Origin of the sequence: Pseudobutyrivibrio ruminis AD2017, from assembly GCF_000424305.1 — a bacterium.
Classification (GTDB): Bacteria; Bacillota; Clostridia; order Lachnospirales; family Lachnospiraceae; genus Pseudobutyrivibrio; species Pseudobutyrivibrio ruminis_B.
In genome coordinates, this window is sequence record NZ_KE384162.1 from 230687 (window position 1) to 346029 (window position 115343).

The following is a 115343-nucleotide window of genomic DNA, read 5'->3' on the forward strand; positions in this document are numbered from 1 at the left end:
TAGAAGCCAATTACAGCTTCGATTTATTGAAAAGCCATATTTCTCTTGATGAGCAGATAACTAACACCTTAAGCGGAATAAAAAGCCCAGGTGATAATTTGTATACCACTTTGAATTACGATGCTCAAAAGGCCGCTTATGAAGGTCTTGGCATGTTTGACGGAGCGGTTATTGCAATTGAACCTGATACTGGAAAGGTTGTATCTATGGTTTCTAAACCAGATTATGACCCAAACACTATCGCTAAATACTGGGATGATATAACTGATAATACCAAAAATAATTCAGCCCTGCTTAATCGAGCTATTGCAGGTGCTTATCCTCCTGGTTCTACATTTAAAATAGTTACAACTATTGCTTATTTAAGGGATAACGATGGAAATCCTGACTTTGACTATAAATGCAATGGTTCTATTACAGTTGATGATTACAAAATCCACTGTAGCTCTAGAAAATCTCATGGAAATGAGGATTTATTAAAGGCTTTTTCTAATTCCTGCAACAGTGCCTATGCATATATGGGTATTAATCTTGATAGGGATGTATTTATTGATACAGCAGAAAGCTTATTATTTAACAAGTCATTGCCAGCTGATTTAGGCAGTGCCAAAAAATCGGTATTTGATGTTGATGATGATACATCTAATTCTATAGTGGCCCAGACAGCTATAGGGCAGGGGCAGACTACAGTTTCGCCGCTTCACATGTGCATGCTTGTTTCAGCTATTGCTAATAATGGCGAACTAATGGAACCATATATAGCTGACAAAATAGTAAGTGATGAAGGAGATGTAGTTACTGAGACTTCTCCAAAAAGCTATGGTAAAATTATATCCGAATCAGAGGCAGCCTTATTAAATGAATACATGGAGGCTGTTGTCATGGATGGAACAGCAGATAGTGTAGATTTTGGAGATTTAACAGTTTACGGAAAAACAGGAACTGCTGAATATACTTCCAATAAAAATGTAACTCATTCATGGTTTGTTGGGTATGCTAAAGATACAACAGGCAGAAAGCTTGCCATAGCAGTAATTATGGAAGGTGCAGGATATGGAAGTAAATATGCAGCACCCCTTGCTGCAAAGGTATTTAATGCTTATTTTGAATAAGTTCATAGAAATAAATTTGATATTTACGCAAAAAGTCATTGCAATTTATCGATTGCTTTGCTATAATTTCATCGTTGCGTAAAGACGCGACGCTGTTTTGAATATTATTACAAGGAGGTGCAATCATGGCAAAATGTGCAGTTTGTGGAAAAGGCGCTCATTTCGGTAACAATGTGAGCCATTCTCATAGAAGATCCAATCATATGTGGAAGTCTAATGTGAAGTCCGTTAAGTGTAATGTGAATGGAACACCTAAGAAGTTATATGTATGTACTTCTTGTTTACGTTCTGGCAAGGTTGAGCGTGCTTAATCTTACATGACACGATATTGAAAGTCACTCGAAAGGGTGGCTTTTCTTTTTGCTTTAGTATATAATGATTGCATAATATGACTAAATATGCGAATTTTGGAGGTACGTTATGCAAGGTCAAATGGAAACAGAGCTTGGTAAAATTGTTATAGACACAGATGTAATTGCGACCTATGCAGGTTCAGTTGCAGTTGAGTGCTTTGGCATAGTAGGTATGGCAGCTGTTAATATGAAGGACGGCTTAGTGAAGCTTCTCAAGAAGGATTATTTAAATCATGGAATTAGTGTTAATATTGCAGAAGATAACACGATTTCTTTAGATTTTCATGTTATTGTTTCATACGGAATCAGTATTGCTACTGTAGCAGAGAACCTTATTGAAACAGTAAAATACAAGGTATCTTCTTTCACTGGATTAACAGTAGATACAGTAAACATCTACGTTGAAGGTGTAAGAGTTATTGACTAAGGAGGAATTATAGGTGGAAATCCAAACAATCGATGCATCTTTGTTATCTAAGATGTTCCTTTCAGGAGCAATGAATCTTGAATCTAAAAAAGAGTGGATAAATGAGTTAAACGTATTCCCTGTACCAGATGGTGATACAGGTACTAACATGACAATGACTATCATGTCTGCAGCAAATGCTGTTAGAGAACTTGATAATCCAGATATGAAGACATTATCAAAGGCTATTTCTTCAGGTTCACTCAGGGGAGCTAGAGGAAATTCTGGTGTTATTTTATCTCAGTTATTTAGAGGCTTTACAAAGGTTGTATCTAGCCACGAAGAGATTGATGTTGCACTTCTTAACGAGGCATTTGAAAAGGCTGTTCAGACAGCATATAAGGCAGTTATGCAGCCTAAGGAAGGTACAATTCTTACAGTTGCTCGTGCTGCTGCAGATAAGGCAGCTGAAATGGCTACAAAGACAGATGATATCGTAGAGTTTGCTGAGGCAGTTATTGCAGAAGCAGAGGATACACTTGCTAAGACACCTGATATGCTTCCTGTATTAAAACAGGCAGGCGTTGTAGATTCTGGCGGACAGGGTCTTGTACAGGTACTTAAGGGTGGTTATGATGCCCTTATCGGTAAAGAGGTTGATTATACAGCTGAAGCTGCTGAAGCTCCAAAGGCTAAGCCAGCTATTTCTAAATATTCTGTTGAGTTTGTTATCGAATCAGAGAAGCCACTTGCTTCTTACCAGATTAAAGAGCTTAAGGCTAAGCTTGAAAAGCTTGCATCAGGTAAGGTATCTGATTTAACAATTACAGAGTCAAACTCTGGTAACGAAGTATTTTCTAGTGAAAAGGAAGATACTAAGGAAGAGCCTAAGGCATTTACAGAGCCTGCTAAGGAAATGGGATTTGTTTCTATCGCTACAGGTGATGGACTTACATCTATCTTTACAGAGCTTGGTTGTGACTACATGATTCCAGGTGGTCAGACAATGAATCCTAGCACAGATGATATCTTAAGTGCTGTAGAAAAGGTTAATGCAAAGAATATTTTTGTATTACCAAACAACAAGAATATTATCCTTGCTGCTAACCAGGCAGCTGCTATCTGTGAGGATAAGAAGATTATTGTTATCCCTACAAAGACTATTCCACAGGGTATTACTGCTCTTATTACATTTGATGCTGCTGCTAGCGTTGAAGACAACGAAGCTGCAATGACAGAAGAAATTTCAAATGTTAAGACAGGACAGGTTACATACGCTGTACGTGATACAATCATCGATGATAAGGAAATCAAGAAGAATGATTGGATGGGAATGGGCGATTCAGGACTCCTTTCTGTTAATGCTGACATTAATGTAGCATTTAAGGAAATGATAGATGAAATGGTTTCAGATGATTCTGCAGTTGTTTCTATCTACTGGGGTGAAGGAAGCGACCAGGCTAAGGCTGAGGCACTTGGTGCTGAGATTCAGGAAAAATATCCAGATCTTGAGGTAGAGATTTCTGAAGGTGGCCAGGCAGTATACGCATATATTGTTTCAGTGGAGTAATTATTGTTATGGAGTTGTTATCACCAATAGACACTATTAAAGGTGTAGGAGAGAAGACAACTAAATTGTTAAATAAGTTAGGAGTATATACCATATCGGATATACTCCTTTTTTTTCCGCGCACCTATTTAATTTATCCAGAACCTATAGCGCCAAATAGAGATGCGATTGATTCTCTTATTAGTGTTGCTGGTAGAATTAAGACCAGTCCTAAATATTTTAAATCTAAAAATCACATGGATGTATTATCTGCAACTGTGTATGTAGCAGACATCCCGGTGGATTTAGTTTGGTTCAATTCTAATTATCTTAAAAACAGCTTTGAGCCTGGAAAGGTTTATATTTTTTATGGCAGATTAAGTTTTGATAAGGGACGCTTTAAAATGTCTCAACCACAAATCTTTACACCTGAAAAATATGAAGAGATAAAAAAGCAGCTGTTGCCGATTTATCATTTAACAAAAGGCTTAAGCAATAATCTTGTTACTAAGGCTGTTAGAGAAGCATTGGATAAATGTAAGATTTCGGATGATAGATTGCCAGAAGAAATAGAAAGCAAAAATGATTTTATTTCTTATAGTCAGGCTATAAAAGCATATCATTTTCCTGAAAGTTATGATGAGCTTTTGAAGGCAAGAAAACGATTAGCTTATGAGGAAATGTTTTTCTTTATTTTAAATTCCAGATTACAGGAAAACAATATTGCAGCGTTACCAAACGAATTTGATATTACTCATCATCAATTTACAGATGATTTTATGGATTCCTTGGAGTTTGCTCTTACAGATGACCAGCTTAAGGTTTTATCTGATATACGAGCCGATTTATCAGGGGAATATGTTACTCAAAGATTAATACAGGGTGATGTTGGTAGCGGTAAAACCATTGTAGCATTTTTGGCAATGCTGGATGTTGCTTTATCAGGTTACCAGGCGGCTATTATGGCTCCTACAGAGGTTCTTGCAAAGCAGCATTACATTTCATTTACAAAATGGTGCAATGACTATGGTATTGATATACCAGTGGCTCTTTTTACAGGCTCAATGAAGGTTTCTGAGAAGAAGCAAATGCAAAAGCTTGTAGATGAAAATGAAAGCTGTTTTATTATTGGAACACATGCACTTATTTCTGAGGGAAGAGATTATAAAAAGCTTGCTTTAGTAATTACAGATGAGCAGCATAGGTTTGGCGTAAGCCAACGTGATAAGCTATCCTTAAAGGGTGAAAATCCACATATTATAGTTATGTCTGCTACACCTATTCCAAGAACACTCGCAATGATTCTTTATGGAAATATGCATGCATCAGTTATCAAACAGCTTCCTGGTGGAAGACTTCCAATAAAGACATGTGTTATTAAAGAGAGCATGCGAAATACCGCATACAAATTTGTTTCCGATGAAATAGAAAAGGGGCACCAGGTTTATATTATCTGTCCTCTTGTAGAAGCATCAGAGACAACTGAGGCACAGAATGTTATTGACTACAGTAAAAAGCTGAAGGAGCATTTTAAAGATAAATATCGTATAGGCGTATTACATGGCAAGATGAAACCAGCAGATAAGAATCAGGTAATGGAAGATTTTGCAAATCATAGTACTGATATATTGGTTTCTACCACAGTAGTAGAGGTTGGTGTTAATGTGCCTAATGCGACTGTAATGATGATAGAAAATGCTAACAGATTTGGTCTTGCAGCACTGCATCAGCTTAGAGGTCGTGTAGGACGAGGAGATGCTCAAAGCTATTGCATTCTTATGAATGAAAGTCGAGATGATAAACAATCTGAACGTCTTAATATCATGCTTAAATCTAATGATGGATTTTACATTGCTAAGGAAGATCTTAAGCTTAGAGGTCCTGGAGATATGTTTGGAGTTAGACAAAGCGGAGAATTCAGCTTCAGAGTTGCGGATATATACCAGGATGCTGATGAGCTGGAACTTGCCTCTAAGGATGTTGATTCCATAATAAAAGTGGACCCTAAGTTAGAAAATTACCCTAAGCTAAGGTCCACACTTAATTTATTCCTGGCTGATCAGTTTTACGTGTTGTAAGGTAGGAGAAACTACCATTGAATAATTAGTATAATATACTACAAAGCCTGCTACTGAGCTAGCGGGCTTTTTTACATTCTTCTTTTGGAGATAGTCTATCTCAACCTTGTCGGTATCTCTACCTGAAGAATAGTATGCAGCTAATTCGGCGGCGTATTCATAGGTGCTGTCTGGAAGCTCTTTACCATTTGTCTTAACGATAACGTGGCTGCCGTGGATTTTCTTGGTGTGGAACCACCAATCATTTCCTGTAGCAAACTTAAAAGTGAGCTCGTCGTTTTGGTAATTATTCTTACCTACATAAATATCAAAGCCGTTATCATCTACAAAGTGAAGAGGCTTACTCTTTTTAGATTTTTCTTTCTTTCCACCTGTATGCTTTTTGATGAAGCCGTGGTCTACAAGTTCTCTTCGAATATCAGCTAAATCAGTTTCGTTTTCAGCAATATTTAATGCTGCTTCGATTGATTTTAAAAGCTCCAACTCCTGCTTTGACTGTTCAATATATGTATCTAAGGCTTCGGCAGTTCTTTTTAGCTTTGCATATTTGTCAAAATACTTTTTTGCATTTTCTGATGCTGATAAATCAGGATCAAGAGGAATGGTAAGCTCTTCGTTGTTATAGTAATTAATTACGGTTATAGATTTATCATTTGGCTTTGCGTCGTAACCATAGGTATGAAGTAGTTCTCCATAAATCTTATATTTTTCTCTTTTTTGAGTATCCTTTTGTTGCTTTAATTGTAGGTCAAGCTTTTTGGAAGCACGCTCTATATGATTTACAATTATCTTTCTCAAATCAGAAGATTTCTGTCTGATATTTGTGTAGGCGTTTCTCTTTGCATAAAATTCAACTAAAACAGAAGAGAAATCAGGATATTCTTTTATCTCCATGTCTTCATACATTGTAAGTCTAAGAGGAGCATATTCTACAGGCTTGCCAGTTGAAGCATCTGCAACAATGTTGTAGTAATAATTGTTTTCTTTTACGTCTGAAATAAGATTTTCAAATTCCTTATAAAGTCTATCCTTATGCTCATCAAATAATGATGCATTGCTTGCATCAGAATCGATGGCTGCTCTGTAGCAGATTTCGTTTGCTATAGTAGGGCTGATGCCAATGAAGGATGACAGGATAGCTTTAAATACAGATTCACTTTTCTTTAATACTTTTGTTTTAAAATAATCTTCAGTAGCTTCAAGAGGATTTATTTTGCCTTCCTGTGCTGGAATGAAATAATCTCTACCAGGAAGTACCTCTCTAACAGAGCTGACAGAAGATGGGATGTGCTTGATTGAATCTAATATCATGTTGTCTTCGTTACAGAAAATGATATTAGAATGCTTACCCATTATTTCAACATATAGATATTTGAAAGTGATATCGCCCATTTCGTTAAGATGCTGGATTTTAAAACGAACTGCGCGCTCTAAGCCCATCTGAGATATTTCTATGATGCGGCCTGCTCCAATATGTTTTCTTAAAAGCATGCAAAAACCAGGAGCCTGTGCGGGAGCTGGCTTGTTATCAGAAGTTAAGTACATAAATGGAAGAGAAGCGTTTGCCGAAATCAAAAGCCTTTTATTTCCATCTGGTGTATTTATTGTTATAAGTAATTCCTCGCGCTCAGGCTGAGAAATTTTATTGATTTTTCCGTTTAAAAGATTTTGGTTAAATTCATACACAAGTGCATGAATAGAAATTCCATCTAATGCCATTTTTATCGAGCCTCTTTCTTCATTGTTATTGACTATAATCATACATTTAATTATAATTATTTACAACTGTGTATATCTAAAAATGGGTATACGATAAAGGAGAATCATATGGTTCGTAGTATGACAGGATACGGCAAGGGCTTTGCTGAAAACGAAAGCGCTCGTGTCACAATCGAAATGAAATCTGTAAATCACAGATATTTAGATTTAAATATCAAACTTCCCAAGAAGCTTAATTTCTTAGAAAGTCTTATTCGAAATAAAATCAGCGAAAGTATTTTCAGAGGAAAGGTAGATGTTTACATCACCCTTAACGAGCATTCCGATGCATGTTATAAGGTGTCAATTAATGACATCATTGCTAAGGAATACTTTGATTCTATTGCTGAAATGTCTGAAAAGCTTGGTATTGATAATGATATGAAGGCTAGCAACATCGTTCGTCTTCCAGATGTTATCGAGCTTGAGGAGACTGATTCAGATGAGGATTCACTTAAGGAACTTGTTTTATCAGCTCTTTCAGATTGTATTAATCAGTTCGTTGATTCAAGAATAGCTGAGGGCGCACGTCTTCAGAAGGATTTGGTTTCTAAAATGGATGAGATGCTTGTTCTTGTTGATAAGCTTGAAAAGCGTAGTCCAGTTATTATAGAAGAATACAAGGAACGTTTAACAACTAAGATTCACGAACTATTAGAGGATAATAATATCGACGATAACCGCATCGCCCAGGAGGTTATTATCTATGCTGATAAGGTATGCATCGATGAAGAAATGGTTCGTTTAAAGAGCCATGTTGCTGAAACTCGTTCAGTATTTGAGCTTGATAAGGAAGTAGGCCGTAAGCTTGATTTCCTTGCACAGGAGCTAAATCGTGAAGCTAATACCATTTTATCAAAATCTACTGATGTAGAAATCGCAGATATCGGTATCACTCTTAAGACACTTATCGAAAAGGTTAGAGAACAGATTCAGAATATAGAATAATATGTCATTTGTTAATATTGGATTTGGAAATATTGTAAATAGTAATAAGATTGTATCAATGATCACATCTGATTCAGCACCTGCTAAAAGAATTGTTGCTGGTGCTAAGGAATCAGGCAAAATAATCGATGCCACTCAGGGGCGTCGTACAAGGTGCGTAATTATTTGCGATGATAACGTTGTTCTTTCCGCACTTATGCCTGATACAATTGCAAGTAGAATAAATGGAAACCCATCAAAGGAGGACGTATAAATGGTTAGCGACAAAGGGCTTGTTATTGTTCTTTCTGGCTTTTCTGGAGCTGGAAAAGGCACAATAATGAAACATTTATTAGAGGCTCATCCAAATGATTACAATTTGTCTATATCAGCTACGACACGCGGCATGCGTGCAGGTGAAAAGGACGGAAGAGAATACTTCTTCAAAACGCAGGAAGAATTCGATAATATGATTGCCAATAATGAGCTTTTAGAGTATGCTTCGTTCAATGGTAATTCTTATGGAACACCAAGAGCATATGTTGAGCAGCTCATCGAACGCAGAAAGGATGTTATCCTTGAGATAGAAATTCAGGGAGCACTTCAGGTTAAGAAGATGTATCCTGATGCGTTACTATTATTTACTATGCCACCTTCTGCTAAGGAACTTGAAAACAGATTAGTTGGAAGAGGTACAGAAACTGAGGATGTCATTGCACAGCGTCTTGCTATTTCATGCAAGGAATCTCAGTATATGGAAGAGTATGATTACCTGATTGTAAATGATTCACTAGAAAAGGCTGTAGATCAGGTTCATAATATAATTCAGGCAGAGCATTATAAGGTTGAAAGAAACCGCTCGTCTATAAAAGAAATGCAAGAAGAATTAAAGATGTTTGAAAGGAGTAATTAATTATGATACATCCATCTTATGTAGAACTTATGGAAAAGGTAAATGAGAACGTTGAGGTTGGCGAGGAGCCAGTTGTAAATAGCCGTTACACAATCGTTGCTGCAACAGCTAAGCGTGCTCGTCAGATTATTGATGGTGCAGAGCCACTTATCGATTACAATAAGGGTGACAAGCCACTTTCAATTGCTGTTAACGAGCTTAACGATGGCGCTATCAAAATCATTAATGAGGATGCAGATAACTAATATATGAAAGTTTTATTTGTTTCATTAGGCTGCGATAAAAACCTTGTTGATTCAGAACATATGCTAGGCGATTTAATAGATAATGGTTTTAGCATCTGCGATAGCGAGGAAGAAGCAGACATTATAGTTGTTAATACATGTTCTTTCATTGCTGATGCTATGGAAGAAAGTATTCAAACCATTATTGACCTTGGCGCTTATAAAGAACAAGGTCATTTAAAGGGACTTATTGTTACAGGATGTTTAGCTGAGCGTTTCACTGATGAAATACTTTCTGATTTACCAGAGGTAGATGCAATCATTGGAACTAATTCCTATGACGAATTAGTTAAAGCTATAAACATCATCCTTGAAAAGAATGGTGAAAAGCCTGTTTTTAAAAAGGATTTAGTTGGTCTTCCAAGAGATGGACGAAGAGTCCTTACGACAGGTGGCCACTATGCATATCTTAAGATTGCAGAGGGCTGTAACAAACGATGCACTTATTGTGCAATCCCTTATATTCGCGGTAATTATCGTTCTGTTCCAATGGAGCAGCTTTTGGCTGAAGCCAAAACACTTGCAGAGGGTGGTGTTAAGGAGCTTATCCTAGTAGCTCAGGAAACTACCGTATACGGAATCGATATTTACGGAGGCAAATCTTTAACAAAGCTTTTACATGAGCTTTGTAAGATTGAAGGCATTGAGTGGATTAGAATCCTTTATGCTTATCCTGAAGAAATTACCGACGAATTAATTGAATGCATGGCATCAGAGCCTAAGATATGTCATTATATTGATATGCCTATACAGCATTGCAATGATGATATTCTTAAGAAGATGGGGCGAAAGACTAACAAGGCAGATATCATGGATATCGCTAAACGTCTCAGAAAGGCTATGCCAGATATTTCACTTAGAACAACACTTATTTGTGGGTTCCCAGGTGAGACTCAAGAAATGCATGAAGAGCTTTTACAGTTCATTAAGGATATGTCATTTGACAGACTTGGCGCTTTCGCTTATTCAAGAGAAGACGGCACTGTAGCTGCTAAAATGGATAACCAGGTAGATGATGAGCTTAAGCTTAAATGGCAGGATGAAGTAATGCTTTGTCAGAAAGACATTGCTTTATCTAATAACAAAAATTACATCGGAAGAACATTAAAGGTTTTCATAGAAGGAAAGCTTCCTGAAGATGGAGTTTTTATTGGCCGTACATACAGAGATACACCATCTGTTGATGGATTTATTTTTGTTAATAGTGACATTGAGCTTGTAAGTGGACAGTTTGTTGATGTTGAAGTTACAGGCTTTGATGAATACGATTTAATAGGAGATGTAAAGCTATGAATTTAAAGGAAATGAATTTACCTAACAAACTAACATTATTTAGAGTAGTACTTATTCCTTTTTTTGTTTTATTCTTACTTATTAACCCTGCAAGTCAGGCCCTTAGAATTATTGCAGACCTTATATTTATCGTGGCTTCTCTAACAGATATGTTAGATGGTAAGATTGCTCGTAAGTATAATCTTGTTACTAATTTTGGTAAGTTTATGGACCCACTTGCTGACAAGCTTCTTGTTTGTTCTGCGATGATTTGCTTAATAGCTACAGGTCAGCTTTATGCATGGGTAGTTATTATTATCGTAGCAAGAGAATTTATCATTTCTGGCTTCCGTCTTATTGCTGCAGAAAATGGTATTGTTATTGCTGCAAACATTTTTGGAAAGCTTAAGACAGTTTCTCAGATGATTATGATTATCATCCTTGTTGCAAACCTTCCATTTGGATGGCTTCAGTTCCTAGGACAGTTATTCATTTGGGTTTCATTAATTCTTACAGTACTTTCACTTGTAATTTACATTTATCAGAATAGTGAAGTTCTTAAGGAGCAGAAATAGTAATGGACGTAGCGGCACTTATTAATAAGCTTGTGGATATGCATGTCAGTGTTGCCACTGCAGAATCTTGTACAGGTGGTCTAATTGCTAGTTCAATTGTTGATATACCAGGTGCTTCAGATTGTTTCAACGAAGGATATGTTACATATTCAAACGAAGCTAAAATGAAAAACCTAGGTGTATCTGCTGATACTTTAAGGGAATTTGGTGCAGTAAGCTCACAGACAGCTGCTGAAATGGCATCTGGCGTTAGAAAAGCTGCTAATGCAGATTTTGGTATTTCATCTACTGGTATAGCAGGCCCTGGTGGTGGCACTAAAGAAAAGCCAGTTGGTTTAGTATATATTGGCTGTGCTTATGGAGATAATAAGTGTGTTACTAAAAAGCTTCAGCTTGATGGAGATAGAACCCAGGTTAGAAATGCTGCAGCAAAGGAAGCACTTAAGTTATTAGATGAGTGTTTAAACAAGGTAGAGGTGATGGCATGAGAGTTATAGCAGGAAATAATCGTGGACTTAACCTAGTTGCCCCAGAAGGAATGGACACCAGACCTACCACAGATAGAATAAAAGAAACCTTGTTTAACATGATTTCTTTTGACATACCTGATTGTAATTTTTTGGATTTATTTTCAGGTAGTGGTCAAATGGGTATTGAGGCTTTAAGCCGTGGTGCAAATTTTGCTGTTTTTGTCGAGAAGGATAAAAAGGCATACGAATGCATCGAAAAAAATATTTCGAAAGCCAGATTAGAAGATAGAGCAAAGCTCATTAAAAGTGATGTTAGTGCAGCTCTTAATAGCCTTAATAATCAACAGACTTTCGATGTCGTTTTTATGGATCCACCATATAATAAGCTTATTGAAAAACAGGTTTTAGAACAGATTAAAGACAAGCCATATGTTACAAATGATACGTTAATTATTGTTGAGGCTAGTCTTGAGACAAGCTTTGATTATGTGGCAGATTTAGGCTATGTAATTACAAAAGAAAAATTATACAAAACAAATAAACATATATTTTTAAAGAAGGCGTAGAATGAAACGAGCAATTTATCCCGGAAGCTTTGATCCAATTACTTTTGGGCACCTTGATATTATTACTAGAGCCAGCAAGCTTTGTGATGAGTTGATTGTTGGAGTTTTAAACAATAAACAAAAAAATCCGTTGTTTTCCATTGATGAACGTGTTAGTATGATAAAGGAATTGACTGAAAATTTAGACAACGTTCGTGTGGAAAGTTTTGAAGGTCTATTAGTTGATTTTGCAAAAGAAAAAGATGCACAGGTTATAATCAGAGGCTTACGAGCTGTCACTGATTACGAAAACGAAATTCAATTAGCACATGCTAATAGAGTTCAGTATCCTGCATTAGAGACTTTATTTATGACAACTTCCTTAAAGTATTCATACTTAAGCTCTACAGTTGCCAAGGAATTTGCATCTTATGGAGGAGATATCAGCCTATTTGTTCCAGCACAGGTTATACCTCTCATAGAAGCCAAAATTAAAAATAAGGAGAAGTAATAACATGGCAAGCACAAGTAAAATTGAAGATATCATTGATGAAATTGAAGCTTATATTGATGATTGTAAGCCATCTGCTTTTTCAACAAACAAAATCGTTGTTAATAGAGATGAGTTAGAATCGCTTATCCAGGAACTTAGAACAAAGACTCCTGATGAAATTAAAAAATATCAAAGAATGATTGCTAACCGCGAGCAGATTCTTGCTGATGCAAAGGCAAAGGCTGATGAGATTATTAGCCAGGCTCAGATTCAGACTAATGAACTTGTTTCAGAACATCAGATTATGCAACAGGCATATGCTCAGGCTAATGAAGTTATTTTGATTGCACAGAAGAACGCTCAGGAAAAGATTGATAGAGCAACAGAGGATGCTAATAATATTCGTATGGGAGCTATCGCTTATACAGATGAGCTTCTTGCAAACATTCAGACAATCCTTGCCAATTCAATCGAGACAACAAGAGCTCGTGATGAGGCATTCCTTAACACTATGCAGGTATACCTTGATACAGTTAACGGAAATAGAGCAGCACTTGTTCCAGATTCTCTTAATGACGGTGATACAGATCCTGCTGCAAGCCTTGATTCTACAGGAGAAGCAGCTGCTGATACAAGCTTCGAGCAAGCTGAGGTTCCATCGTCAAACGATGATGACGATATTCCAGCTCTTGATATACCAGAGCAATTTTTTAATAAAGAGTAGATTTATATGCAAAAGTTTTTACCAGTTTGTAGAAAAGATATGGATGAACGTGGCATAAAGCAACTAGACTTTGTTTATGTCTGTGGCGATGCTTACGTGGATCATCCTTCATTTGGGGCGGCAATTATTTGCCGCCTTCTTGAATTGCATGGATATTCCGTGGGAATTATCGCTCAGCCAGATTGGAAAGATGATAATTCAATTAACATTTTAGGAGAGCCGCGTCTAGGCTTTTTTGTTAGTGCCGGAAATATGGATTCCATGGTTAATCACTACAGTGTTTCAAAGCATAGAAGAGATTATGATAATTATTCTCCAGGCGGTAAAATTGGTCTTAGACCAGATTATGCTACTGTGGTGTATTGCAATTTAATAAGACATACCTATAAGAAAAAGCCTATTATCATAGGTGGAATTGAGGCGTCACTTAGACGTCTTGCACATTATGACTATTGGTCAAACAAGGTGCGTCGTTCCATATTGCTTGATTCTGGTGCAGACTTAATATCTTATGGTATGGGCGAACGTTCAGTTATCGAAATAGCAGATTGCCTTGCATCGGGTATGGATGTAAAGGACATTACATATATTGATGGTACTGTTTTTAAGACTAGAGATAAGTCATTTATTGAGGATGGACTTATTCTGCCTAGTTTCGAGGAAATAAAGGCAGATAAAGCAACATATGCTAAAAGCTTTTACACTCAATACGTAAATACGGATGCATTTACAGCTAAAAAGCTTGTTGAAACATATGATGGTGCAATGTATGTTGTACAAAATCCTCCACAGAAGCCATTAACCAGACAGGAAATGGATGATGTGTATGCTATCGAATATATGAGAACATATCATCCTATGTATGAAAAGGACGGTGGTATTCCTGCTATCAAAGAAGTTAAATTCTCTTTGATTAGTAATAGAGGCTGCTTTGGTGGCTGTAATTTCTGTGCCCTTACTTTCCATCAGGGAAGAATTATACAGTCTAGAAGTCATGAATCTATTATTAATGAGGCAAAGCTTATCACTCAGGATCCTGAATTTAAGGGTTATATTCATGATGTTGGTGGGCCTACTGCTAATTTTAGAAATCCATCTTGTAAGAAGCAGCTTACAAAGGGTGTATGTACAAATAGACAGTGTCTATTCCCAACTAAATGTCCTAACCTAGAGGTAGATCACAAGGATTACGTAGCTCTTCTTACTAAGCTTAGAAAGCTCCCAAAGGTGAAGAAGGTATTTGTTCGTTCAGGCGTAAGATTTGATTATGTTATGTATGACAAGGACGATACATTCCTTCGCGACCTATGTAAATATCATGTCAGTGGGCAGCTAAAGGTTGCTCCAGAGCATATTTCAAACAATGTTCTTAGCTACCTTGGAAAGCCAGATATTTCTGTTTATAACAGTTTTTGTGATAAATACGCTAAGATTAACAAGGAGCTTGGTTTAAAACAGTACCTTGTTCCATATCTTATGAGTTCGCATCCAGGTAGTACACTTGATGATGCTATAGCCTTGGCAGAATATTTACGTGATCATCATTTGTCGCCAGAGCAGGTACAGGATTTTTATCCAACACCTAGCACAATCTCAACTACTATGTATTATACTGAGATTGATCCTAGAGATATGAAGCCTGTATATATCTGCAAGAATCCTCATGAAAAGGCTATGCAGCGTGCCCTTATTCAGTACAAGAGACCAGAAAACTATGATCTTGTTAAGGAAGCATTAATAAAAGCTGGTCGTGAAGATTTAATAGGATTTGGAGAGGAATGTTTGATTCCACCTAGAAAAATAAAGGGTAAGGAATTCAAAAAGGCTGACTCAAAGAAAAATGATTCTAAGAAGAATACAGCTAAGAAATCTGATTCTGTAAAGAATAATAAAAATACCAGAAATAAGAATTCTGGAAAGCAAAGTAGGCCAAATGAAAGAACTAAGAATAGAAGAAAACGATAGTAATCAGCGTTTTGATAAGTTTTTAAAGCGTGTACTTACTGAAGCTAGTACAAGCTTTATTTATAAGATGCTTAGAAAGAAGAACATTACACTTAATGACAAAAAGGCTGATGGTACAGAAAAACTTAATACAGGTGATATAGTTAAGATTTGGTTTTCTGATGAAACCTATGCCAAGATGACAGGAGCTGGTGAGCGAGACGAACTTTATTATTCCTTAAAGGAAGTTTTACATGATATTGATGTGGTTTTCGAAGATACTGATATGATTATCATCAATAAGCCTGCCGGCATCAAATCTCAAAAGGATTCGCCATCAGATATTTCTATCAATGAAATGGCCATTTCATACATGATTGCTAAGGGGGAACTTAGTGAAGAAAGCTTTAAGCATTTTCACCCTAGCGTATGTAACAGACTAGATAGAAACACATCAGGTATTGTTTTATTTGCAAAGACTCTTAAGGCTGCCCAAACCCTTGGAGAAGCTTTAAAGGAACGTAGCTGCAAAAAACTTTATAGGGCTGTTGTTCTTGGAAGGATAGATGATGAACAGCAGATAGATGGTTTTTTATCGAAGGATGAAGCTACTAATAAGGTTTCTATTACAAAGAATGAAACAAAGGATTCTAAGCCCATTAAAACAGCCTACAGACCTATATCTCACATAGGTGATGATTTTACATTACTAGAGATTCACCTAATTACAGGACGCACCCATCAAATCAGAGCGCATCTTGCCTCCATAGGGCATCCTATTTTAGGGGATAATAAATACGGAAATACGATAATTAATAATAAGAAAAAGGTAAGAGGACAGCTACTACATGCATATTCAATAGAATTTGCTGATGGTAGAAAATTTGTATGCGACTTACCAGGGGAGTTTAATGGCTACATATAAATCTCGTGGACTTCGTGGTTCCACTTTTGAAGAATTCATCAATAAAACTAATGAGGTCTATGCCGAAAACGGCTTAGCCCTCATTCAAAAAATTCCAACACCAATCACACCAATAGATATGGATAATAAGGGGCATATTACACTTGCATATTTTGATCAAAAATCAACAGTAGATTACGTTGGTGCTATTCAGGGAATCCCTGTTTGCTTCGATGCAAAAGAGTGTAATAAAGATACCTTCCCTCTTCAAAACATTCATGCCCATCAGATTGATTTTATGGGCAAATGGGAGGCTCAGGATGGTCTGGCGTTTATCTTGATTTTCTTTAGTGAAAGAGATGTATATTATTATCTTACATTTGAAAAGCTTAAAGGCTTTTGGGATAGAATGCAGGAGGGTGGAAGAAAAAGTTTTCGTATCGAAGAATTAGATGAAGAATACTTTTTTACTACTAAACCTAATCTTTTAGTTCCTTATTTAGATATGATAAATGTAGATTTAGGTTCAAGAAATCTTTAAGAAAATAGGGGAAATAATAATGAAAAATAAAATACTTGGGATTCTTTTATTAGGGACAATTATAATTAGCTGTTTTACAGGATGCAGTTCTGATAATAGTGATGCGGGTAATGCTGAAACCGTTAAGGGTGGTGTACAAATTACTAACGGGGACTATTTGTTTGAAGAGCCTGATGGAGATATGGAGCCACCTGCTATAGAAAATCCAACATGGAAAAAATATAAGAGCCCTGCTTGCAAGCCTACTTCAGATAAACACATTTCATTAACTGAAACTAAAAAGGATTCATCTGACTATCTCGATACTGAGGTTTGGGCAACAAAGAATGGATTTGAGTATGCTAGAATGCCATATTCAGACGATAAATATCGATATGACCCAGTAGGTGGTGGTGAATACGGCTATGAGTATCAGGGAATCAACATATGGGATAAGGATTCAGATGAATATGTTGCAAGCTTTGATTTATCGTTAGTATGTAACGGACCAGATGAAGAATCTGACGATACTTCATCAGCAACTCAATTTATAAATTGGGCACAGGTTTTAGATAACACATTGTATGTTTCCATTGGTCACAACGGTTATTCTTCAGAAGAGCCATGGTCAAATTATATGGTTGCAATTGATATGAAGACAAATAAGCTGTTATGGCGAAGTGAACCTAATGTAAGTAACTTTAATAACTTTAAAATAGTAGATGACACTATTATCTGTGGTTACGGCTTTACTGCCGAACCAGATTATTTGTATCTACTTGATAGATATACAGGGGACAAGGTAGATGAAATTAAGCTTGATTCTGCACCGTCTCAATTTGAGGTTAAGGATGATGTCCTTTACGTTGCAACCTATAATACGGCATATGAATTTAGAATTAATCATTAATAGGTTATAGACAACGAAAATAAAAAACAATTATAATACAAATATATAAATAATTTATTTGGAGTACTAATAATGAAACTTTTGCAAACAACATATAATAAAACCTTTGTGCAGACGGTGGCTAATTGGAATCTTAAAGATAAAAATGCTTTATTTCATGTGTTTGTTCCATTTGACCTTAATGATAATAAGGGTGAAACTGACAAAGTACGAGAAGCATTGAAATTCCTTTACCCAGATATTCCAGTTGTTGGCTGTAGTGCGACGGGGGAAATCTATGATGGTACAATGTGCGATCATGATATTGTTGTATCTGCTATGGTTTTTGATAATCCTGATACTAGAGTAGAGGTTTGTCCTTACTATGTAGAAAAAGATTTTGTAAAAAAAGAAGAGCTTCTTGATATGGCTCTTAACACACCAAATCTTAAGGGAATAGAGCTTATTACAGCCGCACCGTATCAGAAATTGGAAGCTGCTGTTGAAATTATGGATAGGCTACCAGATGATGTTGAGATATTTGGAGCAGTAGCTGTAGGAGACCAGTTTCAGAAATCCTTTGTTTTTGCTAATGACTGTGATTACAGTATGGATGGTTCGGTTTGCGTTATGTATATCGGTTCAGAATTACATATTCATACTGATCGTATGCTTGGATGGAAAGCTATTGGCTACCCTCTTAAAGTCACTAAATCTGAAGGCGCTGTTGTATACGAGTTAGATGGCAAGCCAGCATACGATGTTTACAATCATTATCTACATATTCATAAGGATAATAATTTCTTTTATGATGCTCTTCAGTTCCCATGGGAAGTTCAGGTAGATGATGATACTACATACATTAGACATGCTAAATCAGTTAATCCTGACGGGTCTATTGTGATGTCTACAAATATTCCTCAGGGATCAGATATACGTATTACATTTGGTGATCCTAGACGAATAATGAATCACACAAGACAAACTAGTGATGATATAAAAAGCTTTTCACCTGATGCTATATTTGTAATTAACTGTATGGGTCGTAAGCTTTTCTGGGACTATAACGAGGATGTTGAGGTTTCCGAAATCTCTAAAAATATCGAAACTACAGGTTTTAGTGCATTAGGAGAATTACTTCGTTATAACGGAACAACCTTCCTTAACAACCTATCTATAGTTTGTGTTGCTATGAGAGAGGGTGCGCCAGCTAAAAAGTATAATCAGGATTCTACTGCTTATGGATACCATAACTCTAATTTACCTGTAACACATCGTCTTGCAATATTTATTAATACCATTACAGATGAGTTGATGGAAAAGAATAAACAGCTGAACGATATGTTGTATAAAGCAAATCATGATGCTTTAACAGGCTTGTTAAACCGTGGTGCAATAGAAAGAGTTATCTATGATGCTACAGATAATACCAGCCCATCTTACCGCAATGATTGGCATCTGATTATGTTAGATATCGATGATTTTAAAGCATTAAATGATAGATATGGCCATAGCGAAGGAGATAAAGCGCTAAGATTGCTTTCAGATTATTTAAAAAAAGAAGTTGGTAGCATGAAAAATGCATCTGTTGGCCGCTGGGGTGGAGAAGAATTTATGATTTACCTGGCAGGCTATACTAATGCAGAAGTTATTAGCTTTGCAGAAAAGCTTGTTTCTTCTGTTAGTGATTTAAGTATCGAATCAGGTAAGCTTACAGTTAGCATTGGTGTTACAAATCATCATGATTTTGAAAGTGTTCTGGGCACTATTGATCGTGCAGATGGATTACTTTACGATGCTAAAAATGGCGGAAAAAACAAAGTATGTACTGATATAGAAAAGTAAATAATGGATATATTGTAAGCTCCGAGGCCTTTGTTGACTTCGGAGCTTATATAATATATAATAACTTTAGTTCTTTATCACACTAAAGTATAATGCATTTGAGGGACAATTATGAAAAATCTTACATTACACACTCCAGAGGGAGTACGAGACATTTACAACAGTGAATATGAGCAGCGTTTAGATGTACTTTATAATCTTAGAAAATGTTTTAAGGATTCTGGTTATGGGCCAATATCTACACCTACCTTTGAATATTTTGATACCTTTTCTAAGGAGGTAGGAAGCTGTAAATCAAACGAAATGTTCAAGTTCTTTGATAGAGATGGAAACACGCTGGTTCTTAGACCAGATATAACACCATCTGTTGCAAGAGCTGCTGCGATGTATTTTTCCGATACTGATGAGGCTGTTAAGCTTTCTTATGAGGGTAATGTATTTATTAATTATCATAGCCTTCAAGGACGTCTCAAGGAAACTACCCAGGCTGGCTGCGAATTTATAGGTGACAGCTCTGTGGATGCTGATGCTGAGATTCTTACAATAGTTGTAAATGCCCTTAAAAAAATCGGATTAAAAGAATTTGAAATAGGTGTTGGGCACATTGATGTTGTAAGAGGATTGATTGATGCTGCTAATCTTTCAGAGGAGCAGGAAGAAAAATTAATCAACCTCATTTCAAACAAGAATTTCTTTGGTGCAAAGGAGCTGTTGGAACAGGCGGAGGTTAGCCATGGACTTGTTGAGCTTTTTGATATTACAGGTAAAATCATGAATTCTCCAAAGGAATGGGCACCTTATCTTGAAAAAGCTAAAAAATATAAAAAGGTTTATGATGCACTAGAATATCTTACAAAGCTTTATGAGATTTTAAATAAAAATAAGGTGATAGATTATATATCATTTGAGCTTGGTATGATTTCAGAATACAAGTATTACACAGGAATAATTTTTACAGGATATTCTTACGGAGTTGGAGAACCACTTGTAAAGGGCGGTAGATACGATACACTTCTTAGTCATTTTGGAAAGGAAGCTCCTGCTATAGGATTTGCAATTACTGTTGACCAATTAATGCTAGCACTTAAAAGGATTCCCTTTTGTGAGGTGTAACTATGGAGAATAAATACTTAACCTTCGCCCTGGGTAAAGGGCGTCTTGCTAAAAAAACACTAGAGCTCTTTGAAAGCATCGGTATTACTTGTGAGGAAATGAAGGACCCAGATACAAGAAAGCTGATTTTCACTAACGAGGAGCTTAAGCTTAAATTTTTCTTAGCTAAAGGGCCAGATGTGCCAACCTATGTTGAATATGGTGCTGCGGACATCGGCGTTGTAGGAGAAGACACTATCTTAGAAGAAAACAGAAATATCTATGAGGTGTTAGATTTGGGCTTTGGAAAATGTCGCATGTGTGTATGCGGTCCTGCTGATGCTGCTGATTTATTAAAGCATCATGAGCTTATCAGAGTAGCCAGCAAATATCCTCGAATTGCAAAGGATTATTTTTACAATATCAAAAATCAGACTGTTGAGATTATAAAGCTAAATGGTTCTATTGAGCTTGCGCCTATAGTTGGTTTGTCTGAAGTTATTGTAGATATAGTAGAAACCGGATCCACCTTAAGAGAAAATGGTTTGGTTGTGTTGGAGGAGGTTTGTCCTCTTTCAGCCAGAATGGTTGTTAACCAGGTATCCATGAAAATGGAAAATGAAAGAATTACAGATTTAATCGAACGACTAAAGGGAGCATTAGAAAATGAGAAAGCTTAAGCTTACTAAAGATACAATTGATAACATTTTAGAGTCACTTCTTAAGCGAAGCCCTAGCCAATACACTGAATACGAGCAGACAGTTTCTGATATCGTAAATACGGTAAGAGAAAAGGGTGATGAGGCTGTATTCGCATATACGAAGAAATTTGATGGGGCTGATATTAATAAGGACAACATTGTTGTTACTAAGGCAGAAATAGAAGCAGCTTACAAGGAAGTACCTGAGGAGCTGGTTGAAGTTATTAGAAAGGCTTTAGTAAATATCGAAAGCTTCCACGCTAAGCAAAAGCAAAACAGCTGGTTTACATCAGAAGAGGGAATCATCCTTGGGCAGAAGGTATCCCCACTGGATAAGGTGGGAGTGTATGTTCCTGGCGGAAAGGCTGTTTATCCTTCATCAGTTCTTATGAATGTTATGCCCGCAAAGGTAGCAGGCGTACCTAATATTTATATGACTACCCCATGCGACAAATTTGGAAAAGTAAACCCTAGTACACTTGTAGCTGCTAACGAAGCTGGCGTTGATGTTATTTATAAATGTGGTGGAGCTCAGGCTATTGCAGCCCTTGCTTTTGGTACAGAATCTATTGCCAAGGTTGATAAGATTGTTGGTCCTGGAAACATATTTGTAGCCTTGGCTAAAAAGGCAGTATTTGGATATGTATCCATCGATTCTATTGCAGGCCCTTCGGAGATTTTAGTACTTGCTGATGAAACTGCAAATCCAACCTATGTGGCTGCGGATTTATTATCTCAGGCTGAGCATGATGAGCTTGCATCTGCAATACTTGTTACTACATCTGCAAAGCTTGCTGATGAGGTTGAAAGTGAGATAGAGCGTTTTGTAAAGATTTTATCTAGAAAAGATATTATTCAAAAGTCACTGGATAATTTTGGATATTTACTTATTGCAGAAAACAAAAAGGACGCCATAGATTGTGTAAATGCCATCGCATCTGAGCATCTTGAAATTGTTACAGCTAATCCTTTTGAGGATATGACTTATGTTAAAAATGCTGGCGCTATTTTTCTTGGACAGTATTCCTCTGAACCTTTGGGAGATTATTTTGCTGGCCCAAATCACGTACTTCCAACTAATGGAACAGCCAGATTTTTCTCAGCCCTTTCAGTAGACGATTTTATTAAGAAATCCAGCATTATTTCATATTCAAAAGAGGCTCTTGAGGCAGTTTATCCTGACATTGTAAAGTTTGCAAATAACGAGCAGCTTACGGCTCATGCAAATTCTATCAAAGTTAGATTCGAGAATGTTTAATTTACTTTAAATAACTATTGATATTAGGTATAATTAAATTGTTTGAAAACACAAAATTTGGGGTGGAATATGTCTGACGAAAGAAGAGCTAAAGTAGCTAGAAAAACTAAAGAAACAGATATAACTATAGATTTTTCTTTAGATGGATGTGGTAACTGTAATGTTAATTCAGGCATAGGTTTCTTTGACCATATGCTGGATGCATTTATTAGACACGGCCTTTTTGACATGACTGCAGAAATAAAAGGGGATTTGCAGGTTGATTGTCATCATACCATTGAAGATACTGGTATTGTTCTTGGAAATGCAATTAAAAAGGCTTGTGGGAATAAAGCAGGTATAAAAAGATACGGCAGCTGCATTTTGCCCATGGATGAGACGCTTGTTATGGTTGCTATCGATTTATCTGGCAGACCTTACCTTTCTTTTGAAGCCGATTTTCCAACTGAAAAAATCGGTTACATGGATACAGAAATGGTGAAGGAATTTTTCTATGCAATTTCTTATTCAGCTGCAATGAATTTGCATATTAAAGTAATAACACCTGGCAATTCTCATCATATGTGTGAGGCTATATTCAAGGCGTTTGCCAAGGCTTTGGATGATGCCACAATTATCGACCCTAGAATAAAAGATGCTATGACAACAAAAGGGACTATATAGACTTTTAAAGGAGCATTACTATGGAACACAAAAATATTGTCGCTACTATCTACATAAAGGATGGAATGGCAGTTAAAAGTCCGACAGAATTAAATAAAAAGAAAGATGTTTTAGAATTAGCCGCTGTATATGACGACAGTGGTATAGATAAATTAATCATTTATGATTTATCATCTACAGACGAGGAACATGAAAAAAATATTTTGGCCATTCGTGAGATTAACAGAAATATCCAGGTTAAAACAGCCGGTGGCGGAAATATCAAAAGATTAGAGGATGTTAAAAAGCTTCTTTATGCAGGCTGCGTAGAGGTTATTCTTAATGGCTCTAAGCCTGAAACTATCGATTTGTTAAAGGAGGCTTCAGCAAGATTTGGAGCCAGCAAGATGCTTGTCAGTCTTTCAACTGTTGATTTTCTTTTCAAAACAAAGGATTTTTTGCAGGATAATGTTCACGAGCTTGTAATCATGAATTCATCTTTGTTGGAGAGCTTGGAAAACATTACTGACACTCCTTACATCATGCAGGTTGATGAATATGATTTTGATTATGTGTTAAAGCTTCTTAAATCAGATCATATAAGAGGTATATCTGGTGCATTCCTTAATGATACCAATACAGACATCATGCAGATTAAAAGCGAGCTGTCTGATGCGGGCATTAAGATGGATAACTTTGAACCAAAGCTTTCCTGGAGTGATTTAAAGCCAAACTCAGATGGGCTTGTTCCTACAGTAGTGCAGGATTTCCAGACTGGTGAGGTTCTTATGGTGGCTTACATGAATGAGGAATCTTTAAATGCCACTATTCGTACAGGAAAGATGACATATTTTTCTCGTTCTAGACAATCACTTTGGGTAAAGGGAGAGACTAGCGGTCATTTTCAGTATGTCAAGTCATTGACTGCTGACTGTGATTTTGATACTATTTTGGCGAAAGTGTCTCAAGTTGGAGTGGCATGTCACACTGGCGCACCTAGCTGCTTCTTCAATGAGATAGTTAAAAAGGAGTATGTTGAGCGAAATCCGCTGAAGGTATTTGAGGATGTTTACGCCATCATTATGGATAGAAAGGAACATCCAAAGGAAGGTTCTTACACAAATTATCTGTTTGATAAGGGCCTTGATAAAATCCTTAAGAAGGTTGGTGAAGAGGCTACAGAGATTGTTATTGCAGCCAAGAATCCAGATTCTGAGGAGACCAAATACGAGATATCAGATTTCCTGTATCACCTGATGGTTCTTATGGCTGAAAAGGGTGTCACATGGGAAGATATCACATCGGAGCTTGCTCAAAGATAGGATTATATGAAAAAACTAGCTTTACCTGACGATATTTTGATGCAGATTGATAAGCCTGCACGTTATATCGGCAACGAATTTAATAGTGTAATTAAAAATCCAGCTGACGTGGACATCAGATTTGCAATGTGCTTTCCTGATGTCTACGAGGTTGGTATGTCTCATCTTGGAATAGCTATCCTATACGATATGCTTAACAAGCGTGAGGATACATATTGTGAAAGGGTATATTCGCCTTGGCCAGATTTGCATAATCTGATGAAGGAAAGGGATATACCTCTTTTTGCGTTGGAATCACAGGATCCAATTAAGGATTTTGATTTCATTGGTATGACACTTCAATACGAAATGTGCTACACAAACATTCTGCAGATTCTTGATTTGGCAGGAGTTGCACTTCTTACTAAGGATAGAGAAAACAACGACCCTATCGTAGTGGTTGGTGGTCCTTGCGCTACTAATCCTGAGCCAATAGCGGATTTTGTAGATTTAGTATATGTTGGCGAAGGTGAAACCAGCTATCCAGCACTTTTAGAGCTTTATAAAAAGCACAAGGCTACTGGCTTTGATAGAGCAGCATTTTTACGCGCGGCTTCAAAGATTCCTGGAATATATGTACCTTCTTTATACGAAGTTACATATAAGGAAAGCGATGGAACCATCGAAAGCTTCAAACCTATTTATGATGATGTTCCAGCTACCATCGAAAGACAGGTTGTCAAGGATATGGATTCTTCCAGCTATCCTACAAAGATGCTTATTCCATTTGTACGTGCTATTCAGGATAGAGTAGTACTTGAGATTCAGCGTGGCTGTATCAGAGGCTGTCGCTTCTGCCAGGCAGGTATGATTTATCGTCCAAATCGTGAGAAATCTGTTGATGTTCTTAAGGCTCAGGCTAAGGAATTACTTGCTGCTACAGGACATGAGGAAATATCACTTAGTTCACTTTCTTCAAGTGATTATCATGCACTTGGAGAACTTATGGATTTCCTTATTGATGATTGTCTATCTGAGGGTGTTAACGTATCACTTCCTTCACTTAGAATTGATGCATTTTCACTTGATGTTATGTCAAAGGTTCAGGATGTTAGAAAATCTAGCATTACATTTGCACCAGAGGCTGGTAGCCAGAGAATGCGTAACGTTATCAATAAGGGCCTTACTGTAGAAGACATCTTAGGCGGTGCCACACTTGCCTTTAAGGGTGGTTGGAATAAGGTTAAGCTTTATTTCATGCTTGGTCTTCCTTCTGAGACTGACGAAGATATGAAGGCTATTCCACAGCTTGCCAACGATATTGCTGCTGCATACTATGAGACGGTTCCAAAGGATCAGCGTCAGGGAAGATGCCAGATTACTATTTCTACATCATTCTTCGTACCAAAGCCATTTACACCATTCCAGTGGGCTCCTATGTACGAAGCAGGAGAATACTTACGTCGCGCCAAGGTAGTTAACGACGAAATGAAGGCACAGCTTAATCAAAAATCACTAAAGTACAACTGGCATCATTCAGATGTAACTGTACTTGAAGGTGTATTTGCAAGAGGCGATAGAAGACTTTGTCCTGCAATTTTGGATGCATATAATAGTGGATGCTTCTTTGATGCATGGGGCGAATACTTTGACTTTGATAAATGGCTTGCTGCTTTTGAAAAGAACAATATTTCTATAGATTATTATGCCTATAGACAGCGCGATTTAGATGAAATTCTTCCATGGGATTTCATTGATTGTCACGTATCAAAGGAATTCTTAAAGAGAGAATGGAATAACGCAATGAATGAAAAGGTTACTCCTAACTGTAAAATGGGCTGCAGCGGATGCGGTTCTGCAAAAATCGGATCGGGGGTATGTCACAATGCGCGTTAGAATTAGATTTGAAAAAACAGGAATAATGAGATATGTAGGCCATTTGGATTTGATGCGTTTCTTTCAAAAGGCTGTCAAAAGATCAGGCCTTCCAATCAGATATTCAGAAGGCTTTAACCCACATCAGATTATGTCCTTTGCATCACCTCTTGGTGTTGGACTTACATCTGAGGGCGAATACATGGATATAGATATTAAAGAAGAGGTTGCTTCAGCTAAGGGAATAGCTTCTCTTAACGAGAACATGGTAGAAGGCCTTGCTATTACAAGCTTTAAATACCTTCCAGATAACGCTGAAAAATGTATGAGTGCTGTTACAGCAGCAAGCTACATTGTTACCTATAAGGACAGCAAGGATGATGCTTGTTATATCGATAATATCTGTGACCTTAAAGAAAAATTCTTTGATGAGGCTGCAGCTATTAACATCGTTAAAAAGACTAAAAAGGGTGAGCGCGAGCTTGATTTGAAACCACTCATCTATAGATTTAATATTGAAGTAAAAGATGGTGTGCCTGTATATGATTTACTTTTATCATCAGGCAGTACTGATAATATCAAGCCTGAACTTGTTATTAAGGCATTTCATGAATATCTTGGGTTACCAGAATTTGATGAGCTTACACTTGATATTCATCGTGTAGATATGTTTACAGGTGAGGTTGATAGCTTTGTTTCTTTGGGAGACATAGGGGATGAGCGTTAATAAAGTAGTTATTACTAATGGATTATATCAGGACAAGGAGCTTAGGCTCCTTGTTTCTTTTGATGAAAATGATAAGCCTGTAGATTTAATCAATCTTGATATTACTAAGATTGGTGAGGTTTCTATGGCCACAGTTGAAAAGGTTTTAAATGATATAGATGCTTGTATTGTAAAGCTTGACTCAGGTGATAAGGGTTTTATCGAAAATAGAAAGTTAAAGCCTGAAAGCTTTGTAACCCGTCACTCTGATAAAAAGCTGGTGTGCCAGGCTGACCAGTTTTATGTGCAAATTTTTCAGGATAGAAAGGGCGTAAAGCCTTATTCATGTAATTTTATAGCTGAAATCACTGATGAAAATAAAAATTATAATTTCATAAATTATTATTTAGATAATTATGCATCAAAAGATTCTGAGGTTATTACAGATTTAATTGATTTAGCAAATAACTGTGATGCCAGAATCTATGAAGATGAAAATTTATCACTTTGGAATGTTTATGGATTGACGAGCTTACTTGACAGGGCTACCTCTAAAATAGTGCATCTTAAATCTGGCGCTAATATTATCATAGAGCCTACAGAGGCCATGACTATTATCGATGTAAATTCATCAAAGAATTATGGCAAATCTACAGCCATGGAAACTAACCTGGAGGCTTTAAAAGAAATAGCACATCAGCTTAGGCTTCGTTCAATATCTGGAATAATAATTGTGGATTTACTTAAGGTATCAAAGTCAGAGGAAATGCAATTGTTAGAATTTGCTAAGGAAGCATTTAAAAACGATATCTCAATTGTCAACATACATGGTTTTACTAACTTAGGACTTTTAGAAATCACAAGAAGTAGATGTTTTTCACCATTTCAGATAATTTAATTATTGCATAAAAGATGGAGATGAAATAAGGGAGAAAAATATGAAAACACAAAATAAATGGCAAAGAATAGGAATTATCCTTATAGCAATTATGATTGGCGTAGGTGTTCCTGAATATCTTAATAGTCAAAATGTTACTGATATTAATATTTCAAATGATACAAACAGTCAGGAGAGCAATTTGGATGCAGTAAAATTTATTAGAACAGTAGATGGAGATACAATTATTGTAGAAGATAAAACAGGTGAGCATAAGAGAGTTCGTATGATTGGTATAGATACTCCAGAATCTGTTGCTAAGGAAGAAGAACGTAATAATAAATATGGTGTTATGGCATCTGACTATACTAAGGAACTTCTTTCAAATGCAGGTACATTATATTTAGAATATGATGTAGACAGCGATGACCAGTATGATAGAATCTTAGCTTATGTATGGCTTGAAGATGTTAAGGATACCTTTGATGAAGCTGCTATTAAAGAATCCATGGTAAATGCTATAATCGTAAAAAATGGCTATGGAATAGGAAGAAGATATGAGCCAACTGTTGCCCATGATGATATTCTACAATCCTTAACAAAGGAAGCAGAAGCTTCAAATGCAGGATTGTGGCAGTATCAAGGCTTTAGAAATTTGTGGGAATAGACTTATTGCATGTAAATTCTTAGCAAAGTATAATTAAACTAGTTGAAAATATGTATGGAGGGATTTTATGGCATCTAAAGTTTATTTTATCAAAAATGTAACAGCTGAGAATGTTGTAAAGATGTACGATGAACTAGGCATTAAGCTTCCAGGTAAGGTTGCTGTTAAGGTTCATTCTGGTGAGGAAGGAAATCAGAATTATCTTAAGCCTGCATTTTGGAAGCCAATGGTTGAGCATGTTAACGGCACTATAGTTGAATGTAATACAGCTTATGAGGGTGAAAGAAATTACACAGATAAGCATATCAAACTACTTAAGCGCCACGGCTGGAATGAGTTGTTTGATGTGGATTTAATGGATGCAGAAGGTCCTGATATAGAGATTCCTGTTAAGAACGGAACACATCTTAAGACAGATATTATGGGAAAGAATTTACTTAATTATGATTCAATGCTTGTACTTTCTCATTTTAAGGGGCACCCAATGGGTGGCTTCGGTGGCGCTCTAAAGCAGCTTTCTATTGGATGTGCATCCTGTGCTGGAAAGGTTCAGATTCATTCTGCTGGCAAATACAAGCTTGCAAGTGAACAGGATATCGTATGGAATGATTTACCTGAGCAGAATGCTTTTTTGGAAAGCATGGCTGAAGCTGCATCTGCCGTAGTAGACCATTTCAAAGGAAATATGGCATTTATCAATGTAATGGCAAATATGTCTGTTGACTGTGACTGCTGTGCAGTTGCCGAGGACCCATGTCTTAAGGATATTGGTATTTTAGCCAGCTTAGACCCAGTTGCAATTGATAGAGCGTGTCTTGATTTAGTTTATGCATCTAAGGATGTTGGAAGAGACCATTTCTTAGAGCGTGTTACATCTAGAAATGGCGAGCATACAGTTGATGTAGCAGCATCACTTAATGTTGGAAGCAAGGAATACGAACTTATTGAACTCTAGTTTATTTTACGGGGGTATAAACTATGGAGTTAAAAGATGTAATTGCAGTTGTTGAAAAAAGGGCTGAGGATTTAGCCAACGAGGAAATTGTTAAATACAATAAGGAACATCCGGAGCTTAATCTTACAGACGAGGCTAAGAGTGCGGTAAGAATACGTTCGATTTCGCAGCTTACCTTACAGCTTAGCAAGTTCCATTTTAAGCAGGATAGTGATTTACAGGAACAATTTGATGAGTGGTTTTCTTCAAATGAAGAGGAAGACCTTCGTAAAACCTGCAAGCACTGTTTAGATGATGAAGCCAAAAAAATCAGGGAAGAGGCAGCAGGTAAAATGAGCTCATTAGATGCCTATCTAACCAAGCATTTAGGTAGTGCACATACAATTGACTAAATTTATCGAAAATTTTGTGGCCTTTTTCATTGACGAAGATGAAATCCTATGTTAATATACTTGAGTATGCCGCTCAGTGTGGTTTTTTAAGTGTGTTTCATTCCGAAACACCACCGAAACTGGCGAGTAATGATAAAAAGGAGGAGCAACCATGTACGCAATTATTGCAACAGGTGGTAAGCAGTACAAAGTTTCTGAAGGCGATATCATTACCATTGAAAAGCTTGGTGTAGAGGCTGGTGAGAAGGTTACTTTTGATCAGGTTCTTGCTGTTAGCGACAAGGAACTCAAGGTTGGCGCACCTACAGTAGAAGGCGCTTCAGTTGAGGCTTCTGTTGTTAAAGAAGGCAGAGGTAAGAAGGTAATCGTTTACAAGTACAAGAGAAAAACAGGTTACCACAAGAAGAATGGCCACAGACAGGCTTTCACTCAGGTTAAGATTGAGAAGATTAACGGCTAATTATGGTTTCCGTTATTATTACTAAATCTGGAGCAGAATTCAAACAGGTTTCCTTAGACGGACATGCTGGTGATGTAGAAGCAGGACAAAACATTGTCTGCGCTGCAGTTTCAGTATTAGCTATCAACACTTTTAATAGTATCGAACGTTTTACAGATGATGCTTTTTCTGTTGATGCTGCTGAAGATGGTGGTCATTTAGTCATGACTTTTCCAGAACCACTTTCCGACAAATCTAAGCTTTTGTTAGATTCAATGTTACTAGGTTTAGACGAAATTCAAAAACAATACGGTGATGAATATATTTCATTACAATACAAGGAGGTGTAAGACATGTTACAGATGAACCTTCAGTTCTTCGCTCATAAAAAGGGTGTAGGCTCTACAAAGAACGGTAGAGATTCAGAGTCTAAGAGATTAGGCGCAAAGAGAGCAGACGGTCAGTTCGTTAAGGCTGGCAATATTCTTTACAGACAGCGTGGTACAAAGATTCTTCCAGGCAACAATGTAGGTCTCGGTGGAGACGATACACTTTTTGCTTTAGTTGATGGAGTACTTCGTTTCGAAAGAAAAGGTAGAGACAAGAAGCAGGCTTCTGTCTATCCAGTAGAACAGTAATCGATTGACCCGACTATGCGTATTACGTAGTCGGGTCGTTTTTTTAGGTAACAACGTAGTTAATCAATACAGTCGATTTTAGCTGTTTTATATCTTAATAGAAATAAAATGGCATGGATAAATCGGCGGATTAGGAGTTTTTATGTCATTTGCTGATAGAGCAAAAATTATTATTAAATCAGGTAAAGGTGGCGATGGTCACGTTAGTTTCCGTCGTGAAAAATACGTTCCAAACGGTGGGCCTAACGGCGGCGATGGTGGTAATGGTGGTAATGTAATTTTTGAGGTCGATCCAGGCCTTAATACTCTTACTGATTACCGTCATAGACGTAAATTTGCAGCTGAAAACGGTCAGGAAGGTGGCAAAGATAATTGTCACGGAAAGAACGGTGCAGATTTAATTCTTAAGGTTCCAGAGGGAACAGTTATTAAGGATGCTGCCAGCGGAAAGGTTATCGCTGATATGTCAGGAGATAACAAGAGACAGATAGTTCTCCCAGGTGGCAAGGGTGGCCTTGGTAATCAGCATTTTGCTACATCTACAATGCAGGCACCAAAATACGCAAAGCCAGGCGTAGATGCTATTGAGCTAGAAGTTTTACTTGAGCTTAAGGTAATCGCTGATGTAGGTCTTGTTGGTTATCCTAACGTAGGTAAATCTACATTCCTTTCTCGCGTAACTAATGCAGATCCTAAAATCGGAAATTATCATTTTACAACACTTAGCCCAAATCTTGGTGTTGTAGATGTTGATGATATAAATGGTTTCGTTATTGCAGATATTCCAGGTCTTATTGAAGGCGCTTCAGAAGGAATCGGCCTTGGCCATGAATTCCTTCGTCATATCGAGCGAACAAAGGTTATTATACACATGGTTGATGGTGCTTCAGTTGAAGGCCGTGATCCAATCGAAGACATCAAAACTATTTCTGCAGAGCTTGAAGCTTACGACCCAGCCCTTCTAAAGAAGCCTCAGGTTATTGCAGCTAACAAGATGGATGTTATTGGAGAAGATAGCAACGAAGTTCTTGAGGCCTTAAAGGCAGAATTTGAGCCAAAAGGCATTAAGGTATTTGCTATTTCTGCAGTTAGTGGTAAAGGCCTAAAGGAGCTGTTATACGAGGTAGTTAGATTATTAGATTCTTGTGATGATGCACCTATCGTTTACGAGCAGGAATTTGACCCAACTATTCGTGTATTTGATGATGAGCCATACACAGTTACAATCAATGATGAGGGTGATTATGTTGTTGAAGGCCCTCGTATTGAAAAGATGCTTGGATACACTAACCTTGAATCTGAAAAAGGATTTATGTTCTTCCAGAACTTTCTTAAGGAGCAGGGTATTCTTAAAGAGCTTGAAGAAAAGGGTATTCAAGAGGGCGATACAGTTAGAATGTACGGCTTAGTGTTTGATTATTACAAGTAAGAGGTATTGAAATGACTAATAAACAAAGAGCTTATTTATCATCTTTAGCAGCTGATTTAAGCCCAATTCTTCAGATTGGTAAGGCTTCACTTACACCTGAGCATACTCAGGCTGTAGACGAGGCATTAGAGGCTAGAGAGTTAATTAAAATCAACGTATTAAAGAATTGCTTTGATGACCCACGTGAGATGGCACAGATTCTCGCTGAGCGTACTCATTCAGAGGTTGTTAGAGTTATTGGTAAGAAAATTATTCTTTACAGGGCAGCAAAGAAGCCTGTTATCAAATTACCTAACTAATACAGGAGTTTAAAATGGCTAGAATCGGTGTTTACGGCGGCACCTTTAATCCAATACATAATACTCATATTGAGATTGCAAAGGCTGCTTTAGAGCAATACAAACTTGATAAAGTATATTTCTTAGTAGCAGGAACGCCTCCACATAAGGATACTGCGGAATCTGTCTCTGATATTAACAGGCTCGAAATGGTAAAGCTTGCTATTAAGGGCCAGGATGGTTTAGATATAGACGATAGAGAAATATACAGAGCTGGAAAGAGTTATTCTTACATAACCTTTAGCGAATATCACAAGGAAAGACCTGATGATGAGATTTTCTTTATCATGGGAAGTGATAGTTTGCTTAATTTCAAGAATTGGGTGAAGCCAGATGTTATTTCTGAATATGTTACAGTTCTTGTAGCTCCTAGATTTGGAGATGACATAAGACAAATCGAAAATGCCATTAATGAATGTAAAAATTTGTTTGATGGTGATTTTATGCTTATCGATTATGATGCTAATGATTTAGCTTCATCAAAGATTAGGGACGAATTCTATACAGATAGGATTGTTGAATCAGAAGTCACATCAGATGTTTACGATTACATTGTTGAACATAATCTATATAGCAAATACTCTTATACAAAAGAGGATATCAGCCGTTTAGATGATGAAATGAAAAAAGAGTTAAAGCCTGGCAGATACATTCATACTATTGGTGTTGCGAACATGTCATACGCTTTAGCTACAAGATGGAATTATCCAGCAAATACAGCTATGGTAGCTGGTATGCTTCATGATTGCGCTAAATGCATTTCAGATGAAAAACGACTTAGTGTTTGTGAGAAGAATAATATTCCTGTAACAGATATAGAATATAAATATCCTCATTTGCTACATGGAAAGGTTGGAGCTCATTACTGCAAAAGCAAATATGATGTTTTCGACGAACAGATTGCTCACGCTATTGCAGTTCATACAACAGGCTGTCCTAATATGAATCTTTTAGATAAGATTATATTTGTGGCTGATTATATCGAGCCTGGCAGAGATAAACAGCCTAGACTTGATGTTATCCGTGCCACAGCTTTTACTGATTTGGATATGTGTGTTTATTTGATATTAGAAGATTCAGTTAATTATCTAAATGCTAATCCAGACATGGTAGACCCAACTACAATAGATACATTTAATTTTTATAAAAAGTTTATAGAAGAGAGGTAGAAACATGGAAGCAAGAGAAATGGCAAAGCTTATTTGCAAAGCCCTCGATGACAAAAAGGCCATTGATGTTAAGGCTATAGATATTTCAGAGGTTAGTGTTATGGCTGATTTCTTTATTGTTGCATCAGCATCTAACCAGAGTCAGCTTAATGCTATGCAGGATGAAGTAGATAGAATCCTTTATGAGCAGGGCATTCATGCTAAATCAATTGAGGGTAACCGTTCAAGTACTTGGGTGCTTATGGATTATGAAGATGTTATCGTTCACCTATTCTCTGAGGAAGATAGATTATTCTATGATTTAGAGAGAATCTGGAAAGATGGTATCGTTATCGATTCAAAAGAGTTATAAAAAAAATACCCCGTAAGGGGTATTTTTTATTTAGAAGAAACGGAATACGCCGAACACTTTTCCGAGGATTACACAATTATCTACGATGATTGGATCCATAGTATCGTTTTCTGGCTGAAGACGAATGTGACCGTTTTCTTTATAGAATGTTTTAACTGTAGCACTGTCATCTACAAGTGCAACAACCATATCTCCGTTATTAGCTGTATCCTGCTGCTGAACCATGATAGTGTCACCATCAAGAATACCGGCGTTAATCATTGATTCGCCCTTAACCCTAAGCATAAATGCCTGGTGTTGAGGAACGTGCTCAGCTGGGATAGGGAAGTATTCTTCAATGTTCTGTACAGCGAGAAGTGGCTGGCCTGCAGCAACATTTCCAACAACAGGAACATTAACAACTTCACGACGAATCATATTAAAATTATCATCTACGATTTCGATAGCTCTAGGCTTCGAAGGATCTCGTTTTAAATATCCGTTTTTTTCAAGTGTTTCCAAATGTGCATGAACAGAAGATGTAGATCTGAGGTTACATGCGTCACATAGTTCTCTAACTGTAGGTGGGTATCCCTTATTCAAAATAGCCTGCTTTATTTCTTCAAGAATTTCACGCTGCTTAGCAGATATTTTTCCGTATGCCATAGCGAAATACTCCTTTCAAATTTACTATACACTTACAATAGCACACTGAACATATTTTTGCAAACAAACTTTCAGAAATTTTGTTCGAAAAAAATGTTGACAAAACGATTGTTCGGTATTATATTGAATTCAGAACAAAGGTTCCGAACATAAATTTGGAGGGTCAATATGAAAAACAATAGAAAAGCAGAAATCATTGTAAGGAATAGAAAAATCATGGTTGCAGGTCTTCTTTTAGTTACAGTTATATTTGGTGCTTTGCTATTTACTAATAAAGCTACAGCTAAAAGCAGTAGACCAATATATACTTACTATACCAGTTATGAAATTCAGACTGGTGATAGCCTATGGACTATCGCTGATCAGTTTATGGGGCCTGATTACACTGATAAACAGGATTTCATAAATAATATTAAAAGGATTAATCACCTTGGTGATGATAATATTACAGAAGGAAAATTCTTAGTAATCGAATATTCTTCTTATGAAAAGCTATAGGATTATAGCCTATTCAAACTCTCTTATTTATATGGTAATATATATATTGATTATATATAGAATTCACACAACATTTTGTGTTTGGGAGAGTGTATGTTACGTTTTTTTATTGCAATTTTATTTAACGCGAAGCGTGGGCCAGAAATCATTCCTACTATGCGTAAGATGATAACGCATAAGGATAAATATCCAGAAAAGACCAGATATGCTTATGCGTTACGTTTAATCAGATATCTTAAAAAGAGTGCCAGAATAACTACTGAAATATACGGCACAGAGAATTTACCTGAAGAGGGTGGTTACGTTATGTATCCAAACCATCAGGGAAAATACGATGCCTTAGGTATTATGTATGCTCATAGGGAACCATGTACATTTGTAATGGATAAAGCTAAATCATATGGCTTCCTTGTTAGGGAGATGGTTGATCTGTTAGGTGCTAAACGACTTGCGCTTGATGATGTAAGACAGAACATTCGCATTATGGATCAAATCACCAAAGAAGTTCTTGAAGGAAAGCGCTTTATTTTGTTCTCGGAGGGTGGTTACAATACTAATGGTAATATCGTTCAACGTTTTAAGCCAGGAAGCTTTAAATGTGCAATGCGAGCTAAGGCACCAATCATTCCAGTTACACTTATTGATTCATACTTAGCGTTCAACAGTCTAAAGCCTGGCCCTGTTACTACTAAGGTGATTTTTGGAAAGCCAATCACTTATGATGAGTACAAAGATTTAAAAACATACGAGGTGGCAGATATTGTTCGTTCCACCATAATTTCTACAATGGAGGAATTTGGTGTTTACGTCAACAATCCTGAGAATAATCCTGATATTTTAAATACTAATAATTAACTTGAATTATAAAATTTTATAGTTATACTCATATATGAAGCATTTGTGGTCAGCAATTGCTTCATATTATTTTGCATAAAAAGGAATTGGAAATGGACGATTTATTTGATAAAAATTTTTATATAGATACGTATAAACCAGAAAGTAAAGGCGTTCGAATGTATAAAACCTTTGCTATGTTTAGATTCATATTTATTATTTATACATTATCATTTGAATTTTTAGTATATTTTTGGTTACTAAAGAAAAATATATTTCAGAAATACTTAGAGCCTCAAGCTTATCTATTGGTAGGTCTTTCAGTGCTATTTATTTGCCTAATAGTATATGTCATAATCGATAATCTAGCTTTTAAAAAGAAACTTATAGAGTCATCTTCAGAAGTAAATTTTGATTATTATTTCTATACTTATAAAAAATCAGGCAAAAAGAATCAAAATAATACTATAACAGCAATAGCTTGCGCATTAGCCGAAATGGGGGACAAACATGGATGTCAAAAGGTTTTATCTTTATTACCTGTGGAATATAAACCAACGATTCTAAGTGACTTAAAGGATTGGTTAAAATCAGAAGAAGCAAGCTTTGACAATCCTTTGTTACACAATACTAAACGATTTATATTAAGAGCAATAATCTTTCCTATCATTTTTTTAATTATAGCAGCAGGGCTTTTGGCGTCTTGCGTAGACTATACACTCCTTATTGGCTATGGTAGTAACAAGACCTGTATTATGCACTTTGGCATGCTTCAATGTGGTGCCTGGCTATACCTAACAATTTTTTGCATCCTTTTAATCTTTTATTATATCAATAGAAATAGAATGTTCCTATTAATAGATGGTTTTAAAGAGTATGCAAAAAGTATGACACTTGTTGCCATATTTATTTTACTTTTATACATAAGTGTTAATCCCGCTGTAAATTATGCATCCACATCCGATGAGACTGATACAACTTCTGATAAAATTTTATCTTCAAATGAAGCTAAAGATGAAGAAGAACTATGGAGTGAACATCCAGATGATACAGAGGTTTTGCTTAAAATGGTGATTCTTTGCGATTGGTTGCAAAAACGTGGAATTATTGGTGATTTTCATGTTTTAATAGAGCACGATGAAAATGGTATTGCTATGGCAACTGTTTCGAAGGATGATAATTACGCATATGTTTTACACGAAAATGGTTTTAAATCTGATTCTAATGATTGTAAATGCTTAGAGTTTATACTTAAAGCTGAGCCACTGGATGCTAAGGGGAAATCACTAGGCCCTGAAAAAGAAAAGCTTATTGGATATTATTTGGTAAAATATGATACTGATGAGGTGTTTGAAGAACTTAAAGCATACTAGTAAAATTATTTAAATTTCACTCAATCTTCACATAGGATGCAGTTAAATTTCAAATACAGGGAGTAATATAACATCATCGCAGAAGCGATAAACTTTTTCATATATCATTCTCCCTTTAAAAGGCGGCTATCGGGGCCGCTTTTTTGTTGCTTTATTCATAGTCTAAACATATTTTTGTAAAAAATTAATTATATAATATGCAATAAAGAACCTGTAGGATTCATATATCTCAAAGAGGAAATGCCATGATTTTAAAAGAATATGATGGTGATTTATTTCATATTAACGATCGTGATACATATTATGCACAGGGTATTTCTGCGGATTTTGTCATGAAAAAGGGTATTTCTGTAAAATTTAATATGACATACAATACAAAAGAACGTCTTGTTGCGAAATATGGTAACTACCTTAATAAATGGGATTCTACAAATGATAATTCGCAAGGATTTTGCATTCTTGAAGATAAAGTTTTAAATCTTGTTATTAAGCGCAATTATCGAGATGAACCAACACTTCTTTCGGTTAGTATGGCTTTTTTTGAAATGCGAAGATTGATAATATCAAATAATATTAAACTAGTATCTATGCAGAAGATTGGTTGTGGGCTAGAAGGCTTAAATTGGGAAGATGTGAAAAGGCAGCTTGAGATTGCTTTAGAGGACACAGATGTGACAATAAAAGTTTATAAGACTTAATTTTATATATGCCTAATATCGCTAATTTGTATTGACTCCCGTTGGAAACCGTGATATATTATTAGAGTTTCTGAAAGATATTTAAATTTATAACGTAATACTCAAGTGGAGGAGTCGAATGAGAATAAAAGATTTTATTGAGGAATTAAGAAGATATGATCAGGACATAGAGCTTGTAATTGATGTTGATGGAGATTTTATTACACCATCTATGAGCAGAGAAGTTGTTCATTTTAAACATGATTACTCAGGTACTTCTTTTAAGGATTTAGCGATTGTTCTTTCAAAATAAATCATTAGCTAGAGATTTTTTTCTCTAGCTTTTTTATTGTTTAAATAAAAACAGTAATTTTAAGCTTTATTTATTAAGCCAGAAGAATTAGAATATATAAAGTTTATAAATATGATATTGAGGATATATTGATTTATGGAAAGCTTTTTATATGGAATTTTAGATTTTATAAATTATGTTCATACTTATATTTTGAGTTGGAATGATGCTTATGAAGCTAATTTCACAGATAAGGATTTACATTTTCTAGTAATAGGATGTCTTGGTATGGCGTTAATATTTATAGTTCAACCTTTATTTACATTATTGGCCAAGACAAATCATGTACTTGTTATTAGCTGGATTTATGTGTTTACACTGATTTTACTTCTTACATTTGCAATAGAAATAGAACAGAAGATTACAAAAAGCGGTGTCATGGATTTCGCAGACATTGTTTTTGGAATATGGGGCTTTATGCTTATGTTTTTTGTGTATGCTCTTATTCGTGCAGTACTAATAGCAATCTTTCGGTTTATTTTTAAAAGAGAAAAAAAGAATAAGATGCGTGAGCAATACTAATAAAAAAGGTAGTGAGTTCTTTGTTTGAATTCACTACCTTTAAATATTTTAAATATTAATCATAACTCATAATCTGAGACATTTCATAGGAATCTAAAATTAGAAATCTACTTCTGTGTCGTAGTAGCAGCACTTAAGAAGCTTTTCCATTTCTTCCTGGCTTGGCTGTCTAGGGTTAGAGCCTGTGCAGGCATCTAAGATAGCGTTTGCAGCTATATCGTGAAGCCTCTCAAGGAAAACATCCTCTGGTACAAAGCCCTGATCTGCAGGAAGTCCGTCTGGACCATAGTGGTTGATGCTGTGTGGAATGTTAAGGTCATCGTTCATCTTGCGCAGATAATCAATGAGGAGCTTAACTTTTTCATCATCATTTGAACCGCCAAGGTGCATGTAATCAGCAATAACGCCGTAACGTTTCTTAGCTACAGGGTCCTTAGCGTTGAATGCGATAACCTTTGGAAGATACATAGCATTTGCAGCACCGTGAATGATGTGAGCACCCAAATCTGCAAAAGCAGCACCAGTCTTGTGAGCCATAGAATGTACGATACCAAGAAGAGCATTAGAAAATGCCATTCCTGCAAGACACTGAGCGTCATGCATTTCGTCTCTTGCATTCATATCTTCGTTGTAAGATTTTACAAGAGTGTTCATAATCATTTCGATTGCATGGATTGCAAGTGGGTCTGTGTATGCACAATTTGCTGTAGAAACATAAGCTTCGATAGCGTGTGTCATAGCATCCATACCTGTGTGAGCAACCAACTTCTTAGGCATTGTGTGTGCAAGCTCTGGATCAACAATTGCTACGTCAGGTGTAATCTCGAAATCAGCGATTGGATATTTGATACCCTTTTGATAATCAGTGATGATTGAGAATGCTGTAACCTCTGTAGCTGTTCCTGAAGTAGAAGAGATAGCACAGAATTTAGCCTTTGTACGAAGCTTTGGAAGTCCGAAAACCTTGCACATATCTTCAAATGTTGTTTCTGGATATTCGTATTTAATCCACATAGCCTTAGCAGCATCGATAGGTGAACCACCGCCGATTGCAACAATCCAGTCAGGCTGGAATTTCTGCATTACCTCAGCACCCCTCATAACTGTCTCAACAGATGGATCAGGCTCGATACCTTCAAAAAGCTCTATCTCCATTCCAGCTTCTTTTAAATAATCCTCAACCTTCTGTAAAAATCCACCTCTTTTCATGGAACCGCCACCAGTACAAATGATAGCGCGTTTACCCTCAAATGTTTTTAATGCCTCGAGAGCACCTTTGCCATGATAAATGTCGCGAGGCAAAGTAAATCTTCCCATAGTAAAATACCTCCCATTTACAATATTTTTCCTTTATTATATCTAATATTGTATGAATATTCCATAATACTCAATAAATAATAGGAAATGTGGAGTTTTCCCTTTATTTATAAAGGGGAAACCATTACAATAAAAACATTAAAGAATTCGGTTAATTAAGGGGGATTTTTATGGCACTTATTCAAGTAAACTATATGTCTAAGGCGTTGTTTAGACTGGTTCCTGTAAATGTGATTTTACCAGTGGATCGTTTTGATGCAGATAACGATTCATATATAAATGGAAAAGATAAAAAGTATAAGACACTATACCTGCTTCATGGATTATTAGGAAACTACACTGACTGGGTGAGTCAGACACGAATTCAAAGGTGGGCCGAGGAGAATAATCTAGCAGTGGTTATGCCATCTGGGGATAACGCCTTCTATCTTAATTCCAGAACTCCTTGGAACGATTATGAAACCTTTATTGGTGAGGAACTTGTGGTGGTAACAAGAAAAATGTTTCCTCTATCTGATAAAAGAGAAGACACCTTCATCGCTGGATTATCAATGGGTGGCTTTGGGGCACTTCGTAATGGAATAGTTTTCTCTAATACCTTTAGTCATGTAGCAGGCCTTTCAGCAGCTGTACATATTTTTGAAGACACATCTGAAGAAGCTAACATAGGATTATTCGATAATATTAAAGAAGCATCAGAATCTAACAGGAACCCATGGGTTGCCGTAGATGAAATGCTTTCTAGTGGTCGCAAACTACCAAAGTTTTACATGGCATGTGGTACAAAGGATGATTTGATGCCAGCCAATATTAAATTTAGAGATTATCTAAAGTCAAAGGGATTAGATGTAACCTGGGATGAAGAGGATTTCGGTCACGACTGGGATTTCTGGGATAGCCAGATAAAGAAGGTTTTGGACTGGTTACCATTGTAATAATTATATGAAATCCATGAAATATTCTTAGGATCGGTACTTGGTTTCTTGGCTGTGGCTTTAACAGGCGGTTTTTAGGTGAATATTTTATGTAAATGATATTAGTGTGGCATAACTCCTAATTTCAATTTGAGGCCATACGTCTAAACAGTTAGGATTCTATAGTTTAGACGTAATAATCCTTAAATACTGATATTAGGAAGGAAATTCGGGATGAGATGATAATCATATTTGGGATTCAGTGTATTAATTTCACCTGAAAAGGAAAAATAATAACAAAATAATGCACAATCTGATTGATTTTATTATCTTGCTACGTCTGAATTTACAAATTGCTTTATTCGAGACGTAGACCTATAAAAATTGCTATTTGATATGGATGCAATACGAGAATACAGAAGAAAAGAAATGATGGGCAATACATTCAGAAAAGTAGGAGCATATAAGGGATTATTAGATGCTACAATTTCAGCACCATTTATAAGGGATGGACAAGAATAATTCATAGACTGGTAGTAGTTTATTATTTCAAAGGTAGGAAGAGTAAGAATTATTATGAAAAGAGAGTTAGGAATAGCACGATGTGGATTGGCATGTTGCTTGTGCAGCGAAAATGTTCATTGTAGTGGATGCAATTCAGGCGATTGCCCGGATAAAGATTGGTGTGATAACAGAAAATGTTCATTAGAAAAAGGAATAGAGCACTGTTTCGAGTGTGATGATGAATGTAAAAAAGGATTGCTGGCAAAGATTAAACCTTATGGATTTACATTATTTATAAAAAGATATGGTGAAAGCGAATTATTAGATTGCTTAGAACGAAATGAAAAATCAGGAATCATTTATCATAGAGAAGGTATAAATGGAGACTATGATGATTTTGATGATGTAGAAAAGTTAATAAATTTCATTAAGACAGGAAAAAATTATATTCCGCAGATTGAGGATAAGGGAGAAGATTGAAAGGATGAATAAGATGAATAAAAAAACATTAGCAGTGGCATTGGAGCTAATCCCAATAATATCAGCTCCACTTGCAATTATATCTATTTTTTCAAATATAGATTCACAAATAATTAGAAGCCTTATTGGTGCATTTACTTTGCTAGCCCTTTTCGGATTTGTATTTTTCTTTATAGGTAGAAAGATTGCGAAAGAAGAAAAAATAGTTAAAGTGCTAAGCATATTGGATATACTTGCTACAGTGGCGATTATCATATTATATGCCCTTGTTTTTATTGCACTAGGATCATAAGGATAGAGGGTCAAATTAGGAGATAGGTAAATGAAAAAGTTGTTTAAGTGGTTGGGTATATTTTTAGGCATAATCATCTTCATTTCTATTGTTGCACTTGCAATTTGCGAGATAAGGACAAGGCTCATGGAGGATGATTATTCAAGCATATATGATAATGAAAAATACCAAACACCAATTAGAATAGAAAATGTTGAAGTCATTACTCAGGACATTTCCTGCGGATATGCTGTAATAGAAATGTTTTCAGCTTGGAATGTGGGAGATGTTACTGAAGAATCTCTTTATAATCAATATGGTAAAGTAGTTACATCAACAGGTAATAAGTTTTGCCAGGAAATGAACAAGCAGTTTCCAGAGTACAAGACTGAAATCCATAAATATTTGAAAAACACTGAATTTATCGATATCATGTATGACTCCTTGGCTGCTGGAATGCCAGTGCCTTTTGAGTGGGCAGCACTTTACGGCGACCAGTGGACCTTACATTATTCACTAATCGTGGGTGCTGATATTCCAAATGATAAAATCACCGTGGCCAATCCATATGGCTATTATGAAGAAATAACAGTGGAAGAGCTACTTGCTAGAACCAGCTTTGAAGCCTACGAAGATATGCCATTCTTTATGAAAATGGGATTTGCCATAGGTTTATTTGAGAAAAATACTATTTATTCGGTAAAGGGAAGTAACAATTAATTTATGTATTTAATTTCAGCATATTTTGATAAAAACACAACTGAACAGCTACAGAAATATATAGACAGAATTGCTGCGGTAACAGGTAATAGTTTCATGGTCGATAATCAAGTTCCACCGCATCTTACACTGGCAGCAATTGAGGCTAGAAGTGTGGATGTTCTTGTCCCTGCATTTGAATCATTACATGATAAATTACAGCAAGGCGATATTTCAATAATTACCGTAGGCCAATTTATGCCAAAGGTAATTTATGCGGCACCTTATATTAATCAATATTTGTTTGAATTGAATAGATGCATCTGCGATGCCTATGCCGATGTTCCAGAAACTACCATCAGCAAATATTATAGGCCTCTATCATGGCTTCCGCATATTACACTTGGAAAGACATTGAATAGCCTGCAAATGAATGAAGCTGTTAAGGCTATGCAGGATTTTAAAAGCATCGACGCAAAAATTGTTCGCATTGGATTAGCGAAGGTTAATCCCCACGCAGATGTGAGCATCATTGATTTAAAGGGGAATTAATTATGCAAAAAAATGGATGTGTGAGGGTTGGGGATACTGATATGTATTACGTGGCCTTCGGAGAGGGAAAAAAGAATCTAGTAGTTTTACCTGGGCTTTCAGATGGCCTGTGGACTGTTAAAGGCAAAGCCTGGCTTTTGGCTGGTTCTTATAAAAAATTTTTCAATGATTATACCGTTTACATGTTTAGCAGAAAAAATCTTATACCGGAGGGCTATTCCATTGAAGATATGGCAAATGATCAGGCTATAGCTATGCAGAATCTTGGTATAGAAAAAGCGATAGTTATGGGCGTATCCCAGGGTGGCATGATAGCGCAATATTTGGCTGCGAGCCACGGTGAGCTTGTTGAAAAATTAGTCCTTGTAGTAACAGCGCCTTATGCTAACGACACTATAAAAAACGTTGTTATAAAATGGATTGAAATGACAAAAACCGCTTCTCACACAGATTTAATGCTTGATACAGCAGAAAAGGTTTACACTAAAAGCTTCAACGAAAAGAATAAAAAATATCTTCCTATGCTAGCTAGATTTACCAAGCCACATAACTATGACAGGTTTTGCAAAAACGCATATGCGATATTAAATTTTGATGCAAGACCAATACTTTCAAAGATAAAATGTCCTACATGCATTATGTCTGGTAACTGCGACAACACTGTTGGTAATGATGCTCCCTACGAATTAAATGAAGGAATTGTTGGAAGTGAAGTACTTATTTTTGATGGATTTGGGCATGGATTATTTGAAGAGGATAAGGATTTTTATAATAAGGTATTAGAATATTGCAATAGATAGGCACAAGATGGTTGATTTAATAAAAGGTGCATAGACCGTCAATAATAATAGACAACATGTGAAAGATTGTATATGATATAAATATAAAATTTTCATAAAGGGGAAGAGCAATGAATAAAAAATTAATATTAGGTTTATGTATTGCCGGTATGTTAGGAATCACAGCATGTGGTTCACAGCAAACAAGCGAGCAAAGTGAATCAGCTGTTGAAGCGGCTACTGAAAAAGAAGAAGCTTTAAATAATGCTAAAGATACAGTCGAAGCAAATCTAGCTACTGAAGAAAACGCAGAACCTGAAATTTTTTATGATGGTTCAGAAATCGCACCATCAATAGATATTAGTGGCTGTGATACATTTACTCAAATCGTTGACAAAAAGCTTAGTTCAGGAATGTGCTATACAAATGCAACGATTGGTGATGCAGACGTTTTACTTGTTGGTAGCGGTTGCTATGACAACATGGATGGCAATATGGCCGCAATTGATTCAACTATTTTTATATACGACAAAGATGGACTAATTAAGGAAATAGGTAAGGTTACCAGCGGTGGTACAGCTTATCCACTCGCTATCAAAGACGGTAATCTTTTCTGCGCTAGCAATGGCTGGATTTCAGAGGTTACAATTTCGAATGAAGAGATTCAACTTGTAAAAGAATCATGGGCTGATTATAGCTCGAAAGATAATGGCGAAGATGCTTTCTATACCTATAATGCTGCTACAAAAACCAAAACAGAAATAGATGAAGATAGCTTCTGGTCATTATATGATGTTCTTGAGGATGCTGAAATACTAAATTTTAATAAAATTCAGTAAGCATTTTTAGCTGAAAAATATTTAAAAAAAAGCACTCAGTTCCATTAAGGTATCTGAGTGCTTTTTTTACAGAAGATTCTTGCTGACAATTTCCTTGTTTGGTCAGCAAGAAGTCATAAATTCGGAGAGTATTAAATGGGAAATATTAATGTTTATGAAAAAGTAAAAGAACGACTGATAAGATATGCAAAGATTGATACTCAATCTCAGCCTTATAGCGGTCATTGGCCAACTACGGAAAAACAAAAGGATCTAGCAATCGTTCTGAAAAAAGAATTGATAGATATAGGCGTTTCAGATGTGTACCTGGATGAAACAAACTATGTAGTATATGGCCGAATTCCTTCTAATATAAGTGATGGAAATGCTAAAGCTGTAGGTTTTGTGGCACACATGGATACCGCACCAGATGCAAGTGGAACCGATGTAAAACCATGGGTATTAGAGAATTATGATGGCAAAGACATAGTTCTTAATGAAAAAGAGCATATTGTAATGAAAGCAGCGGATTATACAAATCTTGAAAATTACATTGGACAGGATTTAATACTTACCGATGGTACAACTTTATTAGGTGGAGACGATAAAGCATCCATCGCAGCTATCATGACAATGGCGGAATATCTTTGCGATAATAGTGATATTAGACATGGTGAAATTGCCTTAGCATTCACTCCTGATGAAGAGGTTGGAGGATTAGCAAGGGATTTAGATTTAAACCGATTTGGAGCAAAATGTGCTTACACATTAGATGGCGACCATTTAGGATGGTATGAAAATGAAACATTCTATGCTTCAGAAGCAGTTTTTGAATTCACAGGCAGAAGTGTTCATACAGGAACTGCGAAAGACATAATGATTAATGCTGTAGATATTGCAGCTGACTTTATTGGCATGCTACCTAAAAAAGAAAGGCCACAAAATACTGATGGAAGAGAAGGCTTCTATCATGTAATCTCATGTAATGGTGATTGCGAATATTCTAAAGTTAGACTTATTATACGTGACTTCGATTTTGACACCTTCAAAAACAGAGAAGCATTTTTAAAAGAATGTGCTGAAAAAATAGGAAGCGGTTATGGACATGATAGAGTTAAACTTACAATCAACCATCAATATAGTAATATGAAAGAAATTCTTAAAGATGTACCATATATGACAACAATACTGGAAGATGCCATTAAAAAAGCAGGAGTCACACCAGTATGTGAACCTTTTAGAGGCGGTACAGATGGAGCAGCTCTTTCTTTCAGAGGATTGCCATGCCCTAATTTATCAGCAGGATATGAAAATGCCCATGGAAGATTTGAATATGTTCCAATTCAATCTATGGTAAAAAATGTTGAAATATTACTTAACATTGTAAATGCCTACGCCAATCCTTACTTTTCTGCAAATCTAGAACGCTAGGCTAATAGTCATTCAAATCAACTAGAAATTAGATTGAAGGAGAAAATGTTATGACACTTGATGAATTAAGATTTGATATAGCAAAAGAGCAAAAGAATGGAATTCCATTTATAGCTGCATCTATAGTGTTGTGGGGAATGATTACAATAGTAACATTACTAAATATTCCAGTTCAACAGCAAAACATCCTAGTTTTCTGCTGTTCTTGTCCATTGATGCCACTTGCAATGATAATAGGAAAAATAGTCAAAGTAGATTTGTTTTCCAAAAACAATCCATTAAGTAAGGCAGGATTTTTATTCACGATGAATCAGATGCTATATATTTTGATTGTTATGTGGGTATTTAATGCCGTACCTGAAAAAATGGTTATGGTATTTGCGATGGTTTTTGGAGCGCATTTGCTGCCATATTCATGGCTATATATTTCCAATGCATATAAAATTTTTTCGATAATAATCCCAATTATATCATTAATATCAGGTGTATTGTTTAATGCTACAATAGTTGCTTCATTAATGTGCATCTGTGAATTATGTTTTCTTATTATGCTGATTATAGAAGTGAGAAAATACAATTAGAACAATTATTAGAAATATAGGAGAAGTAACCAAGTGGCGTATTACGTGAAAATAATGAGAATATGAATTTGTGATGTAATGATTTCAGGCCGTGTGGCGTAACTTGGCACCATATTTGAAATATGGTGTAATACACTTCAAATAACTAAAGTAAAATAGAAAAATAAAAGAATAATCAGTTCAATCTCAGCAAAATACTACGGTAAAAAGCAACTATTCATAGCAAATTGACGTAGTATCATAAATCCCAAAGCCACAAAGACCATTCGGGAGTATAAAAATTTGTTTCTTTTCGGAGGCACTATAGTTGATGCGCCAGATGCAATGCTGCCGATGGAAAGATGTGTAAGAGGAGGTTGGCTACTTACTATTGGAATGATTCCGATAATAATAGCAAACATCTTAGGTTATGGATATATCCAATTTGTAAATAAGAAAAATAGACTGCTTATCTTCATTCCCTCAATTATCTGCATAATTTTAGTAGCATGCTTTTGGGTGAAGGAAATTATATAAAATCATAATAGCGTAGGAGAGTAAGGCTCCTACGCTAATTTTTAAACTTTATATTTTTTATGCAGCTTCCAACCTAATCTTGTTTTTCATCAATCCATAAAGGATATTTCCAAGTATTATTCCGCTTAATGTCTGAAGGCTAAGGGTTAGAAGGGTAGATAGTGCATAAGCAAGGCCAAACATTCATATTTTTATAAGAGTATATAAGGCTATGTGTACAAGTCCTCCAATTATAGCTCCAATCCAAAGGTTGTATTTAAAGTTGTTAAATAACTTAAATGCAATAAATCCCATCACAAGGACCCAGGCTGCTTTAAAAGCCATTGTAGGCAATACCCAAGCTGTGTATCCTCCGATGAAATCGGCAAGGCCAGCGCCGAATGCTCCCGCTATAGCATCTTTTTTGGTACCGAGCAGGCAGGTTGCTAGAATTATCATGCAATCTCCTAAATGAGTGTATCCAAAGGCTGTTGGAATCTTAAAATAAAAGGTCCCAATAAATACTAAAGCAATCATAAGCCCAACTACAGCAATATCTTTTTGATTATATCTAGTCTTTTCCATGAATGTGTCCCCCTAATCTAAAAGTGCTCCTAAAAAGTTCTTTGCGTTGTTATAGAATATGTTCTCATAATCCTTTTCTTTTAATGGGCAAGAAAGAATCTTTTGGATTTCTACCTCTGGTGCATGAAATGGCGTATCTAGTCCAAACATAACTCTGTCATTTCCCACGTTTTTATAAGCATTGAAAATCTGAGCAGTCATTGAAGTGCCAGAAGTTTCAAGCCATATATTTTTATATCTTTTAGCAATGGTCTGAGCTGCCTCAACATATATTCCATGGCCATGCCCCATATGAAGCATTACAAATTTACATTTTGGATGTCGCTCTGCTAAAAGTCCTATCTGCCAAGGCAATGAGAAAGGTTCATGTCCTGAATGAACAAAGAAAGGCACATTATATGATTCACAGATTTCAGCTACTGGATCTACTATTGGAGAATCAGCAGCATAGCCATCGAATAAAGATTGTATCTTTGCCCCCTTGCAGCCTTTATCACGAATTAAATATTCTAGTTCGTCATAGGCAGCTTGTTCTTTTGTGCAATCAATCCAAGGCACTGGAATAATCTTATCTTTAGCCTTTTCATAAGCTTCTAGAATATCCGCGTTTTTAGAAGAATCAGAGGGGCATAAGACTGTCTTTTCTATATTAAATTTATCCATCAAATCAATAACTAAATTAATGTCCCCACTAAAGTTAAATGGATTACCCCAGGTCCCAATATGCGAGTGCATATCAATCTTTTTAAAATCGCTAAATTTATACATAACAAGTTCTCCTCCTACTTTTGTTGGAGAAAATAATACATGATTCCTGTGCACTTTGAAATATCTAGTTTTGATTATTTTTCAGGGGTCAGATTCATGGAAATGTGTAATTAGCCTAAAAAACGACACGGAGATGGTAATCTTGCACTGTGTAGAAATGCTGTGTATATCGATAATATTAATCGATTTGCAGAACAGTATTAATATAAATTTAATAAACAAATATTGTAAATATGGTGATTAAAGCTTTAATTAGGTAGTCAAATCAACTAGAATAAAGACATTAATTAATCGCAGTTTGTGGAGGAAAGCATGACGAATAGAAAGACTAACATTGTTCCTTTTGAAATGAAGTATTTGAATGAGTATTATGATGGCTTTAATACTGAGATTACAAAATACCAATGGCCTGATCCTTTTCGTACAGTTGATGATGCAAAAGAGTTATTACAAGAATTCTTGGATGAAATGAAAAAGGATGAAACACTTTTATTTGCGGTTGTTGATTCAGAAGAAAGATTTGTTGGAAGTGTTGAGATGCATGGACTTTCAGAGGATTGTCCGGAAGTGGGAGTATGGATTTGTGAGCCTGAGCAGGGAAAGGGGTACGCATATGAAGCCCTTTCTTATATATTACATTTCGCGCAGGATAAATATGGTATAAAGAATTTCTTTTACGAGGCTGATGTTCGAAATGTCGGCAGTACTAAATTACTGAACAAGTTTTCGAATCTATACGAAATCAATACACTTGGTGTAGAAGAACTTGTAACAGACTCGGGAAAAGAGCTTAAATTGCAGGGGGCAGTAATGAAAGTTAAATAACAAATTCCAATTTGTAGAGACAAAGTATATTTCAGTTTATAGAATCAGAAAGGGTAAATAAGGATAGAGACATGATTTTATTAGTGATCGATATACAAAAAGGAATCGCAGATAACAGATTATTTAATTTTGATAGTTTTATTCAAGACACAAAAAAGATTATTGATTCTGCAAGGGATAATAATGTTGAAATCATCTATGTTCAGCATGATGATGGACCGGGAACAGGATTCTCGGTAGGTGATTGGAATTTTGAAATTGCTGATCAGGTTGCTCCAACAGCTTCTGAAAAAGTATATATTAAGAATATCAATAGTTGTTTTGGTAACAAGGACTTCGTACAGTACGTGGACGGGATAGCAGATAAAACATTGATGGTAGTTGGATTACAAACCAATTTTTGCATTGATGCAACCGTAAAATCTGCATTTGAAAGAGGTTTTGATGTGATTATCCCAAAGGGTACAAATTCTACCTTCGATAATGATTACATGGATGCTGAGACAACATATAAATACTACAATGAAATGATGTGGCCGGAGCGATTTGCACATTGTGTTTCAGTGGAAGAAGCTATATCTATGATGAAGAGTTAAATCGCAGTTTATAAAGGAGGAATATGATGAATCTAGGAGCTTGGATGTGCGGAGTACTGGTTATACCATTTGCAACAGTAGGACTGTTGTTTGGCTTATTCAAAGAAAGGGCAACTAAATTTGTTGCTGGATTTAATTCCTTTACAAATAAAGAACAGAAGATGTATGACAGAGCAGCTATTTCTAGAGATATAAGAAATCAGTGTTTGATTTGGTCTGCATTAATGCTCATAGGTACGGTGCTTTCTTTTATTATATCGCCTTATATGGCTATTCCTACGTTTATCATTTGGTGCTTTTTGTTTTTTAAGGATACTCACATGGATGCTCATAAGGCATTTGATAAGTATCTGCTGAAATAAATTGCTATACCCGAGGCTCTGTCATAAGCCACTTGACGACAAACGTAATAACCTTCGTAGGCCAAGCTCCTTAAATAGTGCTACGAATAATACTATATTCTTCATTGATAGATACTATCTATTGACAAGCATTTAATACATTACTATCTGAGAGGCCGATTGCTTTATAGGTAGTAGTCGAAATTGCAAAAACTACTATCTGTGATAAATAATATCCTGTAGATAGTAGTTGGCTTACTATCTGTGAGCAATAATAACCCACAGATAGTAAAAAAAGCAAGTACGGTTACTAGCTGTAAATTAAAATGGAATATAGATAGTAATTGTTGTTCATTAAGACACTTATAATGGTAAGATGTTTAAATGAATGCTTATTGAGAGCACAAAATTGTCGCTTGCTTGAAGCATGTTAAATCGAGGGATTGGAGGGAAAACCATGTTAGAAATATTAAAAGCGAGGTTTCAGGATAATAAGAATCTTCATATGGAACTGAGTTGGCTTGACGTGGAGAAACGTTTGCTTGATCATCCGGAATCCATGGACGTTTTGAGAAGGATGGAGGAGAGCGGCGGAGAACCGGATACCATCGGCTATGACGAAAAGACGGGAAAGCTAATTTTCTGCGACTGCGCAAAGGAGTCCCCTTCTGGGCGCAGAAGCCTGTGCTATGACGAAAAGGCATTACAGGGGCGTGCTAAAAACCCGCCGTCAGGCAGCGCCGAATGGAAAGCAAAAGAAATCGGCGTTTTGATCATGACGGAGGAACTCTATCGCCGACTGCAAGGTCTCGGGGAATTTGATTTGAAAACGTCGAGTTGGATCACTACGCCGGATGATATTCGCGACAAGGGCGGTGCATTGTTCTGCGAACGACGTTACGGAACGGTTTTCACATTCCATAACGGGGCGGATTCGTATTATTCCGCGCGCGGGTTCAGAGGTTATACGCTTATATAAATTCAATATTGACAAAGAGAGCAGTATTTTGATAAATCTATTTATCGGATAAATATCTGTTTTACCGATAGATAGTATATGAAAATGCCCAAAAGTGTGGTATCCTATTATTATAAAGCAATTTAAGGGAGGTTTATTTATGGGAAAAGATTCAGATTTCTATAAAGATAAATCAAAAAATCAAAAAGTAAAATTACGTGAGCTTCAGGCCCTACTTCCTAAGCCAGCGCTTGATTATATTTATTCTAAGGAACAAACCACTCAGACAAGCACTTTAATTGCATACTGTTATGATCTGCTTACCTTCTTTCGTTTTTTAGCAGGTCCAGATGTGGAATTACAGGTCGACGATGTCAAAAAAATTGATTACGGGCTTCTTAATAAAGTTACTGCTGATGATATTGAAAAATATAAAAGATATCTTGAGCTTAATACTGTTGGTGAGCAACATGAAAACAATAAACGTGCCATTGCACGTAAGTTGTCGCCACTTAGAAGCATGTACAAATACTTAACGGTTCGCGAATATATTACTAAAGATCCTATGCAGCTTGTAGATTTACCTAAGCTTAAAAAGGACAAAAACATTGTTCGAATGAACAATTATGAGGTTCAGGCCATTTTAAATGCAATTGATTCAGGCAGCGCCTATACATCTGAACGCCAACGCAAATATAATCAGAAAACACGTGGCCGTGACCTGGCAATCCTTACATTAATGCTTAATACTGGGATTCGTGTCAGCGAATGTAATGGCCTTGATTTAACTGATGTTGATTTTCATGTTAATTCTTTAACAATCGTTCGAAAGGGTGGCGGACAGGATATTATTTACTTCAATGATGAGGTTGCAGAAGTCCTAAAAGACTATATTAACGGTGAAAGGGAATATATTATCCCTGTTGAAGGCCATGAAACTGCTCTCTTCTATTCTTTACAAGGAAAACGAATTAGTGTAGATGCGATTGAGAATTTGGTAAAGAAATACGCTAAAATGGTGGTTCCAAATAAGAAGATCACACCACATAAGCTTAGAAGTACATATGGAACTGCCCTTTACCGCGAAACTGGCGACATCCGCCTGGTAGCCGATGTGTTAGGGCATGAAAACATTAATACTACTATCGACTACTATGCTGCTATTGAAGATGAGCACAAGCTACAGGCGCGCAACGCGGTTGATTTTAGGCGTAGCGATAACTAATTTCTATATTTAGTAAGCAAATCTTCAAAATATGCAGGTAATGGTGCGTTAACCTCTACATATTCTAAAGATGTTGGCTGTATAAAGCCTAATGTCTGGGCGTGAAGAGTTTGTCCTTGTAAATTCTTAACCGGCTTACCGTAAACGTCATCTCCAAGCAAAGGATGGCCAATATGAGCCATGTGAACGCGGATTTGATGTGTACGACCAGTTTCTAGCTTAAACTGAACATATGAAAAGCCTTTGTATTGCTCTAAAACCTTAAAATGAGTGATTGCTTCCCTTCCATCACTTACTACAGCCATTTTCTTTCTATCCTTCGGATTTCGGCCAATACGGGCGTTTATTGTGCCTTCTTCTTCTTTGAAATTTCCAACAACGATTCCCTTATAAATTCTATTAACGGAATGAACCTTAATCTGAGCTGCAATATCATTATGAGCTTTATCATTCTTGCAAACCAAAAGAGAGCCAGTGGTATTCATATCTATACGATGAACAATACCTGGACGAATTTCACCATTGATGCCTGATAATGAATCCTTACAGTGATACATAAGTGCATTTACAAGAGTGCCGCTATAATGGCCTGGAGCAGGATGAACCACCATGCCCTTTGGCTTATTTACAACAATAACATCATTATCCTCGTATAAAATTTCGATAGGAATATCTTCCGGTTCGATATCTATTTCTTTAACGGGTTCGATGCTGACAACAATATCATCACCAAGCTTTGTTTGATATTTGGATTTGACCTGTTTTCCATTAACTAAAACAAAGCCACTATCAATGGCTTTTTGATAGTAGCTTCGTGATTTTTCTGGTAGTGCTGATGCAAGATATTTGTCTATACGAATACCTTCATCAGACGAATCTTCAATTGAAAGATTAAATTCATCCATTCTTTCTAATCCTTATGTTTTTCTTTATTTCCTCGAAATCTTCATCTTTGTAATAGAATAATACCAAGATAAATAAAACGATTACACTTACTGTCACATAGCAATCTGCAACATTAAATACAGGAAAATCAATTAGAGAGAAATATATAAAATCTACAACGTAATGATTGATGATTCTATCTATGTAATTTCCAATAGCACCTGCGATTAAGAATAATAACACATAATTGAGTATATTAAACTTTTTAGTTCTTGGCATTATAACTAACATGTAAATAATGAAAAGAATTAAAATTGGAGTGATAATCGCAAATAATATCTGTTGTCCCTGAAGTAACGAAAAAGCTGCTCCAGTATTTTCTAAATAATGTAATTGAAGAACTCCTGGTATTAATATAGCATCTTCCTTATTCATTAGGAATGCAACAGCAAGGTCTTTTGTAAACTGGTCAAATAAAATTAATACTAATACTACTGATAATGCAAAAATAAATGAAGTAATTTTCTTTTTTCTGTAAAACATTATTCTAACACCTTATTTATAGCAAAAACTAAATCCTCATCTGAAAAATCCATATAGGAATCAGCTTCGCCAATATTTTTTAATACTATAAATTTGATTTTTGAATCTGCCATTTTTTTATCAGATTTAGACGCCTCTAATACATCTAAAGCATTTAATCCTTTAACGGCAACAGGTAGATTATACTCTCTTAGCATGCTAATTGCATCTAAAATTTCTGAATCAGTTACGTTTTTTAACTTTTCCGATAAATATAAAGCACAAACCATACCAAGAGAGACGCATTGGCCATGACCAAGACTAAAGTTACATAGCTTTTCAATTGCATGACCTAAAGTATGGCCGAAATTAAGATATGCTCTGATGCCTTTTTCCTTTGGATCAATTTCTACGATGTGACCTTTAATCTGGCAGCATTTATTTACTGCATATGAAAGGGCTTCATAGCTCTTTGATAAAATTAAATCATGATTGGATTTTAGCCAATTATAAAAATCCTTATCTGCAATTAAAGCGCTTTTTATAACTTCGCCCATACCACATGCAAAGTTATTACCATCTAAGGTTGAAAGCGTTCCAATATTCATATAGACTAGGCGAGGCATGTAAAAAGCCCCGACCATATTTTTATAACCTTTAAAATCTACACCTGTTTTACCACCAACAGAGCTATCTACCTGGGACAACAATGTTGTAGGAATTTGGATAAAATCTATACCTCTTAAAAATGTAGATGCAGCAAAACCGGTCAAATCTCCAACCACGCCGCCGCCTAAGGCAACAAGTAAAGAATTTCTAGTAAACTTGTTAATAATTAAATGCTCATATAACATGTTAACGGTATCAAGATTCTTAGAAGCCTCGCCAGCTTCAAATATATAAGAGAAAACCTTGTCACTTGCGTTGTTAAAGCATGATATAACATCATCTAAATATAACTTAGAAACATTTGAATCGGTGACAATACAAATTCTATCATATTGATGATTTATTTCAGAATTAAATACTTGGATTAAATCATCAAAGTTTGGTCTAAAACAAATCTTATAACAGGGATTTTCTTCGTAATTAATAATCAAGTCTTTCATATCTTATTCTCCGCTATACATTCAAGTAGGTCATAAAAGTTAAATATAAAATAAATTTGATAAATAAAAACACCAGACCCTAAAGCCTGGTGCAGATTTTAAAAGCCTGTCTGAATTCCTGTAAAGTCGAAGGCATCTACGATTCCTGCTAAATCACCAGATAACTCAACTCCCGCAGGTGTTATGATGAAAATGTAATCTTCAATTCTCTGAAGGTTACCATCAATTGCATAGCAAGTACCACATGTGAAATCAATGATACGCTGAGCAACTCCTAAATCTAATCCTTTCATGTTAAGCAAAACAGTTCTTTCTGCTAACAATGTTTCAGATATTTCTCTGGCATCCTCAAACGAAGATGGCTTAATAACACAAACCTCCATAACAGTTCCTTTCGATTTATTTCGCATTGGTGTAATCTTTGGCGCTGGCTTAGAGATTCTAGATTCTCTTTCAGCTGGCTTGTTTAAAGCTGGACGTCTGTCTTCTTCGTTGTTCTTAGAGAACTTGTTAAAGAAGGATTTATCTTCTTCGTCATCGAATAATTCATCGTCATCATAGTCATCGTAATCATCGCTAAGATGCATTGCGTCTAACATTCTTTCAAACATAATATTACTCCTCTTTGCTATATATTATAGTTTCTTTCTCCAAAAATAGCTGTGCCAACCCTAACATGTGTAGCACCTTCTTCTATGGCAACTTCAAAATCATTAGTCATTCCCATAGATATAATATCCATATCTACATTATCAATGTTTTCACTAGCTATGTCAACAGCTAAGTCCTTTATTTTGTGAAAATTTGCTCTATTTTCTTCTGGAACCACAACATTTGGTGCTATTGTCATAAGTCCTTTAATGTGAACAGCATCTAAATGAGCTATTTCCTCGCACAACTGCTTAGCTTCCTCATATTTAACGCCAAATTTAGATTCTTCATTGGCAACATTAACCTCTATAAGGATTGGAACAGTTACGCCATGCTTTTTAGCCTGAATATTGATTTCTTCAGCTAATCTATAGCTATCTACTGAATGGATAAGCTTTACCTTATCTACAATATATTTGACCTTATTTCGCTGTAAATGGCCGATTAAATGCCAATTGATATCTTCTGGCATTTCAGGAATTTTACCGGTAAGTTCCTGAACTTTATTCTCTCCGAATTCTCTAATACCAGCATCGTATATCACCTGTAAATCTTCAACAGGCTTTGTTTTACTTACGGCAATAAGAGTAACCTCATCTCTGTTTCGGCCTGCACGCTTGCAAGCCTCTGCTACTCTTCTTTCTACATCTGCTAAATTATTCTGTAATTCTTCTTTTCTCATAGGTGCTCCTTGTTAGTGCTAATTTATAATTGTGTTTTCTTCTACTTCGTCTCCCTGAAGAACAATGTGATCGTACATTGAAATACCGTAGCTTGTTCCCGTTTTGATAATTGAATAATCATCGTTTTGATATAGGATTTCTATCTGTTTAAAAACAGCATATCCTTTATTAACGTTGAACACACCTTTTAGTTTTCCAATGTCTGCTCCTATAACATATTCTTCACTTGAATTAGGTTTTAGTAATCTGTCGCCTCGTGATACTAATTCATCATCTATATAGTAATAATCATCAGTTTCATAGTAAACAGTAGGATTAATAACTGAATTTCCATCTTCAGTTTTTAGCATGAAGCCAGCGTCATCATCATTGTTTCCCTGAGTCATATAATCCTTAGGAATAGTGTAAAATTTCTTTTCCACAATAGATGAATTAGGGATTTTAAGACCAGATATATTGTTATTTATAATTTTAATATGGACAAATCTTGAATCAGCATATCTATCCATAGAATCATCTAAACCAAGAATTAAATAATATTTTCCGGCTTTTTCAGTAAAATCCAATGTAGTCCAGGTTTGAACTTCATCTTCCAAAAATTCTATTTTCAAGTAAGTATCTTCCTGCAATGAATCATAGAGATTTTTATCTACCTCTAAAACCAGATTCCAGTGATCAGATGTAATCACTTTATATATAGCTTGTCCCGCAACTACGGATTCCTGAGCTTTAAGGTTTACCGCAGAATAGTTTGATATATCAAGTGAATCTGAGACAAATGAATCTACAGTAATATCTTCTAATCCATCTACTGAATAAACAACTAATCCAGGTACAGGGCTGTTATATATGTTAAAAGAACCTGAAGAAATGGCTGCCTGCAGTGTGTCTCCCATTGATTCCATGGCAGATACTGTATAAAGCTGTCCAACCTGTGATTCTAATTCATTTTTGAAAGCATATGTTTTATTAAATGATGTAGGATCATAGCTTAGCATGTAATTAGAAACAATAGATTGTAGTTTGGCATACGAAGATTCATCCAGCTGAATTTCAGATTTTGCTGTGGATTCTTCGATTGATGATAGGATTTCTCCAGTTGTATCTAAAGCGTAAACCTGACTTTTAGCTCCTACTCTACCAAAGTTTTCTGCGAGATATAGAATATCGCCACTATTATCTGCAGTTATAACCTGTTCTTGTCTAATAGCCAGTGCATTATATTCAAGATTAGCGGATATTGAGCCTTGAGAAACCTCATATATCGTAATATTATCAGCTGTAATATAGGTAAATAAGTGATAAAACATGTAAATAAACATTACGCCAATAATAATAAATCCTATAGAAAAATGATATTGTCTCGGGTATTTAATTATTTTGTTATTCTTATTATTTTTCATATATACATAATTATAGGGCACGTTTTCGTGCCCTAAGATTTATTTATTATAAAGATACGATAATCTTTCCTTTCGCATTCTCTGGTAAATCTTTTTCGTTTTTACTAACTGATAATACGAATTTAACGCTAAACATGTTGCAAATTTCATCAAGCTTATTAAGGGCATCTGTTAATGCTTCGTTATCTTTGATATTAGAAACCGTTAAAAAGCTATCAAGGAAAACTTCTTCGATATCGGAATTCTGAGATAAAACTCCGCTGAGAAAACCTAGAAACTCACCAGATGATTCGATTGGATAATCCCCCATGTTTATCAAACGAATCTTTGAATCAAGTTCATACATGTGCTTTTTGTTTTTGTCAATGTAAACAACTGCACCATCAACATTTTTGATGTCATTGTTTACCTTGTCAAGTAAGTACTTTGTTTTGCCTTTACCCTTTTCGCCTGAAATAATTTCCACCATGTCCAAATACCTCCCTTAAAATTTATTATATATTTATCATAGCATAACACTATAAAAACCTAAATAGTAATTTAAGTACAATAATTACTTAAGATTTCGTTCATTAATAAATATAAATTAGAGCGGCAATCTGCATTAAAAACAATGGATATGATTTTATCATGGTCCTCATTTTCTGATAATAATACGAGGCAATATCCTGCAGCACCTGTAGTACCTGTTTTTCCGCCAATTACGGTAAATCCGCTTGGAGTGGTGATTTTACCAGTTGTATATTGATTAGTTGTATTCCATTCTGCTGTTTTAGGAGAACCCCCACTAGTATAGCTTGCTGTGTAACTACTAGCAGTGAATATTGTGTAAAAGGTTTCGTTTTTCATGGCCTCATTTAAAATGAGGTACATATCATAAACTGTTGTGTAGTGATTTTCGTCATGTAATCCGTTAGGTGTAACAAAATGAGTGTTTGTTGCACCAATGGATTTGGCGGTATTATTCATCTTATCCACAAATGATTCTACATCTCCAGAAAGTCCTTCGGCAATAGCAATTGCAGCATCATTTCCAGAACGAAGCATAAGTCCGTAAAGCAAATCTCTTAAGGAAATAACATCTCCCTCTTTAAGATTGATTGTAGATGAATCGCTATCCTGCTTGACGGCATTTGCGCTTACTGTATAATAATCATCCAAATTTCCTTCAAGGCAGGCAATATATGCTGTCATAATTTTGGTTGTAGATGCAGGATACATCTTTCCATGAAGATTTTGAGCATAAACAACGGATTGTTCAGTTATGTTAAATGCTCCGGCAGCTCCTGCTACCTGTGAATCCACAGAAGATGTTCCTAAATCATCAGTTCCAGCAACACATAAATCTTTAGCAAACATCTCTATATCAGATGATGACATGCTATGTGTTATGCCATAGACTGAGGATGTATCATACATTTTGTAGGTTGCTACAGATTCTGAATTATTCTTACAAGCTACAAGCGATAATGACATGCAAAAAATCAATACGATAGAAGAAATTTTATTTATACATTTCACGCCACTCAAGATCTCCTCTATCAAGTGATTTAATAAGCAATTCGGCTGTCGCTAAGTTTGTAGCAAGAGGAATATTGTTAGCATCACAGATTCTAACAATACTATTTACATCAGGCTCATGAGATTTCACAGTAAGTGGATCTCTTAAAAAGATTACTAAGTCGATTTCGTTTTGCTCGATTTGCGCACCAAGCTGCTGGGTTCCACCTAAGTGACCAGCTAAATATTTATGCACGTTAAGATTAGTTACCTCTTCAACTAAACGTCCTGTGGTACCGGTAGCAAAAATTTCGTTTTTACTAAGGATTCCTCTGTAGGCTATACAGAAATTCTGCATAAGCTTCTTCTTTGAGTCGTGTGCGACTAATCCAATATTCATTTAAAAAAGCCTCCCGTTGTTATTTTTTGATTGAAGACCAACATTTAAAACAATTCCAATACCAAAATATACAGTAACAAGAGATGTTAAACCATAGCTTACAAATGGTAATGGTAAACCTGTATTAGGCATAAGTCCTGTTACAACACAGATATTAACAAAACTTTGAAAGCCTATTAATGCAGCCATTCCAACACAAATTAATTTTCCAGCGATATCTTTTGCCCTTTTGGCAATGAGAAGAATCTCAATGGTAATAAAGAATATTAAAGCTATTATTATTACCGAACCAATAAATCCTAACTCTTCTCCCGCAACGGCAAATATAAAATCAGTATGAGGTTCAGATATATAATTTCCGTTCTTAACTGAATCGAAGGCTTCATTTCCAAGACCTTTACCAAGTAACTGTCCTGAACCTATTGCCATGATTGAGTTTTGTTGCTGATAAGAACTTGATGGATATTTTTCAGGCTTAAGCCAAGCTAAAATACGGAGGCCCTGATATTCATCAAGTATTGTCTGACCTTCACGGCTGACAAGAATCAACAAAATGATTATTGATGGAATAGATACACCTAAAACCGTTCCTACTAATTTGTAACTAACTCCTGTTACAAATATCATAACACAAATAATCATCATTGTGACAATTGTAGTAGACAAATCTGGTTCTTTTTCTATTAAAAATAATGGAAGTGCTGATAAAAAGGCTGTAATAGCCAAAATTTTTGGCTTATTAATATCCTCTTCGAACATCATTAAAAACCATGCAAAAAATAGAATAAGAAGTATTTTGGCTAATTCAGAAGGCTGAAATCTGATTCCCACATCAATCCATCTAGTAGCACCACCACTTTTTTCACCGAATAACAGTACTGAAAGCAGTAAAGCTATAACAAAGCCATAGAATACCCAGTGAAAATGAAGTAAGAAATCATAGTCAATAAGTGCCATCGCAGTCATGACAAAGACTCCTAAAATCATACCCAAAATCTGTTTTTGCTGATTTGATTCGTTGGCACTACCGATTACAAAAATACCAATAATGGTAAGTGCTATTACGGCTATTATTAATTTAATATCTAGATTTTTAAATTTATAATTATGAAACATTTATTTTATCCTTTTTAATAATCCGCTAGATAAAGGCTCAGCTAATAATTCTTTATTCCACACTGTGATTCCCATTGGCTCAGTGGCTTTCTTACGTACTCGTAAAGACCATTTTTCCTGAAGCTTGATTTCGCCTGTTACAGTGCCGATTTGTAAATTCTTTGATGATAAATCTCCTGCAACGATATAACAGCCTGTATTATCAGGATATCCTGCATGTGCTTTACCCTCAAGGCTACCGAAGACAATAATATTTCCTTTAGCCTTAACAGAAGCCTTAGACTTAACGTCTCCAAGAATAACAAGACTGGAATCAGATTCAACGATTTCCTCTTTAATGACGCTTCCTCTAATGATTTTGGCATTTTCAAAAATATCATCCTTATAGAAACGGTCAATCTGTCCCATCATTCGTGTGTCTTTTAATTCATTATTTTCATTTAATAAAATAACTTTTATTTTAGAATTAAGCTCTATAGCCTGAATTAGAATCATGCCCTCTTCGTTAGAAAGATCTCTTCCTATGGTTTCAAGAATCATAGAGGTTTCACCGAAGAAATCCGCTGATGAAGCGAATTTCTCACAAACCTTTCTAATTAATTCTTCAAATGGAATAGTTCCATCAAGCTGAAGAGTTAATCCGTATTTATTACTTTTTAATACAACAGCATCATTACTCATTTTTCTTCTCCAGTAATTTTAATCTGTAACTTGATTTTCTGAATTTGAAACAATATTTGCTTCTCCATCTATTATATCCTCAGTTTCAGTAACTCCAAAGTAGTAAGCTAAAATATCCTTAGAAACTTCTGCAGCATTGTGAGAAGTATAACCATAAGCAATACGTGTTGCTATTGAAACTTCTGGATTATTATAAGGAGCAAAGCCTATAAACAACGCATGGTTTGGACGGTTTGAAACCTGCTGAGCAGTACCAGTTTTACCGGCAACTTCAACAGAGAATCCATTAAATGAAGATAATGATTCGCAAACCATTCTCATACCATAATGAATAGCATCCCATTCAGAGCTATTTAACACATCAACCGTGTTTCTAATAGTTGGCTTGTAATTCTTAATTACATTACCCTCCGCATCCTTTACACTATCAAGCAATGTTAAATTGTAAACATTGCCCTTGCTTGCAATAGCTGTAGCATATCTAGCTAAGCCAACAGTTGTAAAGTTGTTATCAGACTGTCCGATGGCCGCCATGACAGGGTATTCTGTTGCAATATGAGGCGAATTTTCTTCGATTTCTACACCTGTAGTTTCATCTAAACCATAAAGTGATGCATATTTAGTAATCTTATCAATACCCTTAACGTCATCATAAGCACCATCTCCGCCAGCAAGTCTCCAACCAACTTCGTAGAAGAAATAGTTACAAGAATCTCTAATGGCTTCAGAAACATTGATGCTTCCGTGATTGCTAGGATAAATCCAACACTTAGGGTTGTTAGATACCTTTGTAAATTGACCCAAGTCCACGATTTCAGAAGATGTTGTGATGACATTTTCTGAAAGACCAGCTGTAGAGCTGACAATCTTAAATGTAGAACCAGGAGCTGTGCGCTGCTGTGTAGCATAGTTATACAAAGGATTTGCCGCACTGTTGGTCAAATATGAATAGTAATCAGAATCAACTGAATTTGCTAATTTATTATTGTCATAGCCTGGGTATGTAACCATGGCAAGTACTTCGCCTGTTTTTGCATCAAGCATAACAGTTGAACCAGAGCATGGATCCAAGCCAATCTGACCTGGTGTGATTTCAAGAGATTTAATCTTCTTTTTCATGAAATCAAAGGCTGTTATCTTACCACCCGAAATAGCAGCATAGTCCTCGTCATCCTTAGATAAAATATCCTGTTCATATAGAATCTGGCAAAGCTGCTGCCCAGTAATACCATCATCTAACAGTAAATATTTGTAAACAAGCTTTTCAAAGTTACTATCATTAGAAAGATAATCTATTACATAGTCTACTAAATCCTTGTAAAGCTCTTCTGTATCGGCGTATTTTGCCTCAGACTCATATTTTGTAATATCAATCCAGTTTTGTTCAATTGCATAGATTAAATATTTATTTACGGCCATCTCCTCTGAAGTCCAACTTGTCTGAACATCTGAAGAAGTATCTATTGCACTAGCATCAAATACACCTAAGCTTTTAAGCTTTGTAACGATATAGGTTGAATATGCCTGATATTCCTTTGGCAAATCCTTGTAAACCACTTCGTTGTTAGCTCTAAGCTGAGTACGTAATGTTTTTAAAACTTCTTTTTCTTTTGCTGTATAAGCCTTTAAAACTGCTTTTTCAACATCAGAAGCATTAGCGTCATAAAAGGCATTGATATCTATAAGTCCGTTTTTGATAAGTGAATAATAAACATCATAAATAGGTACAATAACATCTGATGATGAATTGATATTAGATTCCTTTATGTTTTGAATCTTGGAATACAAAATACCAGCAATCTCCTGTTCAAGAAGAATGTATGCTGCCTTTTGTAAATCCATATCTATAGAAAGATAAACATCATTACCAGATTCAGAGGCCTTGTACTCTCCTTCTGCAATGGTATTACCAACACTATCTACGTAGATGGTCTCATAGCCCTTTGTACCTGAAAGATAATCATTCATGTACTTTTCTATACCAGACTTACCTACTACATCTGTAGTTTCTACGTTTTCATCTGTTTTAGATAATTCATTGTATTCAGATGTAGAAATCTGACCTGTATATCCAATGATATGAGCGAAATACTCGCTATCTACGTATCTACGTAAGGATTTTTCTTCAACATCAACACCTGTAAGCTCGTTAATGTTTTCTTTGATGAAGGCAACAGATTCTTGAGATACATCTGAAGCAATAACAGTTGAAATGTACTTCTGATATGAGTTCTGACCCATATTGTAACGAACAACCATTATTTCATATTTAAGCTTCTTGGAATATTTGTCAGAGATGTTGTAAACCTTGTCACCCTGAAGATAATCAATTATTTGGTCTGGTGTAGCTGTAGCCTCATCAAAACCAAGTTTTTCGTTATATTCTAGATCATCAATACTGTTTTTGCCGAAAACATCAGCTCTAAATCGTTGTAAAGATGTTCCAGAGCTTAAAAATTGATACTGACCTGAAGAATCAATAAAAATACCAAAATTATTATCGATTCTGTCGCCGTTTTGTTCTAGCTTCTTTACAATACGACCGATTTCCCTATTGAGGCTCTCACTTCTTTCAGCTTTGGAACTATATGTACCATTATCTTGGATGGTAACAGCATAAACTAATTCGTTATAGGCAAGTAGATTTCCATTTCTATCGTAAATGTTTCCTCTTGTGGCTGGAATTGTTTCTGTTTTTTCGAGCTTAAGATTGTAGTTATCCTGGTATTCACTACCGTTAATAATCTGTAAATAAAAAAGACGTGAAATAAGAACAGTAGCAAATGCAATCATTGCTACTGAAACTACACGAATACGTGATGATAAAAAGTTTTTTAAAAAGTCCTTAATAATTTCCAATTCTATCAGAACCTTTCTTTTCTAATTTTTCTACCCAATTGTTTAAGTGAAGAATAATATAATAAACAAAAATGGATACTAATAAAGTATAAACAACCTCAGGTAAAATGATATTCATCAAGTAAAAGTAAAAATCATGCTGAGATCTGATAGCAAATAAAACTAAGAATGTAATTATTCCATATATAAAATCGCTTGTTCCAATTAAAATCATAGGCAATCTTAAATCATCACCAAAAAACTGTTTTCTGAACAAGCCATTGAGGAATCCGATATACATGTAAATTAATGCATAAGTACCGAAGATTCCTCCTGAAAAAATATCTAATAATAATCCAGAAAAGAAGCCTGTTAAAATTCCATATCTTCTACCCTTCATGAAACCATAGGTAGAAACTATACAAATGATGACATTGGGAGTAACTCCCGCCAGTCTAAGACGACTGAAAACGCCCATTTGTAGAAGGAAGCTTACGTAAATGACGATAGCAATTATTATTACTTTTTTAATTTGCTGTTTAACGTCACTCATTTCTGATAAGACTCCTTTTGCTGTAAAATAACTAATACATCTGAAAGATGTTTAAAATCAACTACTGGTGTAACTGTTCCAGATTTTGTAAGTTCGTTTTCGTCTAAGGAAACGCTAGAAACATATCCAATCATTAAACCTGGTAAATATTTATCAGATATGTTTGAAGTAACAATAATATCTCCAATAGCAACCTTATCTTCGTCGTCATCAAGATTAGAGAATAAAATAAGGTTGTCGCTTGTCATGCTTTCAAGTGAGCCAGAAACAATACAATTGTCTTCTGTAGATGAAATAGTTGCGCTGACATTAGATGTATCATCAATGATAGCTCTAACTACTGAATAAGACTCGCCAACAGATGAAACAATACCAACAAGGCCACCATCTGCAATGACATTCATGTTCTTTTCTATTCCATCCTTAGAGCCCTTATCGATGGTGAAGGTATTGAACCAGTTAGAGGTTCCCTTACCAATGATTCTAGCTCCAGTTGTTTCATAATCGTAATATGTCTGATCAAGCTCGTATAAATCCTGAAGTTCATCAAGCTCTTTTAGCTTAAGCTCCATGTTGCTAATAGTCGAATTTAAATCATCGACCTGTGCTCTTAATTCTTCATTCTCTTTAACAAGCTCTTCTTTTGTCTTGGTATCGGCTGATGAAACTGCAATGCTACTTCCAATGTAATCAATTCCCTTTTGCATAGGAATAAACATATGGTTAGCAATAGTCTTAAGAGGTCCACCTGAAAAACTTGTTGAATAGCTAAAAAATAAAAGCATTATGCAAAGAATAGATAAAATCATGAGTAAGTATTTACTTTGAATACTTCCGCCGTTTTTTCTTTGTCTCATATTTCCTCTTTATTATTTAAAAATTCTATTTTTCATGCTATATCCATAAATCTTGTATTTAGAATCTGAAAGAACCTGACCTAAACCTCTAACACAAGATTCCTGAGGATCCTCAAAGGCATTAACCTTGATGTTAGTAACCTGTGAGAATAAATCTGTAAGCTGATAAAGCTGTGATGTACCACCTGTAAGATAAATACCAGAATGAACAATATCCTTTGCAAGCTCTGGTGGAACCTTTTCAAGAATAAGCTTTACGTTTGCACAGAAAGCCTCTAAATCAGTCTTGATAGCATTGTAGATTGTGTCACTTTCGATTTCCATTTCGATTGGAAGACCGCTAACTACGTCTCGACCTACAACAGTAAGCTTACCGCCTCTGCCCTCAAGAGCTGAGCCGATTTCTTCCTTAAGCTGCTTAGCAGTCTTCTGACCAATAACAAGATTAAAGTTACGCTTTAAGTATGTAACGATAGATTCATCAATCTGATTTCCTCCGAATGGAAGGAGCTCTGATAATACTAAACCACCTAAAGAGATAACTGAGATTTCAGTTGTGTCTGCACCTAAGTCAACAACCATAACACCTGTTGGCTCAGATACATCAAGTCCAAGACCGATAGCTGATGCGATAGGCTTTTCACATACACGGATTGAATGAGGCTTGTTCTTTGATTTGCTGAATAAATCTGCAAAAGCCTTCTTTTCTACTTCTGTAATATCTGTTGGTACAGCAACTACAATATCGCTGCCTTTGATTTTACCCTTAAGATCATGCTCTAAAACCTGGAAAAGTAATGTTTGCATGTTATCAAAATCTGCAATAACACCAGAGATGATTGGGAAAGAAACATTGATTGTCTCAGGTGCCTTCTCGTACATAGAATATGCGCTATCTCCGTAAGAATACATCTGATTCTTATTAACAATAGCAATTGTGTTTTTAATATTAGTGATTGAATTGTTAGAACCACTGAAAACCTTTAGGTTCTGTGTTCCAATATCAATACCAAATGAATTGGCCATGACATTCCTCCATATATTTAAACTTATAGTATTTAAGCATTTTTGCTCATAATCATAAAAATTTTAACACAGTTGAGATGTGTTCACAAGGCAAGCATCCACTAGTTTTTGTAATGATTTAAGAATACCTATCTTAGCGTGATTCCATGTGAGACCACCCTGGAAAAATGCAGTATATGGAGCACGAAGTGGACCATCAGCTGATAATTCGATAGATGAACCCTGTACGAATGCACCTGCTGCCATAATTACCTGGCTATCATAGCCTGGCATATCCCATGGCTCTGGTGTAACGTATGAATCTACAGGAGCTGCTGCCTGAATTCCCTCACAAAAAGCGATAAGACCTTCTGGCTTATTAAATGAAACCGCCTGAATGATATCGTATCTTTCCTCTGTTGAATTAGGGATACATAAAAATCCAAGCTTTTCATATACGTTTGCTGCAAAAATCGCACCCTTAAGAGCGCCTGCAACAACTGTTGGTGCAAGGAAAAATCCCTGGTAAAAGGACTGCATAATTCCTAAAGATGCACCTACCTCTTTTCCAAGTCCTGGAGATGTTAATCTATGAGCTGCATTTTCAACGCAAGCCTTACTACCCACGATATAACCACCGATAGGAGCAAGTCCGCCGCCTGGATTCTTAATTAAAGAACCAACGCACATGTCAGCTCCAACCTCTGTAGGCTCAATCTTCTCAACAAATTCGCCGTAGCAGTTATCAACCATGCAGATTATATCTGGCTTGATGTTTTTGATAAAGGAAATAAGCTCTCCTATCTTTTCTACAGAAAGTGTAGGTCTATTTGCATAACCCTTTGAACGCTGGATTGTAACAAGCTTTGTTTTTTCGTTGATGGCAGCTTTGATTCCATCATAATCAAAATCGCCATTATCTAATAAATCAACCTGTGAGTATGTGATTCCATATTCTGCAAGTGAACCATTTGAAGGTCTGATACCGATAACCTCTTCAAGAGTATCGTAAGGCTTTCCAACAGGTGAAAGAAGCTCATCGCCTGGTCTTAAGTTACTCATTAATGCAAGTGCAAGTGCGTGTGTTCCGCATGTAATCTGTGGACGAACTAATGCATCCTCTGCCTTAAATACAGAAGCGTATACCTTTTCAAGTGTATCTCTACCAATGTCGTCGTATCCATAGCCTGTAGATGTATTAAAGCACTCAGCTGCAACCTTATGCTCCTGCATGGCCTTTAATACCTTAAGCTGATTGTATTCAGCTACATCATCAATTTCTTTAAATCTAGGCTCTAAGCTTTTTACTATTTCATTTCCGTAATCGAATACTTCTTTAGAAATACCGAATTCCTTGTAAATCTCAAACACTTTCTATAATTCCTTTCTCTCTTAAGGTAGATAAAATCTCGTCTAAAAGCATATCTTCCGATGTGTAAACTGTTTTATCTAGCCAAATAACTTCCTTTTCACGTCTAAACCATGTTAACTGACGCTTGGCATAATTTCTGGATTTTTTCTTGATAAGTTCAACTGCGTCTTCTAATGAACCATTGCCATCTAAATAATCTAACAGCTCCTTATAGCCGATTCCATCCATTGCTGTCATGCCCTTTTTTACACCCTTTGCGACAAGTGATTTGACTTCATCTACAAGACCTTCATCAATCATCTTATCAACTCGTGCATCTATGCGATTATACAACAATTGTCTATCATCATTCAGTACAAAATATGCAAAATTATAAGGACTATTTTTTTCTTTTTGGGTAGCATTATGTACAGAAAACTTTTCTCCCGTTTGTTCATAATACTCAATAGCCCTAATTACACGCTTTACATTGGCAGCTGGAATAGATTCAGCAGATTCAGGGTCGATAGCCTTAAGCTTATCATGTAAAGCATCTTCTCCAAATTCTGCGGCAAATTTTTCTAAGCTTTCTCGATATGATTTATCTATTTCATTTTCTGTGAAATCAATGTCGTATAAAATAGCCTGAATATAAAATCCTGTGCCACCACAAATGATTGGAACCTTGCCTTTTGCGTAGATTTCTTCAATGGCAGCTTCTACCATTTCCTTAAAGCGCACTACATGGAAATCTTCAGTTGGGTCGATAACATCAATCAGATGATGTGTAACCCCGTCCATTTCCTCTGGCATAATCTTAGCTGTTCCGATATCCATGCCCTTATAGATTTGCATTGAATCAGCAGAAATAATCTCGCCATTTATTGCTTTGGCGAGATTAATAGACAATGATGTTTTTCCAACGGCCGTAGGGCCTGTTAAAATAACTAAGTTTTTCATTAAACAATCCTTTTGAACTTTTTGGCCAGTTCGTATTCAGAAAATGATATCATTGTTGGTCTTCCGTGAGGACAATGATATGGATTTTCAAGCTTTAATAAATCATCTATTAAGGTTTTGATTTCTGGAAGTGATAATTTGTTGTTTCCTTTAACTGCCGCCTTGCAAGACATTGAAGCTACTCTTTCTACTATCATATCAAATGAATCTGAAGATTTGTAGTTAGCGCAATCTGCAAGGATTTCCATAAATAAAGCCTTTGAGTCAAGATTAAGCATATTTCCAGGAACTCCATTTATGGCAAGCTCGTTACCACCGAAGGATGAAATTTGAAAACCTATTTTTTCGAAGGCTTCGTGATAGGATTCAAATAATAAAACATCCTGTGGTGAAAGTGATATTATAACTGGCGGACTAATCATCTGAGAAGTCATCTCGTTATTCCTAAGTCTGGCCATTGTTTTTTCAAATAACACCTTTTCGTGGGCTGCATGCTGGTCGATGATATACATATTTTTATCGTATTCAATAATCCAATATGTATCAAATACCTGACCAATTATCTTATGCTCTTTAACAGCTTCCTTAGCAAGAAAGCTGATTTGCTCATATTTTTGTCCACCCCTGTTGTTATCAGCAAACTTCTTTTCGTATGGAGTGTCGTTTCTGATTTGAGCTGTAACCTGGGCTTTGATTTTTTCCAATCTGTCTTTTTCAAAAGGCTCAGGCATCTTTACAGGACGCACTGGTTCAACTGGTGCTGGTTCTTGTGGTGGAATAATCTCCACTGTTTTTTGCGAATAAGATGATTCTGTTTTTGTAACAGCAGGTTCATCGATATGAGCCTCAAGAACATCTTCTCTTTTTCTAAGTCTATTATTTATTGTCTTAGTAAGAAGCTCTAATATAAAGCTCTCATCCTCAAATCTGACCTCCTGTTTTGTAGGATGCACATTAACATCTACAACATCAGAATCAAAATCAATATTAATTACAAAAAATGGATACTGATGTCCCATCAAAAAGCCATAATAGCCTTCTTCGCAGGCCTTAGATAGATGATTGCTTTTTATATATCTGTTATTAACGAAAAAGTGCTCAAAAGCACGATTACCTCTGGCAATTACAGATTGTCCTATAAAGCCAGATATTCTAACCTTTTCGTCACTATAATCTATATCTAATACATTTGATGCTATCTGACGGCCGTATATCTGATAGATTGTATCAGACAGGCTTCCGTTACCAGATGTCATTAGCTTTTCCTTGCCATTTAAAAGGAACTTAAATGATATTTCAGGATGGGATAAAGCTAAATGCTCTACAACATCAAAAACATAGCTTCCTTCAGTGCTTTCGGATTTAAGGAATTTCTTTCTTGCTGGAGTATTAAAAAACAGCTGTCTTACGATAAATGTAGTTCCATTTGGAGCACCAATATCTGTAAGTGAAATCTCCTTAGCGCCTTCTATGATGTAGCTGGCACCTAAAAGACTATCCTTTGTTTTTGTAATAAGCTCTACTTTAGCTACAGCTGAAATACTTGAAAGAGCTTCACCTCTAAAGCCTAACGACCTTACAGATGCCAAATCCTCAGCAGACTGAATCTTGCTGGTTGCATGTCTTAAAAAGGCGATTTGGATTTGATCTTTATCGATTCCAGAACCATTGTCTGTAATTCTAAGATATTCGATTCCGCCGCCTTTAATTTCAACAGAAATAGCAGTCGCACCTGCATCTATACTGTTTTCTATAAGCTCTTTTGCTACAGAAGCAGGTCTTTCAACAACCTCTCCTGCAGCTATTTTATCAATGGTATCCTGGCTAAGTATGTTTATTTTTCCCATTATTCATTTACCCTGTTATGAAATTCATACAATAAGTTCATCGCTTCAAGCGGAGTGATTTTGGTTACATCCAAATTCTTTAAATCAGAAATAATGGTAGCATCACTTTCAGAAATAGAAATGCCTGATAGTGACTGAAGCTTTTCTTCCATCTTTTCCTGCATTGCTATTTTGTCTGAAACAGCTGCAATATCATTTTCATTTAAAGAATTAACTATAGTACGTGCTCTAGATAATACCTCTTCAGGAAGCCCTGCCAGTCTGGCAACCTGTATACCGTAGCTTTGATCTGCGCCGCCTGGAATAATTTTTCTAAGGAATATAATATCCTCGCCTAATTCCTGTACCGCTATGCAGTAGTTATGAACTCCTTTTAACTGACCTTCTAATTCGGTAAGCTCATGGTAGTGAGTTGCAAATAAAGATTTAGCACCGATATTGTAAGCAATATGCTCTACCACTGCCCATGCAATTGAAAGTCCATCGTAGGTAGATGTTCCTCTACCAATTTCATCCAAAATAAGAAGAGATTTGCTGGTAGCATTATGTAGAATATTAGCAACTTCATTCATCTCAACCATGAATGTAGATTGACCGGTAGATAAATCATCTGATGCGCCTACACGTGTAAATATTCTATCAACAACACCAATAGTAGCTTCTTCAGCTGGAACAAAGCTTCCTATTTGTGCCATGAGAACTATAAGTGCTACCTGTCTCATGTAGGTAGATTTACCTGCCATGTTAGGACCTGTAATAATTGCGATTGTGTTAGAATCTAAATCCAAATAACAATCGTTTGCAATAAACTGATCTGCATTTATCATCTGTTCAACAACAGGATGTCTACCCTCTTTTATATCAATAACGCCCCTATTATTAATAACAGGTTTAACGTAATGATTCTTTTCTGAAACTACAGCTAAAGAGATGATTGCATCTAAAACTGCAATAGCCTTAGCACTAATTTGAATTCTATCAACCTCTGCAGCTATTGTATCTCGAACTGTTTTGAAAAATTCATACTCGATTGTGTTAAGTCTATCTTCTGCACCAAGTATGCTGTCTTCTAATTCTTTAAGCTCAGGGGTGTAATATCTTTCAGCATTAGCTAAGGTCTGCTTTCTAACATAATAATCTGGAACCAAATCCTTGTATGAATTAGTTACCTCAAGATAGAATCCAAAGACCTTATTAAACTTAATCTTTAAATTTTTAATACCTGTCTTATCACGTTCCTTTGCCTCCAAATCTGCCAGCCATTTTTTGCCATCTATTTTAGCAGCACGAAGTCTATCAACCTCTTCGTTGTAGCCAGTTTTGATAATATCTCCATCTCTAGAAGATATAGGTGGCTCCTCAGCAATAGCTGAATCGATAAGGACATATAAATCCTTTAAATCATCGATATTTGAGTTCAAGTCATTAATAAGATGACATGAAAATCCATTAAGTAAAGCCTTGATTGGGGAAAGCATTCCTATAGACTGCTTAAAGGCAATTAAATCTCTAGGATTAGCCGATTGATATGTAATCTTAGTGATAAGTCTTTCCAAATCGTAAACTGAAGAAAGATATTCTCTAAGCTCTTCTCTATCGATTAGAGATTTGTTAATTTCTTCAATGGCATCCTGTCTTCTGATTATTTCATCGACAGATACAAGAGGTTGCTCTATAAAGCTTTTAAGCTGTCTTGCGCCCATTGCTGTTTTTGTCTTATCTAAAACCCATAAAAGAGAACCTCGCTTTGATTTGTCTCTCATGGTTTCTGTTAGCTCCAGATTTCTTCTGGTAGAGCTATCAATAAGCATGAATTTTCCGTCTGTATAAGGTGTGATGTGAGTTAAATGTGTAAGCTCTGACTTCTGGGTTTCTTTTAAGTAGATTAAAAGTGAGCCTGCAGCCACCTTGCCAACAGGAAAATCTATTAAGCCTAGTCCTTCTAAAGAATGAGCCTTAAAATGATTTAAAAGCTCTCTGGTGCTAAGCGTATCATCAAAATATGATTCATCTAATTGCGAAAGTGCACATTCTAACTTTTCAGCTATATCTGTAATATCTATACCAGATTCATAAAGTGATTTATGATAAATGATTTCCGCTGGATTGAATCTAAAAAGCTCGTCTGTAAATGATCTGGTATTATCTACCTGTGTTAAAAAGAAATCAGCAGTCGATACATCGCAGGTTGCAATACCGAAAACGCCCTTATTGTAAACAAGAGACATAATGTAGTTATTGCTGCCTTCCTCCAAAGCAAGCTGGTCAATGTTTGTACCAGGAGTTACTACCCTGATAACCTCACGTTTAACAAGACCTTTTGCTTCCTTTGGGTCTTCTACCTGCTCACAAATAGCTACCTTATAGCCTCTGGCAACCAATCTGTTTATATATGTATCTGCAGCATGAAATGGAACGCCACACATAGGCGCTCTTTCTTCCATTCCGCATGATTTACCAGTAAGAGTTAATTCTAATTCCTTTGAAGCTGTCTTAGCATCCTCAAAGAACATCTCGTAAAAATCACCTAATCGGTAAAATAAGATACAATCTTCATATTCAGCTTTTGTTTTAAGATACTCCTGCATCATTGGAGTGTATTCTGCCACTAATATTCCCACCTATTCTATATGTTTATGTTTGATATGACTGCTTCAGCTACCTTTATGCCGTCCATAGCCGCTGACGTTATTCCACCGGCATAGCCTGCACCTTCACCACAAGGATAAAGACCAGCTATGTTAGACTGAAACAGCTCGTTTCTGTTAATTCGAACTGGAGATGATGTTCTGCTTTCAACACCACTAAGGATTGCATCATCTCTATCGAACCCTTTTATTTTAGACCCAAATGTACCCATGGCGTCAATAATAGACTGATAAATATCTTGAGAAAATATATCAGAAAGCATTCCAAAGGATGTTTTTCCTTTAGTTTCTGATGAAAATGCGCCATATGTTGAGCTTAACTTGTGTTGCTTAAAATCAGCATAAAGCTGTTGAGGTATTAGTCCGCTGCCTGCTTTAAATGCAGCAGCTTCTATACTTCTTTGGTATTCTATTCCAGAAAGTGGATTTGTTTTATCAAATTCTCTTTCTCCAACCGAAACAACAATTGCGCTATTTGCATTTTTGCTGTCACGCTTTGAATAGCTCATACCATTAACTACAAGCTTGTTTTCTTCAGAAGATGAATTTACAACAAAGCCTCCCGGACACATACAAAACGAATAAACACCTCTGCCGTTATCAAGGTTTGTTGCAAGCTTATATGGCGCAGGCTCAAGCTTTTCAAAAGCATTGTCATACATAACTCTTGAAATCATTTCCTGTGGATGCTCTATTCTAAAGCCTACAGCAAAATCCTTGGCCTCCATATGAATGCCCTTATCAAACAGGCATTTAAATGTATCTCTGGCACTATGGCCGATAGCTAAAATAACATTATCTGATGTGTATTTTTTACCTGATGCCATAACACCTTTAATAGAGCCATCCTCAATGATAAAATCTTCAACCTTTGTATCGAATAAAAATGTTCCCCCAAGATTAATGATTTCATTTCTCATGTTTGCGATTACAATCTTTAAAATATCTGTTCCGATATGAGGCTTGTAATCATAAAGAATATTTGCAGGTGCTCCAAACTTAACAAAGGTCTCTAATACGAACTTATTTCTACCTAATTTGTCATTAACAAGAGTGTTAAGCTTGCCATCAGAAAATGTACCGGCACCACCTTCACCAAATTGGACGTTAGATGCAGTATTAAGTACCCCTGTCTCCCAAAACGCAAGAATATCCTTTGTTCTATCCTCTACCTTTTTACCTCTTTCAATAACAATTGGATTCATGTTATTTAAGGCTAAAATATAGGCAGCAAAAAGACCTGCTGGTCCTGCTCCAATAACGATTGGAGATTCCACCTTTTTTGTAGCCTTAGGTATCGCATATACGATATTTTTATAAAGATTAATATTGTTATCTTTTTTCGATTTTGCAATTATCTTCTTTTCTAAATCAGAAGCTACTGTAACTACAATCGAATATACAAAGAAAACATCTGGCTTTTTTCTGGCATCAACAGATTTCTTTAAAATAGAATAATCCTTAATATCAGCAGAATTAATCCTAAGCTTCTTTGCCACTATATCTATTAACTTAGATTCTTTTTCAAAAACGCTAAGCTTAATTTGATCTACTTTTATCATTTCATCACCTTAATCAAATCATTTGCCGCAATAGTTGCAGATGTATATGCCCAAGTAAGATTGTAACCACCGCAAATACCATCTACATCTAATACTTCACCTATGAAATATAATCCCTTTTGATTCATGGCCTCCATAGTATCTGTGTATATCCCAGATAAATCTACTCCACCGGCTGTAACCTGAGAACTGTCAAAGCCCTTTGTACCATTTATTGAGACTATAAAGCATTTGAAATTATATACAAGATTTTCAATATCCTCGTCATCTAGCTTTGATACCAAAGTATCGCCATAGATTCTCGATAAGCTTACAACCTGTTCAATTGCTTTTTCATTACAAAAGCCTACTAAGCTTGAAAGAATAGATTGATTTTGATTCTTTGAAAATCTATTCTTAATCTCTTCCTTTAGCTGTTCATTAGTAAGATATGGGATAAAGTCAATTCGTATATCCGATAATGCCTTATCTAATTCATCAAAGCCAACAAATCGGCTAATACACATTACAGGGTAACCAGAAATACCATCTTTATTAAACTGTATTTCACCTTCACAAGAATGGTCCTTATAGGTTACATTACCTACTGCTCTGACTCCAGCTAAATCCTTAAGACATATATCATTAGATTTAAGTCCAACTAATGATGGTGCAAGCTTTGTTGTAGGGATTTTGAATTTGTTTGCAAGCTTATAGCCTACCTTAGATGAACCAAGTGTAGCAGCTGAAAGCCCACCAGATGCAACACAAACCTTTTTAGCTTTAATAACAGTTCTACTGGTTGTTACCGTAAATACGTTATTATAATCAACATCTGTAACTCTGTTATCTAAATATAAATCTATATTTAATGAATCTACTTCTTTTTCAAGTGCTTCTCTAATAGTTTTAGCTTGATTAGTGTATGGATAATAATATCCATCAAAATCTCTATCAAATACGCCCAGTTCTTTAAAGAAATTTCTAATTTCCTGATGATTATCAGTAATAAAGGATAAATCAGAATTGCTATAGAAATAATCTTTTGACATTCTACTATTTGTAAAATTACATCTGCCGTTTCCAGTTGAAAGGATTTTTCGTCCTACAATTCTGTTTAAGTCACATAAACATACCAAAAGACCTGCTCTTGCAAGCTTAATTGCAAGAACAAGTCCAGAAAAACCAGCTCCAACTATACAAACGTCATAAATCTTTTCATCTGTATTCATCGAACTACCTCAATAAATGTAAACTGTACGCTATATTGCAAAGCTTATTTCCACCTGGGAATTTAAGCAATGTTTCTTCATCTACGCCCTTAAACATGAATAGTGCAAGGAAATAAACTACAATAGCAAATATAATTGCAATAACACAAGCAAATAAGTTAGCTGCTCTGCGTGATACAGCCATAACAAAAAGTGCATCAAACATGTGATAAATCAAATATGCAACAAGTCCCATAACTGCTGATGCCTCAAGAGGAGCTATAACTACTCTTCTTACATCGATTGATGCTCCTGAGAATCTAAGCACAGCTGATTGGTTAAGTATGCACATTAGTAAAGCATAGAATGCATTTGCAATAATTACAGCATAGATATGTAAATGGAATGCTTCGATTAATATTACAAGTAATACTAGATGAGCTATTAAAGCTATAACTGCATTCTTAACTGGTATAGTCATTTTATCGATTCCCTGCAAAATACCATTTGATAAGGTAGACAGAGAATAAAATACTACCGAGCAGCCACCGATTACTAACATCATAGCGGAAGATTTTTCTGCATCGTTAAATAATAACTGAAGAATTGGTGATGCGAGAACCATTAAACCTACCGCACAAGGGAAAGCGATAATCATAACAAATCTGTTTGCCATGTTAATCTGCTTTTTAACAAGCTGCTTATCATTAGAATTAAAAGCTGCTGTAAGACTAGGCACTGTTGATGCTGCCATAGCTGAAGCTATAGAGAGAGGTACATTGATTAATACCTTGTATTTACCAGCAAATACACCCCAGCTTTTACTTGTTTCTGATGCAGCATAACCCTGTAATAAAGCCAAGTTTTTGAAAATACCCTGGTCAATAATTGAGCTTATATTGTAAACCGTTGTACTAAGTAGCACAGGGATAATAGTCATAATTAAAATTGGTAAGATGTCACTATACGATTCCAATTTCTTGTGATCATCTTTTCTAAGCATCTTTTTAAAAGGCTTCTGAAATGCAAAAAATATAAATAATATAAAAATTAAAGCAAATCCTGCACCAGTAGATGTTCCTAAAGTTCCACCTGCTGCTCCATAAGCTGCAGAATAATTCTTAACATCTCCTAATACTCCGCCTACTCTCTTGCCATAGCTAAATAGAATATTTGCAGCAACTACTGATACTATCGCATTTACGATTTGTTCTCCAATTTGAGAAATTGCACTTGGAATCATTGTTCCAAGACCCTGGAAAAAGCCTCTAAATACACCAAGAAGTGCGACTACAAGTAATGTTGGTGCTAAAACCTTAAGGGCAATAGCTGAAAGAGGTGTTTTTAATAATGTTCCAGTGAAGAATTCTGCGCCAAAAAATACAATTAGTGATGCTATTCCACCACTTATAAACGCAAAAAGAAGGGCGCCGCCTAAAACCTTGTTTGCGTCCTTTACGTGCCCCTTAGCCATTCTTGCAGATACAAGTTTTGAAACTGCAAGAGGAATGCTATATGAAGATATAAGTAATATTATGTTATAAATTTCGTAGGCAGTGCCGTAATAATCATTTCCCGTATCCCCAATAGTAGCCGTAAGTGGGATTCTATAAATGAGTCCCACTATACGGCTAATGATTGAAGCTATAGCAAGGATTGATCCTTGCATTAAGAAACCGGCATCGCCTCGCTTGTTTCTTTTTGTCATAAACTAATTATTTTGCCTTACTAAAATCTGATTTGTTTGCATAATACTGAGTCTCATCAGTGTATTCCCTCTGACAAGCCTGAATCCAAGTAGTACCAATGTTAAGCTGAATTTCTTCACCTGTTTTTAAATCATAGTAATGTGTAACATCTGTATCGCCGTCCTTAGACCATACGATATCAATCATCTTACCATTAGTGATGTACTTACCTGTTCCAGTATTGTAAGAAAGTAAATATCCTAAATACTGTGAGCCTTCATATGTCCACCACTCAACGTTCTCGATAATGATGTTCTTAGCAGTAAGCTGCTGACCTGATGCACCATCTACCTGCTTCTGATTGAATTCGTATCTATAATACAAACCATCATCCTCGTTGTAAATCCAATAAGGCTTGTTTGTATAATAGTATAACTGGATTGCCTGACAATCTTCTCCTGACTCAAGAGCATTGCCATCAGCAGCAAATTTGAAGTGAGGTTCGTAGTTTGAAGGAAGTGCTGTATCATAGCCTAACTTCTTGATACCAATATCGATACCCTCTGAGTTTGTATAAAGTGTATGCTCAGACTTACCTGTACGATATGAAGCAGCTGAACCCTTCTTACCTTCAAGTGTTAAAGCGTTAAGATTATCTACAAGATTCTTATCATCGATAAGCTCAAAAGCTGCTGGGTTTCCACCTGCATGCATGTAAATAGCATCATACTCACTTGCAAAGTAAACGTAATATGGACGTGAACTTCTTACATTACCAATTTGATCAAGACCTGTGTAATCATCGAAGAGTGCCATCATACGTGTGATGCCGCCTTCAACTACACACTCATATATAACACCAGCATTTGCAATACCGTATTGTGGTAAGCAAGCCTTTGTGTTCTCAATCATAACCGCAACAGGACGCTGTCTTCCGTATTTTGGGTCTACCCATTCACCTGAAAGATAGCTTCGAACTTTACCATCTTCAGAGGTCTGATCCCAAAATGCAACTGATGAATCAACAGGTGCTTCCTGCTCTTCCATTGCTACATCAACTGTGGCATCAGACGAATCCTCCGTTTTTTTGCCGCAACCAACAAGTGACATAGCCATTGTCAGCACGAGTAATGCGGATACCAATTGTTTTTTCATAGATTAGTTTCTCCTTTTTTTAATTTCGTGAAATATTAAGTATGTCTAATATTTCTCGTTGTTTTTGTTCCATAACTGCAGCTTCAGCCTCAGTCATGTGATCAAACCCAAATAAATGTAACATACTATGGGCTATAAGAAAAGCATATTCTCGGAGTACCGAATGTCCGTATTCTTCTGCTTGTTTGTAGATTCTAGGAACGTTTAGTACTATATCTCCAAGAATTACTTCTCCTGATTCAGGGTTAAATAAATCATCATTGTTTTCTATATCAGAAAAATCCCCAGGTGTGCTATATTCAATCATTGGGAATGAAAGCACATCTGTTGGTGAATCAATATTTCTAAATTCTTTGTTTATGGCATGAATGCCATCGTCGTCTGTTAGTGTAACGCTTAATTCTGCTTCAAAAGGAAATGAAAGATGATCAATAGCTGTGTTAATAACATCATTTGCTACCTTTTCATAATCAAAATCAAATCCCTCTTCACATTCACTTTCAATAAAAACTGTCATGCTAAAATATCCTCATTTGCTAATATTTCTCTAATAACAAGGAACTGGTTCATGGTAAGTCCTGAGTTATCATAAAAACCTTTTTGAGATAACTCATTAATTGTCTGGTATATAACCATATTTTGATTCCAAGAACTACTCATTGAATCAGCATCAAATAATTCTACCTTTGTAACTACCGAATCAACCATATGAACTATTGCTGATTCCTTGGTACTTGGCAATGAAACAATACCACCATATTCCGATAAGATTTTAATCACATCATTAGGAAAACAATGATTATTTGCTATTTTAATAGCATTATCTATCATAGGCTCGCCTTCGATTTTACCTAAGCGATAATAGAAGGCTGCGCAGGCAGCTAAGCTGTCATTAGCATTTATAGCCTTTGCACATTTTCTAGACAGATTAGAAATCCTTTTTGCATGCTGAAATTCAATAAAAGAAAACTTACGAATTTCATTATACAAAGAATAATCAGGATCTAGATATCCTTCATAAGTTGTTACCTGCGCTTTTTCAACAAACAATCCAAGTAAAGGAAGTATACAAACTGTAATCAGACAAGCAGCTACTCCAACTCCTAAGCCATATACTAAAACTGATAATGTCAGCTCTAGATAGTTAAAATAATAAAAAATAATGGAAATAAGTGTTGTTGTTGCAAACAATAAAACTAATGCATAAAGCTTTTGCAGATTCTCACTTCTTCTAAGAAAATTAACAATTACATTTCCAAATAGAACCATTGTAACATAGCAAAGAATCATATAAGCACCATAGTCAAAGCACAGTGAAGTTATGATAATCAAATACAAGCTAAATGCATATGATAAGCTATCATCAAAAACAGCACTTGCTATGATAGGAAGAACTATCATTGGTGCAAAAAAGCTAGGTGCAAATGCTGAGCATAAAATGGTTATTCCCCATTCTATAGCTATTACAAATGCAATCTTTCCATATGATATGTAATTATATTCAGGCAACTTATTCTCAAGTCGTCTTCGAATTATTAAAAGCAAAAACAAACAGAAAAAGCAAATATTAATTGCAATCATACAAATGTATTTATCAATTAATACTGAAGCTAAAGAACTTAATAAAGTGTTTGCAGCTATAAAAATAATTCCAATTAAAACAGCATAACCAACTCTGATTGAAGAAAATCTATCGGTCTGTCTCATTATTATTTTGTCCTTTTTCTGCTTTCTAATTTTTTGTCGTGAACTTCATAAGCATTAACAATCTTCTGTACTAAAGGATGTCTTACAACGTCTTTTGAATCCAAATTGCAGATTTTAATATCATCAATGTTTTTAAGAACACTCATGGCATCATCAAGTCCAGATTTAACACCATTTGGTAAATCCTTTTGAGTCTTATCACCAGTAATTACAGCTTTAGAACCAAATCCAATTCGTGTTAAAAACATTTTCATCTGGGCTGGTGTTGTGTTTTGTGCTTCATCCAGTATGATGAACGCATTATCAAGAGTACGTCCTCTCATATAGGCAAGAGGAGCAACCTCTATTAAACCCTTTTCCATATTACGCTGAAAGCTTTCAGCACCCATAATTTGATATAAAGCATCATATAATGGTCTTAAATATGGATCTACCTTACTTTGTAAATCTCCTGGCAAGAAGCCAAGCTTTTCTCCTGCCTCTATAGCAGGTCTTGTAAGAATGATTCTTGATACTTCTTCGTTTTTAAAAGCTGTGATAGCCTTTGCCATGGCAAGATATGTTTTACCAGTACCTGCTGGTCCAACTCCGAAAACTATCATGTTATCAGAGATAGCATCTACATATTTCTTTTGTCCTAATGTTTTTGGTGCTACAGGCTTACCTGTTGTTGTATGACAGATAATTTCGCCTCTAGCTTCTGAAACATCATGCTTTTCAATCTTTTCCTGTTCAATCGACATAATGTAATTTACATCCTGTGTAGTAATAATACTTCCCTTTTTAGAAAGGGATAAAAGCTCATCTATCACAATTATTCCATGTTCTACATGAGCTTTATCTCCTACGACCTTTATAGAATCATCTCTAGGTATAAAAGAGATATTCATGCCCTTTTCAATTGCCTTTATATTTTTATCAAACTGGCCAAAAATGTTATCTACATGGTCTGCAGGAATAGTTATAGTTAAAGAAAAATCACTCATATTATTCAACAATATCAATAATCAATTTCATGTGGTCACATTTTTCAGGGCTAACTACTGTTGCGCCTTTAATCATTTCAATAGCATGCTTTGCTTTCGCTTCATCATTTGCATGAACATAGCAAATAGGCTCACCCTTCTTTACTTCATCGCCAACCTTCTTGTTAAGGACAATACCAACTGACATATCAATAACATCCTCGAAAGTTTCGCGGCCACCACCAAGTGACATTGAAGCAAGACCGAATGTCTCGGCCTTAAGTGCATGTACGTAACCATCAATTTCAGATTCTACTGGTATGACATATTTTGCAGGTTTGAAGTTCTTAATATCCTTTGCGTAAGAAACATCTCCACCCTGAGCACCAATAAACTGAATGAATTTCTCAAAAGCCTTTCCACTGGCAACAGCCTCTTCCATAAGCTTTCTTGCCTTAGCTTTATCAGTTTCGATTTCAGAGAATACGATCATCTGTGAGCCAAGCTCATAAACAACTTCCATTAAATCCTCTGGACCGTTTCCGTTTAATGCTTCGATAGCTTCGATAACCTCTAAATTATTTCCTACAGCAAATCCAAGTGGCTCATCCATGTTTGTAAGAACAGCTGCAATCTTTTTATCAGCACGCTTTCCAATGTCTACCATTGATTTAGCAAGCTCTAAAGCTGATTCTTTATTCTTCATAAATGCACCGTCACCAACAGTTACATCAAGAACGATTGCATCTGTACCGGCAGCAAGCTTTTTAGACATGATAGAACCTGTGATAAGAGAAATCTCATCTACAGTAGCTGTAACATCACGAAGAGCATAAAGCTTCTTATCCGCTGGTGCTAAGTTCTTAGACTGTCCTGTAACAGCAATCTTAATATCATTTACCTGTTTAACAAACTGCTCCTCTGAAAGGGCTCCGTTAAATCCTGGAAAAGCCTCAAGCTTATCAATAGTACCACCTGTATGGCCTAAACCTCTTCCGCTCATTTTAGCAACTGGAACACCAATTGAAGCGATGATTGGTCCAAGTACTAAAGTAACCTTATCACCTACACCGCCTGTAGAATGTTTATCAATTTTTACTCCATCGATTGAAGAAAGATCAAGGATATCTCCAGAATCGCGCATAGCCATTGTAAGATCATAACGTTCTCTAACATCCATGCCCTTGAAATATATCGCCATTAAAAGCGCAGACATTTGGTAATCAGGGATTTCATCATGTGTATATCCATTAACAATATGATATATTTCCTCTGTTGTTAAAGCCTCCCCCATTTTCTTCTTTTCAATTAAATCGTACATTCTCATATGTAGTACACCCCTTTTTAACTATTTGTGATATGGCTCATTATTCATAATTCGCATAGCTCTATAGATTTGTTCTAGAAGAATTACTCTCATTAGCTGATGCGGAAAAGTCATTTTGGAAAAAGATATGGAATCATTGCAACGTTTCATAACAGCATCAGATAGCCCTAAAGAACCGCCTATAACAAAGCAAATAGAACTATTTCCATTGATGCCAAGATTTTCAATGTATTTAGAAAAAGCAACTGAATCCTGTTGCTTTCCTTGAATTGCAAGGGCTATAGCATAATCTTTATCTTTGATATGCTTAAGTATTCTTTCTCCCTCTTTATCCTTAATAATATTTATCTCATTATCAGTAGAATTCTCAGATGTCTTTTCATCGTTTACTTCGACTACTTCGAGATTACAATATTTCGATAACCTTTTTGCGTATTCTGAAATTGCTTCCCTATAAAACTTTTCTTTAATTTTGCCAACACATAGAATTTTAATATTCATGTTTTATATTTTAGCCCATTTACTCGATTTAAACAACCGTTATAGCACATAAATAAAAAGACACGCCTGCGGTGACGTGTCTTTCAAAGGGAGAATAATGTTATGAAAAATGTATCTCTTATTGAGATGTATTAATGATACTAATTAATTATGTTTAATTAGAGTTTTAAATGTGAAAAATATGTTAATTTTATGGTTGGTAAATATAATTGCCGTGATATGTAGGACTTACATTTCCATCCTCATCAACAATTACAACAGATAAAACACTAGTGCCTTCTAGGATAGGAAATGGTTCAGTATACTGAATTCCATTAACTGAAGGCTTTGTACCATCCCAGGTGTAGTAAGCTCTACAGCCTTCAGGTACTTCTATAGATATCATTACTTTTTCGTTATAAACACCATCTGTAGGTGTTACAACAGGTAGTCCTAACTGTTTATGTGTAACATTATATGTTACTGTAACTACTTCAGAATATTCTCCCTGATTATTCTGTGCTACTGCTTTTACAACAGTTGTTCCTTCTGATATTTGAATAGGTTTATTGTATAGCTTACCTGATGTAATAGGATTTTTCTCGTTTAAAGTGTAGAAAATTTGGTAATCTCCGTTAACAGTTAATTGTAATAAGAAATCCTTATCATAGTCTCCTCCTTCATAACTGAAAGATGGAGGCAGCATGATGTATGTGCTAATTAACTCCTTTAAATCCTCATCAGTTGTGTTTTCGGCAAGCTGATAAATACTATCTTTATCATTCAATGCATCGTAACAGTTTAAAAGATAGGTATATATTTTTTTATTAGAAGAATCTTTTGATAAAGCTTCTTCTAAAAATAATTTACCATTTTCATAATCCTTTACCTGGTAATACATTCTTCCTAAACCATATATAACCTCAAAGGATTTATCATCAATCTCAAAAGCCTCTTCATAATAGCCCAAAGCTTTGGCATATTCTGCGTTGTTTTCAGCATCTACGGCCTTATTCATAATACTGTCGTATGAATGACTGCCAACATAAGGAACAATCATAAGTACGCCTAAAATTGCCACAACAAAAACCGCAATAGAAAGCAATGTTTTTATTTTTTTAGTAAAGATTTCCGGCTCATGACTTGGCTGAGGTTTAGAAGCTGTGTTGCTACTGGTATCTACTTCTATTTTTTCCACGGTATGGTAAACTCCAGTAGCAAACTTCTCTTCTTTACTTTTATTCTTATCTTCTACAACTTTAAATAACAGCTCTTCCTCAAGAACATTGTAATCTGGCACAAGCTGAATAGACTCCCCACATTTTGGGCAGTACATTAAGCCATTTTCAATTTCAGCGCCACATTTTTTACAATTCATTTTAGAAAAGTCCTGTAATTACTCCATCATCGGTAACATCAATATTATTTGCAGCAGGCTGCTTTGGTAAGCCTGGCATTGTCATAATACTTCCAGTAACTGCAACAACAAAACCTGCACCAGCAGAAGCATATACTTCACGAACATTTAATGTAAAGCCCTCAGGTCTGCCAAGCTTTGTGGCATCATCGGAAAGTGAATACTGAGTTTTTGCCATACATACTGGGAAATCTCCCATACCAAGCTCTGTAATCCTCTTAAGCTCTCTTTCTGCTGCTGGAGAATAAGATACATCCTTTGCTCCATAGATTTCTGTTGCAACAGTATTAATTTTATCTTTAAGTGAAAGTTCGTTTTTGTATAAAGGCTCAAAATTGCTTTCTTTGTTTTCCAATACATTAAGAACCTTTTTAGCAAGCTCTACGCCGCCTTGGCCACCCTTTTCCCATACTTCAGAAATGGCAAACTCACATCCTCTTGATTCACAGAATTCCTTAACAAAATTAGTTTCTGCTTCTGAATCAGTAATGAATGAGTTAAGTGTTACAACAACAGGCACCTTATACTTTTGAAGGTTCTCGATGTGCTTTTCAAGGTTAACAATACCCTTCTTTAAAGCATCGAGATTTTCAGCAGTAAGGTCTGTCTTTGGCACACCGCCATTATATTTAAGTGCACGAATAGTTGCAACAAGTACAACTGCATCTGGCTTAAGTCCAGCCATACGGCACTTAATATCGAAAAATTTCTCAGCTCCAAGGTCTGCACCAAAACCTGCCTCAGTAATAGTAATATCTGCAAGCTTCATTGCTGCCTTTGTAGCTCTTACTGAGTTACAACCATGTGCGATATTTGCAAATGGTCCGCCATGTACGATAGCTGGTGTATGTTCAAGTGTCTGGATAAGGTTTGGCTTTAAAGCATCCTTAAGAAGCGCTGCCATAGCACCTGTAGCCTGCAAATCACCAGCTGTAACAGGCTTTCCATCAAAAGTATATGCAACGATAATTTTGCTAAGTCGATTCTTTAAATCGTGCATATCATCAGCAAGACAAAGTATAGCCATTATTTCTGATGCTACTGTGATGACGAAGTGATCTTCTCTAACCATTCCGTCTGCCTTTGCCCCAAGACCAATAACAATATTTCTAAGGGCTCTGTCATTCATATCAAGACATCTTTTCCAAACCACCTGTCTAGGATCGATTCCAAGACTGTTACCCTGCTGAATATGATTATCAAGCATTGCAGCAAGCAAATTGTTTGCTGATGTGATTGCGTGAAAATCACCTGTAAAATGAAGATTTAGATCTTCCATTGGTACTACCTGTGCGTAGCCGCCGCCTGCAGCTCCACCCTTAATACCAAAACAAGGTCCCAAAGAAGGCTCTCTTAATGCTAGGCAGGCTTTTTTACCAAGCACGCCCATTGCTTCACCTAATCCAACAGATGTAGTAGTTTTTCCTTCACCTGCAGGAGTTGGATTAATAGCTGTAACAAGTACAAGCTTTCCATCCTTTTTAGATTCTAATTTAGCAAGCAATTCATCAGAAAGTTTAGCTTTATATTTTCCGTATAACTCTAAATCATCCTCAGTGATATCAAGTAATGCTGCAACATCCTTGATATGTGCCATTTTTGCTTCTTGTGCGATTTGAATGTCTGTCTTCATGTGCATGACTCCCTTACTGTGCTTTTATTAGTTCTTCAAACTCCGATATGGACATACGGATTTCTCTAGGCTTAGTACCCATTTCTGGTCCTACAACGCCAGCTTCCGCAAGCTGATCCATAATTCTTGCAGCTCTGTTAAATCCAATCCTAAAGTTTCTTTGTAGGTATCCAATAGAACCCTTCTGATTTTCTATAACAAGGCGTCCGGCTTCAATAAATAGCTGGTCTCTAGAATTATCTGGTTCTCCAGATATAGATACCGAACCATTGCCTGCCTCGGAGTTTTGAATTTGTGTTTCTATATCAGAATTATATTCTGCGCCATCGTTGTTATTCTTAAGGAAATCAACAACAGCGCTGACCTCTTCATCACTAACAAATGCACCCTGTACACGAATAGGCTTTGAAAGATTTTGTGGTGCGTAAAGCATATCACCATTACCAAGCAAATCTTCCGCTCCATTCATATCAAGGATAACTCGTGAATCATTACTAGATGAAACAGAAAATGCTATACGTGAAGGCACATTAGCCTTAATCAAACCTGTAATAACATTAACTGTAGGTTTCTGTGTTGCAATAATCAAATGAATTCCTGCCGCTCTGGCAAGCTGAGCAAGACGTACAATTGAATCTTCAACATCTGCGGCAGCAACCATCATAAGATCCGCCACCTCATCAAGAATAATAACAAGCTGTGACATGCGAACTCGCTTCTCTTCTGGAATTTCTTCAGGAAGAGCGTCGCTTTCAACCTTTTCATTAAAGCCTTCTATATTACGAACTCCAGCTGCAGCTAAAAGCTCGTATCTGTCAGTCATTTCCTTAACTGCCCAGTGAAGTGCACCAGCCGCCTTTTTAGCGTCAGTAATAACTGGCAATAACAAATGTGGAATACCATTATATACAGAAAGCTCAACCATCTTAGGGTCAACCATTATCATCTTAACCTCATCTGGCTTAGCATGATATAAGATACTCATAATAATGGTATTAATACAAACTGATTTACCTGAGCCTGTGGCACCTGCAATAAGCAAGTGAGGCATCTTTTCAATATTTCCAACAATAACCGAACCTGAAATATCCTTACCAACACAGAAGGAAATTTTAGATTTGGCTGATTTGAATTCTTTTGACGAAACCAGCTCCTTAAATCCAACCATTGATTTAACCTTATTAGGTACTTCAATACCAATGGCCGATTTACCAGGAATAGGTGCTTCAATTCTGACATCTGTTACAGCCATGTTAAGCTTAATATCATCGGATAGATTAACAACCTTTGAAACGCGTGTACCTTCTGCAATTTCAAGCTCGTACCTTGTAACAGATGGTCCTAATGTAACTTCTGTAACATTTGCAGAAACTCCAAAGTTTCCAAGAGTTCTTTGAAGCTTTCCAGCCATCTCCTGAAGATATTCCTTTGAATCCCCACCATTTTTCTTTGTGTCATTAAGTAAAGTAAGTGGTGGATATTTATAAGGCTTATTTGTCTTCTTTTTATCAGCTTCAACCTGTGCTCTAAGTGATTCTGAAGAACTTTCTATTTCTTCCTTTGTAGATGCTGAAGGCTTAGGCTTTCTAGTAGCAGGCTGAGGCTCTACAGGTTGTGGTATAGGCTCTTCTACAGTAGAAACTGGAGGCTCAGGAGTATTAATAACCGGTGGTGCCGGTGTATTAATAACAGGAGCAGTATTTAACACTGGTTTAATTGGTTCTTCAATAACTGCCTCTTCAACAGGTGCATCTGATACGACATTCTTAAATGAATGCAAACTTTTAGATTTCTTGTCTCCAGAACGCAATCTGTGACGACTTGTAGTAGTAACCTCTACATTGCCCTCACCTTCAGCCATGTTAAATTTGATTTCATTTACATCACCGGATGCTGTTAATTCGCTATAATCCGGAACAAGAGTTGTGTCGCTAGTAATTCCAGAACGTTTTCTATCTCTTCTGTTTCCCTCTTGTTGGTTCATCTGAAGCTGTTCTAAAGCTTTATCTTCATTGATTTTATCAAGAATTGCCTGTCTGTTTTCATTGTATCTGACTTGATTTGCTTCTCGTTCTAATAACTGGCGTTCTCTTCTAGCTCTTCTTTTAGCAGCTGCTCTATCGGCATGATATCTGGAAGATTGCTGGACCTTATCAAAAGCAAATCTTTCCATAATAATGATTACGCAAACAATCATAATGATAATATCAATAAGATATGCACCTAATAGTCCGAAGCTATCAAATATTCCATAAACAATAGCTCCACCTATTAAGCCACCGCCATAGTGCTTTTCTTTTGCAAATGCAAAAGCTTCAATTGGTGTTAATATTTCCTGACCATTTATAATCAGCTCAACAAAAACACTGATAAATATTAATAAGACAGTGCCTGCAACGACTTTAGCCACTGCCACTTTATTTCCATAATTTGAAATGATAAAAAAAGCCGAAAAAGCTACCATGAAAGGTAGTACAAATTGGATAATACCAAAAACACCAAATAAGAAATTCGATACAGCATTACCTACCATGCCGCCGATTCCGAAATTACTAATACATAAAAGAATGCATAGCACTAAAGACCCCCAAAGGACTATTTCCTTTGATGAATCTTCAAAAAATGGATCCTCAAATTCTACCTCTGTTGCCTTTGTTCTAGTGTTCTTATTATTTGTCGACTTTCTAGTTGTGTTTTGGGATTTTTTAGTATTTGATTTTCTTTTAGAATTATTCGTCCCTTTTTGTGCCAAAATATAACCTCTACATTCAAAAGAGAATAGTAAAACTATTCTCTTTTGCAAATTTATATTTTCTAACCAATCAAATAGTTATAAATATTTTCGTATTTTTCTTTTTGTACAGACCAAGAATAGTTCTTGCTCATACCGCGCTCAATAATTTTATTCCATTGAGCCTTCTTCTCAAAGTAAATATACTTACTGTAATTAACAGTATTAAGTAGCTCGTCACCATTATAATTAGCAAACGAGAAACCATCTCCTGTTTTCATGAATTCATTATACGCCTCAACAGTATCAGCTAATCCGCCTGTTTCACGTACGATAGGTACAGTACCATATCTAAATGAAATTAGCTGTGTTAAGCCACATGGCTCAAATCTTGAAGGCATTAAGAATGCATCAGCTGCAGCATAAAGCTTGTGTGCAAGATTATCGTCATAGCAAATATTAGCTGAAATCTTCTCAGGATATTTCCAAGCATAATGTCTAAACATATTTTCGTATTTAGATTCACCAGTACCGATAACAACAAGCTGAGTGAAATCGTCAACAATACCCTCTATGCAATAATTGATAAGATCAAGGCCCTTTTGATCAGTTAATCTGGAAATAAGACCAATCATATATTTCTTTGAATCAACCTCTAAGCCTAAATCTGCCTGTATTTTAGTTTTGTTAATCTTTTTATTCTTGCGGAATGTATTAATATCAAAGTTTTTGTATATCTTTGAATCAGTAGCTGGATTATATACATTGTTATCAATACCATTTACAATACCCTGCATATCATAATGACGAGAACGAAGTAATCCGTCTAAGCCCTCACCGTAATATGGCATTTGGATTTCGTCGCAATATTTACCTGATACAGTTGTAATGTAATCAGCATATACAAGGCCACCTTTAAGCATGTTACCACATTTTTTGTACTCAAGCTTATCTGGTGTAAATAAATTCATTGAAAGACCTGAAATGCCTGCTACAGTCTTAATGTCCCACATTCCCTGGAACTTAAGATTATGAATTGTCATAACAGATTTCATTCCCCAGAAGAATTGATCTCCCTGGAAATCATTTTTTAAGTAAACTGGAATAAAACCTGTTTGCCAGTCATGGCAATGAATAAGATTAGGCTGAAAACCAATGAGTGGAAGCATTGATAATACTGCCTTATCAAAGAAGATGAACTTTTCAAGGTCCCATCTATCCTCTGAATATGGATAGAAGCAATCGAAGTAATCATGGTTATCTATAAAATAGAATGTAACACCATCATATTCATACTGAAACACACCAACATATTTAGTACCAACTAGAGGTCCCATGTTCATTTGGAAACTAGTTAAAAACTGAAAATCCTTTTTGTATTTCTCAGGTATAAATGTATAGTAAGGCAAAACCACTCTAACATCGAAGTATTCCTTAGAAAACTCCTTTGGTAAAGCACCACAAACGTCTGCTAAACCACCTGTTTTAACAAATGGTACGCATTCGCTTGCCGCAAATAGTATTTTATTCATTAGTTATCAACCCCTCTTATTTTTTTGTCCCAATCCTAAAGCAAATTATTCGTTCCAGTTATGATATACATTCTGAACATCATCATCTTCATCAAGAAGATCAAGAATCTTATTGATTTTGTATAAATCCTGCTCGTCTGTAAGCTCAACATAAGTCTGAGGAATCATTGTAACTTCAGCGTCAGCCATAGGAATGTTCTCAGCTTCAAGAGCTTCTCTTACTGCAGAAAAATCATCAGGTGATGTGTAAATTTCGAAGCAATCCTCTTCTTCAGAGAAATCTTCTGCACCTGCATCAAGCGCCATCATCATTAAATCGTCTGCATCCATAGAACAATCTTCTTTAGAAATGATGATCTGACCCTTATTATCAAACATAAATGATACACAACCTGGAGTACCAATGCTTCCGCCGCCCTTTGTGAAAGCGTTTCTTACATTAGCAGCTGTACGGTTACGGTTATCTGTAAGACAATCAACGATGATTGCAGTACCGTTTGGACCATATCCTTCGTATGTAACGTTTTCGTAGTTAACTGCATCAATGTTACCAGCAGCCTTCTTAATACCATTTTCGATTGTGGCATTAGGAACGTTATTAGCCTTTGCCTTAGCAATAACATCGCGGAGCTTTGAGTTATTATTTGGATCTGGACCGCCTTCCTTAACTGCTACAGCAATTTCACGTCCAATTATTGTAAAAATCTTACCTTTTGCAGCATCATTCTTTTCTTTTTTGTGCTTAATATTAGCAAATTTTGAATGTCCTGACATAAAAAATATACCTCTTTTCTATTGTGAATCTAAGAAATTATATCAAATTACAGTTTTTTATTCAACGTGCCTTTTCTTTCTGACGTAAACACCATCAATTACTTTATCTGTCACGTTTTTGATATAAAAAACATAATTATCATCTTCAAGTGTGAAGGATTTTCCATCCTCAGGAATCTTGCCGTATAATGAAATCAAATAACCATTTAATGTTTCGTAATCCTCTGAAAACTTAGAGCCAAGTATATCTTCAACCTCTTCTAATGTTGTTGAACCATCCATTAGATAAGAATCTTCGTTTTTTATTTCTATTGATGCTTCATCTTCATCATGCTCATCTTCAATGTTTCCAACGATTTCCTCAAGAATATCTTCCAAAGACAAAAGTCCTGAAACCTGGCCATATTCATCAATAACAATGACCATATGTCGCTTTTTCGATTGCATTTTTGTAAATAAAGTATTTATTCCATGAGTTTCTGGAACAAATTCTGCAACAGACATAAGCTCATGTAAATCTTTAACCTTAAGGTTATCAATATCCTTGTCGTAATACATTAAAATGTCTTTAATGTGCAAAATACCGATTATGTTATCTAACTCATCGATATATACAGGATATCTGCTCATATTGTTTTCGTTAATAAAGTTGATTGCTTCTCTAAGAGTGTAATCACCATTTATAGCGACAATATTTTTCCTGTGAGTCATAATATCTTTGGCATCTGTATCCGAAAACTCAAAAATATTTTGAATCATAGCTGCTTCCGAAGCTAAGATATTACCGTCCTCATGACCTTCATTTACAAGAGATATTACATCCTCTTCAGTGACGTTCTCTTGTTTAGAGCGCCTGTACAATATAATAATGATTGCCAATTCAATTAAGGCAATAATACATAAAACTATTAATAAATAGGGATTCGACCCGTCTTCCATAAAGACTCCTTTCAAGCTTTATCAGTTCCTCTAATATGATAACATACCTATATAAAAAAGACTAAACATTATGGCGTTTAGTCTTTAAAAATTTAGTGAATTATAAGATCAAGATTGTTCTTCTAAATCAACTTCTTTTGCAGCCTCTTCATCTTCCTTTGTTTCTTTAGCCACTTCGTCTAAATCAATATCTTCTAAATCAACATTAGATAAATCATTGCTTTTTTCGGCTTCTTCTGTAGGTTCTTCCCTATCATTTGCACTACCAATATAGAAATCACCATTTTGCATATCAAACAAATTCAATACTTCCATTCCAAAGACATCATGCATGTAGGAATAGATTTCTTTATTGTTGATTTCACGATTGTGCTTTCTTATAACATTCTTCTTAAGCTTAACTCTAATATCCTTAATCCATTCAGTTATTTCTTCAGCCTCAGAAGAATTAGTTCTAAGCTTATCATAACAATAATCCATTGATGCCAACATAAGTTGTTTGTTAACATCCTCTATTTGTTTTGGTAATTCCAAAAGCTCATCTTCATTAGTAGCAATTCGTTCTTTACATTCCTCAAGAAGTCTTTTATCATCGTCTAATTTCTTGGAAATCAAATCTGAAGTACTTTCCATATTAGACATGACTGAGGCCATAAGATTTTCCTTAACCTTCTTAAGGTCCTTAAGTTCTTGCTTAATTTCTGCTTCTCGCTTAATTAGCTCATTTTCTTTAGCTTCAAGCTCCTTGACAGAATCAGGCTTTCCACCTAAAGCAAAAAGTCTGTGCCATTTTTGATCCAAAATAAGAACTGGCACTTTAATATTTGCAATTGCAGAAGAAAAATCTTTTTCAGCCATAAAGTCACCTACTTTTTATGCTGTGTAATGTTGTATGAAAGCTGCATCAAACTATCTGAAAGATGTACGTTTTCAATGACAACATCTGGTATATCATCCAAATCAACGTGAGCAAAATTCCAGATGGCATGAACGCCAAGAGAAACTAATTTAAGCGCAGTACTCTTTGCATTCTGCTTAGGAAGTGTAAGCGCTGCAATCTCAACATTATTATTTTTCACAAATTCTGGTAATTCTTCCAGCATCTGCACTGGTAAATCTCTTACCATTTTGCCTTTAAGCTCAGGATTTACATCAAAAAGTCCTATGATTTTAAATCCTACACGCTCAAACTTAACGTAACCTGCTATGGCCTGACCAAGATTACCTGCACCTATAACAATTACATTATGAGTATCATTAACGCCCAAGATATTTCCGATTTCATCATGGAGATACGCAACGTTATACCCATAGCCTTGCTGACCGAAGCCGCCAAAATTGTTAAGGTCCTGTCTAATCTGTGATGCGGTCACATGCATGCGTTTACTTAAATCATTTGATGAAATTCTTTCAACACCATCATCTAAAAGCTCACCTAAATATCTGTAATATCTTGGAAGTCTTCTGATAACTGCCTGTGATATCTGTTTATCCAAATCTAACGCCTCCTCATTGCACTGTACTTTAATTATAAAATTCAGATAAAACTATGTCAAGATTTTAACAAGCACATTAATCAGTCCATATTTAATTCTTCCCATTTTTCATACAAGGATTCAAGCTTTTTATCAATATCTGCCTGCTTAGCTGAAAGCTCATTTAGCTTAGCAGAATTAGTCATATTTTCAGGTTTTACAAATTCTTCTTCAATGCCAGCTTTTTGTGCTTCAAGCTTCTCAATTTCATCTTCTATTTTATTTATTTGATTTTGAAGTTTTCTTTTTTCTGCTTCTATTCTTTTTTGTTCTTTGTAATCTAATTTTGATGCTGTTTCAGTTGTTGATACACCAGATTCTTTAACATCATTAGTATTTCCAAACAATTGCTCTTTTTTAGCAATGTAATCATCATAGTTTCCAAGATATTTAGTAAATGTTCCATTTGAAAGCTCTAAAATAATATTAGCTGTTCTATTTACAAAATATCTATCATGACTTACATATAAAAGCGTTCCATCATATTCGTTCAAAGCATCTTCTAGCTTCTCTTTTGAGTCCATATCCAAGTGGTTAGTTGGCTCATCAAGGATTAAGAAGTTAGACTTTGAAAGCATCAGTTTAGCCAAAGATACTCTACCACGCTCACCACCTGATAGTTCGCTGATTCTCTTGAAAACATCATCCTCAGTAAACATAAAGGCAGCCAAAGTATTTCTAACCTTTGTTTCAGTTAAAAATGGATAAGCGTCATGCAACTCGTCAAAAATAGTGTTAGATTCTGTTAAGCCCTGCTGTTCCTGGTCGTAGTAACCTACGGTAACATTGGCTCCAAATTTAATTTCTCCGGTCTCAAAGGAAGTTAATCCGTTTATGCACTTTAGGATGGTAGTTTTACCTGTACCATTATCGCCTAAAATAGCAATTCTATCCCCTTTATGAACTTCAAAGGATAAATCTGTGAAGATGTTTTTATCATCATATGATTTAGTAACATGTGAGAAATCTAAAACATCCTTACCACTTTCTTTTTCAATTTCAAGTGTAAGGCGCATTCCTGCAGAATCCTTATCTGGAGCATCCATAATCTCCATCTTATCTAAAAGCTTTTTACGACTCTCAGCACGCTTAATAGATTTTTCTCTATTAAAAGACTGAAGCTTATCAATAACCGCCTTCTGATGTTCTATTTCTTTTTGCTGTTTTTCGTAAGATCTTTCGTATGTAAGCTGATAAACTGCCTTTTGCTCAACATAGGCACTATAATTTCCGTTATATACGTTAGTTTTTCCATAAGATAAATCAACCACGTGATCAACTATCTTATCAAGGAAATATCTATCATGGGCAACTATAATAACAGAACCTTTATAAGATGATAAATACCCCTCAAGCCATACTATAGAATTAAGATCCAAATGGTTTATAGGCTCATCTAACAAAAGTAAATCTGGAGATGATGCTAAAAGTCTGCCTAGGCTGACACGAGTTTTTTGACCACCAGACAGCTCATTCATGCTCTTTTGTAAATCATCGCCTTCAAAGCCAAGTCCCTTTAAAATACCAATAGCCTCAGAACGGAAGGTGTATCCCCCCTGCAAATCGAACTGATGCTGTAACTTATGATAATTATCCATAAAAGAAGCCATTTCAGATGAATCTACATCGCTCATAGCCTGCTCCATTTCAGATAATCGTTTTTCCATAGATAGAAGGTCTTCTCGTGCGTGTAGTACTGTATCAAGAATATTTGTCTTGAAGGTATCTTCTTGATACTGAGCTAAATATCCAAATGTAGCATCCTTTTTAAGAGTTACTTCACCTTCATCGGCAGGAAGTTCCCCTATTATTATCTTAAGTAAAGTAGATTTACCTGTACCATTGTTTCCAACTATGGCAACTTTGGAACCTTCATCTACTGTAAATGTGGCATCTCTTATGATATTGTCTTCGCCAAAAGATTTATAAATATGTGAAACATTAAGAAGCATATTTTTTACCTAAAAAATGCGCCTGACTTTTGCCAGGCGCAAAATGAATTCAAATTTTACTGTGCATCCTTAATAGAGAAGCTGATACGTCCCATCTTGTCCTTACCAAGGCATACAACCTTAACAGTATCTCCAAGTGTAAGTACATCTTCAACTCTATCAATTCTTTCCTTAGCAATCTTAGAAATGTGAACCATACCTTCTTTACCAGGTGCGAACTCGATAAATGCACCGAATTCCTTGATAGAAACTACCTTACCTGTTAAAATCTGGCCCTGCTCAAAATCAGTTGTAATGATTTCAATCATACGCTTTGCTTCAGCCATCTTTGCTGCATCTGTACCGCAGATAGAAACATTACCTTCATCAGTAATATCAATCTTAACATCACATCTAGCAATGATTTCGTTGATTGTCTTTCCGCGCTGTCCAACAACATCACCAATCTTCTCTGGGTCGATAGTAAGTTGAATAATCTTTGGAGCGTATTCGCCAACCTCTTTACGTGGCTCTGCAATAGCCTTGCTCATGCAATTATCCATGATGAATAATCTAGCTTCACGACATCTTGCAATAGCGCCTTCAACGATTGGACGTGTAAGACCGTGAATCTTAATATCCATCTGAATAGCTGTGATACCTTCCTTAGTACCTGTAACCTTGAAATCCATATCTCCAAAGAAATCTTCAAGACCCTGGATATCTGTAAGAAGTACAAAATCGTCGTCTGTATCGCCTGTAACAAGACCACAAGAGATACCAGCAACCATAGCCTTAATCGGAACACCAGCAGCCATAAGTGACATACATGATGCACATGTTGAAGCCATTGATGTAGAACCGTTTGATTCGAATGTCTCAGATACGGCACGAATAGCGTATGGGAACTCCTCTGGTGAAGGAAGTACAGGAAGAAGCGCACGCTCTGCTAATGCACCGTGACCAATTTCACGACGTCCTGGTCCACGTGATGGCTTTGTCTCACCTACAGAATATGCAGGGAAGTTGTAGTGATGCATGTATCTCTTCTCTGTAACGAATGGATCAAGTCCATCAATCTTCTGAGCCTCTGAAAGAGGTGCAAGAGTTACAACATCGCAAATCTGTGTTTGTCCACGTGTAAACATTGAAGAACCGTGAACACGAGGAACGATATCTACCTCAGCTGCAAGTGGACGAATCTGTGTGATTTCACGACCATCTGGACGCTTGTGATCCTTAAGAATCATCTTACGAACAGTCTTCTTTTCGTATTGATAAATAGCTTCGCCTAAAACAGCAAGCCATTCTTCATTATCTGCAAATGCTTCCTCAAGACGCTCTGTAATCTGACGGATGTTCTCCTCACGAACCTGCTTCTCATCTGTGAATACAGCTTCTTCCATCTCTGCTGGAGGAACGATTTCCTTCATCTTTGCAAAGAGCTCTTCTGGAATAGCGCATGATGTATACTCATGCTTTGGCTTACCACATTCCTTAACCATCTCATCGATAAATGCGATAACTTTCTGGTTAACATCGTGGCACTTATAAATAGCCTCAATCATCTTATCCTCAGGGATGATGTTAGCACCAGCTTCAATCATGATAACCTTTTCACGTGTAGAAGCTACAGTAAGCTTAAGGTCGCCCTTATCCCACTGCTCCTGAGAAGGGTTAACGATAAATTCTCCATCAATCATACCCATCTGTGTCATAGCACATGGGCCATCGAATGGGATATCTGAAATACATGTAGAAATTGCAGCACCAAGCATAGCAACAAGCTCTGGTCTGCACTGTGGATCTACCGACATAACCATGTTGTTAAGTGTAACATCGTTACGATAATCCTTTGGGAAAAGTGGACGCATTGGTCTGTCGATAACACGTGCTGTAAGAACTGAGTTCTCAGAAGCCTTTCCCTCTCTCTTGTTAAAGCCTCCTGGAATCTTTCCTACTGCATATGTCTTTTCTTCAAATTCAACTGAAAGTGGAAAGAAATCAATACCATCACGAGGCTTGTCAGATGCTGTAGCAGTAGATAATACTGTTGTCTCACCATACTGAATAAATGCTGCGCCATTAGCCTGTGCAGCGACTCTGCCGATATCAACACGAAGTGTTCTACCAGCCAAATCCATTGTAAATGTCTTCATGGTTTTCTCCTTAATAATTTATTATTTAAGCATCAACCCGAAACTACTGAAAATGAAGCGAGAAAAACAAACTACCATATTTTCGCTCCTAATTCAGTGGCTTCGGATTTTGCTTTTAATCAAAGTTCAATAAGAAAATGAGCGGAGTAATTGTACTCCGCTCTTATAGATTACTTTCTTAAGCCAAGACGCTCAATGATTGAACGATATCTCTCAATGTCTGTGTTCTTAAGGTAAGCAAGAAGGTTTCTTCTCTTACCAACCATCTTCATCATACCGCGACGTGAGTGGTGATCACCTGGGTTAGCCTTAAGGTGCTCTGTAAGCTCAGCGATACGTGCTGAAAGAACTGCGATCTGAACCTCTGGAGAACCTGTGTCACCAGCTGTTCTAGCGTACTCATTGATAATTGCCTGTTTCTTTTCTTTTGTAATCATTTGAATTACCTCCTATAAAATATGTATGCCGTAACTAAGGTGAAGGTCGGAGTGTCCAAAACCTGAGTTACAGTAAAATTAGTACCGATATATAATATCACAGCGTGCAAAATATGTAAACTACATAAAATTTAAACTGTCATTTAACGGCTATCAAATCCTCTATAGCATACTCGCTAACATTTTTAAGCTTGCCCTCATTTACATATATCGTAGAAAAATCATAATTAAGGGCAAAATAAACATTTCCAGTAGATTCATCAACGTTTCCTAAGGAAATTAACGTTGTGTTGCCGTTAGCATCATTTATTGCATATTCCAAAGAATCCTGGCTAAGACCGTAGTCCTCTGGCTTGTCTGTAACAATTGAATCTACAAACTTAATGTCAGTAAGATAATTTAAAACCTTATCAATTCTAGTAGAATTAATATTAAGTGTGATATCGTCAATATAAACCCAACCCTCATCTTTTCTTTCAAAATTCAAAAGAATGCCATGAGAATCTGTCATTTTGAAGCTATATACCTCTTCTTTTGGTATGAGAAGTATGTTTTCGCCTTTATCATTTTTCTCACTTTCAGAATCAAGAAAATCAACATGACTACCCTCTTCCTTTGAAATAAAAGGAAATAAACCGCCAGAAGATTCATTATCTGAAGGCTTTTGAACTAAGGCAAATACTAAAAGCAAAACAAGTAAAACAACAGCCACAATTATTAATATGATTTTACTATATTTGGAATTTATTATATTTTTCATAACCCCTCGTTATATTATCTATAAATAATATCTTCTCTACCAGGACCATTTGAAACCATTGTAATTGGGAAGCCGATTTCCTTCTCAATAAATTCAATGTAATTTCTACAGTTTTCTGGTAAGTCTTCGTACTTTTTAATTCCTCTGATATCGCATTTCCATCCTGGAAGTGTCTTAAGCACTGGCTTTGCCTTTTCAAGCTTAGATGTAACAGGGAAGTCTGTTGTAACCTCACCATCGATTTCATAACCGATGCACACTGGAATCTCATCAAGATAACCAAGTACATCAACTACTGTAAACGCTACATCTGTTGTACCCTGCATTCTACAACCGTACTTAGAAGCAACGCAGTCAAACCATCCCATACGACGTGGACGACCTGTTGTAGCACCGAACTCACCACCGTCACCACCGCGACGTCTAAGCTCATCTGCTTCATCTCCGAAGATTTCAGAAACAAATGCACCTGCTCCAACTGCTGATGAGTATGCCTTACATACTGTAACAACCTGCTTTAGCTCCTGTGCTGGGATACCAGCTCCAATACATCCGTATGGTGCAAGCGTTGATGAAGATGTAACCATAGGATAAATTCCGTGATCTGGGTCCTTAAGAGTTCCAAGCTGACCCTCAAGAAGGATTGTCTTGTTTTCTTTGATTGCTTTCCATAGGTATGCTGATGTATCACATACATAAGGTGCAATCATATCTCTATATTCGTGAAGTGTATTAAGTAATTCTTCTGGTGTAAGAAGTGGCTTGTGATATAAATGCTCAAGAAGAACATTCTTCTGATCACATGTGCGAACTACCTTTTCCTTAAGGAGCTCATCATCAAAAAGTTCCTGAACCTGATAACCAATTTTAGCATACTTATCAGAGTAAAATGGTGCAATACCACTCTTTGTTGAACCAAATGAAGCTTTACCTAAACGTTCTTCCTCATATTGATCAAAAAGGATATGATATGGCATAACAATCTGAGCTCTATCAGACACAAGTATGTGTGGAGCTGGAACCCCTTTCTCCTCTATAGATTTAATCTCGTTAATGAGAACAGGGATGTTAAGTGCAACACCGTTTCCAATAATACTTGTTGTATGATTATAAAAAACTCCTGAAGGTAATGTGTGAAGTGCGAATTTACCATAGTTGTTTACGATAGTGTGTCCTGCATTAGCACCTCCTTGAAATCGTACTATGATGTCTGCGTCAGCTGCCATCATGTCAGTAATCTTACCTTTGCCTTCGTCGCCCCAATTAGCGCCTACAACTGCTTTAACCATAACAATCCTCCTAAAAACAATATTTAATTTATATCAATCAATTTCTTAGTCACTGTACAAGCTAAAGCGCCTGGTCCAATGTGACATGAAACTGAAAGTGATAACGGATCAATCCAGATTTCTTTACCTGGGAACTCTGCTAAAAGCTCTTCTCTGAACTTTTCTGCTGCTTCCTGGTTCTGTGTATGTGCGATTGAGATGATCACATCATCCAGATTATCTGTATGAAGAACATTTTGCATATCCTTCTTTAAAGCATCTATCATAATAGATTTTGCCTGCTTCATTGTGCGGGCCATTGCATATTTATCTAGCTTTTCTCCGTAGATTGAAAGAACTGGCTTAATCTTAAGTAGTGAGCCGATAGCTGCAACTGCAGGTGTAAGACGACCACCCTTCTTAAGATATTCAAGTGTATCAACTGTAATGTAGATAGTTGATGCTGCCTTGATTTCCATTAAAGCATCACGGATTTCCTCTGCTGTCTTTCCCATATCAGCAAGCTTTTTAGCCTCTAAGGCTGAAAGCTTCTGGGTAACAGAAATACGCTGGTTGTCTACAACTACAACCTTGCCATCATAGTCCTCTGAAAGCATCTGTGCTGTAGCACACGATGAAGAAAGGCCTGAAGACATAGGAATGTATACAACCTGATCGTAGTCCTCTAAAAGCTTATCCCATAAATCTATAAGATTACCTGTGATTGGCATTGAAGTAGTGATTTCTCCACCCTGAGTAAGCTTTTCATAAAACTGCTCCTGAGTTAAATCGATATCCTCGTAATATAATTGTTCGTTAATATAAAATGGCATTGGAATAACATAGACGCCAAGCTCCTTAGCTTCTGCCTGTGTAATGCCACTGTTACTATCTGTAAGTATAGCTACTTTGCTCATATATCACCTCTAATTAAAATAAAAAACACCGCTGATTATTTTAACATAATCAGCGGTGAAAAGGAACCTTAATTAATGAAAATTAGTACATTCCACCCATGCCTGCACCAGCGGCTGCAGCAGCTGCGGCATCAGCAGCAGGGTCTTTAATGTCAGCAACAACTGACTCTGTTGTAAGAAGTGTAGATGCAACAGATGCAGCGTTCTGAAGAGCTGTACGTGTAACCTTTACAGGATCTACGATACCAGACTTAACCATCTCAACATACTTCTCGTTGTACGCATCAAAACCAACGCTATCCTCAGACTCACGAACCTTGTTAATGATTACAGAGCCTTCAAGACCAGCATTTGCAGCGATGTAGAAAAGTGGAGCCTCAAGAGCCTTAACGATTACGTTAGCACCTGTCTTCTCATCACCTGTAAGTGAATCAGCAAGCTCAGCAACCTTCTTCTGAACGTGGATGTAAGCGCTTCCACCACCTGCGATGATACCTTCCTCAACAGCTGCACGAGTAGCGTTAAGAGCATCCTCCATACGAAGCTTAGCTTCCTTCATTTCTGTTTCTGTAGCAGCACCTACGCGGATAACTGCAACACCACCTGCAAGCTTAGCAAGTCTTTCCTGAAGCTTTTCCTTATCAAACTCAGATGTTGTCTCTTCAATCTGACCACGAATCTGTGAAACACGAGCCTCGATAGCTGCCTTATCGCCCATACCATCAACGATAACTGTGTTTTCCTTGTTGACCTTAACGCTCTTTGCACGTCCAAGCTGCTCAAGTGTAGTATCCTTAAGCTCAAGACCTACCTCTTCAGAGATTACCTGACCACCTGTAAGGATTGCGATATCCTGAAGCATTTCCTTACGTCTGTCGCCATATCCTGGAGCCTTAACTGCAACTACGTTGAATGTACCACGAAGCTTGTTAAGGATAAGTGTTGTAAGAGCCTCGCCCTCGATATCCTCAGCGATAATAAGAAGTCTAGCACCAGACTGAACAATCTGCTCTAATATTGGAAGAATCTCCTGGATGTTAGAAATCTTCTTGTCTGTAATAAGAATATATGGATCATCAAGGTTAGCTTCCATCTTATCCATGTCTGTGCACATGTAAGCTGAAATATAACCTCTGTCAAACTGCATACCTTCAACAAGGTCAAGCTCTGTCTGCATTGTCTTAGATTCTTCGATTGTGATAACACCATCGTTAGAAACCTTCTCCATAGCGTCAGCAACCATCTGACCTACTTCGTCATCACCAGCAGAAATAGCTGCAACTCTTGCAATCTGCTCTTTGCCATCTACAGCCTTAGACATGCCAACGATTGCTTCTGTAGCACACTCTACAGCCTTCTTCATACCCTTTCTAAGAACGATTGGGTTAGCACCAGCAGCAAGGTTCTTCATACCTTCCTTAACCATTGCCTGAGCAAGTACTGTAGCTGTTGTAGTACCATCACCAGCAACATCATTTGTCTTTGTAGCTACTTCCTTAACAAGCTGAGCACCCATGTTCTCGAATGGATCATCAAGCTCAACATCCTTTGCAATAGTAACACCATCGTTTGTGATAAGTGGAGCACCGTAAGACTTTGCAAGAACTACGTTACGTCCCTTAGGTCCGATTGTTACTCTAACTGTATTTGCTAATTTATCAACACCAGCTTCAAGAGCCTGTCTAGCTTCTGCGCCATACTTAATTTCTTTTGCCATGATTTTTTCCTCACTTTCAATTATTAGGATTCAAGATTAATCAAAAATTATTCTACTACTGCAAGAATATCATTCTGACGAACAATGATATATTCTTCGCCTTCAAGCTTTACTTCTGTACCAGCATATTTAGAATAAATAACCTTCTGGCCTTCTTTTACCTGCATTGTGATTTCTTTACCATCTACAACCCCGCCAGGACCAACTGCGATTACCATAGCTTCCTGTGGTTTCTCCTGTGCAGCTGAAGCTAAAATAATACCAGACTTTGTAGTCTCTTCTGCTTCACACTGTTTTAATACAACTCTGTCAGTTAATGGAACTAATTTCATTTTATATTACCTCCTAAATTATATTATCAATTTTATTTATTAGCACTCACTATCATCGAGTGCTAACTACATGATGTATAATAGGATTCTACGGGAATAGTTGCAAGTAAAAATCTTGCAGCTATTTCTATAGAATCCTATCAAATACTCTCGTTTTCTCTTTATTTCTCTTTTTTTCTCATTATTAGACTTTTTGGCAGTATTGAAAGCACGGAATTCTTAAGACTATCTCCGCCTGCAGACACCAGCTTCATGAATACATCCATTACAAGTGCCTGCTTATCAGGCTCAAGGGTTTGAATTTCCTTTGTGATAGCCGCAACAGATTTAACCTTGCTAGATGTAATCTGGGAAAGCTTTGTGGCGCCAGATGATTCCAAGGATGAGAAAAATATATCTCCAAATGCTGCCCTTGTTTCATAATCAACTGAAAGGGCCCAATTTGTAATAATTTCATCAATCACTTCAGAAGATGAAGCCACCTTGTCTCTGTATTCAAAACCGCTTTTTGTAACAAGCCATGACATAGGGTCATGCTGATTTATTCCCTTTGAATCACTTCCAACAACCAAGGTCTTTGATTTGGTATAAAGTAGTAAACCAATCATGGATTCCTCAGGAATAAATTTATGTACCTTTTTTACATTATGCTTATATTCCGGCCTTTTAAGAAGCTCAGGAATAAAGCCTGGGCCGTCAAAATTATAAACATCGATAATGCTATCCTTTATATGTGGCTTTGAAAAAGCACTGCCATAAACGGCAAAATTACCGCCCTTTGAATGACCGCCTATTCTAATAGGCTTCATAGTTCTGGCCAGATTAGTGTTAAGATATTCCACTGCTTTAAGCTGACCTCCGGTGCCCTCAGAAAAGCACATGTTAAAGTCTTCCTTCCAGCCAACTAATGTGTCGTCTGTACCTCTAAAGGCAACAAAAATAGTGCCATCTGGCAAATAAAAGGTACAAACAGAAAACTGACTTTGATTATCTGAATCAACTTCATTAGTAAAACCACAAAGCTTGGTACCGCCAAATCGACCTGAATGAACCATTTCTTTAAGTAAAAATGGCGCAAGTCTGGTCAATGTTTTTTTATTAATAAACTCTTCATCAGAGTACTTTTCAAATAATTTTGTTGTCACATCTTCTATGGAAATCTTTTCCTTTAATCCTGGACCAGGCACTAAACCATCAAAAGGTGAATACACCAGTTCACAAAGAACCAGTGCATCCACCTCGTTAAATGGTGCTATATCAAAGGGGACATCCCCTCTCCATTTTAAGTAATCAACAATGTTAGCCATATAATTTATTCCTCAAATAAATCATCGGAGCCCTCAGCTGGAGCCTTTACCTCTTCCTCTTTAAACTCAACTGCTGGTTCATCCTCGAAGATTGAATCATCTGTATTTTTGCCAGCAAACACTGGAGATTCCTCCATATTTCGCTTGTAAATTCTATTTGAATCCTTCTTGTGGTCATTTAGACCTATAACCATAAGTAAAAGTGAGAATAATGAAAATGCTCCAACAACAATCAAATATATGAACGAAATCATATCTCCTGCAAATATCTTTGTTGGTGTAAGTAAAATGTAAATGCTACCAGCGATTGTAGCAATTCCAAGAAGCAGGCTTAAGAACCATGAACCTCTTTGAATATGGAAAAGTGCAAATGACTGCTGAAGCATAACTGCACCAAAAACTACGCCTATAAGGCAAACTAATGCATCGATAAATGTAGAAACAACATCAGCATTTATGATGAATACAGCTCCAATAATTACAAGAATAACCCCCATTGTAAAGCCATAGCTGGTAATTCGGATATATTCATGATTAAAGAAGTATTTAATCATGTAATACATACCAAAGCAAATAAATAAAATACCAAGACCTAAAATTGAAAATGAATATACCATCTTTGCTATAAAAGCTGCATCAAAAACTATAAGACAGATACCAACAGCTAAAAAAGCAAGCGCTCCTATTATATTGGCTACAAGTCCTGCCTTAGAATCCTTAATTTCCTCTTTGTTTGAAGCCATAATCTCCTCCTTGATAATTCTAGCTAAAAATAATTACGATTAGATTGATAAGACAATGGGCGATGATGCATAAAGACAATCGCTTCGTCTTAACATACATAACCCCTAATCCAATGCCTACAACCAAAGCATATATAAATTGTACTATATTATTGTGTAGAATTCCAAAAAAAATAGATGAAAATAGAACTGAGGGAATTAATCCATACCAAAGATATAGCTGTCCAGTAATAACTCCTCTAAGTAAAAGCTCCTCTAAAATAGGTATAACTAAGCAGTTACATAATAGCTTTATAATTATATTGCCGTCAGATAAGGTGTTTTCTGCACGTTTAAACCCATCTGAAACCTGAGCTATGCCAATCTGGGTAAGAAGCACATTAAGTGCTATTCCAAGGCAGACTACGCCGATAACCCAAAGACAATAATTAAATAGCTGTTTTTTATTGGTAAGCTTTTCAGGAATAAGCTTTGGAACAGATTGATAGATTATAAACATCGGTATAATGCAAACAATGCCTGCTATAAGCAGACATGTAAGCTTGCCGAATTTATCTCCTATCATATCAATTAAAAGAGCAACTCCTAACTGATAGACGATAAAATAAACCAGCAATGGATATATAATTTGTACAATGCGATTTGTTCTAATTTGCTTCAATGTAATCTAGTACCTCGCCTGGATAATCTAGGATTACAGATGCTCCTGCATCCTCTAAATCCCATCGGCTGCCAAAGCCCCAGGTAATTCCAATACAGGAAATACCTGATTGCTTAGCGCCTTCTACATCATATTTAGTATCACCAATAAGAACTGTCTCTTCACGCTTATGCCATGGAGCTCTTTCAAAACAAAGCTCGATAACCTGTGTTTTAGTATCGATTTTGGCATCAAGAGTCGCCCCACAAATATCTGTGAAATAATGGTCGATTCCAAGCTTTTTAAGTAGCTTTCTTGCAGTAGGCTCAGGCTTAGAAGTGCAAACGAAAAGACAGTAGCCTCGCTTAACTAAATCTGCAAGGATTTCTTCTATGCCTGCATAAACCTTTGCATTAAACATTCCATTTTCATCATCGTAAAACTTTCTGTAGGTTGCAACAGCATCATGAAAGTCTTCATCCTTAATATGTAAAATATTAGGGAAGGAATATGTAAATGGTGGTCCTACGCATTTGCGAAGTGTTGCATAATCTGGAATATCATATCCATATTTTGTAAGTGCAATTTTAAGTCCTTCAATGATTCCAGGTGCAGAATCAACTAGTGTTCCATCTAAATCAAAATAAACATTCTTTATCATTTCTTAACGCCCTTTGTATCTCGTGATGCCACATGTAATCTGCCAATCGCTACAGTTTTGTCCTTAACCTTAACGTCGATGTTTTCGCCTTCTTCAAGAACATAAATGTCAGTAAGCTCGTCACCCTTGGCAAGCTTCATTCCACGAACACCCACAGCGGTCTTTTTCTTTTCAGGAACTGTATCTCCATCGATACGAAGGAACATATCCTTCTTTGACTGCATAACTACACTATTTCCAGGATTAAGAACCTTTACACAGATAACTTCATCCTTATCAGCAAGCTTTGTAGCAGCAATAACCTTTCTTGAAACCTCAAATTCAGAACCATCAACAACCTTAATCATTGCAGTTTTAGTACCAAATAACAGCTTCTTAGAAACAATCTTTTCCATTGAGTCTGCAAAAATCAGATTCTCTTTAGTAAGGTCAAGCTTAGAACCCTTTTCTGCAGTATCAATAGGCTGACCCTTATCTCTAAATTTACCAAATGGAAGGCTTAGAACCTTAATAGTGTGCATTTCACCGCTTCCTGTAAACATACACAGCTTATCAGTATTCTTACAAAGAACAATCTTTTTAGATTCTGCCTCTGCTGCTTCTTTGTTGCGCTCGAAGGTTGGCATGTCAACTACTCTTGCGTATGCAAATCTGTCGATAAGAACTGCTACATCGATAACCTCAATTGGCTTTTCTTCAACAACAGCTTCCTCAACATTATCAATAACTGTATGTCTTTCAGTTGCATATTCCTTTTTGATAGCCTGAAGGTCTTTAATGATAACCTTTGCCATCTCTCCACGACTTTCAAGGATTTTGGTATAGTCTGCGATTTTTTGCATAGTTTCAGCATACTCGCCTCTAAGTGCTTCAATCTCTAAACCAATTAATCTGTGAAGACGCATATCAAGAATGGCCTGTGCCTGACGCTCTGTAAACTTAAGTAAAGCTGCATCCTTTCTAGACTGCTCTGACTTAAATTTGATACCTTCTGTGATACCTTCAACAAGACAAGCCTTAGCCTGCTTAACATCCTTAGAACCACGAAGAATTTCGATAATCAAATCGATAACATCACAGGCTTTAATTAAACCTTCCTGGATTTCCTTCTTTTCGCGCTCCTTACCAAGAAGATGAGTATACTTTCTTGTGCAAAGCTCATACTGGAAGTTAACATGATGTCTGATGATTGGAACAATACCAAGTGTTTCTGGCTTGCCGTCTGCAACAGCAAGCATATTAACACCAAATGTATCCTCTAAACGAGTCTTTTTGTATAGAAGATTAAGGACATTGTTTGCATCAGCTCCCTTACGAAGCTCGATAATAATACGCATTCCGTCCTTAGATGACTGGTTTGAAATATCTGTAATATCGTTAGTCTTCTTTGTCTCAACAAGTGAGTAAACGTCATTTAAGAACTTTCCGATATTGGCACCAATCATAGTGTAAGGAATTTCTGTAATAACAATCTGTTCCTTACCACCCTTAATCTTTTCGATTTCAGCCTTACCACGGATTTTGATTTTACCAACACCTGTAGAATAAATCTCAAGCAAATCATCCTTATTTGTGATGATACCACCTGTTGGGAAATCAGGACCAGGAATAATCTTAAGCATCTGGGCAGTATTGATGTCAGGATCCTTCATGTAGGCTATAACGCCATCAATAACCTCTCCAAGATTGTGCTGAGGGATAGATGTAACCATACCTACAGCAATACCATCAGAACCATTAATTAAGATATTTGGAACACGAACAGGAAGTACCTCTGGCTCCTTTTCTGTTTCGTCATAGTTAGGGACGAAATCAACAACATTCTTATCAAGGTCACCAAGATAAACCTCCTGTGCCACCTTGGCAAGACGAGCCTCAGTGTAACGCATAGCAGCGGCTCCATCACCTTCGATTGAACCAAAGTTACCATGACCATCCACTAAAGGAAGGCTCTTCTTAAAATCCTGGCTCATAACTACAAGTGCTTCGTAAATAGAGCTATCACCATGTGGATGATATTTACCCATGGTATCACCCACGATACGAGCACTCTTCTTGTATGGCTTATTATAATCAACCTTTAACTCGTACATATCGTAAAGTGTACGACGCTGTACCGGCTTAAGACCATCTCTAACATCAGGTACTGCACGAGCAAGGATAACTGACATAGAATAATCTATGAAGGATTTCTGCATTATCTCAGAATATTCTGTTCTTATAATTTCACTAGGCATCTATTTCAGCCTCCTTTGCATGCTTATAAATAAAGTCTTTACGAGGAGCAACATCACTACCCATAAGAAGCTCTGTTACCTCTGAAGCCATAAGGGCATCCTCGATTTCAACTAATTTAAGCTTTCTTCTTTCTGGATCAAGAGTTGTTTCCCAAAGCTGATCCTTATCCATCTCACCAAGACCTTTGTATCGTTGAAGTGTGAAGGATTTTCCATTCATTTTTCTTCTATATTTTTCAAGAGCTACATCGTCATATAGATATTCCTCCTCACCCTTTGCAGGAATAGCTTTATAAAGAGGAGGCATAGCAATATAAACATGTCCTTCCTTAATAAGCTCAGGCATGAATCTATAGAAGAATGTTAAAAGCAATGTACAGATGTGAGCACCATCCACATCGGCATCGGCCATGATTACGATTTTGTCATAGCGAAGCTTTGAAATATCAAAATCATTTCCGTAGCCTTCTGAAAAGCCACATCCGAATGCATTAATAAGTGTTTTAATTTCTGCGTTTGCAAGAACCTTGTCCATTGAAGCCTTTTCAACGTTAAGAATCTTACCACGGATAGGCATGATTGCCTGATACATACGGTTTCTAGCCATTTTTGCAGAACCGCCAGCGGAATCTCCCTCTACTATGAATATTTCACATTTGCTTGAATCTCTAGATTCGCAGTTAGCAAGCTTACCATTTTGATCAAATGAGAACTTCTGCTTTGTAAGAAGATTTGTTTTAGCTTTTTCTTCTGATTTACGAATCTTTGCAGATTTTTCTGCGCAGGAAATAATAGCCTTGAGTGTTTCAAGGTTTCTATCGAAGTAAAGAATAAACTCATCCTGACAAACCTTCTGAGTAGCCTTTGATGCATCTGGGTTATCAAGCTTTGTCTTAGTCTGTCCTTCAAAACGAGGATCAGGATGCTTGATGCTGACAATAGCTGTAATACCGTTTCTTACATCGGCACCTGTGAAGTTAGCGTCCTTGTCCTTAAGGATACCAAGCTCTCTGGCATAATTGTTAATGACTGTAGTAAGAACAGTCTTGAAACCAGTAATATGAGTACCACCCTCTGAGTTGTATATATTATTACAGAAACCAAGGATGTTTTCTTTAAATTCGTTGCAATATTGGAATGCTACCTCAACCTCAATTCCATCAGCGCTTCCATTGAAATAAATAACATCATGAAGCGCTTCTGCAGTCTTATTGATTTCCTTAACAAAGCCTTTGATACCATCTGGCTCGTGGAAGGTCTCATAATCTGGCTCTTCCTGACGTAAATCTGCATAATAAATAGTGAGGCCTGGATTAAGATATGCTGTCTCATGAAGACGGCTCTTAATATCGTCCTCCTTAAAATATGTCTTTTCAAAGATTTCTGGATCTGGTAAGAAGTTAATCTTTGTACCATGCTTTGTTGTCTTTGAAATCTTTGGAAGAAGTCCATCTACCAGCTTCTCAACTGGAACACCTCTTTCATATCGATCGTGATGAACGTAACCGTCACGTGAAATATCAACTGTCATGTATGTACTAAGTGCATTAACAACAGATGAACCTACACCGTGAAGACCACCACTTGTTTTATATACACTGTCATCAAACTTACCACCAGCGTGAAGTGTAGAAAAAACAAGACGTGCAGCAGGAACTCCCTTTGCATGTAAACCAACAGGAATACCACGTCCATTATCTTCTACTGTACAGCTGCCATCCTTTTCTAGTGTGACATAAATTGTATCGCATTCGCCGGCTAAATGTTCATCAACAGAGTTATCTACGATTTCGTATATAAGATGATTCAAACCCTTCCTAGATGTGGAACCAATATACATACCTGGACGTTTTCTAACGGCCTCAAGCCCCTCTAAAACGGATATGCTACTTTCATCATAAGTAACCTTTTTTGCCATAAACTTACTCTCTTTCAAATTTTTTATAAAAAACAGCTAAAGGCGTCTGGAAAAACCAGGCGCCAATAAAAAGCTTTAGTGTTTTCCTGTAGAACCAAATCCACCAGCTCCTCTGACTGTATCAGAAAGCTCTGAAACCTCGTTAAAGCTAACAGATAAAAATGGAACTACCACAAGCTGAGCAATTTTCTCAGCAGGTGTCACAACTCTTTGAACCTCTCCATCATTATGAAGAGCTACTTTTATTTCTCCCCTGTAGTCTGCATCTACAACACCTACACAGTTGGCAGGTCTAAGTCCTTCCTTTGCTGAAAGACCACTTCTTGCAAAAATGCCTCCGAAATATCCCTCTGGGATTTCCATTGCAAGACCAGTTCCAATCATTTTGGTCTCGTGAGGCTCTATAGTAACATCCTCTGTAACATCTGCAAACAAATCATACCCTGCAGCAAATGCTGAGCCTCTATCTGGAAGCTTAGCAGAGTCTGTTAAACGCTTAATATTAATTTCCATTATTTAATTCTCCCTATATATTAATCACATGCAAGCACAATCTGGCCTAACTTAAGTGTCTGAGGTACATCAATAACTCGCTGATTAATGCTGCCTCTCCATTTTGCCTGCAAATCTATCTTATCAATTTCAAATTCTCCGTCAACTAAAACATCCAAATAATTTATTATTTCTAGTTCTTTGACTTGCTCAAAAGTAAAGCCTGTGTAGAGCCAGACGGTCTTCCCGGGAAACCTCTCCCTAATCTCCCGGGCAAGCTCCGTCACTTCCTGTCTATTGCCAGGAAACAGTGGGTCACCACCACTAAATGTTATACCTGATATATAGTCGCGAGATAATGACTCGTACAACTCTTCCTTTGCTGCATCGTCGAATTTGATGCCACCGTCAGGATCCCAAGTCTGAGGATTCTGACATTCCTTACAATGATGATCGCAGCCTGATACCCAAAGTACTACGCGCAAGCCATCACCATTGAGCATATCGTCTTTCGTAATATTATGGTAATTCATTATGTCTATTCTCTCCCTAGTCCGCAATTTATTACGTTAGCTTGTTAACTATAAATTGCTCTTCTATATTTACATTGATTTGCGGTCGGCGATTTCGGCCATTTTGGCTTCGTTTAGACGGGTGTCGCCCTTTACACGTGAATAAGATAAATATCCATTCATGCGGTCAATCTTTGTAAGATTCTTGCTGCCGCATACTGGACAAACATCCATTTCAAGCTCTTCATGTCCGCAATCGTCACAGTATGAAAGCGAAAGGTTAACGCCTTCATAAAATCCCTTATCCATGGCACGACGAACTAAAGTCTTAACAGCTTCGCGGTTGTAGTTGATTGGATAACGAACATATTGGATTTTACCACCGTTTGAAAGCTCCCAGAAGCGTCCCTCTAAATCCTGCTTCTGGATTGGTGTAATATCCTCTGTAACATGGCAATGGAATGAATTAGATACATAAGGTCTATCCGATACATTCTCTACAAGGCCATACTTATTTCTAAACTGTTTAATCTGTAAACCGCAAAGATTTTCAGCTGGTGTACCGTAGATAGCATAAAGATTGCCATCCTCTTCCTTAAACTGATTAACCTTTTCGTTTATATGCTTAAGAACCTCCAGCGCGAATTCTCCATCTTCAACTAAAGATTTGCCATTGTATAGCTCCTGAAGCTCATTAAATGCAGTAATTCCAAAGGAAGCTGTAGCTGCCTTAAGAAGTGGCTTAATCTTATCGTGGAAACCAAGATGACCACCATAGAAGCCGCCCTCGCAATATGCAAGTGGGTTTGTAGATGCACGCATCTCACCAAGGTATGCATAGGTACGAATGTGAAGCTTTCTAATCATCTCCAGATAGTAATCAAGCACCTCGTAGAAATCTCTTGATTCCTGACGAGCTTTTGCAAGAATCATTGGAAGATGAAGTGATACTGCACCAATATTGAAACGTCCAATAAATACAGGCTCATCATTTTCATCAGCTGGCTTCATGCCGCCTCTTTCATACCATGGCGAAAGGAAGGCACGACATCCCATTGGAGAAATAACCTTGCCGTATTTTTTGTACATGCTGGCAATATAGCCTTCTCCTGTAAGTGAAAGCCAATCAGGATACATAGTCTTTCTAGAGCAATCAATACCTGCTTCAAAAACATCCTCAAGCTCTTTTCCTGGACCATGAAGATTTTCATCATAAAGGAAAACAACCTTTGGGAAAAGAACTGGCTTTTTGAAGCCTGGCTTACCCTGTCCGATTGAACGAACCTTAAGGCATGCCTTAGATGCCATCTTTGCAAAAACGCTAGTTCCAAGTCCGATTGTAACTGTGATAAATGGATAATCACCACGGGAAGATGCAACTGTATTGAACTTGTATTCCCATCCCTGGAAGCCCTGTTCCATCTCACGCTGAACCTCAGCCATAGATACTTCTTCGGCCTTCTTCTCATCTATACCAAGTGATAAATATTTTTCGAGATATTTGTCGTATGATTTCTGAGCATATTTCTCAAGAATCTGATCTGCCTGTGGAATAGTGAAGCCACCGTACTGCTGGCTGGCAGCAGAAAGAACGATATCACCGATAACATCAAATGCTACATCAAGGCTCTTTGGCTCGTTGTAGAATATGTTACCCATTTCAAAGCCGCCCTCAAGTACAGATTTAACATCAAACAAGCAGCAGTTCATGGTATCACGTCTGGCGTTCATATCATGAATGTAAATATATCCATCACGGATAGCCTGAATTTCTTCTGTTGTAAGGAAAAACTTTTTATAAAGCTCACGGTTTAATTCGTTAAAAATAAGCGAGCGCTTTGTAGATACAAGAGCTGAATCTGTATTAGAATTCTCCTTATCACCGATGTACATGATATTCTGAGACTTCTTGTAAACATCATCAAGCATCTGGACGAAATCCTGCTTATAGTTACGATAGTCCCTATAAGATTTCGCAACAGCTGGATTAACACGCTCCAAAGCTCCTTCAACAATGTTGTGCATTTGTGCAATTTCAATTTTCTCAAGGCCAAGTTCCTCTACCCTTTCCTCAACAAATTGACAAATAAACTGCTCCTGCTCAGGTGTAAATTTAACTAGTACTCGGGTAGCTGATTTGCCAACTGCCTCAACAACCTTTTGTACGTTAAATGGCTCTAATGCTCCATCCTTTTTAACTACAAATCTTTCCATCACAACCTCCGGGTTTTATCAA

The 115343-nt window shown here is 36.4% G+C and carries 118 protein-coding genes (1 of these 118 cut by a window edge); 60 read left to right on the forward strand and 58 right to left on the reverse strand.

Features of this window, described 5'->3' with window-relative positions; all coding sequences use genetic code 11:
* From G611_RS14785 to recG, 5 genes are all read left to right on the forward strand, one after another.
* Positions 1-1112, forward strand: the 3' portion of a protein-coding gene (locus G611_RS14785; RefSeq protein ID WP_036949170.1) for a peptidoglycan D,D-transpeptidase FtsI family protein. The gene continues 322 nt to the left of window position 1, outside the view; 1112 of the gene's 1434 nt are visible here — the last part of the coding sequence; the start codon falls outside the window, past its left edge; it ends in the stop codon at positions 1110-1112.
* Positions 1113-1237: 125 nt separating this feature from the next.
* Positions 1238-1423 carry a 50S ribosomal protein L28 gene (rpmB, locus tag G611_RS0111240; protein WP_015549663.1) on the forward strand — a complete coding sequence of 62 codons (186 nt, stop codon included), beginning with the start codon at positions 1238-1240 and terminating at the stop codon, positions 1421-1423.
* A gap of 109 nt (positions 1424-1532) precedes the next feature.
* Positions 1533-1892: an Asp23/Gls24 family envelope stress response protein gene (locus tag G611_RS0111245; protein ID WP_028243693.1), complete on the forward strand. Its 360-nt coding sequence runs from the start codon at positions 1533-1535 to the stop codon at positions 1890-1892.
* A 13-nt stretch (positions 1893-1905) separates the two neighbouring features.
* Positions 1906-3441 carry a DAK2 domain-containing protein gene (locus G611_RS0111250; protein ID WP_028243694.1) on the forward strand — a complete coding sequence of 512 codons (1536 nt, stop codon included), beginning with the start codon at positions 1906-1908 and terminating at the stop codon, positions 3439-3441.
* Between the two features lie 8 nt (positions 3442-3449).
* Positions 3450-5498 carry an ATP-dependent DNA helicase RecG gene (gene recG / locus G611_RS0111255; protein ID WP_028243695.1) on the forward strand — a complete coding sequence of 683 codons (2049 nt, stop codon included), beginning with the start codon at positions 3450-3452 and terminating at the stop codon, positions 5496-5498.
* On the opposite strand, the gene G611_RS0111260 is transcribed toward recG, so the two are convergent.
* Positions 5466-7217 (reverse strand): Rqc2 family fibronectin-binding protein, encoded by a 1752-nt coding sequence (locus tag G611_RS0111260; RefSeq protein WP_028243696.1) that lies wholly within the window; start codon positions 7215-7217, stop codon positions 5466-5468. The genes recG and G611_RS0111260 overlap by 33 nt on opposite strands.
* A gap of 108 nt (positions 7218-7325) precedes the next feature.
* Between G611_RS0111260 and G611_RS0111265 the strand changes: the two genes are divergently transcribed.
* From G611_RS0111265 to rsfS, 33 genes are all read left to right on the forward strand, one after another.
* Positions 7326-8204, forward strand: a complete 879-nt coding sequence (locus G611_RS0111265; RefSeq protein ID WP_028243697.1) for a YicC/YloC family endoribonuclease — start codon at positions 7326-7328, stop codon at positions 8202-8204.
* A 1-nt stretch (position 8205) separates the two neighbouring features.
* Entirely contained in the window at positions 8206-8457 is a 252-nt protein-coding gene (locus tag G611_RS0111270; protein WP_028243698.1) for an extracellular matrix/biofilm biosynthesis regulator RemA family protein, read from the forward strand.
* The gene (gene gmk, locus G611_RS0111275) at positions 8458-9096 is read left to right on the forward strand and encodes a guanylate kinase (protein WP_028243699.1); all 639 of its coding nucleotides are present in this window, start codon (positions 8458-8460) and stop codon (positions 9094-9096) included.
* Between the two features lie 2 nt (positions 9097-9098).
* The gene (rpoZ, locus tag G611_RS0111280) at positions 9099-9341 is read left to right on the forward strand and encodes a DNA-directed RNA polymerase subunit omega (protein ID WP_028243700.1); all 243 of its coding nucleotides are present in this window, start codon (positions 9099-9101) and stop codon (positions 9339-9341) included.
* A 3-nt stretch (positions 9342-9344) separates the two neighbouring features.
* Complete coding sequence (gene rimO, locus G611_RS0111285) at positions 9345-10673, forward strand: 30S ribosomal protein S12 methylthiotransferase RimO (protein WP_028243701.1); 1329 nt, start codon at positions 9345-9347, stop codon at positions 10671-10673.
* Between the two features lie 11 nt (positions 10674-10684).
* Entirely contained in the window at positions 10685-11227 is a 543-nt protein-coding gene (gene pgsA, locus G611_RS0111290) for a CDP-diacylglycerol--glycerol-3-phosphate 3-phosphatidyltransferase (protein WP_028243702.1), read from the forward strand.
* Positions 11228-11229: 2 nt separating this feature from the next.
* Positions 11230-11715: a CinA family protein gene (locus G611_RS14790; protein ID WP_036949175.1), complete on the forward strand. Its 486-nt coding sequence runs from the start codon at positions 11230-11232 to the stop codon at positions 11713-11715.
* Positions 11712-12263 carry a 16S rRNA (guanine(966)-N(2))-methyltransferase RsmD gene (gene rsmD, locus G611_RS0111300; protein WP_028243703.1) on the forward strand — a complete coding sequence of 184 codons (552 nt, stop codon included), beginning with the start codon at positions 11712-11714 and terminating at the stop codon, positions 12261-12263. The genes G611_RS14790 and rsmD overlap by 4 nt, the downstream gene beginning before the upstream one ends.
* Before the next feature lies 1 nt (position 12264).
* Positions 12265-12753, forward strand: coding sequence for a pantetheine-phosphate adenylyltransferase (gene coaD / locus G611_RS0111305; protein ID WP_028243704.1), 489 nt, complete (start codon positions 12265-12267; stop codon positions 12751-12753).
* A 4-nt stretch (positions 12754-12757) separates the two neighbouring features.
* A complete protein-coding gene (locus G611_RS0111310) occupies positions 12758-13459 on the forward strand; it encodes an ATPase (protein WP_036949177.1) in 702 nt (233 codons plus the stop codon).
* A 6-nt stretch (positions 13460-13465) separates the two neighbouring features.
* Complete coding sequence (locus tag G611_RS14795) at positions 13466-15424, forward strand: YgiQ family radical SAM protein (RefSeq protein ID WP_036949179.1); 1959 nt, start codon at positions 13466-13468, stop codon at positions 15422-15424.
* Positions 15393-16328: an RluA family pseudouridine synthase gene (locus tag G611_RS0111320; protein WP_028243706.1), complete on the forward strand. Its 936-nt coding sequence runs from the start codon at positions 15393-15395 to the stop codon at positions 16326-16328. Before G611_RS14795 ends, G611_RS0111320 begins: the two co-directional genes overlap by 32 nt.
* On the forward strand, positions 16315-16848 hold the full coding sequence (locus tag G611_RS0111325) for a Holliday junction resolvase RecU (protein WP_028243707.1): 534 nt from the start codon (positions 16315-16317) through the stop codon (positions 16846-16848). Before G611_RS0111320 ends, G611_RS0111325 begins: the two co-directional genes overlap by 14 nt.
* Before the next feature lie 19 nt (positions 16849-16867).
* On the forward strand, positions 16868-17737 hold the full coding sequence (locus G611_RS0111330; protein WP_028243708.1) for a hypothetical protein: 870 nt from the start codon (positions 16868-16870) through the stop codon (positions 17735-17737).
* Positions 17738-17809: 72 nt separating this feature from the next.
* Complete coding sequence (locus tag G611_RS0111335) at positions 17810-19561, forward strand: diguanylate cyclase (RefSeq protein ID WP_028243709.1); 1752 nt, start codon at positions 17810-17812, stop codon at positions 19559-19561.
* Between the two features lie 111 nt (positions 19562-19672).
* A complete protein-coding gene (gene hisZ, locus G611_RS14800) occupies positions 19673-20674 on the forward strand; it encodes an ATP phosphoribosyltransferase regulatory subunit (RefSeq protein ID WP_036949182.1) in 1002 nt (333 codons plus the stop codon).
* Between the two features lie 2 nt (positions 20675-20676).
* The gene (gene hisG, locus G611_RS0111345) at positions 20677-21333 is read left to right on the forward strand and encodes an ATP phosphoribosyltransferase (protein ID WP_028243710.1); all 657 of its coding nucleotides are present in this window, start codon (positions 20677-20679) and stop codon (positions 21331-21333) included.
* A complete protein-coding gene (hisD, locus tag G611_RS0111350) occupies positions 21320-22612 on the forward strand; it encodes a histidinol dehydrogenase (RefSeq protein ID WP_028243711.1) in 1293 nt (430 codons plus the stop codon). The genes hisG and hisD overlap by 14 nt, the downstream gene beginning before the upstream one ends.
* 69 nt (positions 22613-22681) lie before the next feature.
* The gene (gene hisB, locus G611_RS0111355; protein WP_028243712.1) at positions 22682-23275 is read left to right on the forward strand and encodes an imidazoleglycerol-phosphate dehydratase HisB; all 594 of its coding nucleotides are present in this window, start codon (positions 22682-22684) and stop codon (positions 23273-23275) included.
* A 20-nt stretch (positions 23276-23295) separates the two neighbouring features.
* The gene (gene hisIE, locus G611_RS0111360; protein WP_036949185.1) at positions 23296-24576 is read left to right on the forward strand and encodes a bifunctional phosphoribosyl-AMP cyclohydrolase/phosphoribosyl-ATP diphosphatase HisIE; all 1281 of its coding nucleotides are present in this window, start codon (positions 23296-23298) and stop codon (positions 24574-24576) included.
* 6 nt (positions 24577-24582) lie between these two features.
* Complete coding sequence (locus tag G611_RS0111365) at positions 24583-26451, forward strand: TIGR03960 family B12-binding radical SAM protein (protein ID WP_028243714.1); 1869 nt, start codon at positions 24583-24585, stop codon at positions 26449-26451.
* On the forward strand, positions 26441-27157 hold the full coding sequence (locus G611_RS0111370) for a TIGR03936 family radical SAM-associated protein (protein WP_028243715.1): 717 nt from the start codon (positions 26441-26443) through the stop codon (positions 27155-27157). Before G611_RS0111365 ends, G611_RS0111370 begins: the two co-directional genes overlap by 11 nt.
* Entirely contained in the window at positions 27147-28034 is an 888-nt protein-coding gene (locus tag G611_RS15480; protein WP_028243716.1) for a ribonuclease E/G, read from the forward strand. The genes G611_RS0111370 and G611_RS15480 overlap by 11 nt, the downstream gene beginning before the upstream one ends.
* 40 nt (positions 28035-28074) lie before the next feature.
* A complete protein-coding gene (locus tag G611_RS15485; RefSeq protein WP_051195239.1) occupies positions 28075-28680 on the forward strand; it encodes a thermonuclease family protein in 606 nt (201 codons plus the stop codon).
* Between the two features lie 67 nt (positions 28681-28747).
* Positions 28748-29635 (forward strand): DUF362 domain-containing protein, encoded by an 888-nt coding sequence (locus tag G611_RS0111385; protein WP_028243717.1) that lies wholly within the window; start codon positions 28748-28750, stop codon positions 29633-29635.
* Between the two features lie 23 nt (positions 29636-29658).
* Positions 29659-30027: a hypothetical protein gene (locus tag G611_RS0111390; RefSeq protein WP_028243718.1), complete on the forward strand. Its 369-nt coding sequence runs from the start codon at positions 29659-29661 to the stop codon at positions 30025-30027.
* Positions 30028-30178: 151 nt separating this feature from the next.
* Positions 30179-30487: a 50S ribosomal protein L21 gene (gene rplU, locus G611_RS0111395; protein WP_028243719.1), complete on the forward strand. Its 309-nt coding sequence runs from the start codon at positions 30179-30181 to the stop codon at positions 30485-30487.
* Positions 30488-30489: 2 nt separating this feature from the next.
* Positions 30490-30816, forward strand: a complete 327-nt coding sequence (locus G611_RS0111400; RefSeq protein ID WP_028243720.1) for a ribosomal-processing cysteine protease Prp — start codon at positions 30490-30492, stop codon at positions 30814-30816.
* 3 nt (positions 30817-30819) lie between these two features.
* Positions 30820-31104: a 50S ribosomal protein L27 gene (gene rpmA / locus G611_RS0111405; RefSeq protein WP_015549701.1), complete on the forward strand. Its 285-nt coding sequence runs from the start codon at positions 30820-30822 to the stop codon at positions 31102-31104.
* Positions 31105-31246: 142 nt separating this feature from the next.
* Positions 31247-32533 (forward strand): GTPase ObgE, encoded by a 1287-nt coding sequence (obgE, locus tag G611_RS0111410; protein WP_036949188.1) that lies wholly within the window; start codon positions 31247-31249, stop codon positions 32531-32533.
* Between the two features lie 11 nt (positions 32534-32544).
* On the forward strand, positions 32545-32832 hold the full coding sequence (locus G611_RS0111415; protein WP_028243722.1) for a YhbY family RNA-binding protein: 288 nt from the start codon (positions 32545-32547) through the stop codon (positions 32830-32832).
* Positions 32833-32846: 14 nt separating this feature from the next.
* The gene (nadD, locus tag G611_RS15660) at positions 32847-34040 is read left to right on the forward strand and encodes a nicotinate (nicotinamide) nucleotide adenylyltransferase (protein ID WP_081657043.1); all 1194 of its coding nucleotides are present in this window, start codon (positions 32847-32849) and stop codon (positions 34038-34040) included.
* A gap of 4 nt (positions 34041-34044) precedes the next feature.
* Complete coding sequence (gene rsfS / locus G611_RS0111425) at positions 34045-34392, forward strand: ribosome silencing factor (protein ID WP_028243724.1); 348 nt, start codon at positions 34045-34047, stop codon at positions 34390-34392.
* Between the two features lie 30 nt (positions 34393-34422).
* Here the strand turns inward: rsfS and lexA are convergent, their stop codons facing one another.
* Entirely contained in the window at positions 34423-35037 is a 615-nt protein-coding gene (gene lexA, locus G611_RS0111430; RefSeq protein WP_028243725.1) for a transcriptional repressor LexA, read from the reverse strand.
* 168 nt (positions 35038-35205) lie between these two features.
* Between lexA and G611_RS0111435 the strand changes: the two genes are divergently transcribed.
* The 6 genes from G611_RS0111435 (at position 35206) to G611_RS14820 (ending at position 39293) form a co-directional block, all read left to right on the forward strand.
* The gene (locus tag G611_RS0111435) at positions 35206-35535 is read left to right on the forward strand and encodes a LysM peptidoglycan-binding domain-containing protein (protein WP_051195240.1); all 330 of its coding nucleotides are present in this window, start codon (positions 35206-35208) and stop codon (positions 35533-35535) included.
* Positions 35536-35628: 93 nt separating this feature from the next.
* The gene (locus G611_RS14815; protein WP_051195241.1) at positions 35629-36390 is read left to right on the forward strand and encodes a lysophospholipid acyltransferase family protein; all 762 of its coding nucleotides are present in this window, start codon (positions 35629-35631) and stop codon (positions 36388-36390) included.
* A gap of 92 nt (positions 36391-36482) precedes the next feature.
* Entirely contained in the window at positions 36483-37742 is a 1260-nt protein-coding gene (locus G611_RS0111445; protein WP_028243727.1) for a hypothetical protein, read from the forward strand.
* Positions 37743-37987: 245 nt separating this feature from the next.
* A complete protein-coding gene (locus G611_RS0111450) occupies positions 37988-38440 on the forward strand; it encodes a hypothetical protein (RefSeq protein WP_028243728.1) in 453 nt (150 codons plus the stop codon).
* A gap of 118 nt (positions 38441-38558) precedes the next feature.
* Positions 38559-38732 (forward strand): hypothetical protein, encoded by a 174-nt coding sequence (locus G611_RS15785; protein WP_155942291.1) that lies wholly within the window; start codon positions 38559-38561, stop codon positions 38730-38732.
* 135 nt (positions 38733-38867) lie between these two features.
* Complete coding sequence (locus G611_RS14820) at positions 38868-39293, forward strand: hypothetical protein (protein ID WP_036949190.1); 426 nt, start codon at positions 38868-38870, stop codon at positions 39291-39293.
* A 99-nt stretch (positions 39294-39392) separates the two neighbouring features.
* Here G611_RS14820 and G611_RS0111465 read toward each other — a convergent pair whose 3' ends face one another.
* Complete coding sequence (locus tag G611_RS0111465) at positions 39393-40610, reverse strand: iron-containing alcohol dehydrogenase (protein WP_028243729.1); 1218 nt, start codon at positions 40608-40610, stop codon at positions 39393-39395.
* A 170-nt stretch (positions 40611-40780) separates the two neighbouring features.
* Here G611_RS0111465 and G611_RS0111470 point away from each other — a divergent pair, with 170 nt between their 5' ends.
* The 11 genes from G611_RS0111470 to G611_RS0111520 all read left to right on the forward strand — a co-directional run bounded on the left by G611_RS0111470 (position 40781) and on the right by G611_RS0111520 (position 48155).
* The gene (locus tag G611_RS0111470) at positions 40781-41545 is read left to right on the forward strand and encodes an alpha/beta hydrolase (protein ID WP_028243730.1); all 765 of its coding nucleotides are present in this window, start codon (positions 40781-40783) and stop codon (positions 41543-41545) included.
* Positions 41546-41920: 375 nt separating this feature from the next.
* Positions 41921-42046, forward strand: a complete 126-nt coding sequence (locus G611_RS16015; protein WP_278244523.1) for a hypothetical protein — start codon at positions 41921-41923, stop codon at positions 42044-42046.
* A 54-nt stretch (positions 42047-42100) separates the two neighbouring features.
* The gene (locus G611_RS14825) at positions 42101-42508 is read left to right on the forward strand and encodes a DUF3795 domain-containing protein (RefSeq protein ID WP_036949192.1); all 408 of its coding nucleotides are present in this window, start codon (positions 42101-42103) and stop codon (positions 42506-42508) included.
* Between the two features lie 4 nt (positions 42509-42512).
* Entirely contained in the window at positions 42513-42800 is a 288-nt protein-coding gene (locus tag G611_RS0111485) for a hypothetical protein (protein ID WP_028243731.1), read from the forward strand.
* A gap of 30 nt (positions 42801-42830) precedes the next feature.
* Entirely contained in the window at positions 42831-43499 is a 669-nt protein-coding gene (locus G611_RS0111490; RefSeq protein WP_028243732.1) for a hypothetical protein, read from the forward strand.
* Positions 43500-43502: 3 nt separating this feature from the next.
* A complete protein-coding gene (locus G611_RS0111495; RefSeq protein WP_028243733.1) occupies positions 43503-44030 on the forward strand; it encodes a 2'-5' RNA ligase family protein in 528 nt (175 codons plus the stop codon).
* Between the two features lie 2 nt (positions 44031-44032).
* Complete coding sequence (locus tag G611_RS0111500; protein WP_036949194.1) at positions 44033-44830, forward strand: alpha/beta fold hydrolase; 798 nt, start codon at positions 44033-44035, stop codon at positions 44828-44830.
* 110 nt (positions 44831-44940) lie between these two features.
* Positions 44941-45648 (forward strand): hypothetical protein, encoded by a 708-nt coding sequence (locus tag G611_RS0111505; RefSeq protein ID WP_028243735.1) that lies wholly within the window; start codon positions 44941-44943, stop codon positions 45646-45648.
* Positions 45649-45783: 135 nt separating this feature from the next.
* A complete protein-coding gene (gene pepT / locus G611_RS14830) occupies positions 45784-47058 on the forward strand; it encodes a peptidase T (RefSeq protein ID WP_036949196.1) in 1275 nt (424 codons plus the stop codon).
* Between the two features lie 50 nt (positions 47059-47108).
* Positions 47109-47639: a DUF7010 family protein gene (locus G611_RS0111515; protein ID WP_036949198.1), complete on the forward strand. Its 531-nt coding sequence runs from the start codon at positions 47109-47111 to the stop codon at positions 47637-47639.
* Positions 47640-47921: 282 nt separating this feature from the next.
* Complete coding sequence (locus G611_RS0111520) at positions 47922-48155, forward strand: hypothetical protein (RefSeq protein WP_028243737.1); 234 nt, start codon at positions 47922-47924, stop codon at positions 48153-48155.
* Positions 48156-48338: 183 nt separating this feature from the next.
* Here G611_RS0111520 and G611_RS14835 read toward each other — a convergent pair whose 3' ends face one another.
* The gene (locus G611_RS14835) at positions 48339-48719 is read right to left on the reverse strand and encodes an ECF transporter S component (RefSeq protein WP_242824279.1); all 381 of its coding nucleotides are present in this window, start codon (positions 48717-48719) and stop codon (positions 48339-48341) included.
* A 12-nt stretch (positions 48720-48731) separates the two neighbouring features.
* Positions 48732-49487 (reverse strand): amidohydrolase family protein, encoded by a 756-nt coding sequence (locus G611_RS0111530; protein ID WP_028243738.1) that lies wholly within the window; start codon positions 49485-49487, stop codon positions 48732-48734.
* 312 nt (positions 49488-49799) lie between these two features.
* Between G611_RS0111530 and G611_RS14840 the strand changes: the two genes are divergently transcribed.
* From G611_RS14840 to G611_RS0111555, 5 genes are all read left to right on the forward strand, one after another.
* Entirely contained in the window at positions 49800-50312 is a 513-nt protein-coding gene (locus G611_RS14840; RefSeq protein ID WP_051195242.1) for a GNAT family N-acetyltransferase, read from the forward strand.
* 71 nt (positions 50313-50383) lie between these two features.
* Positions 50384-50908, forward strand: coding sequence for an isochorismatase family protein (locus tag G611_RS0111540; protein ID WP_028243739.1), 525 nt, complete (start codon positions 50384-50386; stop codon positions 50906-50908).
* A 23-nt stretch (positions 50909-50931) separates the two neighbouring features.
* Positions 50932-51270, forward strand: a complete 339-nt coding sequence (locus tag G611_RS0111545; RefSeq protein ID WP_242824280.1) for a DUF3784 domain-containing protein — start codon at positions 50932-50934, stop codon at positions 51268-51270.
* Between the two features lie 436 nt (positions 51271-51706).
* Positions 51707-52228 (forward strand): DUF4256 domain-containing protein, encoded by a 522-nt coding sequence (locus G611_RS0111550; protein ID WP_036949200.1) that lies wholly within the window; start codon positions 51707-51709, stop codon positions 52226-52228.
* A 139-nt stretch (positions 52229-52367) separates the two neighbouring features.
* On the forward strand, positions 52368-53432 hold the full coding sequence (locus G611_RS0111555; protein ID WP_028243742.1) for a tyrosine-type recombinase/integrase: 1065 nt from the start codon (positions 52368-52370) through the stop codon (positions 53430-53432).
* Here G611_RS0111555 and G611_RS0111560 read toward each other — a convergent pair.
* The 53 genes from G611_RS0111560 to nrdD form a co-directional block, all read right to left on the reverse strand.
* Positions 53429-54337 (reverse strand): RluA family pseudouridine synthase, encoded by a 909-nt coding sequence (locus G611_RS0111560; RefSeq protein ID WP_028243743.1) that lies wholly within the window; start codon positions 54335-54337, stop codon positions 53429-53431. The genes G611_RS0111555 and G611_RS0111560 overlap by 4 nt on opposite strands.
* A complete protein-coding gene (gene lspA / locus G611_RS0111565) occupies positions 54330-54860 on the reverse strand; it encodes a signal peptidase II (RefSeq protein ID WP_028243744.1) in 531 nt (176 codons plus the stop codon). Before lspA ends, G611_RS0111560 begins: the two co-directional genes overlap by 8 nt.
* Complete coding sequence (aroB, locus tag G611_RS0111570) at positions 54860-55948, reverse strand: 3-dehydroquinate synthase (protein WP_028243745.1); 1089 nt, start codon at positions 55946-55948, stop codon at positions 54860-54862. The genes lspA and aroB overlap by 1 nt, the downstream gene beginning before the upstream one ends.
* A 98-nt stretch (positions 55949-56046) precedes the next feature.
* Positions 56047-56559 (reverse strand): cell division protein SepF, encoded by a 513-nt coding sequence (locus G611_RS0111575; protein WP_028243746.1) that lies wholly within the window; start codon positions 56557-56559, stop codon positions 56047-56049.
* A gap of 17 nt (positions 56560-56576) precedes the next feature.
* Entirely contained in the window at positions 56577-57281 is a 705-nt protein-coding gene (locus G611_RS0111580) for a YggS family pyridoxal phosphate-dependent enzyme (protein WP_028243747.1), read from the reverse strand.
* A gap of 18 nt (positions 57282-57299) precedes the next feature.
* Positions 57300-58685 (reverse strand): HlyD family efflux transporter periplasmic adaptor subunit, encoded by a 1386-nt coding sequence (locus G611_RS0111585; RefSeq protein WP_155942292.1) that lies wholly within the window; start codon positions 58683-58685, stop codon positions 57300-57302.
* 46 nt (positions 58686-58731) lie between these two features.
* On the reverse strand, positions 58732-59154 hold the full coding sequence (locus tag G611_RS0111590) for a hypothetical protein (protein ID WP_028243749.1): 423 nt from the start codon (positions 59152-59154) through the stop codon (positions 58732-58734).
* 71 nt (positions 59155-59225) lie between these two features.
* The gene (locus G611_RS0111595) at positions 59226-60161 is read right to left on the reverse strand and encodes a D-alanyl-D-alanine carboxypeptidase family protein (RefSeq protein WP_242824281.1); all 936 of its coding nucleotides are present in this window, start codon (positions 60159-60161) and stop codon (positions 59226-59228) included.
* A 28-nt stretch (positions 60162-60189) separates the two neighbouring features.
* A complete protein-coding gene (locus G611_RS0111600; RefSeq protein WP_028243751.1) occupies positions 60190-60585 on the reverse strand; it encodes a methylglyoxal synthase in 396 nt (131 codons plus the stop codon).
* Entirely contained in the window at positions 60586-61701 is a 1116-nt protein-coding gene (locus G611_RS0111605) for an FtsW/RodA/SpoVE family cell cycle protein (RefSeq protein WP_028243752.1), read from the reverse strand. It abuts the gene before it with no gap.
* Entirely contained in the window at positions 61702-62382 is a 681-nt protein-coding gene (locus tag G611_RS0111610; protein WP_028243753.1) for a septum site-determining protein MinC, read from the reverse strand.
* A gap of 18 nt (positions 62383-62400) precedes the next feature.
* Positions 62401-65241 (reverse strand): penicillin-binding transpeptidase domain-containing protein, encoded by a 2841-nt coding sequence (locus G611_RS0111615; RefSeq protein ID WP_242824282.1) that lies wholly within the window; start codon positions 65239-65241, stop codon positions 62401-62403.
* Complete coding sequence (gene mreD / locus G611_RS0111620) at positions 65228-65773, reverse strand: rod shape-determining protein MreD (RefSeq protein WP_051195243.1); 546 nt, start codon at positions 65771-65773, stop codon at positions 65228-65230. Before mreD ends, G611_RS0111615 begins: the two co-directional genes overlap by 14 nt.
* Complete coding sequence (gene mreC, locus G611_RS0111625) at positions 65770-66630, reverse strand: rod shape-determining protein MreC (protein WP_028243756.1); 861 nt, start codon at positions 66628-66630, stop codon at positions 65770-65772. Before mreC ends, mreD begins: the two co-directional genes overlap by 4 nt.
* Positions 66631-66642: 12 nt before the next feature.
* Positions 66643-67656, reverse strand: coding sequence for a rod shape-determining protein (mreB, locus tag G611_RS0111630; protein ID WP_028243757.1), 1014 nt, complete (start codon positions 67654-67656; stop codon positions 66643-66645).
* Positions 67657-67719: 63 nt separating this feature from the next.
* The gene (locus tag G611_RS0111635; protein ID WP_028243758.1) at positions 67720-69006 is read right to left on the reverse strand and encodes an aminotransferase class I/II-fold pyridoxal phosphate-dependent enzyme; all 1287 of its coding nucleotides are present in this window, start codon (positions 69004-69006) and stop codon (positions 67720-67722) included.
* The gene (gene miaA, locus G611_RS0111640; RefSeq protein ID WP_028243759.1) at positions 68999-69946 is read right to left on the reverse strand and encodes a tRNA (adenosine(37)-N6)-dimethylallyltransferase MiaA; all 948 of its coding nucleotides are present in this window, start codon (positions 69944-69946) and stop codon (positions 68999-69001) included. The genes G611_RS0111635 and miaA overlap by 8 nt, the downstream gene beginning before the upstream one ends.
* Positions 69946-71793, reverse strand: a complete 1848-nt coding sequence (gene mutL / locus G611_RS0111645; protein ID WP_028243760.1) for a DNA mismatch repair endonuclease MutL — start codon at positions 71791-71793, stop codon at positions 69946-69948. Before mutL ends, miaA begins: the two co-directional genes overlap by 1 nt.
* Positions 71793-74384, reverse strand: coding sequence for a DNA mismatch repair protein MutS (gene mutS / locus G611_RS0111650; RefSeq protein WP_196801574.1), 2592 nt, complete (start codon positions 74382-74384; stop codon positions 71793-71795). The genes mutL and mutS overlap by 1 nt, the downstream gene beginning before the upstream one ends.
* Before the next feature lie 35 nt (positions 74385-74419).
* Positions 74420-76003 carry an NAD(P)/FAD-dependent oxidoreductase gene (locus G611_RS0111655; RefSeq protein WP_028243762.1) on the reverse strand — a complete coding sequence of 528 codons (1584 nt, stop codon included), beginning with the start codon at positions 76001-76003 and terminating at the stop codon, positions 74420-74422.
* Entirely contained in the window at positions 76000-77214 is a 1215-nt protein-coding gene (locus tag G611_RS0111660) for an NAD(P)/FAD-dependent oxidoreductase (RefSeq protein WP_028243763.1), read from the reverse strand. The genes G611_RS0111655 and G611_RS0111660 overlap by 4 nt, the downstream gene beginning before the upstream one ends.
* 4 nt (positions 77215-77218) lie before the next feature.
* On the reverse strand, positions 77219-78901 hold the full coding sequence (locus G611_RS0111665) for a putative polysaccharide biosynthesis protein (protein ID WP_028243764.1): 1683 nt from the start codon (positions 78899-78901) through the stop codon (positions 77219-77221).
* Between the two features lie 7 nt (positions 78902-78908).
* Positions 78909-80036 carry a DUF3048 domain-containing protein gene (locus G611_RS0111670; RefSeq protein ID WP_028243765.1) on the reverse strand — a complete coding sequence of 376 codons (1128 nt, stop codon included), beginning with the start codon at positions 80034-80036 and terminating at the stop codon, positions 78909-78911.
* Positions 80037-80055: 19 nt separating this feature from the next.
* Positions 80056-80553 (reverse strand): rRNA maturation RNase YbeY, encoded by a 498-nt coding sequence (ybeY, locus tag G611_RS0111675; RefSeq protein WP_028243766.1) that lies wholly within the window; start codon positions 80551-80553, stop codon positions 80056-80058.
* Positions 80550-81743: a hypothetical protein gene (locus G611_RS0111680; RefSeq protein WP_028243767.1), complete on the reverse strand. Its 1194-nt coding sequence runs from the start codon at positions 81741-81743 to the stop codon at positions 80550-80552. Before G611_RS0111680 ends, ybeY begins: the two co-directional genes overlap by 4 nt.
* Before the next feature lie 2 nt (positions 81744-81745).
* A complete protein-coding gene (locus G611_RS0111685; protein WP_028243768.1) occupies positions 81746-82729 on the reverse strand; it encodes a PhoH family protein in 984 nt (327 codons plus the stop codon).
* Position 82730: 1 nt separating this feature from the next.
* Complete coding sequence (locus tag G611_RS0111690) at positions 82731-84035, reverse strand: pyrimidine-nucleoside phosphorylase (RefSeq protein ID WP_028243769.1); 1305 nt, start codon at positions 84033-84035, stop codon at positions 82731-82733.
* Between the two features lie 21 nt (positions 84036-84056).
* Entirely contained in the window at positions 84057-84536 is a 480-nt protein-coding gene (gene rlmH, locus G611_RS0111695; protein WP_028243770.1) for a 23S rRNA (pseudouridine(1915)-N(3))-methyltransferase RlmH, read from the reverse strand.
* A 190-nt stretch (positions 84537-84726) separates the two neighbouring features.
* On the reverse strand, positions 84727-85893 hold the full coding sequence (locus tag G611_RS0111700; protein ID WP_028243771.1) for a chitobiase/beta-hexosaminidase C-terminal domain-containing protein: 1167 nt from the start codon (positions 85891-85893) through the stop codon (positions 84727-84729).
* Position 85894: 1 nt separating this feature from the next.
* Positions 85895-87565, reverse strand: coding sequence for a formate--tetrahydrofolate ligase (locus tag G611_RS0111705; RefSeq protein ID WP_028243772.1), 1671 nt, complete (start codon positions 87563-87565; stop codon positions 85895-85897).
* Positions 87566-87578: 13 nt separating this feature from the next.
* On the reverse strand, positions 87579-90317 hold the full coding sequence (locus G611_RS0111710; RefSeq protein WP_028243773.1) for an FtsK/SpoIIIE family DNA translocase: 2739 nt from the start codon (positions 90315-90317) through the stop codon (positions 87579-87581).
* Positions 90318-90379: 62 nt separating this feature from the next.
* Positions 90380-91828: a glycogen synthase gene (locus G611_RS0111715; RefSeq protein ID WP_028243774.1), complete on the reverse strand. Its 1449-nt coding sequence runs from the start codon at positions 91826-91828 to the stop codon at positions 90380-90382.
* Between the two features lie 45 nt (positions 91829-91873).
* The gene (locus G611_RS0111720; protein ID WP_028243775.1) at positions 91874-92602 is read right to left on the reverse strand and encodes a YebC/PmpR family DNA-binding transcriptional regulator; all 729 of its coding nucleotides are present in this window, start codon (positions 92600-92602) and stop codon (positions 91874-91876) included.
* 57 nt (positions 92603-92659) lie between these two features.
* Positions 92660-93541, reverse strand: a complete 882-nt coding sequence (locus G611_RS0111725) for a hemolysin family protein (protein ID WP_036949205.1) — start codon at positions 93539-93541, stop codon at positions 92660-92662.
* 108 nt (positions 93542-93649) lie between these two features.
* The gene (locus G611_RS14845) at positions 93650-94399 is read right to left on the reverse strand and encodes a hypothetical protein (RefSeq protein ID WP_051195244.1); all 750 of its coding nucleotides are present in this window, start codon (positions 94397-94399) and stop codon (positions 93650-93652) included.
* 8 nt (positions 94400-94407) lie between these two features.
* Positions 94408-95037 (reverse strand): redox-sensing transcriptional repressor Rex, encoded by a 630-nt coding sequence (locus G611_RS0111735; protein WP_028243777.1) that lies wholly within the window; start codon positions 95035-95037, stop codon positions 94408-94410.
* Positions 95038-95117: 80 nt separating this feature from the next.
* Positions 95118-97028, reverse strand: coding sequence for a ribosomal protection-like ABC-F family protein (gene abc-f / locus G611_RS0111740; RefSeq protein ID WP_028243778.1), 1911 nt, complete (start codon positions 97026-97028; stop codon positions 95118-95120).
* 56 nt (positions 97029-97084) lie between these two features.
* Positions 97085-99166: a polyribonucleotide nucleotidyltransferase gene (locus G611_RS0111745; protein WP_028243779.1), complete on the reverse strand. Its 2082-nt coding sequence runs from the start codon at positions 99164-99166 to the stop codon at positions 97085-97087.
* A 170-nt stretch (positions 99167-99336) separates the two neighbouring features.
* Positions 99337-99603, reverse strand: coding sequence for a 30S ribosomal protein S15 (gene rpsO / locus G611_RS0111750; protein ID WP_028243780.1), 267 nt, complete (start codon positions 99601-99603; stop codon positions 99337-99339).
* 139 nt (positions 99604-99742) lie between these two features.
* Positions 99743-100363 (reverse strand): DUF4340 domain-containing protein, encoded by a 621-nt coding sequence (locus G611_RS0111755; protein WP_028243781.1) that lies wholly within the window; start codon positions 100361-100363, stop codon positions 99743-99745.
* 14 nt (positions 100364-100377) lie between these two features.
* Complete coding sequence (locus G611_RS0111760) at positions 100378-101652, reverse strand: adenylosuccinate synthase (protein ID WP_028243782.1); 1275 nt, start codon at positions 101650-101652, stop codon at positions 100378-100380.
* Positions 101653-101675: 23 nt separating this feature from the next.
* A complete protein-coding gene (locus G611_RS0111765; protein ID WP_028243783.1) occupies positions 101676-102548 on the reverse strand; it encodes a DegV family protein in 873 nt (290 codons plus the stop codon).
* An 82-nt stretch (positions 102549-102630) separates the two neighbouring features.
* Positions 102631-104265: a chaperonin GroEL gene (gene groL / locus G611_RS0111770; RefSeq protein ID WP_028243784.1), complete on the reverse strand. Its 1635-nt coding sequence runs from the start codon at positions 104263-104265 to the stop codon at positions 102631-102633.
* Between the two features lie 47 nt (positions 104266-104312).
* Complete coding sequence (gene groES, locus G611_RS0111775; protein ID WP_028243785.1) at positions 104313-104597, reverse strand: co-chaperone GroES; 285 nt, start codon at positions 104595-104597, stop codon at positions 104313-104315.
* A 161-nt stretch (positions 104598-104758) separates the two neighbouring features.
* On the reverse strand, positions 104759-105904 hold the full coding sequence (locus tag G611_RS14850) for an Mbeg1-like protein (RefSeq protein WP_051195245.1): 1146 nt from the start codon (positions 105902-105904) through the stop codon (positions 104759-104761).
* 5 nt (positions 105905-105909) lie between these two features.
* Positions 105910-106647 carry a DUF308 domain-containing protein gene (locus G611_RS0111785; RefSeq protein ID WP_028243786.1) on the reverse strand — a complete coding sequence of 246 codons (738 nt, stop codon included), beginning with the start codon at positions 106645-106647 and terminating at the stop codon, positions 105910-105912.
* A gap of 19 nt (positions 106648-106666) precedes the next feature.
* Positions 106667-107308: a CPBP family intramembrane glutamic endopeptidase gene (locus G611_RS0111790; protein WP_028243787.1), complete on the reverse strand. Its 642-nt coding sequence runs from the start codon at positions 107306-107308 to the stop codon at positions 106667-106669.
* On the reverse strand, positions 107295-107948 hold the full coding sequence (locus tag G611_RS0111795) for an HAD hydrolase-like protein (protein WP_028243788.1): 654 nt from the start codon (positions 107946-107948) through the stop codon (positions 107295-107297). The genes G611_RS0111790 and G611_RS0111795 overlap by 14 nt, the downstream gene beginning before the upstream one ends.
* Positions 107945-110185 (reverse strand): DNA gyrase/topoisomerase IV subunit A, encoded by a 2241-nt coding sequence (locus G611_RS0111800; RefSeq protein WP_028243789.1) that lies wholly within the window; start codon positions 110183-110185, stop codon positions 107945-107947. Before G611_RS0111800 ends, G611_RS0111795 begins: the two co-directional genes overlap by 4 nt.
* A complete protein-coding gene (locus G611_RS0111805) occupies positions 110178-112103 on the reverse strand; it encodes a DNA gyrase/topoisomerase IV subunit B (RefSeq protein WP_028243790.1) in 1926 nt (641 codons plus the stop codon). Before G611_RS0111805 ends, G611_RS0111800 begins: the two co-directional genes overlap by 8 nt.
* 75 nt (positions 112104-112178) lie before the next feature.
* On the reverse strand, positions 112179-112616 hold the full coding sequence (gene dut / locus G611_RS0111810) for a dUTP diphosphatase (RefSeq protein WP_028243791.1): 438 nt from the start codon (positions 112614-112616) through the stop codon (positions 112179-112181).
* Between the two features lie 20 nt (positions 112617-112636).
* Positions 112637-113128 carry an anaerobic ribonucleoside-triphosphate reductase activating protein gene (gene nrdG / locus G611_RS0111815; protein WP_028243792.1) on the reverse strand — a complete coding sequence of 164 codons (492 nt, stop codon included), beginning with the start codon at positions 113126-113128 and terminating at the stop codon, positions 112637-112639.
* 69 nt (positions 113129-113197) lie between these two features.
* On the reverse strand, positions 113198-115321 hold the full coding sequence (gene nrdD / locus G611_RS0111820; protein WP_028243793.1) for an anaerobic ribonucleoside-triphosphate reductase: 2124 nt from the start codon (positions 115319-115321) through the stop codon (positions 113198-113200).
* Between the last annotated feature and the right edge of the window lie 22 nt (positions 115322-115343).

Coding starts and splice junctions, on each gene's coding strand:
- G611_RS0111600 (WP_028243751.1), bottom strand. CDS start 60,585: ATGAATATTGGATTAGTCGCACACGACTCAAAGAAGAAGCTTATGCAG.
- rsfS (WP_028243724.1), top strand. CDS start 34,045: ATGGAAGCAAGAGAAATGGCAAAGCTTATTTGCAAAGCCCTCGATGAC.
- G611_RS15785 (WP_155942291.1), top strand. CDS start 38,559: ATGAGAATAAAAGATTTTATTGAGGAATTAAGAAGATATGATCAGGAC.
- aroB (WP_028243745.1), bottom strand. CDS start 55,948: ATGAAAGACTTGATTATTAATTACGAAGAAAATCCCTGTTATAAGATT.
- groES (WP_028243785.1), bottom strand. CDS start 104,597: ATGAAATTAGTTCCATTAACTGACAGAGTTGTATTAAAACAGTGTGAA.
- coaD (WP_028243704.1), top strand. CDS start 12,265: ATGAAACGAGCAATTTATCCCGGAAGCTTTGATCCAATTACTTTTGGG.
- mutS (WP_196801574.1), bottom strand. CDS start 74,384: ATGATGCAGGAGTATCTTAAAACAAAAGCTGAATATGAAGATTGTATC.
- G611_RS0111610 (WP_028243753.1), bottom strand. CDS start 62,382: ATGAGTAATGATGCTGTTGTATTAAAAAGTAATAAATACGGATTAACT.
- G611_RS0111245 (WP_028243693.1), top strand. CDS start 1,533: ATGCAAGGTCAAATGGAAACAGAGCTTGGTAAAATTGTTATAGACACA.
- G611_RS0111590 (WP_028243749.1), bottom strand. CDS start 59,154: ATGGTGGAAATTATTTCAGGCGAAAAGGGTAAAGGCAAAACAAAGTAC.
- rsmD (WP_028243703.1), top strand. CDS start 11,712: ATGAGAGTTATAGCAGGAAATAATCGTGGACTTAACCTAGTTGCCCCA.
- obgE (WP_036949188.1), top strand. CDS start 31,247: ATGTCATTTGCTGATAGAGCAAAAATTATTATTAAATCAGGTAAAGGT.
- G611_RS0111495 (WP_028243733.1), top strand. CDS start 43,503: ATGTATTTAATTTCAGCATATTTTGATAAAAACACAACTGAACAGCTA.
- nadD (WP_081657043.1), top strand. CDS start 32,847: ATGGCTAGAATCGGTGTTTACGGCGGCACCTTTAATCCAATACATAAT.
- G611_RS0111580 (WP_028243747.1), bottom strand. CDS start 57,281: ATGAGAAAAGAAGAATTACAGAATAATTTAGCAGATGTAGAAAGAAGA.
- G611_RS0111560 (WP_028243743.1), bottom strand. CDS start 54,337: ATGGATGAATTTAATCTTTCAATTGAAGATTCGTCTGATGAAGGTATT.
- hisZ (WP_036949182.1), top strand. CDS start 19,673: ATGAAAAATCTTACATTACACACTCCAGAGGGAGTACGAGACATTTAC.
- G611_RS0111575 (WP_028243746.1), bottom strand. CDS start 56,559: ATGTTTGAAAGAATGTTAGACGCAATGCATCTTAGCGATGATTACGAT.
- G611_RS0111555 (WP_028243742.1), top strand. CDS start 52,368: ATGGGAAAAGATTCAGATTTCTATAAAGATAAATCAAAAAATCAAAAA.
- G611_RS0111390 (WP_028243718.1), top strand. CDS start 29,659: ATGGAGTTAAAAGATGTAATTGCAGTTGTTGAAAAAAGGGCTGAGGAT.
- G611_RS0111595 (WP_242824281.1), bottom strand. CDS start 60,161: ATGTCATTATCGCTTGTAGCTTGTAAGAATAATTCAGAATCTGTAGCA.
- gmk (WP_028243699.1), top strand. CDS start 8,458: ATGGTTAGCGACAAAGGGCTTGTTATTGTTCTTTCTGGCTTTTCTGGA.
- rpsO (WP_028243780.1), bottom strand. CDS start 99,603: ATGATTACAAAAGAAAAGAAACAGGCAATTATCAATGAGTACGCTAGA.
- mreB (WP_028243757.1), bottom strand. CDS start 67,656: ATGGCCAATTCATTTGGTATTGATATTGGAACACAGAACCTAAAGGTT.
- G611_RS0111680 (WP_028243767.1), bottom strand. CDS start 81,743: ATGAGACAGACCGATAGATTTTCTTCAATCAGAGTTGGTTATGCTGTT.
- G611_RS0111550 (WP_036949200.1), top strand. CDS start 51,707: ATGTTAGAAATATTAAAAGCGAGGTTTCAGGATAATAAGAATCTTCAT.
- G611_RS0111445 (WP_028243727.1), top strand. CDS start 36,483: ATGGACGATTTATTTGATAAAAATTTTTATATAGATACGTATAAACCA.
- G611_RS15485 (WP_051195239.1), top strand. CDS start 28,075: ATGAAAACACAAAATAAATGGCAAAGAATAGGAATTATCCTTATAGCA.
- G611_RS0111705 (WP_028243772.1), bottom strand. CDS start 87,565: ATGAAGACAGACATTCAAATCGCACAAGAAGCAAAAATGGCACATATC.
- G611_RS0111800 (WP_028243789.1), bottom strand. CDS start 110,185: ATGCCTAGTGAAATTATAAGAACAGAATATTCTGAGATAATGCAGAAA.
- G611_RS14825 (WP_036949192.1), top strand. CDS start 42,101: ATGAAAAGAGAGTTAGGAATAGCACGATGTGGATTGGCATGTTGCTTG.
- G611_RS0111415 (WP_028243722.1), top strand. CDS start 32,545: ATGACTAATAAACAAAGAGCTTATTTATCATCTTTAGCAGCTGATTTA.
- G611_RS14815 (WP_051195241.1), top strand. CDS start 35,629: ATGTTACGTTTTTTTATTGCAATTTTATTTAACGCGAAGCGTGGGCCA.
- G611_RS0111685 (WP_028243768.1), bottom strand. CDS start 82,729: ATGAGTGATTTTTCTTTAACTATAACTATTCCTGCAGACCATGTAGAT.
- G611_RS0111320 (WP_028243706.1), top strand. CDS start 15,393: ATGAAAGAACTAAGAATAGAAGAAAACGATAGTAATCAGCGTTTTGAT.
- rpoZ (WP_028243700.1), top strand. CDS start 9,099: ATGATACATCCATCTTATGTAGAACTTATGGAAAAGGTAAATGAGAAC.
- rlmH (WP_028243770.1), bottom strand. CDS start 84,536: ATGAATATTAAAATTCTATGTGTTGGCAAAATTAAAGAAAAGTTTTAT.
- G611_RS0111785 (WP_028243786.1), bottom strand. CDS start 106,647: ATGGCTTCAAACAAAGAGGAAATTAAGGATTCTAAGGCAGGACTTGTA.
- G611_RS14795 (WP_036949179.1), top strand. CDS start 13,466: ATGCAAAAGTTTTTACCAGTTTGTAGAAAAGATATGGATGAACGTGGC.
- G611_RS14835 (WP_242824279.1), bottom strand. CDS start 48,719: ATGGAAAAGACTAGATATAATCAAAAAGATATTGCTGTAGTTGGGCTT.
- mreD (WP_051195243.1), bottom strand. CDS start 65,773: ATGAGTGACGTTAAACAGCAAATTAAAAAAGTAATAATAATTGCTATC.
- G611_RS0111715 (WP_028243774.1), bottom strand. CDS start 91,828: ATGAATAAAATACTATTTGCGGCAAGCGAATGCGTACCATTTGTTAAA.
- pepT (WP_036949196.1), top strand. CDS start 45,784: ATGGGAAATATTAATGTTTATGAAAAAGTAAAAGAACGACTGATAAGA.
- G611_RS14850 (WP_051195245.1), bottom strand. CDS start 105,904: ATGGCTAACATTGTTGATTACTTAAAATGGAGAGGGGATGTCCCCTTT.
- G611_RS0111500 (WP_036949194.1), top strand. CDS start 44,033: ATGCAAAAAAATGGATGTGTGAGGGTTGGGGATACTGATATGTATTAC.
- G611_RS0111435 (WP_051195240.1), top strand. CDS start 35,206: ATGAAAAACAATAGAAAAGCAGAAATCATTGTAAGGAATAGAAAAATC.
- G611_RS0111540 (WP_028243739.1), top strand. CDS start 50,384: ATGATTTTATTAGTGATCGATATACAAAAAGGAATCGCAGATAACAGA.
- G611_RS0111585 (WP_155942292.1), bottom strand. CDS start 58,685: ATGAAAAATAATAAGAATAACAAAATAATTAAATACCCGAGACAATAT.
- G611_RS0111265 (WP_028243697.1), top strand. CDS start 7,326: ATGGTTCGTAGTATGACAGGATACGGCAAGGGCTTTGCTGAAAACGAA.
- ybeY (WP_028243766.1), bottom strand. CDS start 80,553: ATGACAGTTTTTATTGAAAGTGAATGTGAAGAGGGATTTGATTTTGAT.
- nrdD (WP_028243793.1), bottom strand. CDS start 115,321: ATGGAAAGATTTGTAGTTAAAAAGGATGGAGCATTAGAGCCATTTAAC.
- rplU (WP_028243719.1), top strand. CDS start 30,179: ATGTACGCAATTATTGCAACAGGTGGTAAGCAGTACAAAGTTTCTGAA.
- G611_RS0111385 (WP_028243717.1), top strand. CDS start 28,748: ATGGCATCTAAAGTTTATTTTATCAAAAATGTAACAGCTGAGAATGTT.
- mreC (WP_028243756.1), bottom strand. CDS start 66,630: ATGAGACAAAGAAAAAACGGCGGAAGTATTCAAAGTAAATACTTACTC.
- G611_RS0111690 (WP_028243769.1), bottom strand. CDS start 84,035: ATGAGAATGTACGATTTAATTGAAAAGAAGAAAATGGGGGAGGCTTTA.
- G611_RS14820 (WP_036949190.1), top strand. CDS start 38,868: ATGGAAAGCTTTTTATATGGAATTTTAGATTTTATAAATTATGTTCAT.
- G611_RS0111530 (WP_028243738.1), bottom strand. CDS start 49,487: ATGTATAAATTTAGCGATTTTAAAAAGATTGATATGCACTCGCATATT.
- G611_RS0111470 (WP_028243730.1), top strand. CDS start 40,781: ATGGCACTTATTCAAGTAAACTATATGTCTAAGGCGTTGTTTAGACTG.
- G611_RS16015 (WP_278244523.1), top strand. CDS start 41,921: ATGGATGCAATACGAGAATACAGAAGAAAAGAAATGATGGGCAATACA.
- G611_RS0111805 (WP_028243790.1), bottom strand. CDS start 112,103: ATGGCAAAAAAGGTTACTTATGATGAAAGTAGCATATCCGTTTTAGAG.
- G611_RS0111725 (WP_036949205.1), bottom strand. CDS start 93,541: ATGGAAGACGGGTCGAATCCCTATTTATTAATAGTTTTATGTATTATT.
- hisD (WP_028243711.1), top strand. CDS start 21,320: ATGAGAAAGCTTAAGCTTACTAAAGATACAATTGATAACATTTTAGAG.
- lspA (WP_028243744.1), bottom strand. CDS start 54,860: ATGTTTTACAGAAAAAAGAAAATTACTTCATTTATTTTTGCATTATCA.
- pgsA (WP_028243702.1), top strand. CDS start 10,685: ATGAATTTACCTAACAAACTAACATTATTTAGAGTAGTACTTATTCCT.
- hisIE (WP_036949185.1), top strand. CDS start 23,296: ATGGAACACAAAAATATTGTCGCTACTATCTACATAAAGGATGGAATG.
- rpmA (WP_015549701.1), top strand. CDS start 30,820: ATGTTACAGATGAACCTTCAGTTCTTCGCTCATAAAAAGGGTGTAGGC.
- G611_RS14845 (WP_051195244.1), bottom strand. CDS start 94,399: ATGGCTGAAAAAGATTTTTCTTCTGCAATTGCAAATATTAAAGTGCCA.
- hisB (WP_028243712.1), top strand. CDS start 22,682: ATGTCTGACGAAAGAAGAGCTAAAGTAGCTAGAAAAACTAAAGAAACA.
- hisG (WP_028243710.1), top strand. CDS start 20,677: ATGGAGAATAAATACTTAACCTTCGCCCTGGGTAAAGGGCGTCTTGCT.
- G611_RS0111370 (WP_028243715.1), top strand. CDS start 26,441: ATGCGCGTTAGAATTAGATTTGAAAAAACAGGAATAATGAGATATGTA.
- G611_RS0111260 (WP_028243696.1), bottom strand. CDS start 7,217: ATGGCATTAGATGGAATTTCTATTCATGCACTTGTGTATGAATTTAAC.
- miaA (WP_028243759.1), bottom strand. CDS start 69,946: ATGAAAAACTTAGTTATTTTAACAGGCCCTACGGCCGTTGGAAAAACA.
- recG (WP_028243695.1), top strand. CDS start 3,450: ATGGAGTTGTTATCACCAATAGACACTATTAAAGGTGTAGGAGAGAAG.
- G611_RS0111665 (WP_028243764.1), bottom strand. CDS start 78,901: ATGACAAAAAGAAACAAGCGAGGCGATGCCGGTTTCTTAATGCAAGGA.
- dut (WP_028243791.1), bottom strand. CDS start 112,616: ATGGAAATTAATATTAAGCGTTTAACAGACTCTGCTAAGCTTCCAGAT.
- G611_RS0111465 (WP_028243729.1), bottom strand. CDS start 40,610: ATGGGAAGATTTACTTTGCCTCGCGACATTTATCATGGCAAAGGTGCT.
- G611_RS0111720 (WP_028243775.1), bottom strand. CDS start 92,602: ATGTCAGGACATTCAAAATTTGCTAATATTAAGCACAAAAAAGAAAAG.
- G611_RS15480 (WP_028243716.1), top strand. CDS start 27,147: ATGAGCGTTAATAAAGTAGTTATTACTAATGGATTATATCAGGACAAG.
- G611_RS14840 (WP_051195242.1), top strand. CDS start 49,800: ATGACGAATAGAAAGACTAACATTGTTCCTTTTGAAATGAAGTATTTG.
- rpmB (WP_015549663.1), top strand. CDS start 1,238: ATGGCAAAATGTGCAGTTTGTGGAAAAGGCGCTCATTTCGGTAACAAT.
- G611_RS0111660 (WP_028243763.1), bottom strand. CDS start 77,214: ATGAATACAGATGAAAAGATTTATGACGTTTGTATAGTTGGAGCTGGT.
- G611_RS0111515 (WP_036949198.1), top strand. CDS start 47,109: ATGACACTTGATGAATTAAGATTTGATATAGCAAAAGAGCAAAAGAAT.
- G611_RS0111330 (WP_028243708.1), top strand. CDS start 16,868: ATGAAAAATAAAATACTTGGGATTCTTTTATTAGGGACAATTATAATT.
- G611_RS0111505 (WP_028243735.1), top strand. CDS start 44,941: ATGAATAAAAAATTAATATTAGGTTTATGTATTGCCGGTATGTTAGGA.
- G611_RS0111605 (WP_028243752.1), bottom strand. CDS start 61,701: ATGTTTCATAATTATAAATTTAAAAATCTAGATATTAAATTAATAATA.
- abc-f (WP_028243778.1), bottom strand. CDS start 97,028: ATGCTTCTTAATGTTTCACATATTTATAAATCTTTTGGCGAAGACAAT.
- G611_RS0111700 (WP_028243771.1), bottom strand. CDS start 85,893: ATGAATTGTAAAAAATGTGGCGCTGAAATTGAAAATGGCTTAATGTAC.
- G611_RS0111755 (WP_028243781.1), bottom strand. CDS start 100,363: ATGAAAAATATAATAAATTCCAAATATAGTAAAATCATATTAATAATT.
- G611_RS0111490 (WP_028243732.1), top strand. CDS start 42,831: ATGAAAAAGTTGTTTAAGTGGTTGGGTATATTTTTAGGCATAATCATC.
- G611_RS0111485 (WP_028243731.1), top strand. CDS start 42,513: ATGAATAAGATGAATAAAAAAACATTAGCAGTGGCATTGGAGCTAATC.
- G611_RS0111745 (WP_028243779.1), bottom strand. CDS start 99,166: ATGAAGACATTTACAATGGATTTGGCTGGTAGAACACTTCGTGTTGAT.
- G611_RS0111310 (WP_036949177.1), top strand. CDS start 12,758: ATGGCAAGCACAAGTAAAATTGAAGATATCATTGATGAAATTGAAGCT.
- rimO (WP_028243701.1), top strand. CDS start 9,345: ATGAAAGTTTTATTTGTTTCATTAGGCTGCGATAAAAACCTTGTTGAT.
- G611_RS0111400 (WP_028243720.1), top strand. CDS start 30,490: ATGGTTTCCGTTATTATTACTAAATCTGGAGCAGAATTCAAACAGGTT.
- G611_RS0111545 (WP_242824280.1), top strand. CDS start 50,932: ATGATGAATCTAGGAGCTTGGATGTGCGGAGTACTGGTTATACCATTT.
- mutL (WP_028243760.1), bottom strand. CDS start 71,793: ATGGGAAAAATAAACATACTTAGCCAGGATACCATTGATAAAATAGCT.
- G611_RS0111365 (WP_028243714.1), top strand. CDS start 24,583: ATGAAAAAACTAGCTTTACCTGACGATATTTTGATGCAGATTGATAAG.
- G611_RS0111670 (WP_028243765.1), bottom strand. CDS start 80,036: ATGAAAAAACAATTGGTATCCGCATTACTCGTGCTGACAATGGCTATG.
- G611_RS0111325 (WP_028243707.1), top strand. CDS start 16,315: ATGGCTACATATAAATCTCGTGGACTTCGTGGTTCCACTTTTGAAGAA.
- nrdG (WP_028243792.1), bottom strand. CDS start 113,128: ATGAATTACCATAATATTACGAAAGACGATATGCTCAATGGTGATGGC.
- G611_RS14790 (WP_036949175.1), top strand. CDS start 11,230: ATGGACGTAGCGGCACTTATTAATAAGCTTGTGGATATGCATGTCAGT.
- G611_RS0111270 (WP_028243698.1), top strand. CDS start 8,206: ATGTCATTTGTTAATATTGGATTTGGAAATATTGTAAATAGTAATAAG.
- G611_RS0111795 (WP_028243788.1), bottom strand. CDS start 107,948: ATGATAAAGAATGTTTATTTTGATTTAGATGGAACACTAGTTGATTCT.
- G611_RS0111765 (WP_028243783.1), bottom strand. CDS start 102,548: ATGAGCAAAGTAGCTATACTTACAGATAGTAACAGTGGCATTACACAG.
- G611_RS0111450 (WP_028243728.1), top strand. CDS start 37,988: ATGATTTTAAAAGAATATGATGGTGATTTATTTCATATTAACGATCGT.
- G611_RS0111760 (WP_028243782.1), bottom strand. CDS start 101,652: ATGGTTAAAGCAGTTGTAGGCGCTAATTGGGGCGACGAAGGCAAAGGT.
- G611_RS0111335 (WP_028243709.1), top strand. CDS start 17,810: ATGAAACTTTTGCAAACAACATATAATAAAACCTTTGTGCAGACGGTG.
- groL (WP_028243784.1), bottom strand. CDS start 104,265: ATGGCAAAAGAAATTAAGTATGGCGCAGAAGCTAGACAGGCTCTTGAA.
- lexA (WP_028243725.1), bottom strand. CDS start 35,037: ATGGCATACGGAAAAATATCTGCTAAGCAGCGTGAAATTCTTGAAGAA.
- G611_RS0111655 (WP_028243762.1), bottom strand. CDS start 76,003: ATGATAAAAGTAGATCAAATTAAGCTTAGCGTTTTTGAAAAAGAATCT.